Source organism: Methylotenera sp. (genome assembly GCF_030653755.1).
GTDB lineage: Bacteria > Pseudomonadota > Gammaproteobacteria > Burkholderiales > Methylophilaceae > Methylotenera.
Genome location: NZ_JAURYU010000045.1, coordinates 230685 through 326892 on the forward strand (window position 1 = coordinate 230685; position 96208 = coordinate 326892).

A 96208-nucleotide genomic window follows, 5' to 3' on the forward strand; every position below is an offset into this window, starting at 1 on the left:
AAAGCCAATTTCTAAGTGTGTTGGATGCCTGTATGCAAAAACTACCAAAAAAGCTAAAAGTGATTTTCATGTTACGAGACGTACATGAAATGGAGAATGAAAACATTTGTAAGGAACTGGATATTACTCCGACCAATGCTTGGGTAATGTTATATAGAGCTAGGATGGGATTAAGAAAATGTTTAGAGATGAATTGGGTTAAAGGTTAGGTTTATCATATGCTTACCTGTAAACAAGCAAGCCAATTAATCTCTCAATCTTTAGACCATCCTTTATCTTGGTATGAACTTATGCAACTCAGACTGCATCTTATGATGTGCGGTGCATGCAATCGATTCAGGAAACAATTAAATGTATTGCGTGTTGGGTTGCGTAAGATTAGAGCCAATGTAGAAAACGATAGCGCTATTCAGCTCCCATTAGATGCAAAAGCGAGAATTGTTGAAAAGGTAAGGTCTGATCAACACGCTAAGTAACTTTCGTTAGTTGAAACACAGTAAGTATTAACTATTTAATCTAAAGGAAACGACAATGAACAAAACACAAAAAACACTTTCTCTTGCTATTGGTGGTGCTTTAGCACTTTCTGTTGCAACAACCACTATTAATGCGGCAGAAAATCCATTTGCATTGAAATCACTCTCAAGTGGCTACCAAGTTGCAGATGCACATGATGCAAAAGCAACCGATGGCAAATGCGGCACTGGTAAATGTGGTACCGCTGAAAAAGCTAAAGAAATGAAAATGAAAGATGGTAAATGTGGTACTGGCAAATGCGGCAGTGCAGAAAAAATGAAAGAAGGTTCTTGCGGCGGGGAGAAAGCTAAAGAAGGTTCATGTGGTGGTGAAAAGAAATAAGCACGACTCAATTTAATATTACGGATGGTGAGTCGTAATCAAATTCATGGTGCAGGTCTGGGGTTGAAGCGAGCGCTAATACCCCAGATTCAGTCACTCTATCACCAACCATCAATATCAAACATTCAGTTTGTTGAAATTGCACCAGAAAACTGGATTGAAGCTGGCAGCAAAGCAACAAAACAGCTAGATTGGTTTGCAGCACACTACCCTATTGTATGTCATGGCCTTTGCTTATCGCTAGGTGGCATCAGCCCGCTAAATGTTGATTTCTTACATCAGGTTAAGCAACTCTTAGACCACTACGATATAGGCATTTATACTGAACACTTAAGCTACTGCACGGATGCCTACCAAGGTAAGCAAGGTTATTTATATGACCTGCTACCTATTCCCTTTACTGAAGAAGCGGTGCACTACGTGGCTAAGCGCATACGTCAAACACAAGATACTCTTGGTCGTCGCATAGGCATCGAAAATGCCTCATTTTATGCGGCTGCGCCTATCTCAGAAATGAGCGAACTTACCTTTCTTAACGCAGTACTCAGCGAGGCGGATTGTCTTTTACACTTAGATATTAATAATATTTACGTTAATAGCGTGAATTTTAACTTTGATCCGCATGCATTTCTGCGTGGCATTCCACATGAACGGATTATTTACAGCCATATTGCAGGGCATTATCAACAAACACCCGAATTACTCATTGATACGCATGGTGAAAATGTCATCGACCCAGTTTGGGCACTACTTGAAGATGCCTATGATTTATTTGGTGCGTTCCCTACGCTACTTGAACGCGATAGCAACATTCCTACCCTAGATGTATTAATGAAAGAAGTGAACAAGATTGCCGACTTACAACATCAGGCGAATCAACGCACAGTCAAAACTAACCCTCAAACATTAGCCACGCTCACTTTGACGTAATTGAAACTTTGCGATGACAGACAATCTACCAAGCTTCCAACGCTACCAACTAGCATTTACATCACGGATACGCGACCCACGTAATCAGCCCATCCCTGCAGGCGTAGCACCTGAGCGCATGGCGGTGTATGACGAAATTGTATTTAACAACCTATTTGAGTCTGTCTCTGCATGCTTCCCTGTTGCGCGTAAAACGGTAGGCAAACGCATTTGGCTGAAACTAGTGCAAGCTTTCTTAAAAGATTACGCCACTGACACCCCACTTTTTCGTAAAATCCCACAAGAGTTTTTAACTTTTTTACAGCAAACTAACCTAGCCTCACCTCAACAACTACCTGTTTATTTAGTGGCACTATGTCATTACGAATGGATAGAACTCTATCTCAGCACTCTACCAAGCATGGCAGATAACGCCACTAACATAGCGCCAAATGGCGATCTAGCAAAACATAGCATTGTATTTACCAACACCATGCAACTGCTGGAATATGACTTTGCAGTGCATAAGATTTCCCCAAAACACAAGCCTAAGATTAAAGAACCTACTCAGCTGTTAGTGTATCGAAACCCCGAAGATGATATTAAGTTTATAGAACTCAACCAGATGTCCTTTAGATTACTGAAGCTATGTCAGCAAGAGAGCATGCTAGCAGAGCAAGCGCTGATAATGCTGGCGGATGAGTTAAAACATCCCCAGCCTGAGCTAATCATACAATTTGGATTGAATATTTTAGAAGATTTAAGAGGCCAAGGGGCTATTCTTGGCACCGCTCGTTCACATCTAACATAACCACTATTAAAGATAGGTTCTTGGCGGTTTTGGATAATAAGTAAAAGCGTAAATAGAGAAACCACATATTGCAATAAATTTACTAAAACCCTTACAAAGTCTAGGATACCCTATGGAACTTCGGTAAAACTCAAAAGTGTAATATTGCGCTTGTAGTAGCAGTCAAACTATCAGCTGAAAATCCTTTGTGTTGTTGAAAGATCTTATCTTTACTGTGAAACTTTCTTATCTCCGCCCTTATCGCTAAATTATTTGATACGCTATAATCAAGATTGACAGAGTAACTGAACGTCCTAAAACCGTTTGGCGTGTCGGTATTAATAATCACTTGGTCTTTGTCCTGATAATATTCAGCTCTAGCAGAAAAACTCAACTTGTCTGAGTATGAGTATCTGGTAATGATAATCGGGCTAAGCCAGACGTTATAGCTTTTACTATTTTTTTGGCTTTGCTCTGCGCCTACATCAAAGCCAGCCATCAAACTCCACTGATCATTTATTTTATATTGCCCATAAAAATTGTGGAAATAGCGCATTCTTCTATCAGCGTCTGATTTATCGTTGCCGATATAAGAGCTGCTGTTTAAAGTAATGTTTGAATTAGGTTTGTACGTGACTTGATGTCCAACAGACGGCGTTGTATTACCATCTGGTCTTTGAATTCGCTGCCAGCCGTTCAAAAGGAGGCCGCTGATATACAATTTCCCATCATCTGATGCATAGGAGAGCTTAATGCCAGTTTCGAAATAAGGCGAGTTATCAGCCAACATGCTTCTAGTCACCGTCCAATTGTCTAATCCTATCGCACTTTCAAACCCTATATGAGAGGGCATCACCCCTGCATCAAGCCATAAATTGTCGCTGAGCTTAAATCCAACATTGGCCTCCAATATCTTTTGCAAATCTCTAGGCTCCGATGCGTAATTAGCACGCATATAAGATCCAGAGCCGACAGAAAAGTTGGCCCGCATTCGTTCATCGATGAAATTAGCTTTGATAAGTGCTAGATTAATACTCGGTTTATTTGTGACATTATGGCTATATGTATAGCTAGGTCTGACACTATTTGATGGTTCGTTAAAGTCGTGCAAATAATAGGTTTCTAGATATCCAATAAAGCTAAGCTTTTCTTGATGTACCTCCGCTGCAAACACTTGATGCTCACAAAGCAATAACAACACACTTACACAAACTCTAATTTTCATAATACATCCTTGTCTGTAATTTAGAGTTAAATGCTTATAGGCCTTGTTACTTTAGTTATTATGGATAAACACGAGATTTCGAAGTTAATTCAATTTCTTAGAGCGCTTGCAAGACTCAAGGTACACAAGAACAAGACTGCTTTTGATTTTGGTTTAAACAAGCGGGTTGCCATCGACTTTCATCAAATAGTTTATAGAAAATTGCGGAAGGCATAAACTCAGCCTCCTGCCTAAACAAAATAATCGAATAAACTAAATGGACAGGCTCTATCCTATATTTTTGAGCTAAGCGGCTTTAATTTGCACTTTGAGCACCTGCTAATATACAGATAATTTAACCTAGGCAACAAACATTGGTCTACTTAGATATTGATCTATGTAACTTAGCCTATTTGATTGACTAAATTCACCTTAAAATGCAAATTAGGTAGAGTGCTACTGCATGCCCCTACTGATTTGAATTAGGAGCAAATCTTATTTAGTCATCAAAACTAACCGTCTCACTTAGACGCGCGTCCAACACTGACAGCAAACTCTTTTGTTCGGTTGGTGCCATGTTCCACCAACCTTTAATTTCTTCTATCGTGCGGTAACATCCATGGCAGAACCCTGTTGCTTCATCCATGCTACATACACCAATACAAGGGGATTGAATTTCTTCTGTATTTTCTGACATTTCTAACCCTACTATTAACTTAATATGCCGTGGCACTGTTTGTATTTCTTGCCAGATCCGCATGGGCATGGATCATTACGACCTACTTTAACGCCATCACGTACCATCGGTTGTTGTGGGTCTGCTGCAAACTCATCTGAAACAACTTCACTCGCTAGCGCTTCATCATAATCTGCATGCTGATACTGTACATTTTCAACTTCTACTGGTTTCTCAACGGCTTCAACATCAGCTTCAGTCTTAACCTGTACTAACATCGTCACTTTAGTAACTTCTGATTTAATGGTATTTAACAAGCCTTCAAACAGTTCAAATGCCTCACGTTTGTATTCTTGCTTAGGGTTCTTTTGCGCATAAGAGCGTAAATGAATGCCTTGGCGCAGATGATCTAACGCGGCTAAATGCTCACGCCAGTGGTTATCCAAGCTTTGCAACATCACTGAGCGTTCAAATTGACGCAATATATCTGGGCTAGCAAGGTCTTCTTTTGCTTGATAAGCTTCATTGGCTGCGGCAAAAATACGCTCACGCAATGTTTCTTCGTGTAAGTCTGGGTTTTCTTCCAGCATTTTTTGCAATGCAATCTCTAAACCAAGCTCAGATTTCAGCTCACGCTCCAACGCTGGCACATCCCATAACTCTTCAACGCTATCTGGTGGAATATGTGTTGCGATCATCACTGCAATCACGTCTTCACGCATTGCTTTGATCGTATCGCCTACATCAACGGCTTCAAGTAACTCATTACGTTGCTCATAAATCACTTTACGCTGGTCGTTAGATACATCATCAAACTCTAATAATTGTTTACGAATATCAAAGTTACGGCCTTCAACTTTACGCTGTGCATTCTCAATCGCGCGCGTTACCCATGGATGCTCAATCGCCTCACCGTCTGGCATATTGAGCTTACCCATAATCGCTGAAACACGGTCTGAGGCAAAAATTCTTAACAACTGATCTTCTAAAGATAAATAGAAACGGCTAGAGCCTGCATCACCTTGACGACCTGAACGACCACGTAGCTGATTATCTACACGGCGTGATTCATGACGCTCTGTACCCACAATGTGCAAACCACCAGCAGCCAACACCGCATCATGCACTACTTGCCAAGCGGCTTTAATTTCAGCCACTTTGCTCGTTTTTTGTGCGTCGGTTAATGTTTCATCTGCATGGATTGCTGAAATTTCAGGCTCAGGGTTACCACCCAATACAATGTCAGTACCACGGCCTGCCATGTTAGTTGCAATCGTAATCACACCAGGACGACCCGCTTGCACAATAATATGCGCTTCACGCTCATGCTGTTTCGCGTTCAATACCTGATGTTCCAGTTTTGCCTCAGTCAATAAGTTAGAAATCAACTCTGAGTTTTCAATCGAAGTCGTACCCACCAACACTGGCTGTCCACGACTTTGGCAATCTTTAATATCTAAAATAACTGCCTCGTATTTTTCACGAGATGTCCTATACACTTTATCCATTGCATCTTTACGTTGCATCGGACGATGTGTTGGAATCACAACAGTTTCTAGACCGTAAATTTGGTTAAACTCATAAGCTTCTGTATCGGCAGTACCTGTCATACCAGACAGTTTGTTGTACATACGGAAGTAATTTTGGAAAGTAATGGAAGCTAAGGTTTGATTTTCTTTTTGAATCTCAACGCCTTCTTTAGCTTCAACCGCTTGATGCAAACCATCAGACCAACGACGACCAGACATCATACGACCAGTGAACTCATCCACAATGATGATTTCACCATCACGCACCACATAGTGCTGGTCACGATGATAAAGGTTACGCGCACGTAGTGAAGCGTATAAATGATGCACTAATGTGATGTTAGAAGCTTCGTACAAACTTGAGCCTTCTGCCAATAAACCTGCTTCAGCCAATATCGCCTCAGCGTGCTCATGGCCTTGCTCCGACATCACCACATTCTGTGCTTTTTCATCTACCCAGAAGTCGCCTTCACCCTCTTCTTCTGTTTGTGGAATCAGTTTGGCAGCAACATCGTTGATTTGCTTATACAAGGCAACACTGTCATCCGCTTGGCCTGAAATAATCAACGGCGTACGCGCTTCATCGATCAAAATTGAATCGACCTCATCAATCAGTGCATAATTTAAGCCACGTTGTACGCGCTCTTCACGGCTATACACCATATTGTCGCGCAGGTAGTCAAAACCAAACTCATTATTAGTACCGTATGTAATGTCTGCCGCGTAAGCATCACGTTTTGCATCGTGTGGCATTTGCGATAAGTTAATACCAATTGATAAGCCTAAAAAGTTATATAGCTTACCCATCCACTCCGCATCGCGTTTTGCGAGGTAATCGTTCACGGTAATGACATGTACGCCTTTACCTGTGATGGCGTTTAGGTAAGTAGGTAATGTCGCTACCAAGGTTTTACCCTCACCAGTACGCATCTCGGAAATTTTGCCGGCATTCAGCACCATACCGCCGATGAGCTGCACATCAAAGTGGCGCATACCCAAAGCACGTTGCCCACCTTCGCGAACCACAGCAAACGCTTCAGGAAGCAGCTTTTCTAGAGACTCACCATTGGTATAACGTTGCTTAAACTCTTCTGTTTTCGCGCGTAGTTCATCATCACTTAGTGCCTGCATCGCCGGCTCTAATGCATTAATTTGCTCTACTTTCTGTGCATATTGCTTAACAAGCCTATCGTTACGGCTACCGAATAATTTTTTGAACAACGTAGATATCATGAAATGAAGGACTTTCCGCTAGAGGATAAACAACTTTAATTGAGTAAATAATTGAAATTAAGAGTGTGATTGTAAACTTGAAATGGCTGTGAGGTAATAAATCATAAAGAATTTAATGGAGTTTATTTTTATTATTTCAAGGACTAAATTACTTAAGGTTAATCATTAACGTGACGCACTCAGATATTTTCTTGGGTCCAAAGGGTTACCATTTAATCTAATTTCATAATGCAAATGTGGCCCTGTCGACCGCCCCGTACTACCAACTTCTGCAATCTTTTGCCCTTTTGCCACGCGCTGACCTGCGCTAACAAGCAGTTTAGAAGCATGTGCATAACGTGTTTCTAAACCAGATCCGTGATCAATCTTAACGATTTTACCATAATCAGGGGTCTGACCTGCCACTGAAACAATACCACTGGCCGCCGCATAAATCGCTGCCCCTGTGGACGCAGTGAAGTCTAATCCTTCATGAAATGCTCTATAGCCATTAAACGGGTCTAAACGCCAACCAAAGCTTGATGAGTTAAACGCGGCATCAACAGGGCTGCTATTTGGTAGCGTGTTTTTTAATACGCTTTGGTGTAGCAATTTTGCTTCAATATCATTTAAGTATTCTGTATTGAACTCAACCTTTGCCATTAACTCGGCAATCTTATTTTGCAGCTCAGTTTCAGACAGCGGGGCACTATGCACTAGTGGCCCTCCTTGATTTGCACCGACCCCTACATTAATGATAGGCTCAGCGAGTGCTGGCACTGAACTTGATGTTGACGTGTAATTTGGCTTAGGCAACGTAGGTGAATCTGGCCTGTTATTGCTAATGTTCTTTTTATCGCCAGCAAGCTTAGCTAAACGCTCACTTTGTGCATCTAGCCGCATCATACGTGCTTGCATTTCACCTAATTGCACAGCGTAGGCATCAAGATGTTTTTGTGGGTTATTAAAAGAAAAACGCAAATGATGTGGGATCAATGACTTAACACCCTGTTGTGCAGTTGGCTCCTGTGGCACAATGAACATAAGCACAGTGAGTACTGGCAACATCACCAGTGCAAACACAATCATACCGACTTGCAGTAATGAGAGCGTTCTGGCTTTTGCCATATTATTTGAGACCAAGATGATATTCATGCTACCCCTAACCCCTGCCAGCACCTTACAATGGCACTATAGAAAAATATAGTACGCAAAGATTTACTATGCAAAGATTTAATACATTACTTAAGCAACCCGAGTTAAATGAGCTCAATAAACGAACGCTGGAAACTCAGGCTGCACAAAAACTTTGGGCGGAAATCGCACCTGACAACATGGCGCAATATAGCCATATCAGCAGCATCAAGAACAATCAATTCACCGTATATGCAAACAACAACGCGGTTGCTGCAAAAATTAAACTTTTAATCCCTAGCTTATTGATTAGGCTAGAAAAGCAAGGCTACGAAGTTACTGCAATTCGAGTAAAAGTGCAAGCAAAATCTAGCCCACTTCCTGTACCTAAATCCACAAAATCACTCAGCCCAGAGGCTGTTAATCAGCTACAAAAACTAGAGGCAAAATTATCTGGTACAACGCTGGGCGACTCATTAGCAAAACTACTTAAAAACGCAAAGTGAGTGACTCACTCACCTTAAGAGTGAAGTTATAGGCTAGCGCTATTGTTCGCCTAACTTAATAATGCAATAATAAAGCTAGGTTACAATTTATTTACAAATTTCAAGGAGTATTAAACCTCAACTTAAGCTTTACCTGCAACAAACGTTTAGCACTTGGTTTCGTTTTCACACTAGTTTTATTTTGCAGTTTTAATAAAAATTTAGATAGGGAGAAGTCATGTCAGTCGAACTAATGATTGCCATAGGCGCCGCGATATTGGCGGTACTGTATGGTGCAGTAATGAGTAAGTGGATTTCAGGTTTACCCGCAGGCAATGCACGTATGCAAGAAATTGCGAGTGCAATTCAACAAGGCGCAGCAGCTTATCTCGCCCGTCAGTACAAAACCATCACTATCGTTGGCGTTATCCTAGCCATTTTAATTGGCATTTTCCTAAACATTCCTACGTCGATTGGCTTCGTTTTAGGTGCCGTGCTATCGGGCGCATGCGGCTTTATTGGCATGAACGTTTCTGTGAAGGCAAACGTACGCACTGCCCAAGCCGCAACAAAAGGCATTGCACCAGCACTTGATGTGGCATTTAAAGGCGGTGCGATTACAGGCATGCTAGTGGTAGGCTTAGGCTTGTTAGGTGTGACAGGCTTTTATGCCTATTTGGGTGGTGAAGCTGCAACAGACTTAGATCCGTTAATTGGCCTTGCATTTGGCTCATCTCTTATTTCTATATTTGCGCGTTTAGGTGGTGGTATTTTTACCAAGGGTGCAGATGTAGGCGCTGACCTAGTAGGTAAAGTTGAGGCAGGCATCCCAGAAGATGACCCACGCAACCCAGCCGTGATTGCGGACAATGTAGGCGATAACGTAGGTGACTGTGCTGGTATGGCAGCAGACTTATTTGAAACCTACGCAGTCACGATTATCGCGACGATGGTATTAGGTAGCTTATTGATTACAACCGATGGTGCAAACGGTGTGCTTTATCCACTCATGCTAGGCGCGGTTTCTATTGTTGCTTCTATCATTGGCTGTTTTTTTGTAAAAGCATCCCCTGGCATGAAAAACGTAATGCCCGCCTTATACAAAGGGCTTGCGGTGGCAGGTTTGTTATCTTTAGGCGCATTTTACTTTGTAACAACCACAATGTTCCCAAACGGGTTAACTGCTGGCGACTTGGTTATTTCTGCTAACCAGCTATTTGGCGCATGTGCAGTAGGTTTGGTATTAACTGCCGCTTTGGTTTGGATTACAGAATACTACACAGGCACAGATTACGCACCTGTAAGGCACGTGGCACAGGCTTCTACCACTGGACACGCAACCAACATCATTGCTGGTATTGGTATTTCAATGAAATCAACCGCTTGGCCAGTACTCTCAGTGTGCCTTGCTATTTGGTCCGCTTATTACTTGGGAGGCCTATACGGTATTGCAATCGCGGCAACCTCAATGTTAAGTATGGCAGGCATTGTGGTAGCTTTAGATGCTTATGGCCCAATTACTGACAACGCAGGTGGCATTGCTGAAATGGCAGAGCTACCTAGCAGTGTGCGGGATGTTACCGACCCACTTGATGCGGTTGGCAACACCACAAAAGCTGTCACTAAAGGCTATGCGATAGGTTCAGCTGGCTTAGCCGCACTAGTGTTGTTTGCTGACTACACACACAAACTTGAAGGCGCTGGTATTGATGTTAAGTTTGATTTAAGTGACCCAATGGTGATTATTGGTTTATTTATTGGCGGCTTAATTCCATTCCTATTTGCCGCGATGGCAATGGAGGCTGTTGGCCGTGCAGCTGGCGCTGTGGTTGAAGAAGTACGCCGTCAGTTCCGCGACATTAAAGGCATCATGGAAGGCACGGCCAAACCTGAGTATGGCAAAGCGGTTGATATGCTGACTACTGCAGCCATTAAAGAAATGATGATTCCATCACTATTACCAGTGGCTGTACCAGTTGCCGTTGGCCTCATATTAGGCCCAGTAGCACTTGGCGGCTTATTGATGGGGACGATTGTGACTGGCCTATTTGTTGCAATCTCCATGTGTACTGGTGGTGGCGCTTGGGACAATGCTAAAAAGTACATTGAAGATGGCAACCACGGTGGCAAGGGCTCTGATGCTCACAAGGCCGCAGTAACTGGCGATACAGTTGGCGACCCATACAAAGATACAGCTGGGCCAGCGGTTAATCCATTAATTAAGATTATCAATATCGTGGCTTTATTGATAGTGCCATTACTATAAGCACCTACTCACCCATATCAGGCGGCTTCGGTCGCCTTTTTTATCTATCGAATGGCCTCAAATGCGATATTTCAAAATTTGTATTTATGTAAAATGTTGAGTGAATACCCCTATCTCCCAGTTGTAAAACAGGGGTATCCTAATTTTCTATCAGCTATTTGATATGCTAATCTCGACTAATTTAATCACAGCTGGTCTGATCAACTGAATGAAGATAAACGCTGAAGGCATTGCCAACTCATATGCTTTTATAACACGGTACAAGTAATTTCCGTTAAAACCTGTATTTAGCCCAACAATAACTAAGCACATCAGAATTGCCATGATTGCAGACATGTAAAACGCAAATGTGATAGTCGCATATCTTTTTGGTAGTTTGAATTTCATAATTACTCCTTTTAATAAAATATTTTTGATATCGCTTTTTGCTTGCAAGTTAAAAATTTAGCTTAGCCAGTAACAACCCAGACAAGTAAAGACATCCGCCAAAAACCGTATGGTTTAATGCACTTTTTAAGCTGTTTTTAATAGGGTGTGCAGTATTAAGGAATGAAAATCCAGCACCCATTGCTGGTTGCATAATGAGTAATGGAAAAACCACAGTTGCAATCCCTATTAATATTGCTGAGATGACATCAGGACTCTTTAACCAAGACTCTCCATTAATCATTATTAAGAGAAATGCTATGAATATACCAATCAGATAGTGCGCAACAATGCCAACATAAAGCTCGAATTTCACTTTGGGAGCTTCTTTAATAGCCGTATGTGTAAATTTTAGACTCTTAAAGTTTGCAACCCATCTGCCAAGAAAATTGAAGTTTAATGCTGGTAACCCCAGACTCTTTTGCAGCAGAATCCACACATCGAAAATAACAGTCGCTGCAATACCTAATAGAACTCCACTTATCAAAACATCAATTGTTCCGCTCATTTACGCCTCCTTTTTATTGACTGAAACTACAATATGTAGCACTATACAAGTTCAAGTTAACTTGAGGTCAAGCGCTAAATGAACATTTCTGAAGTGGTTAAGAAAACGGGAATTCCAGCATCCACCTTAAGATACTATGAGGAAAAGGGATTAATTAAATCACTTGGAAGAAGCGGACTTCAAAGAAGATTCTCTGACACGATAATTGATCAACTAGCACTCATATCACTTGCACAAAGCGCGGACTTCTCGTTAGATGAAATATCTACTATGTTTAGCTTAGATGGGCAAAATCTAATTAATCGAGATATGCTGTTAGAAAAGGCAGACCAAATTGATGAGGCTATCAAAAGGTTAACTATTATGAGTAACAGCTTAAAACACGCTGCAGTATGCAAGGCACATAGCCATTTAGAGTGTGCGTCTTTTAAACGTTTAATGAAAGCTGCAATACAAGGAAAGCTTTATAAAAATACGTTAAGAAAACGGAAATAGCATAAGATTAAAGCATTCAACACATGTGCAGTAGTTGAAGGTCGGCGTCCGAAATTCATATACCAACGACCTCTTTGGGGATTTAACGGTCATATCCTCTAAATTGGCTCTCGAGAATAAATACCAATTTTTAATCACCAAAATCAAACTGCTCCGCTAAAATAACAAACTGATTCATCATTAATGGTTTTTATCCAACTCTACACAACCCAAGGCTCCAATTATGAGACATTCTGAATTTCACCGCTCTCACCGTATTGGCTGGCTACGCGCCGCAGTGTTAGGTGCCAATGATGGCATTATCTCTACCGCCAGCCTTATCATAGGCGTTGCCGCTGCTGGCGCCTCTAACGAGAGCATACTTATCACAGGCGTGGCTTGTTTAGTTTCAGGGTCTATGTCGATGGCCGCAGGTGAGTACGTCTCCGTCAGCTCGCAATCAGACACGGAAGCAGCAGACCTTGCACGCGAGCGCTTAGAGCTGGCAAATGATCATGAAAGCGAGCTAAAAGAGTTGACGGGGATTTATATGCAGCGTGGTTTAACGGCAGATTTAGCACACGAGGTTGCTGTTCAGCTCACAGCGCATGATGCACTTGGTGCCCATGCCAGAGATGAGCTTGGCATTACTGACACAATGAATGCTAAACCAATGCAGGCTGCGGTTGCTTCTGCGGCCACCTTTGCGCTCGGTGCTGCATTGCCGCTATTAGTCACATACTTTGCACCAGCCTCTAATACGGCTACTTATGTGAGCACCACATCACTCGTCTTTTTAGCCGCTCTTGGTGGGCTTGCGGCAAAGGCTGGCGGAGCAAATATAACGGTTGGCATTGCGCGTGTAGCATTTTGGGGCGTAATCGCCATGGCTGCGACTGCAGGGGTTGGCAAACTTTTTGGTGTTGTCACCGCTTAATCTATTTTAGACGCAAAAAAAGGCAGCCTAAGCTGCCTTTTTATTTGTCCGACCAGTATGCTATCTGTAATTTACTTAGAACGCTGGTTTAACTTGTGCGTTATTGTAATTCTCTACACTTTGTAAGATTTCTTTTTTAGCTGCTTCGATATCGCCCCAGCCATTAATCTTAACCCATTTGCCTTTATCTAAATCTTTGTAGTGTTCAAAGAAGTGAGCAATCATATTCAAACGCCATTCTGATACATCAGTATGTGCTTTCAAATGACCATATAAACCACACACTTTATCAACAGGTACGGCTAGTACTTTTGCATCTAAGCCAGCTTCATCTTCCATCAGCAACACGCCTAAAGGACGGCAACGCACAACCACACCAGGAATTAATGGGACTGGTGTCATCACCAACACATCAACAGGGTCGCCATCATCAGAGAGTGTATGTGGCACATAGCCGTAGTTGGTTGGGTATTGCATTGCAGTACCCATGAAGCGATCAACAAAAATTGCGCCGCTTTCTTTATCTACTTCATATTTTACTGGGTCACCCTGCATCGGAATCTCAATAATCACATTGAAATCGTTCGGGACATCTTTACCGGTTGGCACTTGGTTTAATGACATGGTCTATTCCTAAATATAAATACTACTAATGAATTTTGAGGCGCAATTATAGCAAGCCCACAAAGAACGCACAGAAAAAAGTCGTAACAAAGTGTAGGATGCCTAAATCGGCGATGAAACATCGGCTTGTTGTACTTGTTCGCGACATTCTTTAATGAGTGCTGCAGGGATTAGCAACAGCGCAAAGTAAAGCAATGTTGGAATAATAATGACTTCATCAAGCTGACCTAATATTGGTATAAAGTCTGGGATAAGATCAAACGGTAGCAATAAATAACCCACAGCCAGCCACAACAGGCATTTAGCCAGCCAAGGTGTTTGTGGGTGTTTTAAGACTAATCGATAGACGGCTAGCTCTCTTTTGAGCTGTTTAGCCAGTGATTTCAGTTTATTGAGCACAACTGTCTAATGCACTAATGACTTACTCAAGCGTTAATGGCTGGCCTGTTAATCGTTCAAAGGCCTCCATGTATTTTTCGCTTGTTTTGCTGGCAACGTCTGCTGGCAAGGCTGGTGCAGGCGGTGTTTTATTCCAGCCACTGGCTTCCAACCAATCACGCACATACTGTTTGTCGTAGCTTGGTGGGTTTTTACCCACGACATAGCTCTCAGCAGGCCAAAACCTTGATGAGTCTGGTGTTAGCACTTCATCCATCACATGTAACACACCGTTTTCATCTAAACCAAACTCAAATTTAGTATCCGCAATAATAATACCGCGTGTGAGTGCATATTCAGCAGCTTGTGTGTAAAGCGCTATTGCTGCTTTGGCCACTTGTTCGGCCATGTCAACACCAATCAGCTCAGCACATTGCGCTAAGCTGATATTTTCATCATGCTCACCTACTGCGGCTTTGCTAGATGGCGTAAATAAAGGCGCTGGTAGCTTAGATGCCTCTTGCAACCCTGCTGGCAGGGAAATATCACACACAGTGCCCTTAGCTTTATATTCTTTCCAGCCACTACCCACTAAATAGCCACGCACAATCGCTTCTATCGGTAATGCTTTTAGCTTTTTAACCACTACTGAGCGATTGACTAATTGTGCTTTTTCTACAGGATCACTTACTACGCTAGCAGGCGCTATCCCTGTTAAATGGTTAGGCACCACGTTTTGTAGCTTATCAAACCAGAAATTTGCCATCTGTGTGAGCATTGCACCTTTGTTTGCAATCCCTGTAGGCAAAATTACGTCAAATGCAGAGAGTCTATCGGTACTCACTAACAACATGGTGTTTGCATCGATGTCATAAATATCACGCACTTTACCTTGGTGAATACGTTTTAGACTTTTAATGCTGGTTTCTAATAATGGATTATTCATGTGTGATGATGACTATATTAATGAGTAAGTTGAGCTAAGTACGTATTATAAACGCACTTTATTGATGAATTCTAAAAAGACTGATTGATACTAAAAATATTGAAAAAAATCAGTCTGAACTATCAAAACGGCACTTAATCTAATTATGAATGAACGATTAAATTAGTTTAAAGAATCTAATATTTTTATTATATTTGTACAAATGTATTTTTAGTGGCATGATACTTATACGCGCAATAACTTCAATTGATTCAGCAACGTCTGGTTAATCTTATATCCAGACTCAGCTTTAAATTGGTCGGTTATCGTTTAATACCCGACCTAGACTCAATCAAACATACATCATGCGCTGATGCTTATCACCCAAGATGTATAGCGACAGATTAAGGAGAAGCATTGTCACTCTATAATAGCGAGCCTAAGCGGATATCAAAAAAAACTGTGGTCTTATTCGGTGAGGTGCTTGCCGATCTTTTCCCAGATCAAAGTGTGCTTGGTGGTGCACCATTCAATGTTGCACGACATTTGCAGGCGTTTGACTTACACCCTGTCATGATCAGTCGAACTGGAAATGACTTGTTGCGAGACGAGTTATTAAGTGAGATGAATCGTCTTGGTATGGACACGACGGGTATCCAATGTGACCAAACTCACCCTACAGGGCAAGTAGAGGTACAAATGGAAAATGGCAGCCATACCTTTAAAATCTTACCAAATCAAGCATACGACTATATTCACGCTGGCATCACTCATATGATGGCCATCTCAATAAAACCAGAAATGGTTTACTTTGGAACGCTAGCACAAAGAGGTATGCCGTCGCGTTTGGCGCTCGATAAATTCCTGAGCGACAGCAAATGTCCGCATTTCTTTGATATAAATCTGCGCACCCCTTGGTATAACAAGCACACCGTTCGGCGATCTTTAATGCGTTCAGATATTGTAAAGATGAATGAAGATGAGTTAGATATTGTCGCTAATTATTTTAAAATAAAAGCACCGACCGCACTATTAAAAGCCAAGGCCCTGCAAGATCAATTCGAGTTAACCACTATTCTGGTCACTTGTGGTGCTAATGGTGCTTGGTTAATCAACCAGCAACAGGAGTCATACAATATTGGGCCTGTCGTCCCAACTCCAAGCGTCATTGATACTGTCGGCGCTGGTGATGCTTTTGCCTCAACATTTATAATTGGCTTACTGTCTGGCTGGGAGCTGCCTGTGCTGATGCAGCGAGCAAATCAATTTGCTGCTGCCATTTGTGGAATCAGAGGAGGTGCGCCTCAGCATCTGGATTTTTATACTCCATTTAAGCAGGCATGGAATCTATGAATACCTCTCTGCTCCATAATCCAATTAACAAATCAGAAAATCCAATCTATATTTTGATGATTAGTCTGCATGGCTTGATTCGTGGTGATGATATGGAGCTTGGGCGCGATGCTGACACTGGCGGTCAAACAACTTACGTGGTGGAGCTTGCGCGCGCGTTGGCACTGCATCAAGAAGTAGACAAGGTTGATTTACTGACGCGCCTGATTGACGACACTAGTGTGAGTGATGACTATGCTCAACAACACGAAGATCTGGGTGATGGCGCTCACATTATCCGTCTACCATTTGGCCCTAAACGCTATTTGCGCAAAGAGCTGTTGTGGCCACATTTGAATCAAGTCGTTGATAAATGTCTGCACTTTCTGCGCCAACAAGGTCGGCTACCAAATCTTATTCATACGCATTATGCAGATGCAGGTTATGTTGGTCAGCAACTTTCATTGTTACTGGGAATTCCGCAAGTACATACAGGCCACTCGCTAGGCCGCCCAAAACTCGATCGTATGTTAGCCAGCGGGCGCAAGCCACATCCACTGGAAAAACAATTTAATTTCGGACGTCGCATCGCTGCTGAAGAGGAAGTTATTCAAAACGCATCGCTGATTATTACAAGTACCCAGCAGGAAATTGATCAACAGTATGGCCTTTACAATAACTTTAATCACGCACGCTTCCGTGTAATACCACCAGGGACCAATACTTCCAGGTTTTCTCCGCTGATGCGCAAAGCGATTGATCAAGATACAAAACAACTAGTCGACAAATATCTAGCGAAACCAGAAAAGCCCCTCATTTTTTCAATCAGCCGCCCTGATGCGCGTAAAAACATCAAAGGTCTGATTGAAGCCTATGGCAGAAGTCCTGAGTTGCAAACAGCAGCCAACCTGCTTATTGTAGCTGGCACACGTGAAGATATTCGTCAGTTGGATGAGTCTGAGCAAAAAGTAATGACGGACTTGCTGTTTGATATTGATCGCTACGACCTATGGGGTAAAGTCGCTATTCCAAAATTTGTGTCGCAGGACCAAGTACCAGAGTTTTACAGACTGGCAGCAAGGCGCCGTGGTGTGTTCGTTAATCCTGCATTTACAGAACCATTTGGCTTAACACTCATAGAGGCAGCAGCCAGTGGCCTACCTTTCGTTGCACCAGACGATGGTGGACCTCGTGACATTGTGAGTAATTGCCGTAACGGATTAGTCGTCAATACATTGGAAAGTCAAAAGATCGGCAATGCACTGTTATATGTGCTGGCAGATAGAAAGCGCTGGCGCCAATTTGCTAAGAACGGTATCGCTGGTGTTTGGCGGCACTATAGCTGGGCGGCTCATGTAGAAAAATATATGAAAGAAGTACACAGACTGCTTCGCCGAGATAAAAAGCGCCTACGTCGTCAGCATGCCATTATTCTTAATGCTGAAAAATCATATATGCCTTTGGTTAAAGAGGCACTGATCAGCGATATTGACAATACCCTGCTTGGAGACAAACGAGCGCTGAAGTTGCTTACTGGCTGGCTACAATCGCATCGCGCTAAACTAGCATTTGGTATTGCCACAGGACGGAGCATTGAAAGCGCAGTGGCTATCCTGAAGAAAAATAAAGTCAAAATTCCCGATGTACTCATTACGTCGGTTGGTTCGGAAATTCATTATGGGAAAAAACTAGTGCCTGATTTGGGCTGGGCTGCCCATATCCGCTATCTATGGCGAAAAGAGTCACTGGCCGAGGCCTTGGCAAAACTACCTGGCTTAACACTACAAGGGCCTGAAAATCAACGTGAATTTAAAATAAGCTACATCGCCAAACCAGAGAGCATGCCGCCACTTAATGAGATTTGCGAATATCTGCAAGATTTAAAACTACATGCCCAGCTGATTTATTCACACGAAGAGTTTCTTGATGTGCTACCAATTCGAGCATCCAAAGGACATGCTATTCGTTACCTTGCTTACAAATGGGGCTTACCGCTAGAAAGCTTTTTAGTCGCGGGTGACTCTGGGAACGATACGGAAATGTTAGTGGGTGATACACGTGCTGTGGTCGTAGGTAACCATAGCCCAGAGCTGGCGATATTGCGTGATCAACAGCATATTTATTTTGCTAATGGTCATTATGCAGCGGGCATTATCGAAGGACTCAATCACTACGGCATGAATGTTATTATGGATAAAGCTTCATTAAAAGAACAGGCGCTCAATCATGTATGAACAAGTTTCACACTCCATGCTTAATGACATTCTGATTGAGCTGGAACACGACATAAAAGATAAGAACCTACAGCATTTCTATATCAGGCTAGGGGCAAATTTTTATGCCATCTATTGTTTGTTTCATCAGCTCTATGGGCATCGTCCAGACTTTAAAGCGCAAATGCATAATCTAGTAAAAACGCTAACACGCTCCTATGCAGCAAGACCTCAAGCGTTGCGAAAATTAGATTTAGCACGTGAAAAAGAGCACGATTGGTTCCTGAGTCAAAAGTGGATCGGCTATGCCCTTTACTGTAAAGAGTTCTCTGAAAATTTAGCTGGCTTACAAAGCAAATTGGCTTACCTACAGGATCTTGGCATCAATATGCTGCACATCATGCCAATTTTGGATTGCCCTAAAGGTAAAAGTGATGGGGGCTATGCTGTAAGAGATTTCAGAAAAATAAGCCCTGAAATAGGCTCGCTTAGCGATTTGGATGCCTTGGTCAAAAACCTTAAAAAGCGCGGTATGCTACTCGCACTTGATGTGGTGGTGAATCACACTTCCGACGAGCACGAGTGGGCAATAAAAGCACGTGCAGGCGAAAAGAGCTATCAGGATTATTACCATGTGTTTGATGACCGTGAGACACCAGACATGTATGAAGAAACCATGCCTGAAGTATTTCCAGAAACATCACCAGGCAACTTCACCTGGGATCCTGATATGGGCAAATGGGTGATGACCGTTTTCAATCATTACCAGTGGGATCTCAACTATAAAAACCCAGCTGTATTCATTGAGATGGTTGATATTATTTTATTCTGGGCCAATCGCGGTGCAGATATCATCAGGCTCGATGCCGTGGCTTTTCTGTGGAAAAAAATTGGCAGCACTTGCCAGAACGAACGTGAAGCTCATCTTATTTTGCAGTTGATGAAAGACTGCTGCCAAGTGACGGCGCCTGGGGTGCTGTTCATTGCTGAGGCGATTGTAGCGCCAGTTGAAGTGATTAAATACTTTGGTGAAGATGCAATTAATGCTAAAGAATGTGAAATTGCCTATAACGCAACGCTCATGGCATTGTTATGGGACGCAGTAGCGACCAAAAAAGCAAGATTACTAAATCTTGGCATTAAGAGTATTCCAGATAAATTGGAGCGTGCCACTTGGCTTAACTATATTCGCTGCCATGATGATATTGGCTTAGGCTTCGACGATAGCGACATACGCCTAGCGGGTTATGACCCACGGTTACATCGTAAATTTCTGGTGGATTACTATACTGGAAACCATCAAGTATCGTCAGCGAGAGGAGTTGCATTTGGAAGCAATAAGAAAAATGGCGATACAAGAATTGCAGGTTCTTTAGCTTCACTAGTCGGCCTAGAAGCGGCAATTGAAGCAAATGATCCAATCGCCATTCAAGAAGCTATTCAGACAATTTTACTCTTGCACAGCGTTATTCTTGCATTTGGTGGCATTCCACTTTTATATTACGGCGATGCAATAGGCACGCTCAATGATGTTTCGTATTTGTTAGATGAGCATAAACAACATGATAGCCGTTGGGTGCACAGACCAAAATTAGATTGGAGTAAAGCTAGCTTACGAAAACAACACGGCAGCATAGAACAAAAAATTTTCAGCGGACTGAAAAAAATGATTGCGGTACGCAAGGAAATCAGTGCATTTGCTGACCATAACAACCGTGAATTACTAGAAACTGACAATCCACATCTGTTCGTATTTTCTCGTTTTGACAATATCAATACCTATTCACGCATATTAGTGATATGTAATTTTGACAATAACCCACAACAGCTGAATATTGAAGATCTTTGTAAAAAAGGGTTTTTCCAACCTCATGCTATTAGAGATTTACATAGTGGTGACAGTATTGAGCCGCATGACCATCTCATTGAAATACCTGCACTTGGTTTCTATTGGTTACAAACATAGCTAAACAAAACTTACTTTTGTATAGGTCTCATGCTGAAGCGCCATCGCGGGACTATTTTAACAATTCACACTGAACATTTTTCACAGGCCATCTATGGTTTATGGTCTTTGGTTTATGGCCTATGGCTTATCTTGATCTTATTTTACGTGACTCAACGATCAGCGCCAAGACACGCATTTCTTTAGTTAATAAATGCGCCTTTAATCAATCAAACTGTAGTTTTACAAGTTAACAATAGGAGGAAATATGGAGAATATACTCACCAGCATTGGCTTTAGCGATCCTGAAGTATTGTGGGCACTGATTAAAACAATACTTCGCATCCTGCTGATTTTATCGGTAGCAGGCATTCTAATGAAGTTAAGCTCCAAGCTGATCATGACGCTTAAGTTACATTTAAAAGAACGTGCATCAGACGACATTGAAGAAATGAAGCGCATTGATACAGTGGGCCGAGTCTTTCGCTATATTGCAACGATTGTAGTCGTCATCATCGCTATTGTAGAAGTACTGCACGAGCTTGGTATCTCTATCGCACCGATCTTAGCTGCAGCTGGCGTAGTGGGGGTAGCTGTTGGCTTTGGCGCGCAAAGTTTAATAAAGGATTACTTCAACGGATTTTTCTTACTGCTGGAAAATCAGATTAGACAAGGTGATGTCGTGGATGCAGGCGGCAAGGCTGGGCTAGTAGAAGAGGTTACGCTCAGGTACATCAAAATGCGGGATTACAGTGGCAACGTACATTTTGTGCCGAATGGCACTATCACTACGGTGACCAATATGAGTAGAGGATTTGCTAATGCGGTTATTGACGTAGGAGTGGCTTATCGCGAAAATATTGATGAAGTTATTCAAGTCATGAAAAACGTAGGTGAGCAACTACGAAACGATCAAGAGTTTAAGTTCAAAATTCTAGACACGATGGAAATGGCTGGTGTTGAGCAGCTTGATAACTCCTCAGTTGTGATTCGATGCCGTTTTAAAGTCTTACCTCTTGAACAATGGGGTGTCAAAAGACAATACCTCAAACTTATTAAGGCCGCATTTGATCAACAAGGCATTGAGATTCCTTATCCCCACCTAACAATTTACCCAGGTCAATATAAAGATGGATCTGTTGCGTTTAAAGCATAAGGTGTTGGAATGAAACAAAACCATAGCCTGTCTGATAGTCGCTACGAGTTGGCTTGGTGATACCCGCAGTTTTTTGATTTTTCTACGGTGTAGGCACGGTGCCAGCTAAACTTTGACTGCCTTTCCTCTAATGCTATTTGATAGCTAAATCAACTCAATAAGCTATTAACGATGCAAGATTTGTATAATCTTAGCGTTTACCTAAAGGTTCAAACGCAGAGTTGATTTGTGTTTTTAACATCCCATCAACCAACGCAGTTAAGTGGCTATGAAGCTCAGCAAGCGCCTGTGGGTTCAATCGCATAAGTGCATCTGGAAGTATTCCCCTATGCGGAAGGGGTGCTTTTGCCAGCACCTCCCTGCCCTGATCAGTGGCGTTGAGACACACCACTCTTCTATCACTCGTGCTTTTGACTCTAGTAATGTAGCCTTCTGCCTCTAACTTATCTAGAAGATTACTGGCTGTTGATTGATGAATTGACATTTGAGTCGCTAGATCAGTCACTGTTGAGTTCTCTGTCTCTACAATTTCAGCAAGCGCCCAAAGTGAAGCACCGCCTAATCCAGCTAACTTTTCGATTTCATGAAAATGCCGATTCGCTGACTTGAATATAATTCGGAATAGCTTCAATGTTTCAAGGGCTTGAGTTTGGGAATTAAGGTTATTTTCGGCGGTATTCATATTTGAATGATTATCGTTTTTTCTTAAATTGAAGCATAGAGGTTATTTTACACAAGGATGTGAAATTGATTCAAAGCCTACCTGTATAAAAATTTTTGATGCTTGAATTTGAAATAACCAATATTGAATAACTTTGGAATATGCCTACCCTTACTGCGGCAACGCTTTTAGATAGGTGTGATCTAGAATAGCCTCTTAATCTTTTCTATACTCACCAATTTTAATGATTTTCATTGTATTAGTGCCGCCAGGATGCCCGATAGGTTCACCAAAAGTTAACAAGACAAGGTCGCCATCACTCACAACTCGTTGCCTGAGTAGCACTTGCTCCATTTCAGCGATGATTTCATCTCTATTCTTATCCTCTTGCTCAATTGGGTAAGGATAAACACCGCGGTGCAATGTGAGCTTTCTACGCGCAAGTTTATCTGGTGATAATGCGTAAATGGGCACCTCTGCATCCGCGCGTGACAGCCATTGCGCAGCATTACCAGACTGCGTAAGCGCAGCAATTGCCTTCACTTTTAAATGCTGAGCAGTATAAATAGCGGCTGCGGCCACGGCTTCATCCGTTTTAATAAAAACCTGATTAAGCTTTTGCGCATGATACTGGCTAAAGTACTCCTTCTCAGCCTCAACCACTACCCGATGTACTGCCTCTATTGTTTCTAACGGATATTGTCCAGCCGCAGTTTCAGCTGAAAGCATCACCGCATCTGTACCGTCCAGTACGGCATTTGCCACATCAGACACCTCAGCACGTGTCGGGATTGGACTAGTAATCATAGACTCCATCATCTGTGTCGCTGTAATCACTAGCTTATTTTGCGCACGAGCCATGCGTATCATCCGTTTTTGCAAGCCAGGAACGGCTGCATCTCCCACTTCAACACCCAAGTCACCCCGTGCCACCATAATGGCGTCAGAAGCGTCAATAATGGCCTCTAAATCATTAATAGCCTCTGCGCGTTCAATTTTCGCAATGATACTTGCCGTGCCGCCAGCCTTACGCACTAAAGTGCGTGCAAGCTCTACATCTAGTGCAGATTTAGGAAACGAGATGGCAATGTAATCCGCTTCTAGCGCAACCGCAGTTTTAATATCTTCTCGATCTTTTTTGGTTAAAGCCTCCGCAGACAAGCCACCACCTTGACGGTTAATACCCTTATTATTGGATAAGACACCGCCACTCAGCACGACGCAATGGATTTGATTACCTTTGATTCTATCCACCTGCATGGTAATGCGACCATCATCCAACAACAATATCGCATTTTCTGACACCTCTTGCGGGAGCGTTTTGTAATCTAATCCAACATGGTATTGATTACCAAGTTCGCAATCAGCATCTAATATAAAGATATCGCCTGTTTTTAACGTGACTTTACCAAGTTCAAATTTACCAATTCGAATTTTAGGGCCTTGTAAGTCACACAACACACCAACAGGACGCCCTAGTTTGATTGCAATGTTACGCACGATTTCCGCACGTTTAATGTGATCTTCTGCACTACCGTGTGAAAAGTTTAAACGTACAACATTGACGCCTGCGGTAATCATGCGCGCAAGCATCTCCTCGCTAGTAGAGGATGGGCCTAGTGTTGCCACAATTTTTGTTTTACGTAATGTCAAACTTTTACCTTAATTTCTCTAAAAATAACAAACTCAAAATAAAAATGGGGCTATCAGCCCCATTTTTAAAGTCATACTTTTCATACTAAAGGTTCGGGCTAGTTAACTTTTAGCACGTAATTCTAAAATCTCAACCGCTGGTAATTTCTTACCTTCTAAAAACTCCAAAAATGCACCGCCTGCTGTTGAAATGTAATCTACTTTACTTTCAATACCGTACTTTTGAATCGCAGCAATCGTGTCGCCACCACCCGCTAAAGTAAATGCTTTTGTATTGGCAATAGCGTTAGCGATAGTTTTGGTACCTTCGCCAAACTGATCAAATTCAAACACACCCACTGGGCCATTCCAAACCACAGTCCCTGCATTTTTAATAATCTCTACTAATTCATTAGCAGATTTCGCGCCAATATCAAAAATCATGTCATCTGCCGCCACATCAGCCACGTCTTTCTTGATGGCTGGCTCATTTGCATCAAATTTCTTAGCGCAAACAACATCAATCGCAACTGGTACTGCTGCGCCTCTTTGGGACATTTTGTCCATTAAGGTGCGTGCGACAGGCACTAAGTCATCTTCACACAATGATTTACCAACTTCAAAACCAGAAGCTTTTAAGAAAGTATTGGCAATACCTCCACCCACAACCATCTGATCCACTTTTTCAGACAAGCTCTCAAGCACTGTCAGCTTAGTAGAAACTTTGCTACCACCAACAATCGCCACCATCGGACGTGCTGGATTCAACAAAGCTTTAGTGAGTGCTTCTAACTCATTCACTAGTAATATGCCTGCTGCTGCCACTGGTGCAAACTTTGCAACACCATGTGTACTTGCTTCTGCACGATGCGCAGTACCAAAAGCATCCATCACGAAAATATCACATAGCTTCGCATACTTTTGTGACAGTTCATCGCTACTTTTTTTCTCGCCTTTGTTAAAGCGACAGTTTTCCAACACAACCAATTCGCCCGCAGCGACTTCAAAGCCCCCATCGACCCAATCTTTAATCAGGCGCACAGGCTTTGCCAGTTTTGTCGAAATCACATCCACCACTGGTTGCAATGAGTTTTCTTCTGAGTAAACACCTTCTTCAGGACGACCTAGATGCGAGGTCACCATCACTTTAGCACCCGCTTTAATGGCAAACTCAATCGTCGCCATTGAAGCAGTAATACGTGCATCTGAAGTCACTTTACCATCAGCAACTGGTACGTTAAGGTCGGCGCGGATTAATACACGTTTACCGTTTAAATCCAGATCTGTCATTTTGATCACATTCATGACAAATCTCCTTATTTAGCGGCCATCATAGCAACTACGTTATCTAACATGCGGCAACTAAAACCCCACTCATTGTCATACCATGCGCACACTTTAACCAACATGCCATCTTTCGTCACTTTAGTTAATGTTGCATCAAAGTTTGATGAGAAACTAGTATGGTTATAATCAATAGACACCAATGGTGCTTCGTTGTAAGACAAAATACCTTTAAGCGCGGCGCTATTTGCCGCTTCATGCATGATATGGTTAACTTCTTCTTTTGTAGTAGGGCGTGACGGCGTAAATGTTAAATCAACAATCGAAACATTGATGGTTGGTACGCGAATCGCAAAACCATCCAATTTCCCATTCAACTCTGGCAACACCAAACCAACTGCTGCTGCTGCACCTGTTTTCGTTGGAATCAACGAAGTGGTTGCAGAACGTGCGCGACGCATATCTGAATGATGTGAGTCTGTTAACACTTGATCATTTGTGTATGAATGAATTGTGTTCATCAGGCCATTAACGATACCAATTTTATCATTCAAAGGTTTTACCATTGGCGCAAGACCGTTGGTTGTGCATGAAGCATTGGAAACTACGGTATGGCTTGCTTTAATCACATCATGGTTCACACCATATACGACTGTTGCATCAACATCTTTATCGCCTGGTGCTGATAACAATACTTTTTTTGCACCCGCATCAATATGCGCTTGTGCTTTAGCTTTACTATTAAATGCGCCTGTACATTCAAGCACAACATCAATACCTAGGTCACGCCATGGTAGTTCAGCTGGGTTACGCGTTGAAAATGTTTTAATTTTCTGGCTATTGATAATCATGGCATCACCATCGACACCTACATCAAATGGAAATCTGCCGTGAGCACTGTCATAACGCGTTAAATGTGCATTACTTTCGGCATCACAACCTGCGCTATTAATTGCAATAATTTCAATGTCTTTACGACCTAACTCATACACTGCACGCAACACCATGCGTCCAATACGACCATAACCATTAATTGCCACTCGAATTGCCATGATAATTCCTAAATATTTTCAATTAACTGCAAGCCAGTTAAAGCATACATAGCCTAAATTCATCTACCACTTAAAGCTAGACATCCGCTATAAAAACTAGCGCTATAAAAAATTAAGGCACCCCAATTTCGAGGTGCCTTTTTAAATACTAACTGACCAAACTTAAAAACTTATACCGCTTGGTCACACTAGCGAATTAAAGCACCGATTTAACAGTTGCAACTACGTTTTCAACTGTAAAGCCAAAGTGCTTCATCAATACGCCACCAGGTGCTGATTCACCAAATGTGTCGATACCAACAACAGCGCCTTCAAGACCTACATATTTACGCCAGAAGTCTGAGTGAGCAGCTTCAACCGCCACACGTTTAACACCTGGAGTTAACACGCTATCTTTGTATGCTTTGTCTTGACGGTCAAATACGTTGGTTGATGGCATTGAAACCACGCGTACTTTAGTACCAGCAGCATTCAATTCAGCAGCCGCTTTAATAGCCAACTCTAACTCTGAACCGTTAGCGATGATGATCGCGTCTGCTTTACCAGCAACGTCTGAGAACACATAAGCACCCTTACGCATTAAGTCTAACTGTGCTGCATCGTGTTTGATGCCAGCAACGTTTTGACGGCTTAATACCAAGCTTGTTGGACCATTTTTACGCTCAACAGCAGCTACCCATGCAACAGCAGTTTCTGTTGAACTACCTGGACGCCATACAACCATGTTAGGAATATAACGTAAACCTGATGTATTTTCTATTTGTTGGTGAGTATGACCATCTTCACCTTGTCCGATAGAGTCATGTGATAAAACAGCGATAGTGCGTTGTTTCATCAATGCAGCCATACGCAATGCGCTCTTAGCATAGTCTGAGAACATGTGGAATGTACCGCCGAATGGTAACAAACCACCGTGCAATGCCATACCGTTCATGATTGCAAACATACCGAACTCACGAACACCGTAAGAGATGTAGTTACCTGGCTCTTTACCAGATACGTGTTTGAAGCTTGCAGCTGCAGTCAGGTTAGAGCCTGTTAAGTCAGCAGAACCACCTAAGAATTCTGGCAATACTGGTGCTAGTGCAGTAATCGCATTTTGTGAAGCTTTACGAGTTGCAACACCTTCTGCTTTTTCGTTAGTGGCAGCGATAAATGCATCAGTTGCTTCTTTCCAGTTAGCTGGTAAGTCACCTGCCATACGGCGTTTGAACTCAGCAGCTTCAGTTGGGAATGCTTTAGCATAAGCGTCAAACTTAGCGTTCCAGTCACCCTCTGTTTTAGAACCTTTAGCTTTTTGATCCCAACCAGCGTAAACGTCAGCAGGAATTTCAAATGGAGCATGTGGCCAACCGATAGCAGCACGTGTTGCAGCAACTTCAGCGTCACCTAATGCAGAACCGTGACAATCATGGCTACCTGATTTGTTTGGTGAACCTTTACCAATGATTGTTTTACAGCAGATTAATGATGGTTTGTCTGTTACCGCTTTAGCTGCTTTAACTGCAGCATCAATCGCGTCAGAATCATGACCATCTACTGATTGAACGTGCCAGCCATAAGCTTCAAAGCGCTTAGCTGTGTCGTCTGTGTACCAGCCTTCAATGTGACCATCGATAGAAATACCGTTGTCATCCCAGAAAGCAACCAATTTACCTAAGCCCCATGTACCAGCTAAAGCACAAGCTTCGTGTGATACACCTTCCATCATACAGCCGTCACCTAAGAAGCAATATGTGTAGTGGTCAACGATGTCGTGACCTGGTTTGTTGAATTGGCTAGCCATTAATTTTTCAGCCATTGCAAAACCAACTGCGTTGGTGATACCTTGACCTAATGGACCTGTCGTTGTTTCAATGCCTGGTGCATAGCTGTACTCTGGGTGACCAGCACATTTTGAATGCAATTGACGGAATGTCTTGATTTCATCCATAGGCAAGTCGTAACCTGTTAGATGTAATAAAGAGTAGATCAACATAGAACCGTGGCCGTTAGAAAGCACAAAGCGGTCACGATCAGCCCAGTTTGGATTTGTTGGATTGTGACGCAAGTGATGATTCCACAATACTTCTGCGATTTCAGCCATACCCATAGGCGCACCTGGGTGGCCAGAGTTAGCTTTTTGCACTGCATCCATAGATAACGCACGAATCGCATTAGCTAGGTCTTGACGTGTTGCCATTGTTTTCTCCCTAATGATTAATACTTGAGGACTTATAAAGATAGCGTTTTGCGCAAAACCTCATAAACCTAAATTGAAGTTTTCAAAAATACAGTAAATTTAACTGCTTTTACGTGAAAGCTAAATTATTGCTTAGATAGCGATTTTCGGCAAGTACAACGTAAGAAAAGTGGTGACTCTCAACAAAGCCCCACTTTCAAAATTTTGGCAAAAAAACCACTAGATTTAACTTATTTCCACTAAGCCCTGGTTCGCAACAGACTGAAGTACAGCCTCTATTGCCTTACAGTTCGCTTTAGCATCAGCAAAAGTTAAATGGGTTGGCTTATTGTTCAACACACAATCGCTAAAGTGTTCAATTTCTAGATTAAAGTGGTTACTTGGTGCAAAACGCTCTTCTGCATATTTGCCATCTTCAGTTGCCCATGAAATGACAGGCACATCATTTTGAAACACCCACGCGGCATGGCATTTCACCCAGCCTTTAGTGCCAATGATTTCATACTCTGATTTACGCGAGCGCTCAAAACTCACATCAAAATGACCAAATAGCGCACGACCTTCTGCATCGCGTCCAAAATCCAGCACGCCGCTAGTGACGATATCCGCACCGACCTCATTTAATTTAGCATATGCTATCACTGACCTTGGCTCCGCAGGCTTAGCTCTATTTACATCAACGCCCAAACCCATCACCCAACGCAAAGAGTGGATTGCATAAGGGCCGATATCCCACATCGCACCACCGCCATGCTCCACGCCACTAGCAATACGATACATGCGCGCTGGACGCATCAAAAATGAGTAGCTGGCGCGTGCGGACAGCACATCCCCAATCAGGCCCGACGCAACAATCTCTTGGATACGCGCATGTTGCGGATGAAAGCGATACATAAAGCCTTCCATCACTTTCACATTATTTTTTAGCGCTGCTTGTTCTATTTTTTCAATATCTGCGACGGTAAGTGCCATTGGCTTTTCAATCAATACATGCTTACCCGCATTGATTGCCTTAAGCGCCCATTCAGCATGCTCATTATTTGCCATTGGGCAATAAATGGCCTCCACATTAGCATCTGCAATTAGCGTATCCATCTCGTCATAACATTGCACGCCATTTACGTGGCATGGAGCATACTTCTCTAAAGTCGCTTTCGCAGCGCCTTCACGACGACTTGCAATCGCGACAAGCTGTGCGTTAGCGGCTTCCAGAATAGCAGGAAGTAAGCGTTCGTTAACACGCGCAGCACCTAATATACCCCAACGTAGCTTTCTATTTTCAGTCACTGTCTGCGTCACAATCAATCCTTTATCTTTGTAAAATCAACTTCAAACTGGCACCTTTTAAGTTCGCACTTCAACTCAAAGTAGCGCATACAATCTATCACTGCGCTACTTATGTAAGCTTAAACCCCTCATACAACTGCTCATACTGTGCCTGATGCTGTTGCAAAATGAGATGTCGCTTAATTTTCAAGGTGGGCGTTAGTAAGCCATTCTCAACCGTCCATGCCTCGTACAGTAAAACAATTTTTCTAATCTTTACATAGCCAGGGAAAAATTTCATTTGTGCGGCAACGCGACTAAGTGCAAAAACACAGGATTGACGGTCATCTAACACATCTGGCCAAGCACCAGATAAATTGTGTACATTAACCATTAGCCATTGCGCCTGATTCACCACCGCAAGCAATGCTAAATATGGCTTGCCTTCACCAACCAACATCACTTGCTCAAACAAGGGGTCCCTCAGTATCGCTGCTTCAACATCCGCAGGCGGCACTTTCTCTCCATTAGAAAGTACGATAATTTCTTTAATTCGCCCAGTAATGGTGATGCGGCCAGTCGCATCAATCTTTGCTACATCACCAGTTTTCAGCCATCCATCAGCGGTAAAAATCGCTTCGTTTGCCTCTTTATTATTCCAATACCCCTGCATCACATTGGGGCCACGCACTTCCAAGCCACTCGACTCGCCCAGCCGTACCTCCACACCTTGCAAAGTTTGCCCTACGCTATTTGGCACATTATTCTCTGCATGGTTCACAGAAATCACAGGGCTAGTTTCAGTAAGGCCATAGCCCTGAACTATCGGCACACCTAGCCCAATAAAGGTTAGCGCACTATCCGCGGACAATGCAGCCCCTCCAGCAACAGCCAAACGTAGCCGACCACCTAAACGCGCCTGTAATTTACTTGCCACTAGTTTTCTTAAAACAGGCCAAAACAAGTGTCGCCAATGCCATCTGCCTCGCCCCTGTTCATATTCAAAACGGCTATAGCCTACGGCAACCGCCAAGTCAAACAGTCGTCTGGCATAGGCAGGGCCTTTTTCTAACTTACTACGCATAGCGAGCTGAATGCGCTCAAAAATCCGCGGCACTGTCACAATGATAGTGGGTCGAACACTCGCTAAATCTTCTTGCAATTGCTGCACAGACCTTGCAAAAGCAACACTCGCGCCCGACATAATTGGCAGACAATACCCCGCCATGCGCTCTAAGGCATGTGATAATGGTAAAAATGAAAGAAAAATATCATGAGGATAGACGGCAAACACGCCCAATGAGCCCCATGCATTTTGCATTAAGTTGCCGTGCGTGAGCATTACCCCTTTTGGCTTGCCTGTTGTACCTGAGGTGTACACAATTGTTGCTAATGCGTGCGCATCTGACACGCGATGCTGGAACTCTCCAAAACTGGAGGGTTGCAACCATTCGTCAACACTGCGGATACGCGGGTCATTATCACTTTCTAACAGCGCTTTATTGGTAATCACGCGCTGCAGGCTACTAAAGTGAGCGTCTAGCATCCGAATAGAATGCCATTCATCAGCACTATTCACCAATAGCAACTTGGCGCCAGAGTCCTGCAACACATGCGCGACATTTTCAGGTCGGTCAGACACGTACAGCGGCACCGTAACCAAGCCGCAACCCAATGCTGCTTGATCAAAAATCACCCAAGCAGGACAGTTCTTGAGCATAATCGCAACGCGGTCACCAATGACAAGATTCTCGCGCATTAAAGCCTGCTGCCACTTAATTACCTCTTGCATCGTAGCTAACCATGTTAGCTCACACCACTCACTTATTTGTTCATCAAAATAGCGGTATGCAATACCATTGGGTGAACGCTTTACCCGCTCATGAAACAACCCATCTAGCGTAAATACCGCTTCTGGAGAAATATAATCCACGAGATCATGATTCATGACTGGCTTTTAGATAGACTCCTCTGGAAACCATTTAATACTACAGCCGATACTTGGAGTTTGCACTTTAGGCCCCTCACCAGTTTCTGCAATCAGTTTCATCGCGTCAAACAGATCTCTCGGGTGGTTTTCATCAGATTGACGACGGCCTGCGGCATCAAATCGACCACGATATTGCAACTCAAGATCGGCATTAAACCCAAAAAAGTCTGGTGTACAGACGGCACCATACGCTTTAGCTATTTCTTGCGTCTCATCCAGCACATAAGGGAAAGGAAAGTTAAATAACTGCGCTTCTTCCATCATGCGCTCGTAAGAGTCTTCAGGATAATTTTCAGTATCATTGCTTTGAATCGCAATCGTGTTAATGCCATACTTCAATAGCTCACGACAGTCGTCAACCAAGCGCGTTTTGATTGCTTTCACATAAGGGCAGTGGTTACAGATAAACATCACTAATAATCCGTTTTTACCTGCACTATTTGCCAGCGTGTATCGCTTACCGTCGACACCCAATAAATTGAAATCTACAGCAGGCTGACCAAAATTACATACGGGGGGATTTAAGCTGACCATCTTATTCTCCTTATTTCGTTATACTTATTACTGTGACAACGTTAACGTTTATATTATCACTTTTGCTTTATTTCTTGCTTTACTTTTGGAGTCGCCCGTTTTATGGCTAATTTGCGCTTTTACACTAACTCGCCTTTGGTAATCAATCAATCTGTTCAGCTTTCAGAAAGTGCGGCCGCCCACGCAACACGAGCACTACGTCTCGCTGAAGGGGACCATGCGATTTTGTTTAATGGTGACGGACATAATTACGACTGCACGCTTACCATCGTCAAAAAGAATAGCGTAACAGCCATCATTAACAATGCAAGCAAAGTACATAACGAATCTCCACTCAATATCACTTTATTGCAGGCGATTTCTAGCGGGGACAGAATGGACTTTACCATTCAGAAAGCCGTAGAGCTTGGGGTAAGTAATATCCAGCCAATCACCAGCAAGCGTAGCGTGGTGAAGCTATCTGCTGAACGTGCAGAGAGACGCACCGAACATTGGCAAAACATTGCTATTTCGGCATGTGAGCAATCTGGGCGCGCGTATGTGCCCAAGGTACTGCCGCCAATCTCATTTGAAAATTGGTTTAATCAGAACCCAAGTATAGGTACCACTCGCATCCTACTTAACCCGATTGGTGCAAAACGTTTAGCAGACATTCAAAAGCCAACTGGTGAGATACAGTTGCTGATTGGCGCTGAAGGGGGCCTAAGCCAAGAGGAAATCGACCTTGCAACGTCGCATCACTTTCAATCAATCTTGCTTGGGCCGCGCATTTTACGTACAGAAACTGCCGCCTTAACGGCTATTGCCGCCATGCAATTAGTATGGGGTGACTTTTAAAACTAATCACTATTAATCATGGCAATTACTTACGACCATTAGCGACTGCATATTACATTAGCTTTTACTTCACCAATGCTATAAGGCACCACCGCAGACCAAGCAGTTTCTGATTCTGGTAAGTGATAAGTTGCCAACAAGCTACCTTTTGCCATATTTTCAGCATAATATTTAATGGAAAGTGCTTTGAACTGCTTATTTTTACAATCGTGCAGCTCGAGCCACTCGGATGACATTTCACCTTTTGGTTGCTGCACATAATAGTCATTCAATGTTGAAACTGTGATTAAATTTTCGGCTTTCTGAACTGTATCAAAATCAATCAACATATTGCCATTATCGTTTGTTTGGATCATTGTCCACTCAGCAAAGGCTTTACTTGATATAAATACCAACACTAACATCATTAAATATTTACTCATTGTTTACCTGTTAATTATTATGTAAATTGCAATTTTGATACTAGAGTTTATCGGATAACGATTAATAACTGGATAATTATTCATCTAATTGTGCGTAAGTTTATATACTAGACAATACTGAAAACAGATTAATCTCAATATCTCACCCAAAGTGAATCAAAGTTAACCAACAGCTGAATATGCAAGAAAAACCATCACCATGGATCATGAAGTTTGCGCCACTGATTAAAAACAAAGGTCGCGTACTAGACCTTGCTTGCGGCAAAGGGCGCCATGCCATTTGGCTAGCACAACAAGGTTATCAGGTTGACGCAATAGACCACGACTCAATGGCAACGTCAAGCATGAATGATATCGAGAATATCAATGTTGTGATCCGCGATCTTGAAACTAGCGAACTGCCAAAATTTGGGCACGCTTACGATGGCATTGTCGTTAGCCGCTATCTGCATAGACCATTATTAACGCTACTCGCAGACATACTCAACCCTGATGGCATACTCATTTACGAAACATTCATGAAGGGTAACGAGCATTGCGGCAAACCTAGCAACCCTGATTTTCTTTTATTGCCAGATGAGCTACGTAACACTTACGCGCCATTACTTACCGTGATTGACTTTGAGCAAGGTGAAGAACGCGAACCCAGTCCAGCAGTAATACAACGCATTTGCGCCAAAAAGATTACTTAACAGTCACCCACTAGAGCTAATTTAATTCATGTGCAGAATACATGTTTAAATTGTATTAATTACAAATTTGTTTTATATTAATGTAAATATTACAAATTAATTGGTATTTAATCATGTCACTTGGTCATTGCATTCGTAGCAAGCGTAAATCACTCAATTTAACGCTACAGCAACTTGCCTCTAAAATAGATGCGGATGCTGGCAATTTATCTCGTATCGAACGCGGCGAACTTGGCGTTTCAGAATCATTATTACGCAAAATCGCAGCCGCACTAGCAACGACGCCTGCGAGCCTTTACGCTGAAAGTGATGCCACGCCACGCCAATTAAATGAGCAAGCACCCACTTACATCGTTAATCAAACAGAGTCCGTGAGCAGCATCAATGCTAACACCAGCGCCAAAGATTTTGTTCAGTGGTTCCGTTCGGCAACACCTTATATCCACGCATTTGGCGGACGAACCTTTGTGATTGCTTTTGGTGGAGAAGTGGTGAGCGACCAGCAGTTCATTTCACTCTCGCACGACCTAAATCTACTAGCCAGCTTAGAAGTGAGATTAGTGCTAGTACATGGCTCACGCCCACAAATTGAAAAACGCCTTAAACGTGACAACATCACCCCACTGCTACATAACGGATTACGTGTCACAGATGATGCCGCAATGGAAGCTGTAAAAGAAGCTAACGGCGCTATCCGTGTAGAAATTGAAGCGTTATTATCGATGGGGATTGCCAACTCACCGATGGCTGGCGCAGACATCCGCGTGGCGAGCGGCAACTTTGTGACAGCAAAACCATTGGGGGTGCATGATGGTGTAGATCTTCAACACACTGGCGAAGTACGTAAAGTCGATGCCATTGGCATCCAAAAACGACTAGATGACAACGAAATGGTATTACTATCGCCGCTTGGCTACTCTCCAACAGGCGAGGCATTCAACTTAAGCTTGGAAGACGTAGCGGTAAGTACGGCCATTGCATTAGATGCAGATAAGCTTATTTTCTTAATGGACTCAGAAGGGGTGCACAATTTACGTGGAGAACTCCTGCGCGAGATGACGGCCGAAAAAGCTAAAAATCTATTAAGAAATGTACGTGAAACTGAGCAAGCCATTAACATATCAGAAGACGTCACCTACTACCTACCAGCCGCAGTACGTGCCTGTGAGCAAGGCGTAGCCAGAACACATATGATTAGCCGCCATATTGATGGCGCCATCATTCAAGAGCTATTCACGCTTGACGGCATTGGCACCATGGTCACTGAACTCAGCTTAGAAAGCATGCGCCAGGCTAATATTGATGATGTTGGCGGCATCCTGAAGTTAATCGAACCCCTAGAAAACGATGGCATTTTAGTGCGCCGCGGCCGTGAGCGACTAGAAATGGAAATCGACCATTTTCATGTCATGGAGCACGATAATCGTATTATCGGCTGTGCAGCACTGTACCCTTTTGAGTCAGAAAAAACCGCTGAGTTTGCATGCCTTGCCATAGACCCAGCTTACCGCGGTGGTGGTCGCGGTGATAAATTATTTTATTACTGCGCCAATGTTGCCAAAGAGCGTGGGCTTAAAAGCTTATTTTGCCTCACAACGCGGACCGAGCACTGGTTCTTGGAACGCGGATTCACCGAACAAAGTGTTGAAAAGCTCCCAACTGAAAAACAAAAACTTTACAATTTTCAACGCAAATCTAAGGTGTTTAGCAAAACATTGTAAACAAATTTTAGTTACAATAACGGAAACCAAATTGACCAAAATCTAAGCTCACGGAAAACTCATGCTAAACCAATCAACCGCTGCAAAAAAAGCAAAGACGCTAGCTGAAGCGTTACCTTATATTAAACGTTTTTTTGATAAAACCATTGTCATTAAATACGGCGGCAACGCAATGACCGATGAGCATTTAAAAGAATGCTTTGCAAAAGATGTAGTGCTGTTAAAACTGGTGGGCATGAACCCTGTGGTGGTACACGGTGGAGGTCCACAGATCAACGAAATGTTGGATAAGCTAGGCAAAAAAGGCGAGTTTATTCAAGGCATGCGCGTCACCGATGAAGAAACCATGGATGTTGTTGAAATGGTACTCGGTGGGCAAGTCAATAAAGAGATTGTGAATTTAATCAACCGTCACGGCGGTAAGGCTGTTGGCTTAACTGGGCAAGATGGTAATTTCATTCATGCACACAAACTCTTAATGGCAGATAAAGACGACGCCACCAAGATGATTGATATTGGGCAAGTGGGTGAAATTTCCGCCATTGACCCTAGTATTATCAACTTCTTAGACACTGGCGACTTTATCCCTGTTGTGGCACCTATCGGCGTAGGTGTTGATGGCGAAACATACAATATTAATGCAGACGTAGTAGCAGGCAAGCTTGCTGAAATACTCAATGCTGAAAAATTGATTTTACTCACCAACACACCTGGCGTGCTGGATAAAAATGGCGAGCTACTCACGGGCTTAACACCTAGGCAAATTGACGACATGGTGGCAGATGGTACGCTCTCAGGCGGCATGCTACCTAAAATCAGCTCAGCCCTAGATGCTGCGCGCAGCGGTGTCAAAGCTGTGCATATTATTGATGGACGTGTTGAACATGCCTTACTGTTAGAAGTGCTAACAGACGAGGGCGTAGGTACGCTCATTAAAGCAAAATAAATATCAGGCACAGGTCAACCCTCAAGCAATACTTGAGCATGCGTGGCATATCAAAGATATCGCAACGCAATCTGTGCCGATTCACAATAAGCGACTAGCGCCAAGCATGAGCAGAATCTGGATTTTTGACCTAGACGACACCCTGCACAATGCAAGTGCGCATATATTTCCTGTCATGAATCGCGCCATGACACAGTACATCATGGATGAACTCTTACTGTGCGAACCAGAGGCCCATGCACTACGTCAGCGTTATTGGCGCATTTACGGTGCCACGCTCAAAGGTCTCATGCGGCACCACGGTACAAATCCACATCACTTCTTGCTTGAAACACACCGTTTGACGACGTTGCACGATATGGTCATTCAAACCAAGCGATTGAAACACATGTTGAACTCACTCTCTGGGCGTAAGTTAGTGTTCACCAACGCCCCGCGAAGTTATGCTACTCGGGTACTTGAACTCTTAGGCATTGCAGATGTATTTGAGTTGATTTTTAGCGTGGAATCTACAAAATTTCATGCAAAACCATCAACACGAGGCTTCCAATGTTTACTCAAAACGATTAACGCAAAAGCAAGCGACTGCGTGATGCTAGAAGACAGTCTTCCCGCGCTCATGACAGCCAAGCGCCTAGGGATGAAAACCATTTGGATATCAAAAAAGCTACACAAGCCAAATTTTGTAGATTATCGGCTCTCCTCAGTGTTAGCACTTACTCACATTAAGCTATAATTCAAAAAAATCATTTGTTAGGAAAACCATATGGCAGGCGAACGTAAACAACAAATTCTAGAAACTTTGGCAAAAATGTTGGAATCTCCAAAAAGAGAGAAAATCACCACAGCAGCATTAGCAGCAAAATTAGAAGTGAGCGAAGCTGCACTTTATCGCCACTTTGCCAATAAAGCGCAAATGTTTGAAGGTTTGATTTTGTTTATTGAAGAAACTATTTTTGGCCTGATTAATAAAATCAGTACAGAAGAACCTGAAGGCCTCAGACAAATACAGCGTATTGTGACCATGCTCATGGTATTTGCAGAAAAGAACTCTGGCATGACCCGTGTACTGATTGGTGATGCATTGGTGAATGAGGATGACAAACTACAACTGCGTATTAACCAACTTTATGATCGCATTGAAGTCACACTCAAGCAATGTTTACGCATAGCCGAAGCGCAAACTGGTCACAAGAGTGATGCCGAAGCGCAAGCAAATTTAATTACTTGCTATATCATCGGACGCTGGAACCAATATGCTAAAAGTGGTTTCAAACGTAAACCTACTGAGTTTATTGAGCAACAACTGCCTAACCTTTTATAACGCCTATTAAAAATGCGTTATCAAGGGAAAATTATCAAATGGCATGACGATAAGGGCTATGGATTTGTACGAGCAACAAGCGATAGTAAAGATGTGTTTCTACATATTTCAGACATTCGCCACTTGAATAAAAGACCAGAGATTAACGAACTAGTCAGCTATGAGTTAATGAAAGATGATAGAGGTAGATTTCGTGCCACCAATGTAGCCTATCAAACTAGCTCAACTAGCATTAAAAGCATTGAAAAACCGACCAAGTTAAACTCGGCCTTTTTAATGTTTATTTTGATATTTTTTACATTGGTGACTGAAAGAACGCTCAAAGGGTTCTTACCTGTTACTTTTACTTTGATTGTGATTGGTTCTAACTTATTACTATTTTTATACTATTATCAGGATAAAACATCTGCTGTTAAAAAAACTTGGCGTACGCAGGAGTCAACGCTTCACTGGTTAAGCTTAATTGGTGGTTGGCCTAGTGCATATCTAGCGCAAAAACTTTTTAACCATAAACACAAGAAGCAATCTTTTGTGGTGACATACAGACTCACAGCTTTAATAAACTGCATTGCTGTGATGCTGTACTCACTGCCTTACTTACAGAATATGTTGATTTCACTTCTCACGAAATAACACATTTAAGCTTAAATACAATGGAGATAAAGTTGGAAGGTACAATTTTTGGTTTTACTGAAGCGCAAATCACCGAATTTGGCATGACATTTGGTGTAGGTGGTTTAATGCTGCTCATGTTATTTATTGTTGGGCATCTGGCTTGGGAATCAAAAGCTGGTAAGTTTGGCGCATTTGTATTATTTCTTGGCTTAACTTTTGGCTTAGTGGGATATGTAGCGAAATACTTTATTCAAAATTCGCTTGGTATTTAAACTTAGCATTTAAATGAAGTAGTACCCTATTTGGCAGAAACATCAACAATCTCAGCGTTTAGCAAGCGCATCATTTGTTAATCAACCATGCTATGCACGTATTTAAAGCACGCGCTTAATTGCTTCAACTCTGGCCTCAAAAATTGCAGTCTTGATTTTTTCTACATCACTTTGTTTGCTGGCAATCGCACCTGCATCTACACTTGATGCTGCCCCCAACACTTTACGCATTAAATCAGCGGCTGGCGTCGGACAGCCTTCTAAGCCTGTTCTGCCACGTGAGTCTGCCTCACATGCTTGTAAAAAATCATTGAATCGTTCTGGCTGCCTAATGGCATCTAGCTGGATAAGGAACTCTAACAAGGTACTAGGACGCATTTCCAATGACTGATATAACTTACCGTGAAATTTGGCCACCATCACGGCAAGTTCTTTACAGTCATTCGGTACCCGTAAGCGTTTACATACGTCTTTTACCAAATGCGCCCCGCGCTCTTCATGCCCAATATGGCGCGGTAGGATTTCTTTAGGTGTTGTTCCTTTGCCGAGGTCATGCATTAGCGCAGCAAAACGCACTGACAATGAAAAATCTTTTTGTGCTGCATAATCAAGCACTAGCATCACATGAACGCCTGTATCAACCTCAGGGTGATGTTGAGGTGGTTGTGGAACACCCCAAAGCTTATCCAGCTCGGGAATAATCCTATTTAAGGCGCCACACGACCGTAACACCTCAAACATACGCGCAGGATTTTTCTCCATTAAGCCTTTAGCAAGCTCTTGCCAAACACGCTCAGCCACCAAAGCATCCACTTCACCAGCTTCTACCATTTGCTGCATCAAATTTAAGGTTTCTGGTGCTATATTAAAATCTGCTAACCGTGCTGAAAACCGTGCAATGCGCAAAATACGCACGGGATCTTCCACAAAGGCATGCCCTACGTGACGTAATGTTTTCGACTTGATGTCTTCAAGACCATGAAATGGGTCAACAAGCTCTCCCGCTTCGCTCTTTGCGATGGCGTTAATCGTTAAATCACGCCTTGCTAGATCTTGCTCTAAGGTGATTTCTGGTGAAGCATGTACGACAAAACCTTTATAGCCTTTTGCAGTTTTACGTTCTGTACGTGCGAGTGCATATTCATCCTGTGTTTTAGGGTGCAAAAATACAGGGAAATCTTTTCCTACAGGCCTAAAACCAGCGGCGACCATTTGTTCGGGAGTGCTACCGACGACGAGATAGTCTTTATCTTTGATAGGATAACCTAACAACTCATCACGGACTGCTCCACCAACAATGTAGGTTTGCATGACACTGTCCATTACTTTACCTAAGTTATAAGCCCAAACTAACGTGCCGCTGCACTACGAAAACGATCATAAGCGCCACGCGCCGTGCGATCAACTAAGTACTCAGGCAACACTGCTTCTAATGCGCTGGGCTCTACTGCTAAAACCGCTGGTAGTGGGTACTGACTAACGCTATCAACTTCCATAGACTTGATATTGTCGCGTGACATGAGTTTTACTGGCAAAAACTCCATCATCAAAGCCTGCCCATATGAAAGCGTATTATTTAAACCAATAATGCTGCGTTTAACTGCCAAAACTCGCATGATTTGCTGTAGTAATTCGCGGAATGTATACACTTTGGGACCTGCCAACTCGTAGGTCTGACCATAAGTTTTAGTGTTTTCTAAGCTATTCAAAAAACAACTAGCAACATCTTCTACCCAAATAGGCTGAAACTTAGCATTGGGTTTTGCAAGTAATACCACAGGTAATAATTTAATTAGCGTTGCAAACAAATTCGTAAATTTATCACCACGCCCAAAAATAATAGAAGGCTTAAATATCGTGATATTGATTTTATCGTGCAATGCATTTAATGCGGCCTCACCTGCTGCTTTTGAACGCAAATATTGACTTGGGGCATGTTCATCCGCACGTAAACTACTCATCTGGATGAGGCGTTTGATGCCTAAATCAGCACAAATCTTTGCAAGCTGCGCTGGCAACTGGTGGTGGACAGTATTGAAACTTAATCGACTACTTTGATGCAAAATGCCAATCAAATTAATCACTGCATCAGCACCTCTTAGTACAGCATTAAGCGCGTGGTAATCCAACACATTACACTCAACCACGCTCACATTAGGTAACAAAAATAAATGCTTGGCAGATTCTCTTCTGCGCGTTAACACGGTGACTTTGTATCCAGCAGCATCTAACTTAGCAACGACAGCGCTACCAACAAACCCAGAACCACCCAACACACATATTTTTTTTAATTGCATGACTATCCCTCTAACTTCTCTAGTTCACTCTAAACATCGCTAGTGATCCACCAAACGCTGGTGATATAGCGATGACTTAATTCTTAATCGATTTCAACATTCATTAATTTAATTACATGCTCATGCACAACTCAAACCATTACTCTGCATCCACTAAAATCACTTCTGACTTGACACGGCCTGGCACTGTGCCCATTCTAGCCTTTAGACTTTGTGCAAGATGTCCTAATCTTGGTGCGTAAAGTTGTGCATTTGCCATCACTTTTTGCACATAACCTCTGGTTTCACTAAATGGAATAGTCTCAATATAAATAGCTGCCTCTAGGGGCTCATCCGCCACCCAACGACGTGCACGACTTGGGCCAGCGTTGTAGGCCGCAGTAGCCATCACGGCTTGACCATTCATCATGTCCAATGTGTAACGCATATAGTAGGTACCAATGCCAACATTGAAGTTTATATCATGAATCATCTCATGGCTGTAATCTCGCAAACCCATGCGTTGGGCAGCCCATTTAGCAGTAGCTGGCATTAGTTGCATTAGCCCAGAGGCACCCACACCCGATTTTGCATAATGCATAAATCTGCTTTCTTGGCGCGTTAAGCCATAAATCCAGGCTTCATCTATGTTTTCATTCACCGCTGCAGCTCTAAATAAATCTCGGTACGGCGTTGGGTAACGTAAATTAAAGTCATGCAACTGCTTAGTATTGTCAGCTGTACTGATCGCAATGTCATACCATTTCTGGCGCTGTGCATACTCAGCCGCAGCTAATAACTGTTTATCGTCAAAATCACGGGTGGCCCACACCCACTCAGCTTTTGCCTCCCAGCGCATATCCAACTTTTGTAGCGCTAGTGCGCGTTTAATGGCAGGTTGACTAGCAATTGCTGTCACCTCTAGCTCACTGGGCGTATATTGCAGTTGCGGACTATTCATGACATTACCTAACTCTTCCAGCGCAAGCCAGCCATAGTAATGACGCTCGATAGATAATGGACCCAATATTTTATTAGCTTCAACCAGCATGTTTTTTTCTTTGAATGCTCGGCCCTTCCAATAGCGCCAAGCACCTTCTTGCTGTTGCTCTGCATTCATCCTACCAATCGCATCTAACAATACATCCCAGTTTTGCGCTCGCATCGCCGCACGCGCCATCCATGCCAGCTGCTCTTTATCCAATGAGGTTTGATTTGATTTTGCATAAAATTCAAGCGCTTGGGGGTGATGATTACGCGCAGCATGATAAGCAATGCGTCCCCATGCAAAAGCCGCATCAGCCTGCGACCATTGTGATTGCAACTGCTGATTGACTGTTACTGCATCATTAAGGCTAGTGCGTGCTAAGCGGTCAAGCGCATAAAAGTTCACCTCTATATCATCTCGCGCTTTAAACGAAGGCGTCTTTAATACAGTTTTCTTGTTGTTGATTTTGACGTTAACGGTTTTATTGGTCAGCAATAGCTTAGGTGTTTGATTCGCAACATCCAAGAGTGCTATGTTGTTTTTACCAAATGCTGGCAAACGAGCAATGATGTTCTTAGCGACATTCAATTTCCCATCATGCAAAGCCAGTCTTAGCCTTTCCCAAACATCGTTTGTACTAAGCACACCAGCTTGTTGCATTACATCAAACAATGGCGTGCAGCTAGTTGGCAGATCTGCAGAACTGAACCAGATTTTTTTAGCTTGCGCGACCACATCTTGATGCTCAAACTGGCTTTTTCCATACAATGCATAACATTCAACGGCGTTATCTGTCCGCTTAAAGTGTTGATAATGCTCAAAAAACAACGCCCAATCCTGTTTTTTACCTAGCGCCTTTAACCATTCACCTCGCAAACGATCAACAAAAGCCATGTCCGCATATTGTGTCATAAAGGCTTGCACCTCAGCATTATCAGCTTGTTCCAACCTCAGCAACATTAGCCAATAAGCAGCATAGGGTGCTAAAACATACTGCTGCTTGTTAAGTTGACTAACATCTTCAGTGAGTGACAGTTCATTTCTTTTTGCATAAGCCTCGCGGGCGTGCTCAAACAACGCCTGATCAGACATCGCAGCTACATGGCCTGATAGCAATAACATGGCTAACCAAAGCTTACTCACATGTCGCGATGGAAATAGATTTGGTCTTATTTTGAATAGGCTAAACATAAAGGATACGACGCAACACAAAGAGTACAGCGGTGACTATGACCAGAAAAAACGTATATTTAATAGTTTGTTTGAAGTAATGCAGATACTTTTTATCGCTTGATAACAAATACAAGCCTAGTAACACCATGGCGGTAATCACTAATAAAACGAACATCAGGCGAATCATTAACATATACGCCTCCTCTTAATAATGACTAATCTTACTTGACTGTATAAACAGTAATGCTTGCTTAGCGGTGCTAATACGCAGGCTTTGCCTGCAATTGGTTAGGCTGTGACAAGAAAGACGCTGGTGCATCTTCCTGTTTTTCAAAGGTAGTATATTCCCACGCAGTTTCATCTTGCATGAGCGCGCGCAACAATTGGTTATTCAATGCATGGCCTGATTTATAAGCATAAAAAGCGCCTAATATTGGATGACCCAGCATATATAAATCACCAATTGCGTCTAATACTTTATGCTTCACGAATTCATCGTCATAACGCAACCCATCCGCATTCAATACACGATACTCATCTAGCACAATCGCGTTATCTAAACTACCGCCACGCGCTAAACCATTTGAGCGTAAATACTCAACTTCATGCATAAAACCAAAAGTACGTGCACGGCTAATTTCTTTAATATAAGAATCGGCAGCAAAATCTATTTTGACGTTATTGCCAGAGTTTTCAAATACAGGATGATTAAAATCAATCGTAAAGTCTATCTTGAAGCCATGATAAGGCTCAAACCTAACCCATTTATCACCCTCTTTCACTTCTACCGTCTTTTTAATCCGGATGAATTTTTTAGCGGCCGCTTGTTCAACGATGCCCGCTTCTTGCAGTAAAAATACAAAAGGACCTGAGCTTCCATCCATAATCGGGATTTCAGAAGCATCAACCTCTACATACACATTGTCCACACCCAAGCCAGCAAGTGCAGACATGACATGCTCAACAGTGGCAACGCGTGCGCCATTGGACTCCAGCGCAGAACACATTCTTGTGTCATGCACTACGCCAGGAGTAGCCAAGATTTCATTAGGTTGAGGCAGATCAACCCGTTTGAAAACAATACCAGTGTCAGGTGCAGCTGGGCGGAGGGTAAGAGTAACCTTTTCGCCATTGTGCAACCCAACGCCTGTGGCGCTTATCGCTTTTTTAAGTGTACGTTGCTTTAACATGCCTAATCTATTTCCATTCTCTAAGTTCTAGTGCCGTCAGCTGCAGTGCAGTCAGTATCAGTACCGAGCGCTTACCCACTACCAAACCTGCCAGCTATCAAAGCCTATATTTTGCCTTACAAATCAATTAAATAATAACATAATTCACGGCGACAGCTTTTCGCTGGCTATATTGCCCTATCAACACAGCCCTTAGCAGAATGTCACTTAGTCAGCTTGTTTACGTAAAAATGCTGGGATGTCATATTCTTCAACCCCTGACATTTTCATTGCTTCAACTTGCGCACGACGGCTATTTGAGCCAAACACTGCTGGCGCTTCATCATCGGTAGCGATGTTTGCATTACCAACAAAAATCGGTTGGTTAGTGGTGCCATCACGTACTACTTGTTGTGGCATCACACGCAACTCTGGTTTTTGCTGACGGCGTTGTGCGCCAGTCAAACCTGTTGCCACCATGGTGACGCGTAAGCCATCGCCCATGCTGTCGTCAAATACGTTACCTACGATCACGGTTGCGTCTTCTGCTGTGAATGCTTTAATCGTGTTCATCACATCATAGTATTCTTTCATTTTGAAAGCACTTGAAGTGGTGATATTCACTAAAACGCCACGTGCATTAGCTAAGTTGACATCTTCAAGCAATGGACTTGCCACTGCTTGCTCAGCAGCAATACGCGCGCGATCTGGGCCTGTTGCTAATGCAGAACCCATCATAGCCATACCCATTTCAGACATCACAGTGCGTACGTCAGCAAAGTCAACGTTCACCATACCTGCGCAATTGATGATTTCGGCAATGCCTGAAACCGCATTGTGCAATACGTCGTTAGCTGCCCTAAATGCTTCTAGGAACGGTACATCCTCGCCCAACACTTCCATCAATTTCTCGTTAGGAATCACAATCAGTGAATCCACATACTTTGATAACTCATCTAGACCATCAGATGCGACTTTAGTGCGTTTTCCTTCGAATGCAAAAGGTTTAGTCACCACTGCAACCGTTAAAATACCCATTTCTTTAGCGATTTGTGCAATCACTGGTGCAGCGCCTGTACCTGTACCACCACCCATACCCGCAGTGATAAATAACATATCAGCGCCCTCAATCAGCTCTGCAATTGCGTCGCGATCTTCTAATGCTGCTTCACGACCCACTTCAGGTTTTGCACCTGCGCCCAAGCCACGTGTCATTGCCTCGCCAATTTGCAATACTGTTTTTGCTTGGCTCTTTTTCAAAGCTTGCATATCAGTATTCGCGCAAATAAATTCAACGCCACCCACATTTTTTTCAATCATGTGCGCAACCGCGTTGCCGCCGCAACCACCTACACCAATGACCTTAATCACGGCTTCTTGCGAATTTTTTTCCATAATTTCAAACATTTTACTGCCTCCTCTTTTTTAGCTTTCGATTTTACTGGTACTTCTGCCTTACTACTTTTCACTGCTAAACACTTACTGCCACTTACAAATTACCATTTAAAAATTACCTTGGAACCAACTCTTCATTCTTTCTAAAATACGTCCAAATGAGCTTGATTCCATTTGACCACTTAAATGCCGCTCTAACTGTTGCTTGCCCATTAACACCAAGCCTACGCCTGTGGCATAACGTGGATTGCTCACCACTTCTGATAAGCCACCTACATAACGCGGCATGCCTAAACGTACTGGCATATGGAATATTTCTTCACCCAACTCCACCATGCCGCGCATCATGGCTGAACCACCAGTAATGACAATGCCTGATGCAATCATGTCTTCCATACCACTGCGACGTAATTCGTTTAACACCAATTCATAAAGTTCAACCACGCGCGGCTCTAGCACCTCAGCCAGTGTTTGCACTGATAACTGACGTGGATCACGTCCATCAACACCTGGCACTTCAACCACCTCACGTGGATCAGCCAATTGACGCAGTGCACAGCCGTGCTTAATCTTGATATCTTCTGCAGATTGCGTTGGGGTACGGAAAGCAACCGCTACATCGTTAGTCATTTGATCGCCAGCAATTGGCACCACTGCGGTATGGCGAATGGCGCCTTGTTTGAATACTGCGATATCAGTGGTTCCACCACCAATATCCACTAAACAAACACCTAACTCTTTTTCATCTTCTGTTAACACCGCTAGGCTTGAAGCCAATGGTTGTAAAATCAGATCACTGACTTCAATGCCACAGCGCTTGATACATTTCACAATATTCTGTGCTGCAGCAACGGCGCCAGTCACGATGTGTACCTTCACTTCTAATTTCATACCACTCATACCTAGCGGCTCACGCACATCTTCTTGCCCATCAATAATGAACTCTTGGGTAAGGATATGTAGAATTTGCTGATCTGCTGGCAGTGCAATCGCACGTGCTGTTTCTATCACACGATCTACATCCATTTGTGTAACTTCAGCATCTTTAATCTTCACCATGCCGTGTGAGTTCAGACTCTTGATATGACTACCAGCAATGCCTGTGTAAACATTGTTGATTTTGCAATCAGCCATCAGCTCAGCTTCTTCTAGGGCACGCTGAATAGACTGCATGGTAGATTCAATATTCACGACCACACCTTTTTTAAGACCGCGTGAAACATGTTGACCTAGACCAATCACCTTTAAGGTACCTTCAGGCTGCAACTCAGCAACAATCGCCACAATTTTAGAGGTGCCTATATCCAAGCCTACAATCAAATTCTTATCTTCTTTTATTCTGCTCATTCTTCATCCCTTCCGTGAATTAGGTCACGGTTCCCATGCGTTTTTTCATTGCTTCGCTTTTAATCGCGTTTGTATCAGCCTGCTTCACTTTGTCGCTATTAATCACTTCTTGATTACTTTCTACGCCTGCGACTTTTTCTTTACTTAACATTTCTGTCGGCCTACGCACCGCAAAACCACTCGGATATCGCAAATCCACATACGCAATTTTTTTATTCAAACCTACCAAGGTGCTGCTATACACATTGGCAAACTTTTCTAACCTTGCTTGCATTTCCACTCGACCCAATTCAAGCACAATGCCGTTGGTCGTCGTTATCTGCCAAGCACGTCTTGGTGTTAACGCTAAAGTCGACACCTCTAACTTAGCGGTTTTCAACACTTGATTTAAAGCATCGTATTGTGATGCCACTTCAATCACACCATTATCTGGGCCATAAAACACAGGCAAGTCACTACCAGAAGCCGCATGAAACAGCTCCCCCTGCGTGTTCACCAAGGCCGTGCTACCCCAACGCGCTAATGCTTGATGTTCTTCAATGATCACTTCTAACTTATCTGGCCAGCGACGACGCACACTCACGTTGCGTGCCCAAGGTAACTTTTCAAAGGCATCGCGTGCATTAATTAAATCCAGCGTAAAAAAATTACCTTTTAAATGCTTTGCTACAATCAGTTTCACCTGCTCACGGCTCACGTGATGCAACTGCCCATCCACCTTCACTTCACGCAGTGGAAAAATCGGCAAATGCACTACCACATATACCACTGCATACATCATCGTTACCATACTTAATGCGTACAGTAGGTTTGCTATCCAGTTGAGTAATGCAGGCCTATCCCACATGTGCTAACCTCAATATTTTCACCACTAATTCATCAAAGCTAATGCCAGCAGCTTTTGCTGCCATTGGTACCAAACTATGGTCTGTCATCCCAGGGCTAGTATTAACTTCTAAAAAGTAATGCTTACCTGCTTCATCCATTAAAAAATCTACACGACCCCAGCCTTGGCAACCTATAGTATTAAATGCAAGTAATGCTTCTTGCTGGATAAGCGCTTCTTTTTCTGCACTCAAACCAGATGGGCATCTATACTCGGTGTCATCGCGCAAATATTTAGCTTCAAAATCATAAAACTCGTTCTTTGGCACAATGCGCACAATAGGCAGTGCCTGATTGCCCAAAATGCCCACGGTGTATTCACCGCCACCAACAAACTGCTCAGCAATCACTAACGGATCAGACTTGGCCGCCAACTCATATGCAGCTTTGAGCTCACCAGCTTGTTTTACTTTACTAATGCCAATGCTTGAACCTTCGTTGGCTGGCTTTACAAACAAAGGCAAACCTAGTTTTTTCTCAATCGCATCAAAGTCAGAATCTGCAGTCACCACTTCAAATGCTGGTGTACTCACCCCAGCTGCTGACCACATCATTTTGGTGCGCCATTTATCCATACCAATCGCGGATGCCATTACACCACTACCCGTGTAAGGAATGCCTAGTAGCTCCAAAGCCCCTTGCATCGCACCATCTTCACCAAAACGTCCATGCAATGAAATCATGGCTAAATCAAATGACTCTAAATCGTGCAATAGTCTTGTTGCTGGGTCAAACGCATGGGCATTAACCCCTTGTCTTTGCAGTGCGGCAAGCACAGCCGTGCCGCTTTTAAGCGAAACGTCGCGTTCGCCAGACTTACCACCTAACAACACTGCTACTTTTCCAAAATCCTGCATTATTCTCTTACCTCTAATTCGCCTAGCACTTTAACTTCTTGTTGAAGTGCAACCCCTTGTTTTTCTAACACAGTTTCTCGCATATGCTGAATTAACAGTTCAATATCTAAGGCATTTGCCCCGCCAATATTCACAATAAAATTCGCATGTTTTTCTGACACTTGCGCCCCGCCAATGATGTAACCTTTTAATCCACTCGCTTCTATTAGTCTTGCCGCAAAATCACCCGGCGGATTCCTAAATGTTGAACCAGCGCTTGGTTGATTCAATGGCTGGGCGGCAAGACGTTTTGCTAGCAATCCTTTAATTTTCTGTGCCGACTCTTGTGCGTCACCGTGCTCTAATCTCAACCATGCCGCCACAAACCATTCATCTGAAACAGGCATATCAACATGTCGATAACTTGGGATGAAGACCGCCGCATCTCGGGTGTTAAGCTCACCGTGCCTGTTTATTGTCGTCACACGCTTCACTACATTCCATGTTTCACTGCCATAGCATCCAGCGTTCATCGCAAGTGCACCACCCAAAGTACCTGGAATGCCTGCAAAAAACTCTGCGCCCTGCCTTGCTTCTTTGGCGCAAAATTTTGCCAACTTGGCGCATGTCACACCAGCCTCTACATATACCGCCTCGCCATCCATTTGCAGCGTAGTTAACACGTTATGCATCAACACTACCGTGCCACGTATACCGCCATCTCGTACTAATAAATTTGAACCTAAGCCGATAAAATAGATTGGCTCAGCTTCGTCCAGACTTTGTAAAAATTGACGTAAGTCTTCCAAACCTGCCGGAATATAAAACTGATCAGCACGGCCACCGACGCGCCAGCTTGTATACCGCGCTAATGGCTCGTTTAAAAGTAGCTTTCCCTTATGCTGAGTCATGCAGCAGCTACTCCTTTTGATTGCGATGCTTTATTCAACTGTAACTCTCTGGTCTTTGACGCAACCTGACCAATCGAACCCGCACCCATCACAATCACCACATCATCAGCATGCGCAACATCTAAAATGGCCTGTGGCAACTCATCTGTCGTTTCTACAAATAGAGGCTCTACCTTGCCTGCGACGCGAATCGCACGTATCAGCGAACGCGCATCCGCTGCAACAATCGGTGCTTCCCCCGCTGAGTACACCTCTGTTAGCAACACCACATCAGCACTAGACAGCACTTTTACAAAATCTTCAAAGCAATCCCTAGTGCGCGTATAACGATGTGGCTGGAATGCCATCACTAAACGTCTGTTAGGGAACGCACCACGCGCTGCCGCTATCACGGCCTGCATTTCTACTGGGTGATGTCCATAATCATCAATTAGCGTAAATGTGCCATGGCTGCTTTCATTACGTGGCATTGCTGGTACTTCGCCATAACGCTCAAAACGTCTGCCCACGCCCTTAAATTCTTTCAGGGCTTTAATGATGGCGACATCTGGCACATTCAACTCACTGGCAATCGCAATCGCCGCCAACGCGTTTAGTACATAGTGATTACCTGGTAAATTCAAGGTCACATCAAACTCAGTGGTCACACCGTTAATACGTTGCACGGTAAAGTGCATCTTGCCATCATCGGCGCGTACGTTTTTAGCACGAATACGCGCGTCTTCACTCAAGCCATAGGTCATCACTGGCTTAGTCACGCGGGGCAATATCTCGCGAATGTTGGCATCATCCACACACACCACCGCCATGCCCCAAAACGGCAATTGTTGCAAAAACTCTACAAATGCACTTTTCAGTTTTTCAAAGCTGTGTTCATAAGTGTCCATATGGTCTTGGTCTATATTGGTGACCACCGCCATCACAGGTGTTAGATGTAAGAATGAAGCATCAGACTCATCCGCCTCCGCAACAATATATTCACCAGTGCCCAACCTAGCATTGGCATTGGCTGCTTCTAACTTGCCGCCAATCACAAACGTTGGATCCATGCCTGCTTCCGCCAAGATACTGGCGATTAAACTAGTCGTGGTCGTTTTGCCATGCGTACCTGCTACCGCAATGCCTTGCTTAAAACGCATCAATTCCGCTAGCATGAGCGCACGCGGCACGACTGGAATCTTTTTCTCACGTGCGGCTTTAACTTCGGGGTTTGCTTCATTTACCGCAGATGACACCACAACCACATCGGCATCTTTCACGTTTTCTGCTTCATGGCCTTGGTAAACCGTTGCTCCAAAGGCAACTAGTCGTTTGGTCGTTGCATTAGAGGCTAAATCTGAGCCGCTAACGTTGAAGTCTAAGTTGATCAGCACCTCAGCAATCCCGCTCATACCAGAGCCGCCAATTCCAACAAAATGGACATTTTTAACTTTATGTTTCATTTCGCGACTCCTTGCGCTGCTATTTGTATGCAAATTTTTGCAACATCAGCGGTGGCTTCTGGTTTACCTAAAGCTCGTGCTTGCTTAGCCATTTCTAGGCATTTCTCACGATTCAGCTCTTTTAGTAATTTCGTCAATTTCTCTACACTCAATTCTTTTTGTTGCACCAATATCGTGGCGCCTGCATCAGCTAAATACTGGGCATTACTTGTCTGATGATCATCTACCGCAAAAGGGAACGGCACCATTAACGAGCCCAATCCTGCAGTTGAAACTTCAGCCACGGTTAACGCACCCGAGCGACAAATCACAAAGTCAGCCCATGCGTACATCTCTGCCATATTTTCGATATAAGCACGCGCATCTGCATCCACACCTGCTTGCTTATAATTGTTTTGCAATACCTCAATATGCTTCACGCCAGCTTGGTGTACCACTTGCGGACGTTTATCCGCTGGTAATTTTGCCAATGCCTGAGGAATCACCTCATTCAATGCTTGCGCACCTAAGCTACCACCCACAATTAATAATCTTAGTGCATCTGTTCTGCCTGCAAAGCGTTGTGCTGGCGCTGCTATTGCTGATATATCTGCACGTACTGGATTACCTACCAATAGCGCCTTGCTTCCAAATGCAGCAGGAAATGCAGCCAAAATCTTGGTGGCAACTTTTGCCAATGTTTTATTTGTCAACCCAGCCACTGAGTTTTGCTCATGTATGACTAATGGGCGGCCTTGCAATCTCGCCATCAGCCCACCAGGAAATGCTGCAAAGCCACCCATGCCTAACACCACATCTGGTTGATACTTATTTAACGCTTTCAGGCTCTGAGCAAATGCTTTTGCTAACTTCACTGGCAATAACAACCAACCTAACAACCCATTACCACGTACACCTTGCATAGTAATCATGGCTTTATCGTAGCCTTTGTCTGCAATGAGCTTATTCTCCATGCCGCCTTGCGTACATAACCAAACGATATTCCAGCCTTCGCTTTTCAAAGTATCAGCCACTGCCATAGCAGGATAGACGTGACCGCCAGTACCGCCAGCCATCACCATCAACGTTTTAGTTGTTGCCTTACTCATGCTGGCAGCCCTTTTTGGAGTCGACGATTCTCAAAATCAATCCGTAGTAATATCGCAATTGCAACACAGTTAGCCAAAATACCACTTCCACCAAACGACATTAAAGGCAACGTCAAGCCTTTGGTTGGCAACAATCCCATATTCACACCCATATTGATAATGCTTTGCACACCAATCCAAACCCCTAAACCCTGCGCTAATAAAGCTGAGAAGTAGCGCTCATTTTCAATCGCTTCTTTAGCAATCCCAAACGCGCGCATGAGTATCCATACAAACAAACCAATCACGGTTAACACACCAATAAAGCCTAATTCTTCAGCAATCACCGCTAATAAAAAGTCGGTATGGGCTTCTGGCAAGTAAAGTAACTTCTCCACGCTAGCGCCTAAACCCACACCAAGCCATTCACCGCGACCAAACGCAATCAATGCATGTGAGAGTTGGTACCCTTTACCATATGGGTCTGCCCATGGATCCATAAAGCCAATCACACGCTCTAAGCGGTAAGGTGAGCTCCAAATCAGGAACACAAAACCAACGACTAGCAAAATAATCAAACCGCCAAAAATTCTTGCGTTAATACCACCCAACCACAAAATAGAGATTGATATTGCGGCAATCACAGCAAACGCACCAAAGTCAGGCTCATTTAATAACAGGCCACCAACAAGCAACATCACAAACAGCATCGGCATAAAACCTTTGGTGAAGCTATCCATCACCGCAGCCTTACGCACGGTGTAATCTGCCACATACATGGCAGCAAATAATTTCATAAACTCAGAGGGCTGTAAGTTAATCACAAACAATGACAGCCAACGGCGGCTACCCCCTACCACTTTGCCTATGCCAGGTATCAACACTAATACCAACAATGCCAAACCCAACAAAAATAGGTACGGCGCCATTTTTTGCCACCAAGCCATTGGTACGTTAAACGCAATAAATCCAGCCGTTAAACTCACTACCAAGAATATGGTTTGGCGAACCAAGTAATAACTACTGTTATAACCAAGCACTTTGTCAGATTCTGCAATTGCAATCGATGCTGAATACACCATCACTAAACCAATGCCTAGCAAAATCAAGGTCACCCATAGCAAACTTTGATCGTAGCTAGGTGAGTTGATACGTTCACGATTCAGCATAGTGGCAATCATATAGATTGCTCCATACGCTTCACTGCCGCCACAAATACTTCTGCGCGATGCACGTAGTTTTTAAACATATCCAAGCTGGCACATGCGGGAGATAGCAACACTGCATCCCCCACCTGTGCTAGCTTTCTAGCGATGGTCACGGCCTCTGGCAAATCTGCCGCGTGATACATCGGCACGTCAGTCGATAACAATTCGGCTTCGATTAACGGTGCATCTCTACCAATTAACACCACTGCACGGGCGTTAGCACTCACGGCGCTTTTAAGTGGAGAAAAATCCTGCCCTTTGCCATCACCACCTGCTATCAACACGACTTTTTGTGACAAGCCAGATAAGGCTGCACAGGTGGCCCCTACGTTAGTGCCTTTTGAATCATCGTAATAATCAACATCATCAACATTGGCAACCCATTCCACACGGTGCGGCAATCCTTTGAAGTTGTATAAAGTCTGAATAATGGGCGCAAAGTCCAAACCAATACCGCGACAAAGTGCAATAGCCGCTAAAGCATTACTTGCATTATGCAAACCAGCGATTTTTAGATCGCGTATATTCATCAGATCTTGCATACCGTAACTCAGCCAAGCTTCACCATCTGCTTGCCTAATGCCATAGCTCTGCTCATCCTCAGCAGCATCTAAGCCAAATGTCACTTGTGCCAACTTTGCGCGTGACATCATCATGCTCCATGCGTCATCACGATTTAGCACTTGTAATTTCGCTTGGTAAAAAATATGTGCCTTCGCAACCGCATAACTCTGCATGCTGTCGTATCTATCCATATGGTCTTCAGATAAATTCAACATGGTTGCGGCATCTGCCAGCAAACTGTTCGTTGTTTCTAACTGAAAACTTGAAAGCTCAAGCACATAAACATCAGGGGTTTCCATACTTAAGGCATCAAGTACTGGCAGGCCGATATTGCCAGCTACAATAGTTTTTAAGCCAGCAGCTTTGCACATTTCACCCACTAAGGTAGTCACTGTGGTTTTGCCATTTGCACCTGTAATCGCAATCAGCTTGGCACTCGCAGGACGATATTGCGCAAAAAGCTCAACATCACCCACTACCGTTACACCACGATGAATCGCAGCTTGAATTTGAGGCTCACTCAGTGCCACACCAGGACTAATCACCACTAAATCAATAGCATTAAAAAATTCAGGCTTCAATGCGCCTGTGTAAACCACTGTTTCTGGTAGCTCTGCTTTTAATGCGTCAATACCTGGCGGCACTTCGCGCGTATCAGCCACAGACAAACGTGCGCCTTGGCTATGTAGCCAGCGCAATGCTGATAGCCCTGTATCTCCAAGGCCTAGCACTAATACTCTTTTGTCTTTTAACGCGATTTGCATGTTCAACTTTACTAATTATCTAATTTCAGACTAATTACCTAATTTTCAGACTGGCAAGTCCAATCAGCACCAACATCATGCTGATAATCCAAAAACGCACCACTACCTGCGTCTCTTTCCAGCCTTTTTCCTCATAATGATGATGCAGTGGCGCCATTAAAAATATGCGCTTACCTGTGCCTGTTTTGTACTTGGTATATTTAAAATAGGTAACTTGCGCCGCCACTGATAAGGTCTCCATCACGAACACACCTCCCATGATGAACAAGATGATTTCCTGACGTACAACCACAGCCACAATACCTAAAGCTGCACCTAACGCTAGCGCACCAACATCCCCCATAAACACTTCTGCTGGGTAAGCGTTAAACCAAAGAAAACCTAAGCCAGCACCCACCATTGCAGCACAGAACACAGCCAATTCTCCAGCGCCTGGCACATATGGAATACTGAGATATTTTGAAAAATATAAATGACCTGTCACATAGGCGAAAATTGCCAATGCACCTGCCACCATCACCGTTGGCATAATGGCCAAGCCATCTAAACCATCTGTTAAATTCACAGCGTTACTACTACCAACCACTACTAAATATGTCAGCACAATGAAGGCAAAGCCACTCAGCGGTATCACCAGATTTTTAAAAAATGGAATCAGCAATGTCGTTTCAGCAGGGGTAGCAGCGGTTTGTTGTAAAAACACAGCAACGCTTAAGCCAACCACTGACTGCCAAAAATACTTTTCTTTAGCAGATAAACCTTTAGGGTTGCGATGTACAACCTTGCGCCAGTCATCCACCCAACCAATAATGCCAAAACCAAGTGTCGTAAAGAGCACCACCCAGATGAATCGATTACTTAAATCAGCCCACAACAAGGTTGAGATAGCAATCGCAACTAATATCAAAGCACCACCCATGGTTGGCGTACCCGCTTTAATCAAATGTGTTTGCGGCCCATCATCACGCACAGATTGACCAACCTTATAGTGGGTCAATTTTCGTATTAAAGTTGGCCCCACTACAAATGAAATAATCAAAGCGGTGAGCGTTGCCAACACAGCACGCAACGTAATGTAGTTAAATACATTAAATCCACGGATGTCTTGTGCTAACCATTGCGCTAGTTCGAGTAACATTGTCTATCTCCCAATTCGCTTATTGCTTGTTTTCTACTAACAAATTCACTACACGTTCCATTTGCATAAAACGCGAACCTTTTACCAAGACCGTGGCGCCTGTTTCAAGCATTGGCAACACAGCCTGAGCAATGGCTTCAGGTGAGTTAAAATGCTCAGCGCCTTGTCCAAAATTCTGTACAGTTTCCACACTTAAATTACCTAAGCAATAAAGCGTTGTTAAACCTGTAGTCTTGGCATATGCACCAATTTCCGCATGCATATTTTTGGCATCAGCGCCCAGTTCACCCATATCACCTAACACTAGTATTTTTTTGCCTGTAAGCTGCGCAAGCACATTGATTGCAGCTTTCATAGAGTCAGGGTTAGCGTTATAAGTATCATCAATCACAACAGCCCCATTGATGCCAGCTTTCCGCTCTAAGCGGCCATACACCCCTGTAAAGCTTTCTAAACCACGGCCAATATCCTCAAGTGAAATACCTAATGCATAAGCCGTTGCACTTGCGGCTAAGGCATTACTAATATTGTGTTCGCCTTGCACATGCAATTTAATATTTAGCTCACCTGCTGGTGTTACCAGCGCCATACTGCTAAAACCGTCACCTGCTTGATAGTGTGCACTTACATCAGCCTGTTTTTTCAAGCCAAATGTCAGCACATTTCTTTGCGAGTTAAGCGACTTCCAATACTCAGCATAGTCACTATCTGCATTAATCACAGCAACACCGCCTTGCTTTAATCCTGCAAAAATCTCACCCTTAGCCTTTGCTATATTTTCTCGTGAACCCAACTCACCAATATGCGCAATACCAGCGTTATTGATTAACGCCACATCTGGTTTTGCAATATGCGTTAAATAGTCAATTTCGCCCAAATGGTTCATACCCATTTCCAGTACGGCATATTGATGACTTTGATTCATCTTGAGCAAAGTGAGCGGCAAGCCAATATCGTTATTCAAATTACCGTAAGTCGCATGCACATACTCTCTGCCGTTGCTAGCAATACTCAAAATAGCGGTGAGCATTTCCTTGGTCGTGGTTTTACCGTTACTTCCCGTTACGGCGATAACTGGCACGTCAAATTTCTCACGCCAGTATTTAGCCAGCACACCTAATGCTAACCTTGTATCGGCAACCACTAAGCGCGGCGCGGCTTGTACTGACGCATCAGAAACCAACACGGCTACTGCACCTAGCTTTAAAGCGTCTTGTGCAAAGGTATTCCCATCAAAGTTGGCGCCTTTCAGTGCCACAAACAACTGGCCTGCGACAATATTGCGGCTATCACTACCCACAGATGTAAATTGCACGTCAGTACCTACGTGCTTTGCATTCAATACGCTGGCGATTTCAGACAAATTCATCATTTGCTTACCACCACTTCTTGATCAGGCAGCCAAGTTAACAGAGCCGCTTTTGCAATGGCAATATCACTAAACGGCATTCGTACACCGTCAATTTCTTGATAACCTTCATGCCCTTTACCTGCTAACAACACAATGTCATCTTTATTCGCAAACTTAATCGTCTGCTGTATAGCGATTGCTCGGTCAGTTGCAATGCTTGGTTGCACCGTCATACCATGCACGATTTGTTCAATAATGAGTGCTGGACTTTCACTACGTGGATTGTCACTGGTCACCACTACATGGTCAGCTAATTTTTCTGCGATTGCGCCCATTAGTGGACGCTTACCCACGTCACGGTCACCACCGCAACCAAATACGCAAATCAACCTACCTTGCGTCTGCTCGCGCAAGCTCATCAATACGTTCTTTAAAGCATCAGGCGTATGTGCATAATCCACCACAACCAATGGTTGATTGCCTCCACCAAATTGCTCCATACGTCCCGGCACTGATTTAACTTTAGCAATCGCAGACACCGCATCATGCAATGGCACTTTGCGTACTAATAACGTTGCCAGCACGGCTAGTAAGTTATAAGCATTAAAGCGTCCTAATACTGGGGCTGCCAACACAGCCTCACCTTGTGGCGTTATCACTTTCATAGCGATACCAAACTGATTTAACTTCAGCTCCCTCGCACGTACATCACCGTGCGTTAATCCATAGGTCATGCATGGAAAATCACTTTCACTCAACGTCTCAGCAATCTTTTTCCCAAAAGGGTCATCTACATTTAAAACTGCCGCACCCAAATTAGGCCAACTGAATAGCTTTTGCTTAGCACTAGCGTATGCATCCATCGTCTCGTGATAATCCAAATGGTCACGCGTCAAATTGGTAAACACAGCTATATCAAACTCGACACCGTTAACACGCCCCTGATCTAATCCATGTGATGAAACCTCCATCACCACGCTTTCAGCGCCTTGCTGTGCATAATCAGCCAACATCGCCTGTAATAAGATTGCATCTGGTGTGGTATTACTTGCTTCCGTTAACCCTTGGTCTTCTGCACCAATAAAGCCATTGCCTATGGTGCCTATCACCGCAGCTTTTTTATCTAATGCTAACAACGCCTGCGCAATCCATTGGCTAACAGATGTTTTACCGTTTGTCCCAGTTACACCAACCATGCCAAACTTACGTGATGGATACTGATAAAACTCTGCGGCTATCTGACCTACTTGTTGCTTTAATTGATTTACACCAAGATTCGCAACATTTAATGCAGGATCCCATGCAAAGTCCTGACCTTCCAAAAGCACGGCACTTTCCCACAACACAGCACTAGCACCAGCCGCTATCGCCTGTGCAATATATTGGCGACCATCACTATGTGTACCTGGATAAGCCAAAAAGAGCGCTCCAGCGCTTACCGTGCGACTATCAGCCGTAATAGAAGTAAAGTTCAAACCCAATGTTGAGAGTAAAGTCATATGCTTTCCTTTACATCCTCAACATTGCTCGGAATCACCACATTATTATTGGGCGCATCTTGCGGCACAGATAGCATGCGTAACGCATCTGCCATCACAGCACTAAATACTGGCGCCGCTACTGTGCCTCCGTAATACTCTCCGCTACTCGGGTCATCAATCATGACAGCCATAATCAGGCGTGGGTTAGATGCTGGTGCCATTCCCACGAAAGAGCCTACATATTTATTCTTTTCATATCCACGTTCACCAAGTTTATGTGTCGTGCCAGTTTTCCCAGCTACACGGTAACCCAACACCTGTGCTCTAAGCGCTGTACCTCCTGGCAAAACAACCAACTCCAACATATCTTTCACTTCATTTGCAGTTTTTGCACTAAACACCTGCGTACCTACTGGCACATCTTTTAACTTCAATAAAGAAACTGGCTTCAATTCACCATCATTTGCAAACACGGTATAGGCCCTTGCCATCTGCAACAAAGTCACACTAATCCCATGACCATAAGACATCGTAGCCTGCTCAATCGGACGCCAAGTTTTATAATCACGCAACCTACCTGAAACCTCTCCAGGAAAGCCTATACGCGTTTTTGCACCAAAACCGATTAAGTTAAACACTCCCCATAAATACTGGGGCTCAAGAGACAGCGCCATTTTCACAGCACCAACGTTTGAGGATTTTTGAATTACTTCTGAAACGCTCATCACACCATGTGGGTGCGCATCATGGATAGTAGCAGAGCCTATACTCATATAACCTGGCGCAGTTTGAATCAACGTTTCTGGTCTGTATTTACCAGACTCTAGTGCAGCAGCAGCCGTCACCGTCTTCATGGTTGATCCTGGCTCAAAAATATCAGTAATCGCACGATTACGAGTTTTACCTTGAATATTCACAGGGTTATTTGGGTTATAAGTCGGCACATTCACCATTGCCAGCACTTCACCGGTTTTCGCATCCAACACAATCGCTGCACCCGCATTTGCTTTAAACTTATCAACCGCTTTGGTCAGTTCACGATGCGCTAGATACTGAATCCTGCGATCAATAGATAATGTAATATCCGCGCCATCTTGCGGCACTTTTACTGCTTCTAAATCCTCAATAATCCGACCAGCACGGTCTTTAATCACTTTGCGACTTCCGTTTTTGCCTGATAACGCATCATTCATCGCAAGCTCAAAACCTTCTTGGCCTTTATCATCAATGTCGGTAAAGCCCACCAAATGTGCAGTCACATCACCCGCAGGGTAATAACGTTTATATTCCCGCTGAAGATACACGCCAGAAATCCCTAGTCGCATAATCTCAGCAGCCAACTCTGGAGAAACGCGGCGCTTCAAATACACAAACTCACGTTCACTCTTGGTTAACTTCTTATCAACAGTTTCCTTCTTTAAGCCCAGCAACTCAGCCAGCTTCTTTGTTTGGCTTGCAGTAATTTGCACATCTGATGGATTAGCCCATACAGACTCTACTGGAGAGCTAATCGCCAATAACTCACCGTAACGATCAGTAATTTTTCCGCGCTGAGAAGGCAACACCAACGTACGGCTATAACGTGCATCGCCTTTTTCTTGCAAAAAACGCTTATGAAAACTTTGTAAATACACACCTCTGCCCAACAGAGCGGCAAACCCCAGCAGCACTATCACCAACAATAGGCGACGGCGCCATGCTGGCAGCTTTACAACCACCAAAGGTGTATGCATAGCCATTAAGGCGCCACCTCATTTTGCAGATTAGTCGATTGAATCAAAGGCAAACGAGACACCAAGCTCACCACTTGTATCCTCTTTGCATCAGGCACCTGCATTTGCAATTGCTGAGCAGCAATTAGCTCAATGCGCGAATGCATCGCCCAAGTACTCTGCTCTAATTGCAACTGACCATACTCTTGGTTGTACTGTGTTTCAGTTTGGTTCAAATGCTCTAACTCTATGTACAATTTACGCGCTTGATGCTGCGCATTGACCAACCCCAATGATGAAAACATCAAAGCAAAAAATAAAATCAGATTAAGGCGCGTCATACCACCGACGTCCTTTCCGCTACGCGCAACACAGCACTACGCGAGCGCGGATTAGCCTTCACTTCTGCATCACTAGGTTTAACTGCTTTCCCCACACTCTTTAACCTAGGCTGAGGCAAATCAGCCGCACGCACAGGAAAGTTAGCTGGCAAATCATCACGATCTTCTTGATCGCGAATAAACTGCTTCACCATGCGATCTTCAAGCGAATGAAAGCTAATCACCGCAAGCCTACCCTGTGGTGCCAGCAAGCTAAGACATTGCGGCATGGTTAACGATAATTCCTCAAGCTCCTTATTGACGAAAATCCGTAAAGCTTGAAATGTGCGCGTTGCAGGGTTCTGCCCTGGCTCGAAGCGCGTGACTGCACCTGCCACGACCTGGGCAAGCTGCCCAGTAGTGGTGATGGCACGCCCGTCATTGCGCTCCGTAATAATCGCCCTTGCAATCGACTTAGCAAACCGTTCTTCACCATAATTTTTTATAACCTCCGCTAATTGCTGCTCTGTTGTACGGCCAAGAAACTCTGCCGCTGTTTCACCACTACTTTGATCCATGCGCATATCAAGCGGCGCATCGTACCTAAAACTAAATCCACGGCTAGCCTCATCAATTTGCGGAGACGAAATGCCAAGATCCAATAAAATCCCATCCACATGACTTACACCCAACTCTGCCAAACGCGCTTGCATGGCGGCAAAGTGGCTATGTACCAGCATAAAGCGAGCATCCTCAATTGCCTTGCCAGACTCAATAGCACTCAAGTCACGATCAAATGCAATCAAACGCCCGCCATCACCAAGCTGCGCTAAAATTTTTCTGGAATGCCCGCCACGCCCAAACGTACCATCTACATAGATACCATTTGGCTTAATATCTAAAGCATGCACAGCCTCATTCAGCAACACAGTGACATGCGCGCCTACAGAAGAAGCCTCATCCCCCATGCTTTGATTTTGATTTGAATTTAATGCTGACACTTCTTGTGGGTACTTTTCTAACTTATCAGCGCTTTTCGAAGACGCTTTTTTTGAAGACAATGATGCTTTGGTGGGCGCGCTGTTCACGCCCTTAATCACAGCGAAAATCCCTCTAATTCTGCTGGCATTGCAAAACTGTCACTTTGCATTACTTGCTCTAACTGAGCACGCCAAGCAGACATGCTCCACAATTCAAAATGGCTACCTTGGCCAACTAACATCACCTCTTTATCTAAACCAGCAAAATCACGCAATACTGGCGACACTAATAAACGACCTGCCCCATCTAAACTAATATCTTCAGCAAAGCCAACCAGCAGCCTTTGTAGCGCACTTGATTGCTTATCAAACGATGATAATGCCATCATCTTTGCCTGAATCGGCTCCCAAGCAGGCTGTGGATATAACAACAAGCAACGATGAGGATGCGCCGTTAGCACCAAATTGCCGGCGCACTCAAGCTGCAACGCTTCCCTGTGCTTTGTTGGCACAGCGAGCCTGCTCTTGGCATCCAAACTTAATGATGTAGCACCACGAAACATACGCTTGTTATTTCCCTTAAGGCCCTATAGAGCCCAAACAAACAATTTCAAATATAAAAAATGGGGAACTGCCTAATCTCACTCAACCGCCTTACCAATCAAATAACCCTTAGTAGTTATCTAACGAGCTAATATTTATTACCCAATCCAACACTTCAATTACAACAACTGACCAATGAGCAATTCCCCACAAAAACCCACTTTTCCCCACTAATATGCACTATAGATAAAAAAATTATGCAATGCAAGCGCTTTTTTGCTATTTTTTCTTTATACGTCAAGGACTTAGCGCATTTTTGCGATAAAAATAAAATCGTTATAAATTAAGCACATACAAAACTGTGTGAATGTAGATTATTAGAATAGTGATGAAAGCGTTTGAATTGTAATTAAGGGATAATATTTAAATGTTTTGATGATTAATTAAGCAGATTTAGTACGGAGACAGCAAGAGACCAAGCCAATACGCAGTTCAGGAGGGTAGATTAAAAATAGAGGCGATTTCTCATAACATTATTCACAGCCTAAAACACCTAACAAATAATGTGCAACACATTGAAAATATCAACAAATTGATGACGCAAAATACATTCGTTACCATATATTTGCCAAGTGGAAGTTAAAAACTGATTAACTTGATAAAAAGCACGTAATAACCGCAAGGGTCATCACCATTTCACTAACCGCTGAAGCAGCAAGTTCAATGCGAAGGGCATCACCATCAACCTAAGCAGCTAAAGCTGCAAGATTGGTGCGATAAGCCACTGAAGTGGCAAGTGAAAGAGTGAAGCTGGCCGATAAGCCGGGTTCTGTTTGCGTTTTGCAACGCATGACAGTCATTCATCTAGGCGTACAATTACTTGCACGCTCAAGCAACCTACCCGCTGGCAGCGCGAGCCACGCCAATACCAGCCTATTTGGTCTTGCTGCGAATGGAGGTTACCGCGTTTCACCGTAACTTAATACGCTCGTCTCTGTGGCCCTATTCCTCGCCTTATACCTTGCGGCTTTCAACGGACGGCCATTAACCGTCATCCCGCTCTATGCAGCCCGGACTTTCCTCCCCTCTCATTAACTAATCCAGTAAACTGGCAAGTTAAATGTGAGCGGCGACTGTCTAGCCAGCTTCATGCGTATTTTAGCATGCAGCAAGACAAACTATCCGAGTTTATTGCCTGACGAATCAGCGGCAAAAAAGTCTGAGCAAGACTTGAACACTAGGAAATATAAAAGGGGATGAATGTGTTGAAGCAACATTTGCACTTAAAACTTGAAGCCAAGTTATTTAAGCGCCCGACAAAATAAGCACAATCGTTAAATAAATAAAAAGAAACTATCTATAAAGCTAATAATATTTAGTTAAGCGAAAGTATCGATACTATTACCAAGATTTGGGGGATTATTAGGTAAAGATTGTGTAGCTGCTTGAATGAGCTGCAACGAGCTTTGAGCACTGATGTCGATAGCTTTTTTAAACACAGCCAATTGCACATCAGTGGCAGTTTTGTACTGTGCAAGATTAGACGCCGCCGCTGCTACTCCTGATATATCCATACCAAGCTCCAAACTTAAAAATGCAACAACCGAATTACAAGTTAAGCACTAATATCAATAATAGTGCCCATCAACATATCATTATTGGACTTAAATACGGATAAATTAGTCATGTAAGTATTTCTGGCTTTAATTTGCTCAACCATATCAGCTTCTAAATTATTGCCAGACTGCGCAGCATTTCTAATATCAGCAACTTTAGTACCACCCTCAGGCAAATCAGCCTGCACGACTTCTTTTCTTGTAAAGCCATCCGTGCTGAGGTTGGCAATATTATTCGCAGCTACGTCTAAGCGAGCTTGCGCAGTATACATGCCAGATAAAGAAGTATTTACATTCATCATTTTAATTTAACTCAATAGATTAAGCTCACACTAACAAGTAGCTTCAACACTGTCAATCAATATACTTTTTTGAATGTAGTTAAGCAAATTAATGTTATAAATACAATTATGACAACCTCTCAACACAACAACCCTTTACATGGCGTTACATTAGAAGCCATCCTGACCTATTTGGTAGATTATTACGGCTGGGAAGCGCTCGCGGAGCGCATCTCTGTCAATTGCTTTAGTCATGATCCTAGCATTAAATCCAGCTTGAAATTTTTACGTAAAACCCAGTGGGCTCGGGACAAGGTGGAGAGCCTCTACTTAGCTTCAATCAAGAAGATCTAAAATAAGAAAGTGTTAAGATAGGCGTTAAATCATCTTCCAACTCAACATTTGATCAGCCTTCAACGGCACCAACACATCACCTTCATACGGCAAGCTACTAGGCACTTTCCAAGTTTCTTTAACCAAGGTCACTTGCTCAGTATTACGGGCTAGCCCGTAAAAATCTGCGCCATAGAAACTTGCAAAACCTTCCAGCTTATCTAAAGCGCCAGCTGCTTCAAACGCCTCTGCATATAGCTCCATTGCGGTATGGGCTGTATACATACCAGCACATCCACATGCGGCCTCTTTTGTATGCTTAGCATGTGGCGCACTATCCGTACCCAAGAAGAATTTAGGGTTTCCAGAAGTTGCCGCTTTTACCAAAGCAACACGGTGTTCTTCACGCTTCAAAATTGGTAAACAATAATGATGCGGCTGAATCCCGCCTTTAAACATGTCATTACGATTCATCAACAAATGGTGCGCAGTAATCGTTGCCGCCACGTTGCTTGGTGCCTGCAATACAAAATCAGCGGCATCTTGAGTAGTGATATGCTCAAACACAACTTTTAAGCTTGGGAATCGATTAAGCAATGGAATCATATTGCGCTCAATAAACACACGCTCGCGATCGAACACATCAACATCGCTATCGGTTACTTCAGCGTGCGCTAGCAAGGGCACGCTCAATTTCTCCATCGCCTCCAGCGCTTTAACGCAGTGACCTAAATTGGTCACGCCAGAATCACTGTTAGTGGTAGCACCAGCAGGGTAAAGCTTAACCCCATGGACAATGCCACTTGCTTTAGCACGCTCAATTTCCTCGGCAGTCGTTTTATCAGTGAGATACAAGGTCATCAACGGTTCAAAGTTTGCGCCTACTGGTAGCGCGTTTAGAATGCGCTCACGGTATTCAATTGCCAACGCAGTGGTTGTCACTGGCGGACGCAGGTTCGGCATCACAATCGCACGCGCAAACTGTCTTGCCGTATCAGGCAACACTGCTTTAAGCGCGCCACCGTCCCTTAAATGTAAGTGCCAATCATCTGGGCGTGTAATGGTAAGTGACTGCATAGGATTATTCATGTTCAATAGCTCTAATTCAATAGTACGTGTGGTTATTCAGATTGTTGTTTTAACTGTAGTGCAAAATCGTATAAAACGTTCTTTTTTTCATGGGTGATTTCTGTTGCCAATTTAACAGCCTGCTTGAGTGGCAACTCCGCCAATAACAACTTTAATACGCGGACAGTCTCTTCAGGCATTTCTTCTGCATCTTTAATGGCGGCAGCTTCTACTAGCAACACAAATTCTCCGCGTTGCTGATTAGTATCAGCCTCTAACCAAGCCACCGCATCTGAAAGGTTGCAACTGTAAATCGTTTCAAAAGTTTTGGTCAACTCACGCGCAAAAGTAATGCGGCGTTCACCACCCAACACTGCGCACATATCAGCGATGCTATCTACAATACGATGTGGCGCTTCATAAATAACCAAAGTCACAGTTTGTATTTTTAGCGTTTCCAACACTTTACGCCGTGCAGCACCGCTTGCGGGCAAAAAGCCGTGGAATAAAAAACCATTTTGCACAATACCACTGGCTGACAAGGCTGTAATTACAGCACTCACGCCTGGCACTGGCACCACTCTCACGCCAGCCTTACGCACCAGATCAACCACCACAGCCCCTGGGTCACTAATCCCTGGGGTACCTGCATCGGTCACAAGCGCGATACTTTCGCCCGCATTAAGTAGGGACAACAACTTTTCCGCTGACTGATGCTCATTATGCTCATGCACAGCAATTAGTTTTTTGCTAATACCAAAATGACTTAACAAGCCAGATGTATGGCGCGTGTCTTCCGCGGCAATCGCATCGACTGCTTTAAGTGTATCCAACGCCCGCAAGGTAATATCTTGCAGATTTCCAATTGGCGTTGCGACAACATATAATATGCCTATAGGATACAAAATTTAATGACCAATAATTTAATAAACATCATTTTAGCAACATGCCTGCTTTTTAGCAGTTTAAATTTAGCCGCAGGGCAAATCAGCACATCCAGCCATAAAGCTGAAGCACAGTTTTTAGCTGGCGAAGCCTGCCTTAAGCAAGCCAATACGGCATGCGCAATGGTAGCTTTAGCAAAAATACCTAGTAGCTCGCCTTACGCTAAGCTATTACAAGGTGAAATTGCTTTTCACAACCAAGCACTAGATCAAGCGCTACAGCTATTATTACCACTGCAATCTGAAACACAATTCACTACAGAAGCAAAAACGAGTTTGCACCAATACTTGGCAAATGCATTTGCACAACTACAAGATACAGAACAAACCTTAGTACATTTATTACAGGTTGATATCGCCCTATCTAAAACACAAGCCTCACAGCAAACAAACGCGACGGCCTTAAACCATGCAAAAATATGGGACCTACTGAACAAGCTCAATCAAAACGAGCTACTGGCTATTCGTGGGAACAACACCGACGACCACTTTCAAGGCTGGGTTGATCTAGCCTTAGCCGCAAAACATCAAGACCTGAACAACAGCCTAAAAACTTGGAAAATCAGCTATCAAGACCATCCAGCAGTAGCATTTTCTAGCACTTTACAAACACATAACGCAGCGCAAACGCTCAAGCTGCAATCAGACAATGTTATTGCGATTACTTACAAAACAGCGTCGGATGCAAATAGCGCCAGAGCAGAAGCATTTAAACTCGGACTGCAAACCGCACTTTCACATCACGGACTGAACAACCCTATTTATATCAGCGCATCCACAAATGATAAGCCAGACAATCACGAGCAAAACTTATCAGTCACAGAAACAGAAGCAGAGTCACCGTTAGTGAATCCTTACCTCATCGCGCTACAGTTTGACCAAAATACTGATGAAGCTGAGTCCATTAGACATCAATCAACCATCCACCAAACGTTAACCCTAGGTTTTGACTTAAATGATGAAGCCGAGAAAATTGTAAAATTTGCCTCTAATAACGTCATTAGCCGTGTTGCGATTCTTACCACAGAGGACGAAAGCTCAGTAGCGCTACTTAATCACTTTAGCGCTGCATGGCAAAAAGCATTTAACTTAAACGAAGACCACAACACCCTCAATATCATCACATTGCCACAACACATCTCGGCCAGCGACCCAAGCTTGCTCGATATTCAAACAAAAATCAGTACCAATCCACACGACATGGTACTTTTAGCACTGTCTGCTACTGATGCACGTACCATCAAACCATACATGAATGCTGGCACACCCACTGTCGCATTCTCCAACCTACATGAAATATCTCCTGATCATCAGTTAAATACAGTACGCTTTGTAGAGATTCCTTTTTTATTACCATCAAATGTAGAACTCTCCGCACACCAAAATGCAGCAACGCAACTGAAATCAAACGATCTATTGCGCTGGTATGCATTAGGCGTGGACGCTTTACCCATACTCATTGCCACGCAACAATCTAACGAAAAAGAAGTAATCATTAATGGACTAACTGGGAAAATCAGCGTTAGCCGTGGCATGATGACACGCGAGCTATCCATGGCAAGGTTTACTTATGAAGGCATTACCAATGAGCAGTAAAATAAAATGAATGACTGAAAAATCACAAGCCAAACATCTAACCGAAGGTCAGGCAGCAGAAAAGATTGCTGCAACTTTTCTGCAAAAAAGTGGCCTTAGATTACTAGAGAAGAACTATCGCTGCGTGCATGGTGAAATTGACCTTATCATGCGTGACGGAAAAACACTCGTCTTTGTTGAGGTGCGCTTACGAAGCAATTCTAAATTTGGGGGTGCTGGAATGAGCATCACACCCAGCAAACAACAAAAACTTACGCGTACTGCCGAGCTTTATTTGCAGACTAATGGCGACAGCGCGTGTCGCTTTGATGCAATTTTAATGCATGCACTCGACATAACCGCAGTAGAATGGATAAGAGATGCCTTCTAAACTACAGTAATGTTTTACTTAAGCTTATGCCCCAATTAAACCACCCACCCATCAAAGGACGTTAATTATGAAACTACCCATTAAACTATTTGCCGCTTTAGCACTCGCCTCACAAATCAGCGCTTGCGTACCTCTTGTAGTAGGCGGTGCAGCAGCAACTGGCGTCATGGCAGCGGACAGACGTACATCGGGCGTATATGTTGAAGATCAAAACATCGAACTAAAAACGATTAAAAAAATTCACGACACTCTTGGTGAGGATGCACACGTCAATGTCACTAGCTTTAAAGGCAATGTGCTATTAACAGGTGAAGTGCCTAATGAAAATGCAAAAACTCAGGCTGGCAATATCATTCTAGCGACAGAAAGCGTGCGCAGCCTAACTAACGAGTTGGCAATCGGCCCTAAAACATCATTGAGCTCTCGTGCTAATGATTCTTTTCTCACTTCAAAAATTAAAACACAATTTGTGACAGAAAATCGCTTTAGTGCCAATTACGTTAAAGTTGTGACTGAAAACAGTATCGTCTACTTATTAGGTTACGTTACACAAAAAGAAGCTGATGCTGCTGTAGAAATCGCGCGTAATGTCAGCGGCGTAACTACTGTAGTCAAAGTTTTTGAATACATACCTTAACTAAACGTAAGAAACTTGGCATAAGGAAATTTGGCGATAGCTTAAGTGCACTCACAGTCAGTTAAGCGTAATTACTAACATATCAACCTCGCTGCTAACTTTAATTAGTGGTGAGGTTGTTTAGTGTGATATTTACTGGCAACAGTAATGATTAAAGACCACTCAAACTAAGATCAAAACATCTCAATAGTTTCAAAAGCTTTTAAAACAAGCTATGTTTTCATCATGGCTGGCAATGATATAATGCAACAAATCTTTAAGCTGCTAAAATAAAAGTAGCGCAATTACCGGTAAATTATTAAATGACTACAGAACACACCAATGCTCAAGAGCCACAAGAGATTATCATTGAAGGTAACACTCGTGCAGGCAAACCTTTCCGCCCTAGCGACTGGGTGGATCGTATGTGTAGCACCTACGCTACATTTGGTGAAAATCGCAAGCTAAAATACTCACCATACTTAAAACCACGTGTGGTAAATGGTGTACGTTGCTTAGCGGTGGATTTAAAATTAAAAGTCGTCAATCCAGAGGGTTACGCGCAGTTAATGCATTTTGCTGACGAAAATCAACTAAATGTACTCGATAGCAATGGCAATAGCATCCCTGTGCCACACTAGCTAAAGATTACTAAACACAGAGCCTTATGCGCAGTGAGAATAACTACGCATAAATTACGCAAGGCAAGCCAGCAAACCTTAGTGTGTGCTGGCAGACTTTATTAAACTTTCCACATATTGCTTAGTCACTACACCGCGCTTTATTTTCACTAACTTACCCTTAGGGTTGTAAATAAAAGTCGTTGGCATCACATCCGCTGCGCCGATCTGCTCAATCACACTATCGTCACCCAGCACAATGGGATAAGACATCAGCATGTCGTCCACATAATCCTTAACCTCATTCACATCTTTATAATCAAACACCACACCCAACACAACAAGATCTTTTTGTTGATGCTGATCATACAAATTAACTAAATCAGGCACTTCCTCTAAACATGGAGGACACCAAGTCGCCCAATAGTTTACTAACACCCATTTCCCTTTATACTGAGTAAGCTGATGCTGAATGCCTGCCATGTCCTTAAGTAGGAAGTTTGGCTTCATCAGCACATCAGCATTCGATAAGCCGCTAAAGACAAGCACCAGCAACACGAATAAAAACTTATTCATAAATCCACCATAAAAACAGCAACATACTAAATTAGTAACTAATAACCACAAGCTAGCAAAAACAATTTTTTAGATGTATGCTTACTTTAAGTATTGTTTATACTAATTTACAGATAAGCAATATCATACAATCATCCACACACATAATATTGATTGCAAAAGAATAATATGGCATTAAACCTCAACATTCCAACTTTTCTCGAGCATCCAACATTTATTGCTGAAACACGTCCACAAAAAATATATCAGTTATTACAAGAGCTTAATACAGAAGATCAATTTGATATAGCCATCCACTTACACAATGAGTTGGAAACGCTTAATCGTCAAAAAGTTTCTCCAAACCAAAGAATACAAGCACTAGACTGCTACCGCTCACTCATTATCAATACAACAAATGCACTTGCTACAAACTACACCAACTCAACCCTACCTTTAGAAGACAAAGCAAAGTCTGCGGCACTTGCTTGTGGAGCATTGTGGCTAGAACTTGGTTATGGTTACAAACTTATATTAATTGACCTACAGAACCAACTCATCAAATTAGGCACAGATAAAAGCTCGGCACTTGCCATTCAGCGCGCTATGCACGCCATATCACAATATGCATTAGTTCACTACCAAACTTATCAGTCGCCACCTAACCATATTTGGAGTGATTTACATCAACTTTACTTTTGCGCGGCAAAACTTGGCGTTATACATACAATCATTCAAAACGATCTCTCACAGATACAAACTAAAAACTACGCATATTTACTTACTTCAATAGAAGACACATACAAGCACACGCTACTCATGAGCTTGGCACAACCTCATCACTTAATACAACAAGACATCAGTGTAATTACAAACTACTTAGCACACCATGTTAGCGCTGCAAGAATCACAGCTATTGAGCCTTTGGAAAACAGCTCAGGTGCGTTTATTATTAATTTAATATCAGACGCACCTCCAACACCCTACAACAAACAAAAAGCCGCACCTGATCCAGACTCTGAACTTCTGTTACACACCATAGACCTCATTCGCGACATCCATGAAGACCTTAACAAACTTCAAAATCGCACCATCCCTGCAAATGGAAGCATTAGTCCAGATGCAAACCCCAATGACTACATAGAACTACTTGCATACCTCATTACAAACTGGGGGATATCACCTAAACGTTTTTTTAATCGTTCAGCCAAAAATGGTGACATTGATATCGTTGCAGGTATTGATGATATTCACAACATCATTAATACAACACAGGTTGTTACTACCATTAGTAATTCACAGCCTAATGTGTCTAACTCACTACCTTCGCGCTGGAAAATATTAAACATCAGTGCGACGGGCATATCAATTAGACGCTATCACACCGCTGAGAAAAACATTAAAGTAGGCGGTTTGATTGCCCTAAGGGGCAAGAATGAGTCGCAGTGGTCTATAGGATTTATAAGGTGGGCTAACTGTGGCACTAGAGATCGTCTGGATATCGGGGTTCAATTGATATCACCATACGCAGATACTGCAACCGCACAGACTTTTCAGCACGGCTCTAACAGCAACATTCTAGTAATGCCAGAAATGACAGCCGTGAAACAGGCAGCAACAATCATTGCGCCAAGAGGGACTTATATCAATGGCCGCCAACTTGCATTTACATGTAATCAAAAAACTGAACAAGTTGTACTTAATAAGCTAATAGAAAGAACTCATGACGTTGAGCGCATACAATTCGACATCATCAATATGAATGCAGGCTAACTATCAGAATCCATTCAATGATAGAAATAATTGATTGTGCTAAATTAGTTATCATTCAAATCCTATTCTAACGCTTACTGCATCAAGCATATTGTAAAATTTAAATCTTATTGGGCACAATTTAGACTTCACTAAACCATTTTTTTTCGTTACGATACACATTTTCAAGTATTATTAGTAATATTCAATTTAAAGGTTTTTTCTATGAGCGAACACATCACACACCTTAGCGATGCAAGTTTTGAACAAGATGTTCTACAATCGCCAATTCCAGTTCTTGTAGACTACTGGGCAGAGTGGTGTGGCCCATGCAAAATGATTGCACCAATTTTGGATGAAATTTCAAAAGAATATGCTGGCCGCATCAAAGTAGCAAAACTAAATATTGATGACAACCAACAAACACCACCTAAATATGGTATTCGTGGCATTCCTACTCTCATGTTATTTAAAAATGGTAACGTAGAAGCAACAAAAGTTGGGGCACTATCTAAATCACAACTGACAGCTTTTATTGACAGCAACATCTAAACACATTACGCTTAGCATAAATCAAGCGCTTGGTTTTAATACTTATAAGCTTTGAAACCAAGCAACACCCCCTTCAGGCAACAAAACTTAGCCTCTGGCGTTTAATCTAAAGCCTTTAAATTATCACTACACACATCTTGTTTTAGCGAGACCTCATGCACTTATCAGACCTCAAACATCTACCCGTTACAGAATTAGTAGAAATGGCCATTGCCAACGAAATCGACAATGCCAGTCGCATGCGAAAACAAGATTTAATTTTTGCCATTTTAAAAAATAAGGCAAAAAAAGGTGAAAGCATCTTTGGTGATGGCACTTTAGAAGTTTTACAAGACGGCTTTGGGTTTTTAAGATCACCAGACACCTCTTATCTAGCAGGTCCTGATGATATTTACGTATCACCATCTCAGATACGTCGTTTTAATTTACACACTGGTGACAGTATCCAAGGTGAAATTCGAATTCCTAAAGATGGAGAGCGCTATTTTGCTTTGGTTAAAGTAGATATGGTAAACGGTGAAGCGCCTGAAAATACCAAGCACAAAATTCTATTTGAAAACTTAACACCATTATTTCCCACAATTCCGCTTACGCTAGAACGAGACATCAAAGGCGCCGAAAATATTACCAGCCGCGTCATTGATATGATTGCGCCAATCGGTAGAGGCCAGCGTGGCTTGCTGGTTGCCAGCCCGAAAAGCGGCAAAACAGTCATGATGCAAAATATTGCGCATGCCATTACTGCAAACCATCCTGATATAATTTTAATCGTCTTGCTAATTGACGAACGCCCTGAAGAAGTGACAGAAATGACACGTTCAGTTAAAGGTGAGGTTGTTGCTTCGACGTTTGATGAACCTGCTACACGCCACGTACAAGTTGCTGAAATGGTGCTAGAAAAAGCTAAGCGGTTAGTCGAACACAAAAAAGACGTTGTCATTCTATTAGACTCGATTACCCGTTTAGCTCGCGCCTACAACACCGTCATTCCTTCTTCAGGCAAAGTTTTAACTGGTGGTGTAGATGCTAACGCATTGCAGCGCCCTAAAAGATTTTTTGGTGCAGCCAGAAATGTTGAAGAAGGTGGCTCACTGACCATTATTGCGACAGCACTAGTTGATACCGGCTCACGCATGGATGATGTGATCTATGAAGAGTTTAAAGGTACCGGCAACATGGAGATTCATCTTGATCGCCGTATGGCTGAAAAACGCCAATACCCTGCTATCAATGTGAATAAGTCAGGTACACGTCGCGAAGAACTATTGATTGAAAAAGACGTGCTTCAGAAAATCTGGGTATTGCGTAAACTTCTTTACCCGATGGATGACCTTGAAGCGATGGAGTTCTTGCTAGACAAAAACAAGTCAACTAAAAACAATGCAGATTTATTTTACAGTATGCGTAGAGGCTAACCTTACTACAAACAATTTTTCTTGAATAGCATCAGCAATGTAAAAATAATACTGAGTTAACGCAAAAATTTGCAACATATGCCGTATCATTCGGCAATCAATAAGAGGCTATTATTATGAAAGATGGAATTCATCCAGAATACCGTGAAGTTGTGTTTCAAGACATTGGTGCTGACTTTACTTTTTTAACTCGCTCTACTATCCATGCAAGAGACACTATTAAGTGGACTGATGGTAAAGAGTACCCATTGGTTAAAATTGAAGTTTCTTCAAAATCACACCCGTTCTACACAGGTAAACAAATGATTCTTGATACGGCTGGCCGTGTTGATAAATTCCGTAAAAAATACGGTATGTAATTTAATAGTTACGATCCTGCTTGCAGATTATCGTTCATCAAAAGGCAGCTTAGGCTGCCTTTTGTTTTAGTATGATGTTTATCCAATCCTCTTGCTCATATAAAATGAGCATACTTCAATGATGCAGATACCGAGCTAATCAATATGCGATTCCAACTTGATCACGACTGGCAAGGCAATATGTCCACGCCTCGCGCACACATAGGCGAGAACGCAAAATCACAGTTGCTTATCCTCTTATCTATTATTTGGATATTTCTTGGCCTTATTGGTCACACTCCTTGGAAACCATTAGAAACATCCAGCATTAGTATCGTTAAAGACATTCTTGATAACGGGCATTTGATCGCACCTTTGGCGGCCAACCAAACATTTATAGATTTGCCTCCGCTTTACCACCTCACGGCCGCAGGAAGTGCCAGATTATTCAGCCCACTGCTAGATATGCATGATGGCGCTCGCCTAATCAACGCACTCTGGATGTCGATTACACTACTGATGGTAGGCATGGCTGGCCGCGAATTATGGACGCGCGGTGTAGGTCGTTACGCAACATTTATCATGATAGGCACTATTGGCCTTATTTTAAATGCTCACAGCCTCAATGCTGAAGTTGCCACCCTAGCCAGCACTGCAACAGGGTTCTATGCATTTGCACTATCCAAGCGCAGACCATGGAGAGCAAGTGCCTTATTAGGCGTCGCAATGGCAATTGGATTTTTATCTAAAGGGTTATTACCAGTACTGATATTAACCAGCACAGCACTGTTGTTGTGGCTAACATTTAGCAACTGGCGTACAAAAAGTTTTACTACTTTTTTCAGCACAGCCCTTTTAGTTGCAACGCCACTAGTTGCCTTGTGGCTAGTTCCTTTTGTATTGTATTTCCCTGATTTATTTAATGCATGGCTCGATGCTGAGTTTAACAGCTTCACCCATGATCACTATTTCTACTTCTTTAATATATTAATCTGGTATGCGTGGCCTGCCCTACCTTTAGCATTATGGAGCCTATGGCGTTACCGCGCCCAATTGCTTAGTAAACCAAAGTTTCAGCTTACGATTACTTTCTTTATTTGCAGCCTAATTGCACTTGGTACCTGCGCTGACAATAAAGATATCAATGCTCTCACTTTGCTATTACCGTTAGTTGCGTTAGGTGCAGGTAGCGTTGAGTATCTCAAACGCGGTGCCGCATCAGCACTTAATTGGTTTGGTATCTCTTTATTTGCTTTAGCTGGCTCACTTATCTGGCTGGGCTGGTTTGCGATGGTAGTAGGTTATCCAAGTAAGCTTCAAGAGCGCATGCAGTTCTTGTCTGGTGCCAACAATGCTAATCTGGACATCATCAGCCTAGCGCTTGCCCTTATCATCACAAGCATCTGGATTTTTACATGTATTAGAGCCAGACAAAGCAACCGCGCTGCTGTAACTAACTGGGCTGTAGGCATGACGTTTGGGTGGGGCCTACTCATGACCCTATGGCTTCCGTGGATTGATAGCGCCAAAAGCTATATGCCAGTATTCAAGAGTATGCAGAGATCGATACCTAGCAACACCTCCTGCATCAACAGCCTGAATGTTGGGCAGTCTCAACGCTTGTTATTACACTATTACACCAACCTTCAATTAGAATCGATTGGTAGCATCCAATCGGCTCATTGCGACTTTTATCTGATTCAAGATGAAAGAGGTTTAACCAGAATGCAGCCTGGTGATGAATGGAGATTATTATGGCAAGGAAAAAGAGCTGCTGATAGAAAAGAAAGCTTCAGACTTTATCAGCGCCAACCATAAGAAAAAATTGAACAATTCTCACCGACACCATCTAAAACTAGTTTTTATAGGCCTAGCTCTTATGAGCTAGTTCAGTTTTAGATAGCCTAATACTGACGTGCTGAAGGGGTTATTAACAGTGGCACCTATTGAATGGTGCCGAAGTACTTACCACTGAAGTACTTAAGACCAAGGAACTTATAACTCAAGTACGCTTATAACTGCAGATGTGCTTTTATTGCAGTTTGAACTTTTTGATGCAAGCCTTCACCGCCCTGAATATTCACATATTCTGCAATTTGCTTACGCATAGGTAAGGCCCAAAAGCGATTAAGGTGCCCAGCAATATCTTCTTGGGCGTGATTCTGATTCGGATAAGACTCATAAAAATCACCAATCTGATTCGCCATTGAAATTAAACGTTGAATATCCATATACCCTAGCTTTTCTATATCTTTATTGATTCAAAATTCGTTCACCGTGGCTATACACCACATATCTATTCTCTCGTGCAAAACCTAGTAAAGTTAAGCCGCATTCCTTCGCTACACGTACAGCTAACCCTGTAGGTGCTGAAACGGCAACTAGCAAACCAACTCCTGCACTCGCAGTTTTCTGCACCATTTCAAAACTGGCACGGCTGGTGGTAATAATAAACCCATCATCAACAAGCGCAGACTTGGCTCTACTTTTTTCAAGCGCGCCAACCAGCTTATCAAGCGCGTTATGGCGACCAACATCTTCACGCACAATACTCAACGCGCCATCAGCTAAAGCGTATGCACTAGCATGCGTTGCACCCGTTTTTTGCTGCAACTCCTGCCTCCCTTGCATAGACTGCAAAGCACGCATAATACTTGACGCAGCAAATACAGATTGAGAACTTAAGCGTTCAGGGTAACGTACCGCCTGCGCCAAACTTTCTGCACCACACAAGCCACAGCCAGTCTTGCCCGCTAATGTGCGGCGGCGCTCTTTAAGTTGCACAAAACGCTCAGTTGCAATTTCACAATGTAACTGAATACCATTATCACGCACTTGAACATCGATATCGTATAACTCACTCACACTCTCTACAATGCCTTCAGACAGCGAAAAACCCAATGCAAAATCATCAAGGTCTTGGGCTGTTGCCAACATAACAGCATGAGAAACACCGTTATAAACTAATGCAACTGGTGTTTCTTCTGCCAAGCAATCCGAAGCTAGCTGTAGCTTTCCATCTCGCCACTGCTCAACCTCGAATCGACTCGTAGATGCATCTAATATTAAAGACAGCCTTAACTCCTAGTTAGCTTTTGCAACTTCTGCTTTTTTACCTGCAAAAGCAATTTGTGCCTCACTAAATGTTTTATAGTGTTTTTGCCAATCAGACAACTGACTAACGCGCGATACTTGTACTGCTGTTACTTTAAATTCAGGACAGTTAGTTGCCCAATCAGAATTATCAGTTGTAATCACATTAGCACCAGATTCAGGGTGATGGAATGTCGTATATACAACCCCAACCTGTACACGTTCTGTGATTTTAGCGCGTAACACAGTTTCACCCGCACGGCTGGCAATACCCACCCAATCACCCTCTTTAACTCCGCGCTCTTCTGCGTCATGTGGATGAATCTCAAGGATATCTTCAGGATGCCATGCAGTATTTTGAGTTCTGCGTGTTTGTGCACCAACATTGTATTGAGACAAAATACGACCTGTCGTTAATATCAATGGGAATTTTGCATTCACTTTTTCAGTGGTTGGTATGTACTGAGTAACAAAGAACTTACCTTTTCCACGTACAAATTCATCAATATGCATAATCGGGGTGCCATCTGGGTGCTGGTCATCACACGGCCACTGCACACTGCCCATTTCATCCAATTTTTTAAAGCTTACACCATGGAAGGTAGGGGTTAGCGCTGCAATCTCATCCATAATTTCTGAAGCATGCTTATATTGCATCGGGTAACCTAATGCTTCGGACAACTTAGCAGTTACTTCCCAGTCTTCATACCCATTTTTTGGACGCATCACTCTGCGTACAGGTGAAATACGGCGCTCGGCATTGGTAAATGTACCATTTTTCTCTAAGAATGAAGCCCCAGGGAAGAACACGTGGGCGAACATGGCTGTTTCGTTTAAGAATAAATCTTGAACAATCACACATTCCATATTTTCTAAGGCGTGCGTCACATGTTGTGTATTAGGATCTGACTGAACAATATCTTCACCAACACAATACAACCCTTTGAAGTTACCTTCACCCGCCTCATCCAACATATTTGGAATACGCAGACCAGGCTCTTTGCTTAGCGGTCTACCCCAAGCCGTTTCAAACAATGCACGTGTCGCATCATCTGCTACGTGACGGTATCCTGGGAACTCATGCGGCATTGAACCCATGTCACATGAACCTTGTACGTTATTTTGACCGCGCAATGGATTAACACCCACACCTTCGCGACCAATGTTAGCCGTTGCCATTGCTAAGTTAGCAATGCCCATCACCATAGTAGAGCCTTGGCTATGCTCTGTCACGCCAAGACCATAGTAAATCGCAGCATCACCGCCTGTTGCATACAACCTTGCGGCTGACCGAACCAGCTCAGGTTCTATACCCAACTCAGCAGCTAGCGCTTCAGGTGAGTTTTCAGGTTTAGCCACAAAATCACGCCATTCTACGAATGAATCCCACTCACAACGCTCTTTAACAAACGCTTCTTGCACTAAACCTTCTGTCACAATCACATGGGCTAATGCTGAAACTAATGCAACGTTTGTACCTGGGCGCAGTTTAAGGTGGTAATCCGCACGAATATGTGGAGAATTTGCCACTAGGTCAATTTCACGTGGGTCAGCAATAATGAGTTTTGCACCTTCACGTAAACGACGTTTCATTTGTGAAGCAAACACTGGGTGGCCATCTGTTGGATTGGCACCAATGATGAAAATCACATCAGAATGCATCACTGAATCAAATGTTTGCGTACCAGCAGATTCACCTAATGTTTGTTTTAAGCCATAGCCTGTTGGGCTGTGGCAAACACGAGCGCAGGTATCTACGTTGTTCACACCAAACACAGCGCGAATCAGTTTTTGCGTCACGTATACTTCTTCATTGGTACAGCGTGAAGAGGTAATACCACCAATCGCATCGCTGCCATATTGCTTCTGAATACGGGTTAACTCACTGGCTGCATAGCTAAACGCTTCATCCCAACCCACCTGTTGCCATGGATCTTTAATACTCTTACGTATCATTGGTGTTGTGATACGGTCTTTATGGGTTGCGTAGCCCCATGCAAATCGACCCTTAACACATGAATGCCCATGATTAGCGCCGCCATCTTTACTTGGCGTCATGCGAATCACTTCTTCGCCTTTCATTTCAGCATCAAAGCTACAACCTACACCACAATACGCACATGTCGTAGTCACGCTATGTTCTGGGGTACCAGCTTCAATCACTGTTTTTTCTATTAACGTTGCTGTCGGGCAAGCTTGCACACAAGCACCGCAAGAAACGCATTCTGAATCTAAGAAGCTCTTATTACCTGCTGAAACCTTAGACTCAAAACCACGGCCTGAAATTGTCAATGCAAATGTACCTTGTGTTTCTTCGCACGCACGCACGCAACGTGAGCAAACAATACATTTACTTGGGTCAAAGGTGAAATACGGGTTGCTTTCATCCTTAACAGAAGCTAAATGGTTTTCACCATCATAACCATAGCGCACTTCACGCAAGCCAACTGCGCCAGCCATATCTTGTAGTTCGCAATCACCGTTGGTTGCACAGGTTAAGCAATCTAGTGGGTGATCTGAAATGTATAGTTCCATTGTACCGCGACGAATATCCGCAAGTTTCGGCGTCTGCGTATGCACGACTATGCCTTCTGCCACTGGCGTGGTACATGACGCTGGATAACCTCGACGACCTTCCACCTCTACCAAACATAGGCGGCATGATCCAAACGGCTCCAAGCTATCAGTTGCACATAATTTAGGCACCATCACACCAGCCACTGTAGCTGCATGCATGATAGAAACGCCATCTGGCACCGTAATTTCTCTATCATCAATCGTCAGCGTTACTTGCTTAGCCGATTGACTTTTAGGTGTGCCGTAGTCGATGTTCGGGTTGTATTTAATTTCGTCCATAGTTATCTCCTAACCTGCTTGCGTTTCAGCAGGTAGTCCAAAATCTTGCGGGAAGTGATTAAGTGCGCTGAGTACAGGATACGGGGTCATGCCGCCTAATGCACATAATGAACCATTTAGCATGGTGTCGCTTAAATCGCGTACTAACTGAATGTTTTTAGCGTGGTCTTTACCTGATCTGATTTTATCAATCACTTCAACGCCTCGTGTTGAGCCAATACGGCAAGGGGTACATTTACCACAAGACTCAACCGCACAGAACTCAAATGCATAACGTGCCATTTTTGACATATCAACCGTATCATCAAAAGCCACAATACCACCGTGACCGAGCACCGCCCAAATTTTAGTAAACTCTTCGTAATCTAAAGGTGTATCAAATTGGCTCTCAGGTAAAAATGCGCCTAAAGGGCCACCAACCTGAACAGCGCGGATAGGCTTACCAGTCGCGGAGCCGCCGCCAAAGTCATATAACAACTCACGTAAAGTCGCGCCAAAAGCTAACTCCACCAAGCCATTGTACTTAAGATTACCAGCAAGCTGAATTGGCAGTGTGCCACGTGAGCGCCCCATGCCGTAGTCAGCATAAAATTGCGCGCCTTTATCTAAAATAATAGGCACTGAGGCAAGTGAAATCACATTATTCACTACAGTTGGTTTGCCGAACAAACCCTCAATCGCTGGTAGTGGTGGTTTAAATCGCACCAAACCGCGCTTACCTTCCAAACTCTCTAACAATGAAGTTTCTTCACCGCAGACATACGCACCCGCCGCGCGACGCACTTCCAGATGGAAGGCTTTACCGCTACCTAAAACATTTTCACCTAAATAACCTGCCTTATTCGCAGCTTCAATAGCTTCGTTAAGTGTTACTAATGCATGTGGATATTCTGAACGTAGATAAATATAACCGTGCGTTGCACCTACAGCAACACCAGCAATTGTCATGCCTTCAATCAGTACGAAAGGATCGCCTTCCATAATCATACGATCAGAGTAGGTACCTGAGTCACCCTCATCCGCATTACATACTATGTATTTTTGGTCTGACTCGCAGCCCAACACAGTGTTCCATTTAATACCAGTAGGAAATGCAGCGCCACCACGGCCACGCAAGCCAGAGTCAGTCACCGTTTTAACAATTTCTGCACCAGATAATTTAAGTGCATTTTTCAAACCGTTATAACCATCGTGCGCAAGGTAATCATCCAATGATACTGGGTCAGTCACACCAACACGCGCAAACGTTAAGCGCTGCTGCTTTTTAAGCCAATCAATTTCTTCTGTTAAGCCCAAACACAAAGCATGCGGTTTTGCGTTGATAAAGTCCGCATCAAAAAGTGAAGGTACGTCTTTCACTTTTACTGGGCCATAAGCAACACGACCATTAGCGGTTAATACTTCCACCATGGTTTCAAGCCAATAAAGGCCACGAGAACCATTGCGAATAATCTCCACATCCAAACCACGATTTTTCGCTTCAGTTGCGATAGCAACAGCCACTTTTTCAGCACCCACGGATAAAGCACTAGAATCGCGCGGAATATATATTTTTGTTGTCATGCTTTTGCCTCCGCAATCAATGCATCTAAATCAGATGGAGACACACGTCCATAAATCTCATCGTTCATCATCACAGAAGGTGATAATGCACAGTTTCCTAAACAATACACAGCCTCTAGCGTAATCGCGTTATCTTCTGTGGTTTGGTGATAGTCAATATTCATACATTTTTTTGCATGCGCTTCCAAAGCTTCGCTACCCATTGCCTGACATGATTCTGCACGACAAATATGCATCACATTACGACCAGGCTTGTGCGTTCTAAAATGGTGATAAAACGTCACTACGCCATGCACCTCTGCCACAGACAAAGCCAATGCTTTCGATATTTGTGGATACGCAGTTTCTGGCACATATCCAATATTATCTTGAATCGCATGCAACAAAGGCAGCAATGCGCCAGGACGATGCTGATGTTCGGCAACTAAACGATTAATCACCGTATTAATATCTTGTGGTGTGTTTGAATCAGGCAAGCTAATGTCTCCAAAACGACTATTATTACAATTGTATAATGCTACTATAATATACATGTAAAATGTTACTAATTATGACAAGTTGCGATGGAAAAAGTGCCCGATTCAAGCTCTAATTACCCCAATAAACTGATAGACCAATTTGGTCGTCAGGTTGACTACATTCGCCTTTCAATTACAGATCGTTGTGATTTTCGGTGCACGTACTGCATGGCTGAAGAAATGACATTCTTACCACGCGATGAGGTACTCAGCCTCGAAGAGTGCGCTCGCTTAGTAAAAGTGTTTGTTAATTTAGGGGTTACAAAGGTACGAATCACTGGCGGCGAACCACTCGTGCGCAAAAATGCACTATGGCTATTTGAAGAAGTCGGCAAACTTGAAACACTAAAAGAGTTAGTACTCACTACAAACGGCAGCCAATTAGAGAAGCAAGCCGCAGGTCTAAAACAAGCTGGTGTAAAACGAATTAACATTAGTTTAGACAGCTTAAATAGTGAGCGCTTTAAAAAAATAACGCGCACAGGTGAACTAGATAAAGTGTTGCGCGGCATACAGGCAGCCAAGCAAGTTGGTTTTGACAACATCAAGCTTAACAGCGTCCTCATGCGCGGCACAAACGAGGATGAAGTGCAAACCTTAGTGGATTTCGCAATCGATCAAGCCATTGACATCTCCTTCATTGAAGAAATGCCGCTAGGCGAAGTGAATCATGCTCGAGATTCCACTTTTGTCAGCAACGCAGATACCCTAAAAACATTGCAAAGTAAGTACACACTGATTGCAAGCACAGAATCTACAGGCGGCCCAGCGCGTTACTGGCAGGTAGCCAATAGCAAAACAAAAATCGGTTTTATCTCACCACACTCACACAACTTCTGTGAGGCTTGCAATCGCGTACGCATCACCTGCAAGGGCGAACTATACCTATGCTTAGGGCAGGACAGCAAAGTGGATTTAATGCCCCTTCTGCGCAATAATCCTGATAACGACCAGCCACTCATTCAAGCCATTGTCGATAGCATGTCAATTAAACCTAAGGGGCATGACTTTGACATACAACGTGCAAAACCCGCCGTCGTTAGATTCATGTCACACACAGGTGGTTAATGTCTGTCTCTGCCATCATACTTGCAGGTGGACGTGCCACACGTATGGGCGGCGTTGATAAAGGCCTAGTTCAATTTAAATCCAAACCACTGATTGATCACGTTATTTCAAGACTGACCCCACAAGTCGATGAAATTATCATTAACGCCAATCGAGAAATAGCGCAATACACCACATTTGGCTACCAAGTATTGCAAGATGAAATCATAGATTACCCAGGCCCCCTCGCAGGTATATTACTCGGCCTAAAATATGCTAAAAATGACCTAGTACTTTGCGTACCTTGCGACTCACCATTGCTGCCAGATAACTTAGTGCAACAACTCAAAACAGCGCTAATTAAAGATAGCGCCGACATCGCAGTTGCCACATGCAACGGCAATACCCACCCTGTATTTTGTTTGTGCAAAAAATCACTACTCCCTAGCTTAGAAAGTTTTTTAGCGGAGGGTAATAGAAAGGTGAGCGCATGGCAGAAAAGTCAAAAATATATGGAAGTAGACTTCGGTAACGACCATGTCGGATTTGAAAACTTAAACAGCCAACAAGACATTACCAAGCTAGAGTCAAAATGAGTTAAAGCTCCCTCCATGCTCCAGAGCCATAGACAGATGATGCTTATACAGAATTACTCTTGATGAAATTAATCTAATCTATCATAGTAAACTAACGATTATTATCAACATCTATAAATACTAAATTTCATATCCAATGAATAAAGAAACCACACTAAAAACTTTTGCCAACAACCCTAGCTGCATGGATGATTACGACCCTAATGCAATGCCTGTCACTAAAGCGCGTGAATTTATTCAGCAGTTTTTAGATCCTGTTTCTGCGTCTGAAACACTCGCGTTGCGCGAGAGTTTGGGGCGTGTGTTGGCGGCAGATATTACATCGCCAGCTAACGTGCCAAATTACGATAACTCGGCGATGGATGGCTATGCACTTAAAGCGAGTGATATTGCTACCTCACGGCTATTGGTGGTGGGCACTGCATTTGCTGGGAAGGCATTTGATGGCGTAGTGGAAAATGGGCAGTGTGTCAGAATCATGACTGGCGCCTTGATGCCTAAAGGAACAGATACGGTTGTTGTGCAAGAAAAAGTAGTGGTTGATGGTGAGTTTATCAACATGAGCGAAGCGCCTAAACCGCATGCGAATGTACGCTATGCAGGCGAGGATTTAAAGCTGGGGCAAGCCGCGCTTGCAACAGGGCACCTAATGCGCCCAGCAGACTTAGGCTTAATTGCATCATTAGGGATTGCAGAGGTGCAGGCCTATCGTAAGTTAAAAGTGGCGTTTTTTTCTACTGGTGATGAACTAGTAGGCGTGGGGAAGCCACTGCAAACTGGGCAAGTTTACGATAGCAACCGTTACACGCTATTTGGCATGTTAGCTCGGCTTGGTGTAGAGGTGATTGATATGGGCGCCATTGCAGATGACCCTGTGCTGCTTGAAGAGACTTTACTCAGTGCCGCAGCACAAGCCGATGTTGTCATCACAAGCGGAGGTGTTTCTGTGGGTGAGGCTGATTATATGAAGCTGTTACTCGCGAAACATGGGCAAGTGATGTTTTGGAAAGTCGCCATGAAGCCTGGGAGACCACTTGCCTATGGCAAGGTGGGTAATGCGCATTATTTTGGCTTACCTGGTAATCCTGTTGCTGTGATGGTGACGTTTTATCAGTTTGTGCGTGATGCTTTGTTAAGGCTAATGGGGCAATCAAGCCCTGTGCCTTTGCCTATATTTCAAGTACAGTGCACGCAGGCAATTAAAAAGATGACTGGCCGCACAGAGTTTCAACGTGGAATATTGTTCACTGACACTGACGGTATTTGGCGTGTAAAACCAACAGGGGCGCAGGGTTCTGCACTATTAAGCTCTATGTCATTAGCTAATTGCTTTATTGTGTTAGATGAAGCTGTTGGCAACCTAGACGCTGGGGCGATGGTGCAAGTACAAGTGCTAGATGGTATTGTTTAACGTCATGTTTTACTTAAATTAGTAGGCGTTATAAAGAATATAAATAAGGTGAATAATAGACAATTTGCGATCAATCAAAACAGCACACTAGCAATCAAGGCGGCTTGTTGTATAATTTCGTGTCATTTTTAAATCAAACTCTACTCACTAGGTCTTTTTTCTCTTTGAATTCAGCTGTAATCCAACCCTCATCAAAGGAATATACAATCGTATGGGCTATTATTTGCTCAGTACTGTTGCATGGTTTACTCGCGCTTATCATCCCAAATATGAAATTTGACGATATTAAAGCGCCTGAAGTTTTAGAAGTCCAGCTGGTTAAAAAAGCAGAACCACCTCCTCCAGCACAGCCAGAACCAATACAGCCGCCAGCCGAGGTAGTAAAGCCTCAAATTAAACCCAAACTAAAGCCCGAACCAAAACCTATTATTAAAGAGACTCCTAGCCCGATTGTTCAGGAAGTTCAGCCTGTAGTCGAAACACCACCGATTGCTCCTCAACAAGAAGTCATTGCGGTAAAACCTTCACCTGAGCGCACTTTGCCGACACAGACAGTGCCCGCCGCCGACCCAGTTAAAGAAACAACTCCAAAGCCTAGCCAAGTAGATATTGACAATGCAACGGGTCGATATGGCAACGCGCTATGGAGTGCTATCAGCAAACATAAAAAGTACCCTAAAATTGCACAAATGCGCGGCTGGCAAGGTGAAACAATTATTGAGCTTGAACTTGATGGCACAGGCAAGATTAAATCAAAAAGAATCACTCAATCTAGTGGTTATGAAGTGCTAGATAAGCAAGCACTTGAAATGGTAGAGAGAGCCTTACCATTCCCCACACCGCCAGAAGCATTACGGAATAGTAACTTTACCATTACCGTTCCTGTACCATTTAAGCTCGAATAAGCATCAAAAAACACTGCCGTGGCTAAAAAAAAGACCTCTCTTAAAGACCTTTTACTCATCCATGAGCTTGCTTTTATATTACTCATTTTTTTAGTAGCTTCAATTGGTGCAATAGGGATTCAACTTCAAGACCAATCTACTCAAGAATCTAATCGTATTAACTCACTTGTTCAAGAAATGCAGCAAACACGCGGTGACTTATACCGTCAATTGAAAGAACTGTTTGACGCTTACTTTTTAGACGACCCAGAAGCGCGTGCTGAATATAACGAATTTACTCGCACTGTAGAGAGCCATTTTAAACAACTACAATTATTGGCAGTTGGTGAAGCAGAAAAAATGGCAATTCGTGATTTACATGCTGGCTATCAGGCGTTTGTTTCTGAGACGTCTGCACTATTTGATCAAAATGCGCACCTTAGTAGTGACGACCTTAAAAAAATACTCAATACTGATTTAGAGGCGGGTTTATTTAACCGCTATGAATCTTTGCTAGCAAGCACTGAGCAACTATTAAATCTAAAACAAGTTGAATTAGATACACAACTTAAAAACAGTAAACGTAAATCCAATTATTTACTATTTACACCACTGTTACTGGCAATTTTACTTTTGCTATTCTCACGCGTGTTCCTGAAACGCTCAATCGTGAGGCCGATTGAAGGTCTATTACACGCCACCACTGAAATCAGTGCAGGCAATCTAACGCACAAAGCACCTGATGAAAATATTGAAGAGTTAGCTTCTTTATCTAAAGCTGTTAACGAAATGGCTGATAAGCTACTAAATAGCCAAGAGAATTTGATTCGTACCGAAAAGCAAGCTGCCCAGGGTTTGTTGGTACCGATGTTAGCCCACAATATTCGCAACCCACTCGCTAGCATCCGCGCTACTGCGCAAGTAATGGATGACCCTAATAACAATGCGGAAACGCAAGAGTCAATTAACGGCATTATTAACACAGTTGACAGACTAGAACGCTGGACTGGTGCATTACTAGCGTATTTACACCCATTAAAACCTCAGCCAATTTATACCAACATACATGAAATTGTGAATGGCGCACTTACCCCATTACAACAAAAAATCGCTGAAAAATCTATTCAACTCTCATTACCGAACTGGCCCAAACCTAATACAACCAATAATGACGAAATCTTTACTGACCATCACCTATTAGAGCAGGTTATCTATAATTTACTGCTTAACGCCATCGATGCATCAAGCAAAAATGCATCCATAGAAGTAGCGCTTAAAATCACCCAGGATGAGTTCCACTTATACTTAATGGATCGCGGCAGTGGTATGCCATTCACACCCGACCCCAGCGCCATGAGCGCCCCCACTACCAAACGCTTTGGCACAGGGATAGGCATTCCTTTTGCATTTAAAGTATGCGATGTATTAGGAGGCTCTCTTCAATTTACATCAAGACACGGCGGTGGAACCACGGTTATTATCTCTCTGCCTAAAATGCTAAATAACCTTCATCATTCTGTATCAACATGAGCCCATGGAATACAAAACAAATATTTTTAACATTATTCGCATTTACATGAGATATAGGCTTGCCTTAATGGGGCTTTTTATCAACAATGTAGGTAAGTTTCATATCAGTGATCAATTTTCTTATGCTTAATCAACTCGCACCTGATTTCCAATTACCCGCAACTAGCGGAAAAACATTCCAACGCTCAGACTTTATAGGCAAGCACCTCGTTATTTACTTTTACCCAAAAGACTCCACGCCAGGATGTACAACGCAAGGCATTCAGTTCAGAGATGCTTATGCAGATTTTCAAGCAAAAAACACTGAAATTTTTGGCATTTCACGCGACAGCCTGAAATCACATGAAAACTTTAAAGCAAAATTTAACTTTCCTTTTGAGTTGTTAGCAGATACTGAAGAAGTCGCTTGCTCCTTGTTTAATGTCATCAAAATGAAAAATATGTATGGCAAACAGGTAAGAGGTATTGAACGTAGTACGTTTATTATTGATGCAAATGGCGTTTTAATTAGAGAATGGCGTGGTGTTAAGGTAGATGGTCATGCCACTGAGGTGTTAAGCTTTATAAGTTCACTATAGCTTCAATAGCCACCATCGAATGTAGGTAAACAGACTTGTATGGCACATGCAATTTAATATCAATATTTAAAAGTAAAGTAATATGCATTTAGTAAGTTTTTCTCAACCCAAATTTCACTTAACTTAAATTTTGTTTAACTTACTTCAACTCCGTTACATTCATTACTATTAGAAAGTCTTTTATGGCTAAAAAAGATACTGGTAAATCCAAACTATTTGTTCTTGATACGAATGTACTGATGCATGATCCTTCATCTCTGTTTAGGTTTGAAGAGCATGACATTTACCTACCGATGGTTACATTGGAAGAGCTAGACAACAACAAAAAAGGGCTTACAGAAGTTGCACGTAATGCCCGCCAAGTAAGCCGTAGTTTAGAAGAAATTGTTGGTACAGACTTAACTAACCTAGAACTAGGATGCGCCCTATCACTTAACGGAAATAAACAAGCCACTGGCCGCTTATTCTTACAAACAACACAACTGCATATAGATCTGCCAGGGCTCGCTGGCAGCAAAGCTGACAACCAAATCATCAGCGTGGTACTTTGCTTACAAAAACAACATAGCAATAGACAAGTCGTACTTGTCAGCAAAGATATTAACATCCGCATTAAAGCGCGTGCAATGGGCGTGTTGGCTGAGGATTACTTTAACGACAAGGTCTTAGAAGATACCGATATTCTCTACAGCGGCATGGTAGAGTTGCCTGCAAACTTTTGGGACAATCACAGCAAAGCGATGGAGTCGTGGCAGGAATCTGGCCGCATGTTTTACAGGCTCACAGGGCCACTTTGCAAAACCTTTCTAGTGAATGAATTTGTTTATTACGAATTTGAAAAACCATTCCATGCTATTGTGCGCAGCATTGAGAAAGATACTGCCGTATTAGAAGTCGTTAGAGACCATCTATTACCAAAACATAACGTATGGGGTATCACTGCACGTAACCGCGAGCAAAACTTTGCACTAAACTTGCTCATGGATCCTGAAGTAGACTTTGTCTCTCTACTTGGACAAGCGGGGACAGGTAAAACACTATTAACATTAGCGGCCGCATTGACCCAAGTGCTGGATAAAAAAATCTATTCTGAAATCATCATGACTCGCGTTACTGTTCCAGTTGGCGAAGACATTGGCTTTTTACCAGGCACAGAAGAAGAAAAAATGACGCCATGGATGGGCGCCCTAGAAGACAACTTGGATGTACTGAACAAAAGTGATGAAGAGGCTGGCGATTGGGGGCGTGCTGCAACCCAAGATTTAATTCGTACTCGCATCAAGATTAAATCTTTAAACTTCATGCGTGGCCGCACTTTCTTAAATAAATTTTTAATTATTGATGAAGCGCAAAACCTAACACCAAAACAAATGAAAACTCTAATTACCCGGGCGGGCCCAGGTACAAAAGTCGTTTGTTTAGGCAACATTGCACAAATTGACACGCCATATTTAACAGAAGGCAGCTCAGGGCTCACCTATGTGGTTGATCGTTTTAAAGGCTGGAGTCATAACGGCCATATCACACTACAACGTGGTGAACGCTCTCGTCTGGCTGACTTTGCAGCGGAAATTTTATAGGCTTATGATGTGTTGTAATTTTATGCTCAGCAGTCAGCACGTATGCTTCAATAAAGGTAACTTCTAATGCATATGTGTAAAGGCTTTTACACCTTACTCACAGCACAGTTTTTATCTGCTTTAGCTGACAACGCACTACTGTTCGCCGCTATTGCACTACTTGCCCAGATAAACTCACCTGATTGGCATACACCATTGCTACAGCAGTTTTTTGTGATCTCCTACATTGTACTAGCCCCCTTTGTAGGTTCATTTGCTGATGCATTACCAAAGGGGCGTGTGATGTTTATCGCCAATGCCATTAAGTTCATCGGTAGCCTTGCTATGTTATTAGGCATGCCTCCGTTGTATGCTTATGGCATTGTGGGCATTGGTGCAGCCGCATACTCACCAGCCAAATATGGCATTTTGACAGAGCTACTTCCACCAGAAAAGTTAGTCAGTGCCAATGGCTGGATGGAAGGCTCTACTGTAATTGCAATCATTCTGGGCGCTCTACTTGGCGGTAGCATGGCAAGTCATGACCCCTCTTTTGCAATGATTATCATCACTCTGCTTTACATGGTCGCTTCAATATTTAACATTTACATTCCTAAACTGCCTATCGATCACAAACTGCCAAAGAAAAACCCCGTCTTTATGCTTTACGATTTTTGGCACTCATTTAAAGCATTGTGGTTAGATACGCGCGGGCAGGTATCACTAGCAGTGACAACATTATTCTGGGGAGCTGGTGCAACATTAAGGCTAGTAGTTATCGCATGGGCAGCAAGTGCACTTAATTTTGGTTTAGAACAAGCCACCCAATTGATGGCGATACTTGCTGTCGGCATTGCAGCTGGCTCAGTGGTTGCTGCACGCTATATCAAGTTAGAGGAGTCCACAAAAGTACTACCTGCTGGCATCATGATGGGCTTACTTGTAGTAGCCATGGCTTTTGTTCAACATTGGCAACTAGCAGTAGTGTTGCTATTTGTTATTGGTGCACTAGCTGGCTTCTTTGTTGTACCATTAAATGCATTGCTACAGCACCGTGGACACGAATTGATTGGCGCAGGTCACTCAATTGCAGTGCAAAATTTCAATGAGCATATCGGCATATTATTAATGTTAGGTGCCTACCTATTAATGGTAAAAGCTGAGATTTCAATTAATATTATCGTGATTGTATTTGGTGTTTTTGTGAGTCTTTGCATGATGCTCATTAACAAACGTTACAGATATCTCAATTAGTCACAAAATTATTCTTAATATACAAATAAAAACGGATGAGGGAGTTATCCGCTCATCCGTTTTATCAGTGTGTTACTTATTCAGCTTAATTAATGCAGTTTTACATGCGCCTCTGTACGCCTCGCTATCATTCTAGCAAGCGTCTGTAACGCCATGCTCCAGAACCCGTGCAACGCCATCAAATGTAGCTTATAGAGAGATTGATACATCGTACGTGCAATCAAGCCTTCAATAAACAAACTACCACCTGATAGTGCCCCCATCAAATTACCAACGGTAGTGTAGCTACCTAAATTAACAAGCGAGCCATAGTCCCGGTAAGTGAACTCTGGCAAATCTGTTTTGCCAGCCACTCGGTATTTTAATGTTTTAACTAGCATACTTGCCTGCTGATGTGCAGACTGTGCACGCGGCGGTACGGTTGCATCTTGACCATGCCCAACCCATGGGCATGCTGCACAATCCCCAAAAGCAAAGATATTGTCATCTAATGTCGTTTGTAAACTAGGCTTAACGACTAGTTGGTTTATTCTATTAGTTTCTAAACCATCAATTCCGCTCAAAAAATCTGGCGCTTTGATACCTGCTGCCCAAACTACCAATGCCGATGGAATAAAACGGCCACTATGTGTTTGTACACCTTTGCTGGTAACCTCAGTGACGCGCTCACCCATATATAAGTGCACACGCAACTTTCTAAGCTCTAGATCTACTGAATTTGAAAGCTTAGCTGGAAGTGCTGGCAATACTCGATCGCTAGCCTCAATTAAAGAGATTTTCACATCACGGTCAGGGTCAATCTTATCAAGACCATAAGCAGCTAATTCTCGCGTCGTATTATGCAACTCAGCTGAAAGCTCAACGCCTGTTGCACCAGCTCCAACAATGACCACTTCTAACTGTCCTGCCTGCACTGGTTCAGGCTGTGTTTGTGCTCGCAATAATGCATTGTGCAAACGTCTATGAAACTTTTCAGCTTGATCTTGCGTATCTAGTGCAATTGAATGTTCGCGAGCACCTTTCACACCAAAGTCATTTGTCGTACTGCCTACGGCAATCACTAAAGTGTCGTATTTGATCGTGCGACGTGGGATTACTTCAATGCCATCCTCATCATAATTAGGCGCAATTGAAATTTCTTTTTTAGCCCTATCTAGACTATCCATACTACCAAGCCGGAATTTAAAATGGTGCCAATGTGCCTGTGCTAAATATACAAGCTCATGCTTTTCTGGGTTCATGCTACCAGCCGCAATTTCATGCAACAATGGTTTCCAAACATGTGTCTTTGATTTATCAATCAGAGTAATCAATGCTTTACCCTTGCGTCCCAAACTATCACCTAATTTGGTTGCTAACTCTAATCCGCCAGCTCCACCACCCACAATGACGATTTGATGCAACTGCTCTGCTCCCATTTTACCCATTGCGCACTCCTACAATTACTAATATTAAACGCTAAAAACGAAAAACGCTTACTGAAGTTCAGTAAGCGTTTTTACATCTAGCTATAACTTACTCGTTTCCAGTAACCGTTGAATTACTGCGAATCCACGCGATAACTTTTAATGTTTCATCTACAGTTAAACCATCTGGTGGATCAGCCTGCATCAGACCAAAACCTTTAGCGCCCATACCACCGTTTGTGCCGTGCCAAATAGTTTCAAACATACCCTTATTAGTTGCATTTTTAGCATATTTAAAGTTTGGGCCTTGCAATCCTGGAGCAACAGCACCTTCACCGTGACCTCCGTGACAAGCCACGCAAGAATATAAGTTAAATTTCTTTTTACCCGCCAATATTTCAGATTCAACACCAATATATGGGTTTTTACCAGTTGAAATAAACTCTTTTGCCGCAGGTGTATCGAATAGTTTTGCGTCTATTTTCAATGGCGAACCATCCTGTGTTGTTACCAAATCAATCATTTTGATATCTGCACCAGATTCAGCTTTAGCAGCTTCCCCATTAGAGCCAGAGTCTTGACCACATGCAACTAGCGTTGCGATGATAGCAACTAGAAATAAAAGTTTATTCATCATTCACTCTATCTATTATAAAAAGTTTAATAATAACGCATTTATGCCGTAATAAAAAACGGTCGCAATCGCGACCGTTTTTTATTTCATAAACACAACTAATTATTCGTTACCTGTAATTTTGCTGTTGCTACGAATAAACGCAATGACTTTTAACAAATCATCTGGTTTCAAACCTTCTGTTGGATCTTCTGGAACCATTAAACCTAAACCTTTAGCACCCATACCACCGTTAGTGCCGTGCCAAATCGTTTCAAACATACCTTTGTTTGTTAGATTTTTAGCGTACTTCATTGTAGAACCTGTCAAACCTGGAGCAATAGCACCTTCACCATGACCACCATGACATGCATTACATGAGTACAGGTTAAATTTCTTTTTACCTGCTTTAATAGCGACTTCGTTGCCTACGTATGGATTTTTACCTGTTGCTAAAAATTCTTTTGCTTCTGGTGTATCAAATAGATCTTTTTTAATATTTAAAGGTGCACCATCTTGCGTTGCTACTAGGTTAATGTCTGCAGCCTGCACATTCACAGATACCAAACCTGTTAATGCCAACATAGAAACTAATAATGTTGACGCTAAAGTTTTATTGCCTAACATGTTATCTCCTAATTTAATTCACATAAAATGAGTCACGTTTATTTATGCTAAGCGCATTTGGTCAACGTATATTCATTTAACGCAGTTATTTATATATCGGTTGACTCAACAACGCAAAATAAGCGCACATTTTACTCTGTTTTTGGGATTGCGTCACCGCGTGTTTCACGATTAACATCTTTTCCTTTACGATAAACTTTCATAATACTATCGCCGTCAACAACTGGCATGTGTGGAATGCCATAATCATCAAGAATTTTGTTAATTTTGTCTTTATTTCTTTCTAGCGCACCTTCGATCATCGCTAAACGCTCTTTATCTGATTTACGCACACCAATTGAAATATTCCAATTAGTTTTACCTTTAGCATTAACTAACTCGTAATCTGGCACCATCACCACTTCTAATGGCTCTTTTGATTGCTTAGCGAAATACCCGCCAATTGGACCCCACATAATTGCAACATCAATTTCACCTGCTAACAAATCATCAATTAAATAACTTGGTGGTAAGTTCAAATCACGTTGCATACGATACGGTCTTGCATTAGGCATCAAACCATAATCATTTAACGCGATCGTAGCTGGACTCTGCCCTACGATACCAATCGTCGACTTCTTAAGATCAGGACTATCCCAGTCTGTAATTTTCATACCGCTACTTTTTTTGTAAATAAACACATGGCCAGCACGGTAATAAGGTTTTGAGGTTCTCAATGCATCATAGTCTGATGTTGTACCCATAATCACATCACATTTTTTTGCACTCAAAGTATTTCTGATAAAGCCCATTCTGTCGTACCAAAATGTATAAGCAAGCTTCTTATTTAAATCTTGCGCTAACACCTCTGCGATTTTGTTTTCAAACCCTTCTAACTTGCTATTTGAATAGGGTAAGTTGTCTTGGTCTGCACAGACTTTAAATTCTGTACCATCATCTACACGTTGCACTTCACCAGCTCTGCCAGAAGAGTAATAATCTTCAGCCTGTACATTTCCTACAGTAAGAAAACCCATGAAAAGACCAAGCAATTTCATTCTTTTTAACATTTTTATTCCTTATCATAAAATGCGGCCTAAGCTTCACCGCGCTAACTTATAGAGTATTAACTTAATCAAAAGTTCTACCTATTAATCCCTACAAAATCGACATTTCACTATACAGGATAGCTCCGTCATGAAATAGCGGATTTTCATGAATTTTGCTCAAATCATGATTAATTTCTCTTACCGCTACCACACAAAAATTCGCTTAAAAAGTCACAAACAAACCGACATGCTGAAACAATTTAGATTAACTCACAAAAGTTTTGTGAGATTTAAGATTTCTTGAATTTTACTTATGCAAATACCACATTGGTTGGTTGATTGATAATTACTTAGATATTTACTTATATTCACTCAATCAATAAAAAAACACCCCGACGAATCGGGGTGTTTTTATTTACTACATTTAGTACTAGCTTACAATATTAGCTAATAATTTTATTGTTTTTCAACAATCAATTATAGGCTGAATACGTTCAATGCACCGCCGCCAGGAGCAGCGTTGTATTTAACTAATTCTGCATAACCACCAGCAGCACCTAAAGCGTCTGTTGGGTTAGTCATACCAAGGTTCATCGCTACACCAGCCCAGCCACCGATACCTGATAGC

92 protein-coding genes and 1 other RNA gene (1 of these 93 running past the window's edge) are annotated in these 96208 nt (G+C 43.0%); 39 read left to right on the top strand and 54 right to left on the bottom strand.

The window, feature by feature from the left end:
- The 5 genes in view from Q7U33_RS09155 to Q7U33_RS09175 are tightly spaced (at most 55 nt apart) and all read left to right on the top strand, a layout consistent with a single transcriptional unit that may run on beyond the window.
- Nucleotides 1-209, top strand: partial view of a sigma-70 family RNA polymerase sigma factor gene (locus tag Q7U33_RS09155; protein ID WP_304859991.1) — the 3' portion only. 349 nt of this gene lie to the left of the window's left edge; the window shows 209 of its 558 coding nt (coding positions 350-558); its start codon lies beyond the left edge, outside the window; the stop codon is at nucleotides 207-209.
- 9 nt (nucleotides 210-218) lie between these two features.
- Nucleotides 219-476 carry a zf-HC2 domain-containing protein gene (locus Q7U33_RS09160; protein WP_304859993.1) on the top strand — a complete coding sequence of 86 codons (258 nt, stop codon included), beginning with the start codon at nucleotides 219-221 and terminating at the stop codon, nucleotides 474-476.
- 55 nt (nucleotides 477-531) lie between these two features.
- Nucleotides 532-858: a hypothetical protein gene (locus Q7U33_RS09165; RefSeq protein ID WP_304859996.1), complete on the top strand. Its 327-nt coding sequence runs from the start codon at nucleotides 532-534 to the stop codon at nucleotides 856-858.
- 24 nt (nucleotides 859-882) lie between these two features.
- Nucleotides 883-1788, top strand: a complete 906-nt coding sequence (locus Q7U33_RS09170) for a DUF692 domain-containing protein (RefSeq protein ID WP_304859998.1) — start codon at nucleotides 883-885, stop codon at nucleotides 1786-1788.
- 13 nt (nucleotides 1789-1801) lie between these two features.
- The gene (locus tag Q7U33_RS09175; RefSeq protein WP_304859999.1) at nucleotides 1802-2578 is read left to right on the top strand and encodes a DUF2063 domain-containing protein; all 777 of its coding nucleotides are present in this window, start codon (nucleotides 1802-1804) and stop codon (nucleotides 2576-2578) included.
- Between the two features lie 130 nt (nucleotides 2579-2708).
- Here the strand turns inward: Q7U33_RS09175 and Q7U33_RS09180 are convergent, their stop codons facing one another.
- The 4 genes from Q7U33_RS09180 to Q7U33_RS09195 form a co-directional block, all read right to left on the bottom strand.
- Entirely contained in the window at nucleotides 2709-3782 is a 1074-nt protein-coding gene (locus Q7U33_RS09180) for a porin (RefSeq protein ID WP_304860002.1), read from the bottom strand.
- 478 nt (nucleotides 3783-4260) lie between these two features.
- Nucleotides 4261-4458 carry a DUF1289 domain-containing protein gene (locus Q7U33_RS09185; RefSeq protein WP_304860005.1) on the bottom strand — a complete coding sequence of 66 codons (198 nt, stop codon included), beginning with the start codon at nucleotides 4456-4458 and terminating at the stop codon, nucleotides 4261-4263.
- A 14-nt stretch (nucleotides 4459-4472) separates the two neighbouring features.
- A complete protein-coding gene (secA, locus tag Q7U33_RS09190) occupies nucleotides 4473-7199 on the bottom strand; it encodes a preprotein translocase subunit SecA (protein WP_304860007.1) in 2727 nt (908 codons plus the stop codon).
- Between the two features lie 165 nt (nucleotides 7200-7364).
- Nucleotides 7365-8333, bottom strand: a complete 969-nt coding sequence (locus Q7U33_RS09195; RefSeq protein WP_304860010.1) for a M23 family metallopeptidase — start codon at nucleotides 8331-8333, stop codon at nucleotides 7365-7367.
- Between the two features lie 68 nt (nucleotides 8334-8401).
- Here Q7U33_RS09195 and Q7U33_RS09200 point away from each other — a divergent pair, with 68 nt between their 5' ends.
- Together Q7U33_RS09200 and Q7U33_RS09205 are read left to right on the top strand one after the other, a co-directional pair.
- Nucleotides 8402-8818: a DciA family protein gene (locus tag Q7U33_RS09200; RefSeq protein WP_304860013.1), complete on the top strand. Its 417-nt coding sequence runs from the start codon at nucleotides 8402-8404 to the stop codon at nucleotides 8816-8818.
- A gap of 217 nt (nucleotides 8819-9035) precedes the next feature.
- A complete protein-coding gene (locus Q7U33_RS09205; protein ID WP_304860016.1) occupies nucleotides 9036-11063 on the top strand; it encodes a sodium-translocating pyrophosphatase in 2028 nt (675 codons plus the stop codon).
- 150 nt (nucleotides 11064-11213) lie between these two features.
- Here Q7U33_RS09205 and Q7U33_RS09210 read toward each other — a convergent pair whose 3' ends face one another.
- Nucleotides 11214-11450: a DUF2798 domain-containing protein gene (locus Q7U33_RS09210; RefSeq protein ID WP_304860019.1), complete on the bottom strand. Its 237-nt coding sequence runs from the start codon at nucleotides 11448-11450 to the stop codon at nucleotides 11214-11216.
- Nucleotides 11451-11499: 49 nt separating this feature from the next.
- Nucleotides 11500-11997 carry a DUF2938 family protein gene (locus tag Q7U33_RS09215; protein WP_304860022.1) on the bottom strand — a complete coding sequence of 166 codons (498 nt, stop codon included), beginning with the start codon at nucleotides 11995-11997 and terminating at the stop codon, nucleotides 11500-11502.
- Nucleotides 11998-12075: 78 nt separating this feature from the next.
- Here Q7U33_RS09215 and Q7U33_RS09220 point away from each other — a divergent pair, with 78 nt between their 5' ends.
- The gene (locus Q7U33_RS09220) at nucleotides 12076-12492 is read left to right on the top strand and encodes a helix-turn-helix domain-containing protein (protein WP_304860024.1); all 417 of its coding nucleotides are present in this window, start codon (nucleotides 12076-12078) and stop codon (nucleotides 12490-12492) included.
- 223 nt (nucleotides 12493-12715) lie between these two features.
- A complete protein-coding gene (locus Q7U33_RS09225) occupies nucleotides 12716-13408 on the top strand; it encodes a VIT family protein (RefSeq protein ID WP_304860026.1) in 693 nt (230 codons plus the stop codon).
- Between the two features lie 75 nt (nucleotides 13409-13483).
- On the opposite strand, the gene ppa is transcribed toward Q7U33_RS09225, so the two are convergent.
- The 3 genes from ppa to Q7U33_RS09240 form a co-directional block, all read right to left on the bottom strand.
- Complete coding sequence (gene ppa / locus Q7U33_RS09230) at nucleotides 13484-14032, bottom strand: inorganic diphosphatase (RefSeq protein ID WP_019897322.1); 549 nt, start codon at nucleotides 14030-14032, stop codon at nucleotides 13484-13486.
- A gap of 102 nt (nucleotides 14033-14134) precedes the next feature.
- On the bottom strand, nucleotides 14135-14431 hold the full coding sequence (locus Q7U33_RS09235) for a YkvA family protein (protein WP_304860029.1): 297 nt from the start codon (nucleotides 14429-14431) through the stop codon (nucleotides 14135-14137).
- Nucleotides 14432-14453: 22 nt separating this feature from the next.
- Nucleotides 14454-15356: a phosphoribosylaminoimidazolesuccinocarboxamide synthase gene (locus tag Q7U33_RS09240; RefSeq protein ID WP_304860030.1), complete on the bottom strand. Its 903-nt coding sequence runs from the start codon at nucleotides 15354-15356 to the stop codon at nucleotides 14454-14456.
- A 396-nt stretch (nucleotides 15357-15752) separates the two neighbouring features.
- On the opposite strand from Q7U33_RS09240, the gene Q7U33_RS09245 reads away from it, so the two are divergent.
- From Q7U33_RS09245 to Q7U33_RS09260, 4 genes are all read left to right on the top strand, one after another.
- Nucleotides 15753-16688, top strand: a complete 936-nt coding sequence (locus tag Q7U33_RS09245) for a carbohydrate kinase (RefSeq protein WP_304860032.1) — start codon at nucleotides 15753-15755, stop codon at nucleotides 16686-16688.
- Complete coding sequence (locus Q7U33_RS09250) at nucleotides 16685-18901, top strand: HAD-IIB family hydrolase (protein WP_304860034.1); 2217 nt, start codon at nucleotides 16685-16687, stop codon at nucleotides 18899-18901. Before Q7U33_RS09245 ends, Q7U33_RS09250 begins: the two co-directional genes overlap by 4 nt.
- The gene (locus tag Q7U33_RS09255) at nucleotides 18894-20846 is read left to right on the top strand and encodes an alpha-amylase family glycosyl hydrolase (RefSeq protein WP_304860035.1); all 1953 of its coding nucleotides are present in this window, start codon (nucleotides 18894-18896) and stop codon (nucleotides 20844-20846) included. Before Q7U33_RS09250 ends, Q7U33_RS09255 begins: the two co-directional genes overlap by 8 nt.
- A 247-nt stretch (nucleotides 20847-21093) precedes the next feature.
- Nucleotides 21094-21981 carry a mechanosensitive ion channel family protein gene (locus Q7U33_RS09260; protein WP_304860037.1) on the top strand — a complete coding sequence of 296 codons (888 nt, stop codon included), beginning with the start codon at nucleotides 21094-21096 and terminating at the stop codon, nucleotides 21979-21981.
- A 190-nt stretch (nucleotides 21982-22171) separates the two neighbouring features.
- On the opposite strand, the gene Q7U33_RS09265 is transcribed toward Q7U33_RS09260, so the two are convergent.
- From Q7U33_RS09265 to Q7U33_RS09300, 8 genes are all read right to left on the bottom strand, one after another.
- Nucleotides 22172-22663: a MarR family winged helix-turn-helix transcriptional regulator gene (locus Q7U33_RS09265; RefSeq protein ID WP_304860038.1), complete on the bottom strand. Its 492-nt coding sequence runs from the start codon at nucleotides 22661-22663 to the stop codon at nucleotides 22172-22174.
- 195 nt (nucleotides 22664-22858) lie between these two features.
- Complete coding sequence (gene pyk / locus Q7U33_RS09270; RefSeq protein WP_304860040.1) at nucleotides 22859-24295, bottom strand: pyruvate kinase; 1437 nt, start codon at nucleotides 24293-24295, stop codon at nucleotides 22859-22861.
- A gap of 102 nt (nucleotides 24296-24397) precedes the next feature.
- Entirely contained in the window at nucleotides 24398-25579 is a 1182-nt protein-coding gene (locus Q7U33_RS09275) for a phosphoglycerate kinase (protein ID WP_304860041.1), read from the bottom strand.
- Between the two features lie 11 nt (nucleotides 25580-25590).
- Nucleotides 25591-26610 (bottom strand): type I glyceraldehyde-3-phosphate dehydrogenase, encoded by a 1020-nt coding sequence (gene gap, locus Q7U33_RS09280; protein ID WP_304860044.1) that lies wholly within the window; start codon nucleotides 26608-26610, stop codon nucleotides 25591-25593.
- A 196-nt stretch (nucleotides 26611-26806) separates the two neighbouring features.
- Nucleotides 26807-28792: a transketolase gene (tkt, locus tag Q7U33_RS09285; RefSeq protein WP_304860046.1), complete on the bottom strand. Its 1986-nt coding sequence runs from the start codon at nucleotides 28790-28792 to the stop codon at nucleotides 26807-26809.
- A 225-nt stretch (nucleotides 28793-29017) separates the two neighbouring features.
- Entirely contained in the window at nucleotides 29018-30094 is a 1077-nt protein-coding gene (locus Q7U33_RS09290; protein WP_370652003.1) for a Gfo/Idh/MocA family protein, read from the bottom strand.
- Nucleotides 30095-30188: 94 nt separating this feature from the next.
- Nucleotides 30189-32006 carry a long-chain fatty acid--CoA ligase gene (locus Q7U33_RS09295; protein WP_304860049.1) on the bottom strand — a complete coding sequence of 606 codons (1818 nt, stop codon included), beginning with the start codon at nucleotides 32004-32006 and terminating at the stop codon, nucleotides 30189-30191.
- 9 nt (nucleotides 32007-32015) lie between these two features.
- Nucleotides 32016-32582 (bottom strand): thioredoxin family protein, encoded by a 567-nt coding sequence (locus Q7U33_RS09300; RefSeq protein WP_304860051.1) that lies wholly within the window; start codon nucleotides 32580-32582, stop codon nucleotides 32016-32018.
- A 102-nt stretch (nucleotides 32583-32684) separates the two neighbouring features.
- Here Q7U33_RS09300 and Q7U33_RS09305 point away from each other — a divergent pair, with 102 nt between their 5' ends.
- Nucleotides 32685-33419, top strand: coding sequence for a 16S rRNA (uracil(1498)-N(3))-methyltransferase (locus Q7U33_RS09305; protein WP_304860052.1), 735 nt, complete (start codon nucleotides 32685-32687; stop codon nucleotides 33417-33419).
- A 38-nt stretch (nucleotides 33420-33457) separates the two neighbouring features.
- Here Q7U33_RS09305 and Q7U33_RS09310 read toward each other — a convergent pair whose 3' ends face one another.
- Complete coding sequence (locus tag Q7U33_RS09310; protein WP_304860055.1) at nucleotides 33458-33841, bottom strand: surface-adhesin E family protein; 384 nt, start codon at nucleotides 33839-33841, stop codon at nucleotides 33458-33460.
- Nucleotides 33842-34020: 179 nt separating this feature from the next.
- Between Q7U33_RS09310 and Q7U33_RS09315 the strand changes: the two genes are divergently transcribed.
- The 7 genes from Q7U33_RS09315 (at nucleotide 34021) to Q7U33_RS09345 (ending at nucleotide 39411) form a co-directional block, all read left to right on the top strand.
- Entirely contained in the window at nucleotides 34021-34533 is a 513-nt protein-coding gene (locus tag Q7U33_RS09315; protein WP_304860057.1) for a bifunctional 2-polyprenyl-6-hydroxyphenol methylase/3-demethylubiquinol 3-O-methyltransferase UbiG, read from the top strand.
- Between the two features lie 113 nt (nucleotides 34534-34646).
- Nucleotides 34647-36254, top strand: a complete 1608-nt coding sequence (argA, locus tag Q7U33_RS09320) for an amino-acid N-acetyltransferase (protein ID WP_304860059.1) — start codon at nucleotides 34647-34649, stop codon at nucleotides 36252-36254.
- 61 nt (nucleotides 36255-36315) lie between these two features.
- Nucleotides 36316-37200, top strand: coding sequence for an acetylglutamate kinase (argB, locus tag Q7U33_RS09325; RefSeq protein ID WP_304860061.1), 885 nt, complete (start codon nucleotides 36316-36318; stop codon nucleotides 37198-37200).
- A 106-nt stretch (nucleotides 37201-37306) separates the two neighbouring features.
- Nucleotides 37307-37936 carry a pyrimidine 5'-nucleotidase gene (locus Q7U33_RS09330; RefSeq protein ID WP_304860063.1) on the top strand — a complete coding sequence of 210 codons (630 nt, stop codon included), beginning with the start codon at nucleotides 37307-37309 and terminating at the stop codon, nucleotides 37934-37936.
- A 30-nt stretch (nucleotides 37937-37966) separates the two neighbouring features.
- Complete coding sequence (gene slmA, locus Q7U33_RS09335; protein ID WP_304860066.1) at nucleotides 37967-38524, top strand: nucleoid occlusion factor SlmA; 558 nt, start codon at nucleotides 37967-37969, stop codon at nucleotides 38522-38524.
- Between the two features lie 12 nt (nucleotides 38525-38536).
- A complete protein-coding gene (locus Q7U33_RS09340) occupies nucleotides 38537-39157 on the top strand; it encodes a cold shock and DUF1294 domain-containing protein (RefSeq protein WP_304860069.1) in 621 nt (206 codons plus the stop codon).
- A 32-nt stretch (nucleotides 39158-39189) separates the two neighbouring features.
- Entirely contained in the window at nucleotides 39190-39411 is a 222-nt protein-coding gene (locus Q7U33_RS09345; RefSeq protein WP_304860071.1) for a DUF2788 domain-containing protein, read from the top strand.
- Between the two features lie 102 nt (nucleotides 39412-39513).
- On the opposite strand, the gene Q7U33_RS09350 is transcribed toward Q7U33_RS09345, so the two are convergent.
- From Q7U33_RS09350 to Q7U33_RS09465, 24 genes are all read right to left on the bottom strand, one after another.
- The gene (locus Q7U33_RS09350) at nucleotides 39514-40722 is read right to left on the bottom strand and encodes a multifunctional CCA addition/repair protein (RefSeq protein WP_304860074.1); all 1209 of its coding nucleotides are present in this window, start codon (nucleotides 40720-40722) and stop codon (nucleotides 39514-39516) included.
- A gap of 38 nt (nucleotides 40723-40760) precedes the next feature.
- Nucleotides 40761-41708 carry a complex I NDUFA9 subunit family protein gene (locus Q7U33_RS09355; protein WP_304860077.1) on the bottom strand — a complete coding sequence of 316 codons (948 nt, stop codon included), beginning with the start codon at nucleotides 41706-41708 and terminating at the stop codon, nucleotides 40761-40763.
- A gap of 139 nt (nucleotides 41709-41847) precedes the next feature.
- The gene (locus Q7U33_RS09360) at nucleotides 41848-43797 is read right to left on the bottom strand and encodes a lytic transglycosylase domain-containing protein (RefSeq protein ID WP_304860080.1); all 1950 of its coding nucleotides are present in this window, start codon (nucleotides 43795-43797) and stop codon (nucleotides 41848-41850) included.
- 61 nt (nucleotides 43798-43858) lie between these two features.
- Nucleotides 43859-44041: a hypothetical protein gene (locus Q7U33_RS09365; protein WP_304860082.1), complete on the bottom strand. Its 183-nt coding sequence runs from the start codon at nucleotides 44039-44041 to the stop codon at nucleotides 43859-43861.
- A gap of 67 nt (nucleotides 44042-44108) precedes the next feature.
- The gene (lpxC, locus tag Q7U33_RS09370) at nucleotides 44109-45038 is read right to left on the bottom strand and encodes a UDP-3-O-acyl-N-acetylglucosamine deacetylase (protein ID WP_304860085.1); all 930 of its coding nucleotides are present in this window, start codon (nucleotides 45036-45038) and stop codon (nucleotides 44109-44111) included.
- Between the two features lie 207 nt (nucleotides 45039-45245).
- Nucleotides 45246-46424, bottom strand: a complete 1179-nt coding sequence (gene ftsZ, locus Q7U33_RS09375; RefSeq protein WP_304860088.1) for a cell division protein FtsZ — start codon at nucleotides 46422-46424, stop codon at nucleotides 45246-45248.
- 96 nt (nucleotides 46425-46520) lie between these two features.
- The gene (ftsA, locus tag Q7U33_RS09380; RefSeq protein ID WP_304860090.1) at nucleotides 46521-47759 is read right to left on the bottom strand and encodes a cell division protein FtsA; all 1239 of its coding nucleotides are present in this window, start codon (nucleotides 47757-47759) and stop codon (nucleotides 46521-46523) included.
- A 19-nt stretch (nucleotides 47760-47778) separates the two neighbouring features.
- The gene (locus Q7U33_RS09385; RefSeq protein WP_304860092.1) at nucleotides 47779-48606 is read right to left on the bottom strand and encodes a cell division protein FtsQ/DivIB; all 828 of its coding nucleotides are present in this window, start codon (nucleotides 48604-48606) and stop codon (nucleotides 47779-47781) included.
- The gene (locus Q7U33_RS09390; RefSeq protein WP_304860094.1) at nucleotides 48596-49501 is read right to left on the bottom strand and encodes a D-alanine--D-alanine ligase; all 906 of its coding nucleotides are present in this window, start codon (nucleotides 49499-49501) and stop codon (nucleotides 48596-48598) included. Before Q7U33_RS09390 ends, Q7U33_RS09385 begins: the two co-directional genes overlap by 11 nt.
- Nucleotides 49501-50391 (bottom strand): UDP-N-acetylmuramate dehydrogenase, encoded by an 891-nt coding sequence (gene murB / locus Q7U33_RS09395; RefSeq protein WP_304860096.1) that lies wholly within the window; start codon nucleotides 50389-50391, stop codon nucleotides 49501-49503. Before murB ends, Q7U33_RS09390 begins: the two co-directional genes overlap by 1 nt.
- A complete protein-coding gene (gene murC / locus Q7U33_RS09400) occupies nucleotides 50388-51833 on the bottom strand; it encodes a UDP-N-acetylmuramate--L-alanine ligase (protein ID WP_304860099.1) in 1446 nt (481 codons plus the stop codon). Before murC ends, murB begins: the two co-directional genes overlap by 4 nt.
- Entirely contained in the window at nucleotides 51830-52921 is a 1092-nt protein-coding gene (murG, locus tag Q7U33_RS09405) for an undecaprenyldiphospho-muramoylpentapeptide beta-N-acetylglucosaminyltransferase (RefSeq protein WP_304860101.1), read from the bottom strand. The genes murC and murG overlap by 4 nt, the downstream gene beginning before the upstream one ends.
- A complete protein-coding gene (gene ftsW, locus Q7U33_RS09410) occupies nucleotides 52918-54081 on the bottom strand; it encodes a putative lipid II flippase FtsW (RefSeq protein ID WP_304860103.1) in 1164 nt (387 codons plus the stop codon). The genes murG and ftsW overlap by 4 nt, the downstream gene beginning before the upstream one ends.
- Nucleotides 54078-55436, bottom strand: a complete 1359-nt coding sequence (gene murD, locus Q7U33_RS09415; protein ID WP_304860106.1) for a UDP-N-acetylmuramoyl-L-alanine--D-glutamate ligase — start codon at nucleotides 55434-55436, stop codon at nucleotides 54078-54080. Before murD ends, ftsW begins: the two co-directional genes overlap by 4 nt.
- A 34-nt stretch (nucleotides 55437-55470) precedes the next feature.
- A complete protein-coding gene (gene mraY, locus Q7U33_RS09420; protein WP_304860108.1) occupies nucleotides 55471-56574 on the bottom strand; it encodes a phospho-N-acetylmuramoyl-pentapeptide-transferase in 1104 nt (367 codons plus the stop codon).
- 19 nt (nucleotides 56575-56593) lie between these two features.
- Nucleotides 56594-57946 carry a UDP-N-acetylmuramoyl-tripeptide--D-alanyl-D-alanine ligase gene (gene murF / locus Q7U33_RS09425; RefSeq protein ID WP_304860111.1) on the bottom strand — a complete coding sequence of 451 codons (1353 nt, stop codon included), beginning with the start codon at nucleotides 57944-57946 and terminating at the stop codon, nucleotides 56594-56596.
- Nucleotides 57943-59424, bottom strand: coding sequence for a UDP-N-acetylmuramoyl-L-alanyl-D-glutamate--2,6-diaminopimelate ligase (locus tag Q7U33_RS09430; RefSeq protein WP_304860114.1), 1482 nt, complete (start codon nucleotides 59422-59424; stop codon nucleotides 57943-57945). Before Q7U33_RS09430 ends, murF begins: the two co-directional genes overlap by 4 nt.
- Complete coding sequence (locus tag Q7U33_RS09435) at nucleotides 59421-61145, bottom strand: penicillin-binding protein 2 (protein WP_304860117.1); 1725 nt, start codon at nucleotides 61143-61145, stop codon at nucleotides 59421-59423. The genes Q7U33_RS09430 and Q7U33_RS09435 overlap by 4 nt, the downstream gene beginning before the upstream one ends.
- The gene (ftsL, locus tag Q7U33_RS09440) at nucleotides 61145-61459 is read right to left on the bottom strand and encodes a cell division protein FtsL (RefSeq protein ID WP_304860119.1); all 315 of its coding nucleotides are present in this window, start codon (nucleotides 61457-61459) and stop codon (nucleotides 61145-61147) included. Before ftsL ends, Q7U33_RS09435 begins: the two co-directional genes overlap by 1 nt.
- A complete protein-coding gene (rsmH, locus tag Q7U33_RS09445) occupies nucleotides 61456-62538 on the bottom strand; it encodes a 16S rRNA (cytosine(1402)-N(4))-methyltransferase RsmH (protein WP_304860121.1) in 1083 nt (360 codons plus the stop codon). Before rsmH ends, ftsL begins: the two co-directional genes overlap by 4 nt.
- On the bottom strand, nucleotides 62535-62981 hold the full coding sequence (mraZ, locus tag Q7U33_RS09450; RefSeq protein WP_019897269.1) for a division/cell wall cluster transcriptional repressor MraZ: 447 nt from the start codon (nucleotides 62979-62981) through the stop codon (nucleotides 62535-62537). Before mraZ ends, rsmH begins: the two co-directional genes overlap by 4 nt.
- 782 nt (nucleotides 62982-63763) lie before the next feature.
- An RNA gene (rnpB, locus tag Q7U33_RS09455) (RNase P RNA component class A) lies at nucleotides 63764-64110 on the bottom strand.
- A gap of 230 nt (nucleotides 64111-64340) precedes the next feature.
- Complete coding sequence (locus Q7U33_RS09460) at nucleotides 64341-64535, bottom strand: YjfB family protein (protein WP_304860125.1); 195 nt, start codon at nucleotides 64533-64535, stop codon at nucleotides 64341-64343.
- A gap of 41 nt (nucleotides 64536-64576) precedes the next feature.
- Complete coding sequence (locus Q7U33_RS09465) at nucleotides 64577-64879, bottom strand: flagellar basal body protein (RefSeq protein ID WP_304860127.1); 303 nt, start codon at nucleotides 64877-64879, stop codon at nucleotides 64577-64579.
- A 108-nt stretch (nucleotides 64880-64987) separates the two neighbouring features.
- Between Q7U33_RS09465 and Q7U33_RS09470 the strand changes: the two genes are divergently transcribed.
- Complete coding sequence (locus Q7U33_RS09470) at nucleotides 64988-65212, top strand: VF530 family protein (protein ID WP_304860129.1); 225 nt, start codon at nucleotides 64988-64990, stop codon at nucleotides 65210-65212.
- A 24-nt stretch (nucleotides 65213-65236) separates the two neighbouring features.
- Here the strand turns inward: Q7U33_RS09470 and pyrC are convergent, their stop codons facing one another.
- A complete protein-coding gene (gene pyrC / locus Q7U33_RS09475) occupies nucleotides 65237-66280 on the bottom strand; it encodes a dihydroorotase (RefSeq protein WP_304860131.1) in 1044 nt (347 codons plus the stop codon).
- A gap of 32 nt (nucleotides 66281-66312) precedes the next feature.
- Complete coding sequence (gene rsmI / locus Q7U33_RS09480; RefSeq protein WP_304860134.1) at nucleotides 66313-67164, bottom strand: 16S rRNA (cytidine(1402)-2'-O)-methyltransferase; 852 nt, start codon at nucleotides 67162-67164, stop codon at nucleotides 66313-66315.
- Nucleotides 67165-67170: 6 nt separating this feature from the next.
- Between rsmI and Q7U33_RS09485 the strand changes: the two genes are divergently transcribed.
- The 4 genes from Q7U33_RS09485 to Q7U33_RS09500 all read left to right on the top strand — a co-directional run bounded on the left by Q7U33_RS09485 (nucleotide 67171) and on the right by Q7U33_RS09500 (nucleotide 70426).
- Nucleotides 67171-68799 carry a penicillin-binding protein activator gene (locus tag Q7U33_RS09485; RefSeq protein WP_304860136.1) on the top strand — a complete coding sequence of 543 codons (1629 nt, stop codon included), beginning with the start codon at nucleotides 67171-67173 and terminating at the stop codon, nucleotides 68797-68799.
- Between the two features lie 10 nt (nucleotides 68800-68809).
- The gene (locus Q7U33_RS09490) at nucleotides 68810-69169 is read left to right on the top strand and encodes a YraN family protein (RefSeq protein ID WP_304860138.1); all 360 of its coding nucleotides are present in this window, start codon (nucleotides 68810-68812) and stop codon (nucleotides 69167-69169) included.
- 67 nt (nucleotides 69170-69236) lie between these two features.
- Complete coding sequence (locus Q7U33_RS09495; RefSeq protein ID WP_304860139.1) at nucleotides 69237-69806, top strand: BON domain-containing protein; 570 nt, start codon at nucleotides 69237-69239, stop codon at nucleotides 69804-69806.
- 302 nt (nucleotides 69807-70108) lie between these two features.
- Nucleotides 70109-70426, top strand: a complete 318-nt coding sequence (locus Q7U33_RS09500; RefSeq protein ID WP_304860141.1) for a DUF3579 domain-containing protein — start codon at nucleotides 70109-70111, stop codon at nucleotides 70424-70426.
- A gap of 78 nt (nucleotides 70427-70504) precedes the next feature.
- Here the strand turns inward: Q7U33_RS09500 and Q7U33_RS09505 are convergent, their stop codons facing one another.
- On the bottom strand, nucleotides 70505-70981 hold the full coding sequence (locus Q7U33_RS09505) for a TlpA disulfide reductase family protein (protein WP_304860143.1): 477 nt from the start codon (nucleotides 70979-70981) through the stop codon (nucleotides 70505-70507).
- Nucleotides 70982-71149: 168 nt separating this feature from the next.
- Here Q7U33_RS09505 and Q7U33_RS09510 point away from each other — a divergent pair, with 168 nt between their 5' ends.
- The 5 genes from Q7U33_RS09510 to Q7U33_RS09530 all read left to right on the top strand — a co-directional run bounded on the left by Q7U33_RS09510 (nucleotide 71150) and on the right by Q7U33_RS09530 (nucleotide 76835).
- Nucleotides 71150-72733 carry a hypothetical protein gene (locus Q7U33_RS09510; RefSeq protein ID WP_304860145.1) on the top strand — a complete coding sequence of 528 codons (1584 nt, stop codon included), beginning with the start codon at nucleotides 71150-71152 and terminating at the stop codon, nucleotides 72731-72733.
- A gap of 204 nt (nucleotides 72734-72937) precedes the next feature.
- Nucleotides 72938-73264 (top strand): thioredoxin TrxA, encoded by a 327-nt coding sequence (trxA, locus tag Q7U33_RS09515; protein ID WP_304860147.1) that lies wholly within the window; start codon nucleotides 72938-72940, stop codon nucleotides 73262-73264.
- 155 nt (nucleotides 73265-73419) lie between these two features.
- A complete protein-coding gene (rho, locus tag Q7U33_RS09520; RefSeq protein WP_304860149.1) occupies nucleotides 73420-74679 on the top strand; it encodes a transcription termination factor Rho in 1260 nt (419 codons plus the stop codon).
- 116 nt (nucleotides 74680-74795) lie between these two features.
- Nucleotides 74796-75038 (top strand): type B 50S ribosomal protein L31, encoded by a 243-nt coding sequence (locus tag Q7U33_RS09525; RefSeq protein WP_019897248.1) that lies wholly within the window; start codon nucleotides 74796-74798, stop codon nucleotides 75036-75038.
- A 144-nt stretch (nucleotides 75039-75182) separates the two neighbouring features.
- Nucleotides 75183-76835 (top strand): glycosyltransferase family 39 protein, encoded by a 1653-nt coding sequence (locus tag Q7U33_RS09530; RefSeq protein ID WP_304860152.1) that lies wholly within the window; start codon nucleotides 75183-75185, stop codon nucleotides 76833-76835.
- 194 nt (nucleotides 76836-77029) lie between these two features.
- Here the strand turns inward: Q7U33_RS09530 and Q7U33_RS09535 are convergent, their stop codons facing one another.
- The 5 genes from Q7U33_RS09535 to Q7U33_RS09555 form a co-directional block, all read right to left on the bottom strand.
- Complete coding sequence (locus Q7U33_RS09535) at nucleotides 77030-77248, bottom strand: formate dehydrogenase subunit delta (protein ID WP_304860154.1); 219 nt, start codon at nucleotides 77246-77248, stop codon at nucleotides 77030-77032.
- 22 nt (nucleotides 77249-77270) lie between these two features.
- On the bottom strand, nucleotides 77271-78008 hold the full coding sequence (gene fdhD, locus Q7U33_RS09540; protein ID WP_304860156.1) for a formate dehydrogenase accessory sulfurtransferase FdhD: 738 nt from the start codon (nucleotides 78006-78008) through the stop codon (nucleotides 77271-77273).
- Nucleotides 78009-78101: 93 nt separating this feature from the next.
- Nucleotides 78102-80966 (bottom strand): formate dehydrogenase subunit alpha, encoded by a 2865-nt coding sequence (gene fdhF / locus Q7U33_RS09545; RefSeq protein ID WP_304860158.1) that lies wholly within the window; start codon nucleotides 80964-80966, stop codon nucleotides 78102-78104.
- Nucleotides 80967-80975: 9 nt separating this feature from the next.
- A complete protein-coding gene (locus tag Q7U33_RS09550; protein ID WP_304860161.1) occupies nucleotides 80976-82529 on the bottom strand; it encodes an NADH-quinone oxidoreductase subunit NuoF in 1554 nt (517 codons plus the stop codon).
- Nucleotides 82526-83005, bottom strand: coding sequence for a formate dehydrogenase subunit gamma (locus Q7U33_RS09555; RefSeq protein ID WP_304860164.1), 480 nt, complete (start codon nucleotides 83003-83005; stop codon nucleotides 82526-82528). Before Q7U33_RS09555 ends, Q7U33_RS09550 begins: the two co-directional genes overlap by 4 nt.
- A gap of 87 nt (nucleotides 83006-83092) precedes the next feature.
- Between Q7U33_RS09555 and moaA the strand changes: the two genes are divergently transcribed.
- The 8 genes from moaA (at nucleotide 83093) to lplT (ending at nucleotide 91906) form a co-directional block, all read left to right on the top strand.
- Nucleotides 83093-84115, top strand: coding sequence for a GTP 3',8-cyclase MoaA (gene moaA, locus Q7U33_RS09560; protein ID WP_304860166.1), 1023 nt, complete (start codon nucleotides 83093-83095; stop codon nucleotides 84113-84115).
- Nucleotides 84115-84690 carry a molybdenum cofactor guanylyltransferase MobA gene (gene mobA / locus Q7U33_RS09565; protein WP_304860168.1) on the top strand — a complete coding sequence of 192 codons (576 nt, stop codon included), beginning with the start codon at nucleotides 84115-84117 and terminating at the stop codon, nucleotides 84688-84690. The genes moaA and mobA overlap by 1 nt, the downstream gene beginning before the upstream one ends.
- Nucleotides 84691-84826: 136 nt before the next feature.
- A complete protein-coding gene (gene glp, locus Q7U33_RS09570) occupies nucleotides 84827-86101 on the top strand; it encodes a gephyrin-like molybdotransferase Glp (RefSeq protein ID WP_304860170.1) in 1275 nt (424 codons plus the stop codon).
- Nucleotides 86102-86370: 269 nt separating this feature from the next.
- Nucleotides 86371-87006: an energy transducer TonB gene (locus tag Q7U33_RS09575; RefSeq protein ID WP_304860173.1), complete on the top strand. Its 636-nt coding sequence runs from the start codon at nucleotides 86371-86373 to the stop codon at nucleotides 87004-87006.
- A gap of 18 nt (nucleotides 87007-87024) precedes the next feature.
- A complete protein-coding gene (locus Q7U33_RS09580; RefSeq protein ID WP_304860174.1) occupies nucleotides 87025-88515 on the top strand; it encodes an ATP-binding protein in 1491 nt (496 codons plus the stop codon).
- 122 nt (nucleotides 88516-88637) lie between these two features.
- Nucleotides 88638-89093 (top strand): peroxiredoxin, encoded by a 456-nt coding sequence (locus tag Q7U33_RS09585; RefSeq protein WP_304860175.1) that lies wholly within the window; start codon nucleotides 88638-88640, stop codon nucleotides 89091-89093.
- A 182-nt stretch (nucleotides 89094-89275) separates the two neighbouring features.
- Nucleotides 89276-90673 carry a PhoH family protein gene (locus Q7U33_RS09590; protein WP_304860178.1) on the top strand — a complete coding sequence of 466 codons (1398 nt, stop codon included), beginning with the start codon at nucleotides 89276-89278 and terminating at the stop codon, nucleotides 90671-90673.
- Between the two features lie 72 nt (nucleotides 90674-90745).
- Complete coding sequence (gene lplT, locus Q7U33_RS09595; RefSeq protein WP_304860209.1) at nucleotides 90746-91906, top strand: lysophospholipid transporter LplT; 1161 nt, start codon at nucleotides 90746-90748, stop codon at nucleotides 91904-91906.
- Between the two features lie 89 nt (nucleotides 91907-91995).
- On the opposite strand, the gene Q7U33_RS09600 is transcribed toward lplT, so the two are convergent.
- From Q7U33_RS09600 to Q7U33_RS09615, 4 genes are all read right to left on the bottom strand, one after another.
- A complete protein-coding gene (locus Q7U33_RS09600; protein WP_304860180.1) occupies nucleotides 91996-93333 on the bottom strand; it encodes an NAD(P)/FAD-dependent oxidoreductase in 1338 nt (445 codons plus the stop codon).
- 88 nt (nucleotides 93334-93421) lie between these two features.
- Complete coding sequence (locus tag Q7U33_RS09605; RefSeq protein WP_304860211.1) at nucleotides 93422-93946, bottom strand: cytochrome c; 525 nt, start codon at nucleotides 93944-93946, stop codon at nucleotides 93422-93424.
- Between the two features lie 102 nt (nucleotides 93947-94048).
- Entirely contained in the window at nucleotides 94049-94552 is a 504-nt protein-coding gene (locus tag Q7U33_RS09610) for a cytochrome c (RefSeq protein ID WP_304860182.1), read from the bottom strand.
- Between the two features lie 131 nt (nucleotides 94553-94683).
- Nucleotides 94684-95601, bottom strand: a complete 918-nt coding sequence (locus Q7U33_RS09615) for a quinoprotein dehydrogenase-associated putative ABC transporter substrate-binding protein (RefSeq protein WP_304860185.1) — start codon at nucleotides 95599-95601, stop codon at nucleotides 94684-94686.
- Nucleotides 95602-96208 lie beyond the last annotated feature (607 nt).

Excerpts from the sequence above, each read along its gene's own strand:
- Q7U33_RS09160 (WP_304859993.1), top strand. The coding sequence starts at position 219 with ATGCTTACCTGTAAACAAGCAAGCCAATTAATCTCTCAATCTTTAGAC.
- Q7U33_RS09165 (WP_304859996.1), top strand. The coding sequence starts at position 532 with ATGAACAAAACACAAAAAACACTTTCTCTTGCTATTGGTGGTGCTTTA.
- Q7U33_RS09170 (WP_304859998.1), top strand. The coding sequence starts at position 883 with ATGGTGAGTCGTAATCAAATTCATGGTGCAGGTCTGGGGTTGAAGCGA.
- Q7U33_RS09175 (WP_304859999.1), top strand. The coding sequence starts at position 1,802 with ATGACAGACAATCTACCAAGCTTCCAACGCTACCAACTAGCATTTACA.
- Q7U33_RS09180 (WP_304860002.1), bottom strand. The coding sequence starts at position 3,782 with ATGAAAATTAGAGTTTGTGTAAGTGTGTTGTTATTGCTTTGTGAGCAT.
- Q7U33_RS09185 (WP_304860005.1), bottom strand. The coding sequence starts at position 4,458 with ATGTCAGAAAATACAGAAGAAATTCAATCCCCTTGTATTGGTGTATGT.
- secA (WP_304860007.1), bottom strand. The coding sequence starts at position 7,199 with ATGATATCTACGTTGTTCAAAAAATTATTCGGTAGCCGTAACGATAGG.
- Q7U33_RS09195 (WP_304860010.1), bottom strand. The coding sequence starts at position 8,333 with ATGAATATCATCTTGGTCTCAAATAATATGGCAAAAGCCAGAACGCTC.
- Q7U33_RS09200 (WP_304860013.1), top strand. The coding sequence starts at position 8,402 with ATGCAAAGATTTAATACATTACTTAAGCAACCCGAGTTAAATGAGCTC.
- Q7U33_RS09205 (WP_304860016.1), top strand. The coding sequence starts at position 9,036 with ATGTCAGTCGAACTAATGATTGCCATAGGCGCCGCGATATTGGCGGTA.
- Q7U33_RS09210 (WP_304860019.1), bottom strand. The coding sequence starts at position 11,450 with ATGAAATTCAAACTACCAAAAAGATATGCGACTATCACATTTGCGTTT.
- Q7U33_RS09215 (WP_304860022.1), bottom strand. The coding sequence starts at position 11,997 with ATGAGCGGAACAATTGATGTTTTGATAAGTGGAGTTCTATTAGGTATT.
- Q7U33_RS09220 (WP_304860024.1), top strand. The coding sequence starts at position 12,076 with ATGAACATTTCTGAAGTGGTTAAGAAAACGGGAATTCCAGCATCCACC.
- Q7U33_RS09225 (WP_304860026.1), top strand. The coding sequence starts at position 12,716 with ATGAGACATTCTGAATTTCACCGCTCTCACCGTATTGGCTGGCTACGC.
- ppa (WP_019897322.1), bottom strand. The coding sequence starts at position 14,032 with ATGTCATTAAACCAAGTGCCAACCGGTAAAGATGTCCCGAACGATTTC.
- Q7U33_RS09240 (WP_304860030.1), bottom strand. The coding sequence starts at position 15,356 with ATGAATAATCCATTATTAGAAACCAGCATTAAAAGTCTAAAACGTATT.
- Q7U33_RS09250 (WP_304860034.1), top strand. The coding sequence starts at position 16,685 with ATGAATACCTCTCTGCTCCATAATCCAATTAACAAATCAGAAAATCCA.
- Q7U33_RS09255 (WP_304860035.1), top strand. The coding sequence starts at position 18,894 with ATGTATGAACAAGTTTCACACTCCATGCTTAATGACATTCTGATTGAG.
- Q7U33_RS09260 (WP_304860037.1), top strand. The coding sequence starts at position 21,094 with ATGGAGAATATACTCACCAGCATTGGCTTTAGCGATCCTGAAGTATTG.
- Q7U33_RS09265 (WP_304860038.1), bottom strand. The coding sequence starts at position 22,663 with ATGAATACCGCCGAAAATAACCTTAATTCCCAAACTCAAGCCCTTGAA.
- Q7U33_RS09275 (WP_304860041.1), bottom strand. The coding sequence starts at position 25,579 with ATGAATGTGATCAAAATGACAGATCTGGATTTAAACGGTAAACGTGTA.
- gap (WP_304860044.1), bottom strand. The coding sequence starts at position 26,610 with ATGGCAATTCGAGTGGCAATTAATGGTTATGGTCGTATTGGACGCATG.
- tkt (WP_304860046.1), bottom strand. The coding sequence starts at position 28,792 with ATGGCAACACGTCAAGACCTAGCTAATGCGATTCGTGCGTTATCTATG.
- Q7U33_RS09295 (WP_304860049.1), bottom strand. The coding sequence starts at position 32,006 with ATGAATCATGATCTCGTGGATTATATTTCTCCAGAAGCGGTATTTACG.
- Q7U33_RS09300 (WP_304860051.1), bottom strand. The coding sequence starts at position 32,582 with ATGGTCAGCTTAAATCCCCCCGTATGTAATTTTGGTCAGCCTGCTGTA.
- Q7U33_RS09305 (WP_304860052.1), top strand. The coding sequence starts at position 32,685 with ATGGCTAATTTGCGCTTTTACACTAACTCGCCTTTGGTAATCAATCAA.
- Q7U33_RS09310 (WP_304860055.1), bottom strand. The coding sequence starts at position 33,841 with ATGAGTAAATATTTAATGATGTTAGTGTTGGTATTTATATCAAGTAAA.
- Q7U33_RS09315 (WP_304860057.1), top strand. The coding sequence starts at position 34,021 with ATGCAAGAAAAACCATCACCATGGATCATGAAGTTTGCGCCACTGATT.
- argA (WP_304860059.1), top strand. The coding sequence starts at position 34,647 with ATGTCACTTGGTCATTGCATTCGTAGCAAGCGTAAATCACTCAATTTA.
- argB (WP_304860061.1), top strand. The coding sequence starts at position 36,316 with ATGCTAAACCAATCAACCGCTGCAAAAAAAGCAAAGACGCTAGCTGAA.
- Q7U33_RS09330 (WP_304860063.1), top strand. The coding sequence starts at position 37,307 with ATGAGCAGAATCTGGATTTTTGACCTAGACGACACCCTGCACAATGCA.
- slmA (WP_304860066.1), top strand. The coding sequence starts at position 37,967 with ATGGCAGGCGAACGTAAACAACAAATTCTAGAAACTTTGGCAAAAATG.
- Q7U33_RS09340 (WP_304860069.1), top strand. The coding sequence starts at position 38,537 with ATGCGTTATCAAGGGAAAATTATCAAATGGCATGACGATAAGGGCTAT.
- Q7U33_RS09350 (WP_304860074.1), bottom strand. The coding sequence starts at position 40,722 with ATGCAAACCTACATTGTTGGTGGAGCAGTCCGTGATGAGTTGTTAGGT.
- Q7U33_RS09355 (WP_304860077.1), bottom strand. The coding sequence starts at position 41,708 with ATGCAATTAAAAAAAATATGTGTGTTGGGTGGTTCTGGGTTTGTTGGT.
- Q7U33_RS09360 (WP_304860080.1), bottom strand. The coding sequence starts at position 43,797 with ATGTTATTGCTATCAGGCCATGTAGCTGCGATGTCTGATCAGGCGTTG.
- Q7U33_RS09365 (WP_304860082.1), bottom strand. The coding sequence starts at position 44,041 with ATGTTAATGATTCGCCTGATGTTCGTTTTATTAGTGATTACCGCCATG.
- lpxC (WP_304860085.1), bottom strand. The coding sequence starts at position 45,038 with ATGTTAAAGCAACGTACACTTAAAAAAGCGATAAGCGCCACAGGCGTT.
- ftsZ (WP_304860088.1), bottom strand. The coding sequence starts at position 46,424 with ATGTTTGAAATTATGGAAAAAAATTCGCAAGAAGCCGTGATTAAGGTC.
- ftsA (WP_304860090.1), bottom strand. The coding sequence starts at position 47,759 with ATGAGCAGAATAAAAGAAGATAAGAATTTGATTGTAGGCTTGGATATA.
- Q7U33_RS09385 (WP_304860092.1), bottom strand. The coding sequence starts at position 48,606 with ATGTGGGATAGGCCTGCATTACTCAACTGGATAGCAAACCTACTGTAC.
- Q7U33_RS09390 (WP_304860094.1), bottom strand. The coding sequence starts at position 49,501 with ATGCAGGATTTTGGAAAAGTAGCAGTGTTGTTAGGTGGTAAGTCTGGC.
- murB (WP_304860096.1), bottom strand. The coding sequence starts at position 50,391 with ATGACTCAGCATAAGGGAAAGCTACTTTTAAACGAGCCATTAGCGCGG.
- murC (WP_304860099.1), bottom strand. The coding sequence starts at position 51,833 with ATGAAACATAAAGTTAAAAATGTCCATTTTGTTGGAATTGGCGGCTCT.
- murG (WP_304860101.1), bottom strand. The coding sequence starts at position 52,921 with ATGAGTAAGGCAACAACTAAAACGTTGATGGTGATGGCTGGCGGTACT.
- ftsW (WP_304860103.1), bottom strand. The coding sequence starts at position 54,081 with ATGATTGCCACTATGCTGAATCGTGAACGTATCAACTCACCTAGCTAC.
- murD (WP_304860106.1), bottom strand. The coding sequence starts at position 55,436 with ATGCAAATCGCGTTAAAAGACAAAAGAGTATTAGTGCTAGGCCTTGGA.
- mraY (WP_304860108.1), bottom strand. The coding sequence starts at position 56,574 with ATGTTACTCGAACTAGCGCAATGGTTAGCACAAGACATCCGTGGATTT.
- murF (WP_304860111.1), bottom strand. The coding sequence starts at position 57,946 with ATGATGAATTTGTCTGAAATCGCCAGCGTATTGAATGCAAAGCACGTA.
- Q7U33_RS09430 (WP_304860114.1), bottom strand. The coding sequence starts at position 59,424 with ATGACTTTACTCTCAACATTGGGTTTGAACTTTACTTCTATTACGGCT.
- Q7U33_RS09435 (WP_304860117.1), bottom strand. The coding sequence starts at position 61,145 with ATGGCTATGCATACACCTTTGGTGGTTGTAAAGCTGCCAGCATGGCGC.
- ftsL (WP_304860119.1), bottom strand. The coding sequence starts at position 61,459 with ATGACGCGCCTTAATCTGATTTTATTTTTTGCTTTGATGTTTTCATCA.
- mraZ (WP_019897269.1), bottom strand. The coding sequence starts at position 62,981 with ATGTTTCGTGGTGCTACATCATTAAGTTTGGATGCCAAGAGCAGGCTC.
- Q7U33_RS09460 (WP_304860125.1), bottom strand. The coding sequence starts at position 64,535 with ATGGATATATCAGGAGTAGCAGCGGCGGCGTCTAATCTTGCACAGTAC.
- Q7U33_RS09465 (WP_304860127.1), bottom strand. The coding sequence starts at position 64,879 with ATGATGAATGTAAATACTTCTTTATCTGGCATGTATACTGCGCAAGCT.
- Q7U33_RS09470 (WP_304860129.1), top strand. The coding sequence starts at position 64,988 with ATGACAACCTCTCAACACAACAACCCTTTACATGGCGTTACATTAGAA.
- pyrC (WP_304860131.1), bottom strand. The coding sequence starts at position 66,280 with ATGAATAATCCTATGCAGTCACTTACCATTACACGCCCAGATGATTGG.
- Q7U33_RS09485 (WP_304860136.1), top strand. The coding sequence starts at position 67,171 with ATGACCAATAATTTAATAAACATCATTTTAGCAACATGCCTGCTTTTT.
- Q7U33_RS09490 (WP_304860138.1), top strand. The coding sequence starts at position 68,810 with ATGACTGAAAAATCACAAGCCAAACATCTAACCGAAGGTCAGGCAGCA.
- Q7U33_RS09495 (WP_304860139.1), top strand. The coding sequence starts at position 69,237 with ATGAAACTACCCATTAAACTATTTGCCGCTTTAGCACTCGCCTCACAA.
- Q7U33_RS09500 (WP_304860141.1), top strand. The coding sequence starts at position 70,109 with ATGACTACAGAACACACCAATGCTCAAGAGCCACAAGAGATTATCATT.
- Q7U33_RS09505 (WP_304860143.1), bottom strand. The coding sequence starts at position 70,981 with ATGAATAAGTTTTTATTCGTGTTGCTGGTGCTTGTCTTTAGCGGCTTA.
- Q7U33_RS09510 (WP_304860145.1), top strand. The coding sequence starts at position 71,150 with ATGGCATTAAACCTCAACATTCCAACTTTTCTCGAGCATCCAACATTT.
- trxA (WP_304860147.1), top strand. The coding sequence starts at position 72,938 with ATGAGCGAACACATCACACACCTTAGCGATGCAAGTTTTGAACAAGAT.
- rho (WP_304860149.1), top strand. The coding sequence starts at position 73,420 with ATGCACTTATCAGACCTCAAACATCTACCCGTTACAGAATTAGTAGAA.
- Q7U33_RS09525 (WP_019897248.1), top strand. The coding sequence starts at position 74,796 with ATGAAAGATGGAATTCATCCAGAATACCGTGAAGTTGTGTTTCAAGAC.
- Q7U33_RS09530 (WP_304860152.1), top strand. The coding sequence starts at position 75,183 with ATGCGATTCCAACTTGATCACGACTGGCAAGGCAATATGTCCACGCCT.
- Q7U33_RS09535 (WP_304860154.1), bottom strand. The coding sequence starts at position 77,248 with ATGGATATTCAACGTTTAATTTCAATGGCGAATCAGATTGGTGATTTT.
- fdhF (WP_304860158.1), bottom strand. The coding sequence starts at position 80,966 with ATGGACGAAATTAAATACAACCCGAACATCGACTACGGCACACCTAAA.
- Q7U33_RS09550 (WP_304860161.1), bottom strand. The coding sequence starts at position 82,529 with ATGACAACAAAAATATATATTCCGCGCGATTCTAGTGCTTTATCCGTG.
- moaA (WP_304860166.1), top strand. The coding sequence starts at position 83,093 with ATGGAAAAAGTGCCCGATTCAAGCTCTAATTACCCCAATAAACTGATA.
- mobA (WP_304860168.1), top strand. The coding sequence starts at position 84,115 with ATGTCTGTCTCTGCCATCATACTTGCAGGTGGACGTGCCACACGTATG.
- glp (WP_304860170.1), top strand. The coding sequence starts at position 84,827 with ATGAATAAAGAAACCACACTAAAAACTTTTGCCAACAACCCTAGCTGC.
- Q7U33_RS09575 (WP_304860173.1), top strand. The coding sequence starts at position 86,371 with ATGAAATTTGACGATATTAAAGCGCCTGAAGTTTTAGAAGTCCAGCTG.
- Q7U33_RS09585 (WP_304860175.1), top strand. The coding sequence starts at position 88,638 with ATGCTTAATCAACTCGCACCTGATTTCCAATTACCCGCAACTAGCGGA.
- Q7U33_RS09590 (WP_304860178.1), top strand. The coding sequence starts at position 89,276 with ATGGCTAAAAAAGATACTGGTAAATCCAAACTATTTGTTCTTGATACG.
- lplT (WP_304860209.1), top strand. The coding sequence starts at position 90,746 with ATGTGTAAAGGCTTTTACACCTTACTCACAGCACAGTTTTTATCTGCT.
- Q7U33_RS09600 (WP_304860180.1), bottom strand. The coding sequence starts at position 93,333 with ATGGGTAAAATGGGAGCAGAGCAGTTGCATCAAATCGTCATTGTGGGT.
- Q7U33_RS09605 (WP_304860211.1), bottom strand. The coding sequence starts at position 93,946 with ATGAATAAACTTTTATTTCTAGTTGCTATCATCGCAACGCTAGTTGCA.
- Q7U33_RS09610 (WP_304860182.1), bottom strand. The coding sequence starts at position 94,552 with ATGTTAGGCAATAAAACTTTAGCGTCAACATTATTAGTTTCTATGTTG.
- Q7U33_RS09615 (WP_304860185.1), bottom strand. The coding sequence starts at position 95,601 with ATGTTAAAAAGAATGAAATTGCTTGGTCTTTTCATGGGTTTTCTTACT.